Here is a 115,343-nt window from a genome sequence, read left to right as displayed (position 1 = left end):
TATTGCCGAAAGCTTTAAACCAGCCGATATTATAGGCAAACAAGTTACCGTTTTGGTTAATTTAGCGCCCCGTAAACTACGCGGTGTAGAAAGCCAAGGCATGATTTTAATGACCGAAAATTCAAACGGCTCATTAGTGTTTGTAAACCCCGCAGACACAGGCATTTTAAATGGCTCGTCCATCTCGTAAAAACTAAAACAATTGTTTCTCTTATAAGAGCCTAACTATAGTTTTAGTTAAAACTATTTATTTCAAAAACCCATAGAAGAAGCTTGTGTAGCCAAAAGTAAAGCGTGCACAAGCTTTTTTATTTAGAAAAAAAGAATCTGCCGTAAAAACCTGTTCTTGTAGGCCGGCCGTTTCGCAATAACACGCTAATTTTTATGGGTTGCATTAAAAATATGGTTAACTTCATAGTAACTTTGACATGCAAAACTGTAATACCCATGAAACACATTTTATTACTTTTAGTAACCGCTAGTTTTTTTGCTTGTAGTAGTACAAAAGCCATCAAAGACTCTAAAAAAGAGTTAAAAGGCAATTGGACATTAACTGCAATCAATTACAGCCAAACGGGCCAGTTTAATGTTACCCTTTTTAACGATGTTTCGGCCAATTGCTTCCAAGGCAGCACCTGGTCCTTTGTACCTAACAACCATACTGGAACCTATAACATTACCAATTCTAACTGCGCACAAGGCTTGCGCTATTTCAACTTTCAAATTCAAGAAGTTAATTCGGAAAATGGCCTGTATGACTTCCTGATAAAAACTACCAACGCCAAGGGTAAATCGGACAACAACTCGGGCTACCGACTCCAGCTTGCTGGTATTTCAGAAACCACCATGCAATGGCGCCAAACGGTAGACTTAAACGGTAGTCCCTTTACCATATTTATGACTTTTACCAAACAATAATCCTATGAAAACCCTGATACATCAATTTAAAATTTTAACGCTAGTAAGCGTTTTAGCCGTAAGTTTTACCAATTGTAAAGCCATACAAAATGCCAATAACAAGCAAAAAGGTGCCGCTATTGGCGCCACAGGTGGTGCTATTTTAGGCGCCATAATTGGTAATAATGTGGGGCGTGGCAATTCAGAATTAGGTGCCGTAATTGGCGGTGTGGTTGGCGGTGGCGCTGGTGTTATTATTGGTAACCAAATGGACAAACAAGCACAACGTATAGAGCAAGAGGTTCCTGGTGCTACTGTTGAACGCGTAGACCAAGGTATTGTAGTAACTTTTGATGAAAACAGTGGTGTGTATTTTGAAACAGAAAAATATAACATTAATGCGAAATCCAAAGCAAATTTAGATAAATTAGCTGCCATATTTAAGGACTACCCAGATACTAATTTATTAATTGTTGGCCACACAGATAGCAACGGAAATGAAACCTACAACATGACGCTTTCCAAAAACAGAGCTTTTGCGGTTACTAATTATTTTAAAGATGTAAAAGGCATTAGTAGCAGCCGCTTAACAACACATTGGTTTGGCGAGGAACAACCCATAGCCGATAACGCTACTGCAGCCGGCCGGGCCAAAAACAGACGTGTTAATATTGCCATTGTTCCAAACGAACAAATGATTGAAAATGCAAAACAACAAACCAATAACTAAATACCATTACCAATGAAAACGTATCAAGTTCTATTCATACTACTAGGCTTGTTTATAACCCAAGCTTGTAACCATACCAAAGAAGAGCAAACACCTGCCGAAACGGTAAAAACAACAACTCCCGAACCCAAACCAGACCACCATACCAGTCAGATTTCATTAGATTGGAAGGGCACTTACACCGGCACCCTACCCTGTGCCGATTGCGATGGAATAAAAACCACCATTAGACTAAACGACGACATGTCATACGATGCTGTTGCCGAGTATTTAGGTAAAAAAGATGCTGTTTTTGAAACACGCGGCTATTATAAATGGGAAGACGATGGCCAAACTATTTTACTGTCCGACGAAAATGAAACGCGCTACAAAGTTGGCGAAAATAAACTAATTCAACTGGATAAATCCGGCAATGTAGTAACCGGTTCGCTAGCTAACTTTTATATTTTAACCAAGCAAACCACATCCACCAATCAGGTAACAAGCCTAACCAGTACCAGATGGAAATTAGTAAAACTTATGGGCCAAGATATTACAGAGTCCGATGCTTTTATAGCCTTTGAAACCAACACCAACAATGTTTATGGCAGTACAGGATGTAACAGTTTTAACGGAACTTTTAAAATAACCAATGAATTTCAGTTGGAACTGTCGGAATTAGCAACTACCATGAAAGCCTGTCCAGATGAGGACATGGCCATTGAAACAAATTTTTTAGAAGTTTTAAATACCTCCGATAATTTTTCGGTAAATAACAACACCATGACCCTAAATAAAGCTAAAATGATGCCCTTGGCTGTTTTTAAAGCCACGATATAAAGTTTTAAAACCTACAACAAAGCTATTACCTCGGGGTTTATGTACTTCGGGGTTTTTTTTATACTTTTCGGTTTTAATACCAGTACCAAACTTACAAAACAGAAGCTATATGGCAACCCCATTACAAACTCATTGGAACACGGCTTATAACAAAGACGATACAGAATTAGGTTGGTTTGAAGCCAACCCCGAGCAAACCATGAAATTGGTACATGAAACAAATCTTAATAAACAAGCCAGAATATTAAATGTAGGTTCCGGAACCACTACTTTAATCGACACACTTTTAAACGCAGGATACACCAATTTAATAGCAAACGATTTAAGTGCCGTTGCCTTACAAAAACTTCAAAAACGCATTAAAGCCTCGCACAATTACAACTTAAACTGTGTTGAAGACGATTTAACCAATCCGCAAAAATTACAGCATTTAGAAACAGTTGATTTATGGATAGACCGTGCTGTTTTGCACTTTTTTCTTACCGAAAAAGAACAAGAGGCCTATTTTAATTTGGTAAGGCGCATGGTTTCTAAAAATGGTTTTGTTTTAATAGCTGTTTTTGCCACCAATGGTGCTGAAAAATGCTGTGGCTTAAATTTAAAACGCTATGATACGGCAATGTTACAAACTAAATTAGGACCCAATTTCAAACTAATTTCAAGCTTTAATTACACATTTATAAATCCGTTTGGCGGCAAACGCCCCTATATTTACACCTTATTTCAAAAGCACTAATGACTGTTTTATCCTATATTATAGCCCAAACAAATTTACCAGAACAGAGCGTAAAAAACACCGTAAACCTTTTAAATGATGCCTGTACTGTACCTTTTATTGCCAGGTATCGCAAGGAGCAAACTGGTGATTTAACCGATGTTCAAATTGGTGAAATTGTAACCTTCAAAGAGCAGTTTGAAGCTTTAGAAAAACGAAAAAACACCATTTTAAAAGCGCTAGAAGAACAAGGTGCTTTAAGTGCCACCTTGCAACAAGCCATTGCAGCTACTCATGACCTAACAGTTTTGGAGGACTTGTATTTACCCTTCAAAAAAAGTAGAAAAACAAAAGCGGAAACCGCTCGGAAAAACGGGTTAGAGCCTTTGGCAAAAATTATTATGAGCCAAAACACAGCTAATCTGGAGGCTGCCGCCCAACCATATGTAAAAGGCACTATTACCTCAACAGAATTGGCCTTGGAAGGCGCTAGGCATATTATAGCTGAATGGTTAAATGAACGCACAGACCTCCGAAATTACATTAGAAAACAATTAGAGCGCCACGCCATGTTGGTAACAAGCGTTATTAAAACGAAAAAAGATACGCCCGATGCACAAAAATTTCGCGATTATTTTGAATGGGAAGAAGCCTTAAACCGCATACCTTCGCACCGGCTACTTGCCATTTTACGCGCAGAAAAAGAGGGGTTTATAAAGTTCAAAATTAATTTAGATACCAACCGCATTATAAATAGATTAGAGGCAAAAATATTAAAAACGCACAATGCCTGCGCTCAAGCCATTCAGCTAGCTATTCAGGATGCCTATAAACGTTTATTATTTCCATCTTTAGCCAACGAAGCCCTGCAAAAAGCAAAAGAAAAAGCAGACGCTAGTGCCATTCAGGTTTTTGCAAAAAATTTGCAGCAACTATTACTTGGTTCGCCTTTAGGTGAAAAACGGGTATTAGCCATAGATCCTGGATTTCGATCTGGGTGTAAGCTGGTTTGTTTGGATGCTCAAGGCAATTTGTTATACAATGAAACCATCTACCCGCACGCTCCAAAAAATGATGCGTTGGGCGCTATGAAAAAGATTAGCGCCCTTGCAGAAGCATACAAAATAGAAGCCATTGCAATCGGAAACGGCACCGCTTCCCGAGAAACCGAAGCGCTAATTAGAAAAATTCATTTAAAAAACAAGCTTCAGGTGTTTGTTGTTAGCGAAGCTGGAGCCAGTATTTATTCGGCTTCTAAAATTGCACGCGAAGAGTTTCCTAATTACGATATTACTGTTAGGGGTGCGGTATCCATAGGTAGGCGCTTACAAGACCCCCTTGCCGAATTGGTTAAAATAGATGCCAAATCTATTGGGGTTGGCCAATACCAGCACGATGTGGACCAAGTAAAGTTGCAAAAAGAATTAGACAGAGTCGTTGAAAACTGCGTAAATGCAGTAGGTGTTAACATAAATACGGCCAGTAAATCCTTGTTAAGTTATGTGTCTGGTATTGGCCCTAAATTGGCCGAAAACATTGTAAACTACCGAAAAGAAACAGGCGTTTTTAAAACCAGACAGGCTATTAAAAATGTACCCCGTTTAGGCGATAAAGCTTTTGAACAAAGCGCTGCTTTTTTAAGAATTAAGTCGTCTAACAATCCTTTAGACGATTCGGCTGTTCATCCTGAAAGTTACCCAATAGTTGAAAAAATGGCAACAGATTTGGGTATGCCTATATCAGAATTAATTGGCAAGAGCGAGGTTCTTAAAAAAATAAACTTATCCGCCTATTGTTCCAATAGTGTGGGCTTACCAACCCTGCAAGATATTTTAAAAGAGTTAGAAAAGCCGGGGCTAGATATTAGGGAACAAGCCAAAGTATTTAGCTTTAATAAAAATATTACCAGTATAACCGATGTTGCACCGGGACAACTTTTACCGGGTATTGTAAATAATATTACCAATTTTGGTGCCTTTGTAGATATTGGTATTAAAGAAAGTGGTTTAATACACGTATCCAATTTAGCCGATAGTTTTGTAAGCGATGTAAACGCGCACGTTGCTTTACACCAACAAGTATTGGTTAAAGTTTTAGAGGTAGATGTGCCGCGTAAACGTATTCAACTAAAACTAGAACACTAACCGCATTTAACAACAACCGCATGGCGCCCGCGTGCGGGGTTGTTTGTTACCGGAGCTTTTTAGCAACTTTAATAAAACCCGTGTTGTGTAAATAAAGTAGAACCTTAAAAAACTGAAGCTGTGTTTTTAGTGTTTAAATTGCCAATTTGCCCCTAAAATTGCCACTTTATACGCGGAAATATTTAACCATTTTCAATATCTTCACGCCAAATATAAACAACACAACTATGCAAAAATTCTACTATTTATTATTACTTTTTGTAGCTGCTACAGTTACAAATCAGGCGCAAACCATGCCAACCACTTCGTGGGCAGACTACGCAGACACCAGCTGGTACGATGCCAACCAGAATAATTTTACCATTTCTAGTGCAGAAGCTTTAGCAGGTGTTGCCCAATTAGTGGCCGCCGGAAACAACTTTGCCGGAAAAACCATAACGCTAAATAACAACATTAACCTGGAAGCGCATTTATGGGTACCAATAGGCGTTAACATAGATTTTCCTTTCTCGGGCACTTTTAATGGCGGTAGTTTTACCATTAGTAATTTATTTATTAATAGTTCGGGCAGCTTTGTAGGCCTTTTTGGTCAGGCAGAAAACGCCAATATTTCGCAAATAAAAATTAATACGGCTACTATAAATGCTATGGATACTGCAGGTGTTCTAGTGGGTAACTTATCTACTAATAGCAGTTTAGAAGATTGCCACGTTACCAACGGACTTATAACTGGATTGGATTACAATATAGGCGGTTTAGTAGGGGTGTATTAACCAATTCAACCATAACCCGTTGCTCGTTTATTGGTACCGTTGAAGGCTTTAGTCAGGTAGGAGGTGTTACTGGAACAGCTTATAACAATACCACCATTTCCCAATGTTTTAGTGAAGGCAGTGTATCTGGTAGCTTTTTAATTGGTGGCGTAGTTGGTTATTGCACTTTTTCCATTTTTAATGAGTCTGAAAACATACTGGAAAACAGCTATTCCAGAGCTAATATTACAGCTACAGGCGGACGCGCTGGAGGTGTTTATGGCGGTGCTGAAGTTACGTTAACCATGTTTAACACATATGCTACTGGAACAGTAAGTGCTCCAGAATTTCAAGGAGGCGTTATTGGTGCCTTTGGTGCCGGACCTATTAGTATTGAAAACTCCTATTTCGATATTGAAACCAGTAACAATACCGAGGGCGTTGGTGGCTTTTTAGGGGCACCTACCACTTACGACATTGAAGGACGCACCTCTGCCGATATGAAAACCGAAGCGTTTGTAGCACTTTTAAACACAGGCAATACTGAAAGTTTATGGGCCATAGATCCGAATGTAAACGACGGCTATCCTATTTTTGGCTACCTATTATCGGTACCAGAGAATACTTTAAATACGGCAACTGTAAGCGTATATCCTACAGTATTTACCAATAATATAACTATTAAATCGGCTGCTATGCTTAAAAAAGCCACTGTACATAACTTAAATGGTGTGGCGCTTTTTACAGCAAACTTATCTACTAGCAACACCCTAGATGCCAGTAATCTTTCGGCAGGTATGTATCTTTTGGTTATTGAAACAAATGCCGGAACCGTAACCAAAAAAGTTATAAAAAAATAACATCTTTTTTTTATTAAAAAAGCCATCACATGTTGATGGCTTTTTTACATTACACCCAATTCCTCTTTTGTAAACAAGGACTTTCTTTATACTTTCGCTAATTAAAAAGAACCGCAGTTATGTTGCATATTGCCTATCATCCAATATACAAGCACCCCTTACCTGAAGGACACAGGTTTCCCATGTTGAAATACGATTTACTACCGCAACAATTGCGTTATGAAGGTACTTGCACAGCCGCCAATTTTTTTCAACCAGAATTGCTTGACGATGCGCCTATTTTGCGGGTTCATACAGCAGGCTATTTTAACGATTTAAGGCAATTAACTTTAGACCCAAAAGCTGCCCGAAAAATTGGATTTCCTTTAAGTGACGCATTAGTAACTCGCGAAATTATTATTGCCGATGGTACCATAAAAGCCAGTAAATATGCTCTAGAACATGGAATTTCTATGAATATAGCGGGTGGCACACATCATGCTTATAGCAACCGTGGCGAAGCATTTTGTATGCTTAATGATCAAGCTATTGGAGCAAGATACCTACAAGTTCATAACTTGGCGAAAAAAATTCTAATTGTCGATTTGGATGTGCATCAAGGCAATGGAACTGCCGAAATTTTTCAGAATGACAGCTCGGTATTTACCTTCTCTATGCACGGTAAAAGTAATTATCCTTTTAAAAAAGAGACAAGCGATTTGGATATTGCCTTAGAAAACAACACCAACGACACCACATACTTAAACATATTAACAGAAACACTACCCAAACTTATTGCGCAAGAAAAACCCGATTTTATTTATTATTTGTGTGGTGTAGATGTTATGGCCTCCGATAAGTTAGGAAAATTAGCACTCACCCTAGAAGGCTGCAAAGAACGCGACCGCTTTGTGTTACAAACCTGTAAAAGTTTAAATATTCCTGTTATGTGTAGTATGGGTGGTGGGTACTCGCCCGAAATAAAAACCATTGTAGAGGCGCATGCCAATACTTTCAGACTAGCACAAAATATATTCTTTTAAATAAGTGTGTTTTAATATGCGTTTTTAGATGTTACTATACTTTTTTTTCTTCCTTAAAAACTTATACAAAATTGCCTATATTTTTATTACAGGCTAATAACAGGATAATATTTAGGAAGAAATTGCCAATTTTCTACCAATAAGTCCTAACCTTGCAGCGTACATTTGCAGCTTGTAAATTTTAAGTGTTTATAGCTATGAAAAAAGCGCAATTAGCCCTGTTAATAGGCATTCTATGTATTTCTGTTTTTCCTATTTTGGTGAAATTGAATTTAACCCCTGGTGTTATTTCGGCATTTTATAGAATGTTATTTTCATTTATACTTATACTGCCCTTTGTTTTATGGAAAAAAGCCTTTAAGGTTCCCAGTTTAAAAGTGGGGTTATTAGCTGTAGCTTGTGGTATTATTTTTGGTAGCGATGTGGCCGTTTGGAATATTGCCATACAAGAATCCACGGCTACCCAAGCATCTTTACTTACTAATTTATCGCCAGTTTGGGTTGGTGTTTTAGCCCTGTTTTTTTTGAAGGATAAACCACGTGCCAATTTCTGGATAGGAACGCTAGTAGCTGTTTTTGGCATGATTTTGTTGGTTGGTTTTTCGGTATTTCGCAATTTAGATTTCGATTTAGCTTTTAGCTTTGGCATTCTTTCAGGCGTGTTTTATGCCTTTTACATGTTAATTAGCAAGGAAACGCTAAAACACATGAATGTGTTGAGTTTTATGACCATTACACTTGGGGCATCCTCCCTGTATTTGGCTGGTTTAAGTTATGCCCTTAACGAACCCTTTTCAGGCTTTTCCAATATGGGCTGGTTTGTTTTAGTTGTGCAAGCAGTTGTTTGTCAGTTACTGGCTTGGCTACTAATTAGTTTTGCCACTAAAAACATGCGTGCCACACGGGTATCTGTAAGTTTGTTGGCACAAGGAATTTTAGCTTCTATATTGGCCTGGTTGTTATTGGATGAAACCATTACCCTGCAAATGGTATTTGGCGGATTAACATTACTTTTTGGTATTCGAATTACTTTTTTCGAGAAACAACTGCATCGTGTATTAGTTAATAGAAAACCCAAAACTGCCTTTTTAAAATTTCAGAAAAAGTAACTACCTTAAGCCTTCTTAATGCATAATTATGAATTGGATAGCACTGGTAATTGCCGGATTATTTGAAGTAGCTTTTGCGGCCTGTTTGGGGAAATTTAAAACATCCACCGGTGTCACGGCTACCTATTGGTTTATAGGTTTCTTAATATGTTTAACCATAAGCATGGTACTTTTAGTAAAAGCCACCCAGAGCTTGCCTATTGGCACAGCCTACGCCGTATGGACCGGAATTGGCGCCATAGGCACCGTACTAGTGGGTATCTTTATTTTTAAAGAACCTGTTCATTTTTGGCGACTCTTTTTTATTACCACCCTTATTGCCTCCATTATTGGATTAAAATTAGTTTCTCATTAAATAAATAGGTCTACTATTTTTTAAGAATTTTTAAATGGTATAGCCTTCAGAAAATATGTAACTTTACGTAAATATTTAAATTATGGTATCAAAAAGCATTGAAAAAGCACTTAATGCCCAAATTAGGGTAGAAGCCGAGTCGGCTCAAATATATTTAGCAATGGCCTGTTGGGCAGAAGTAAAAGGCCTAGAAGGGGTTGCTAATTTTATGTTTGCACAATCGCAAGAGGAACGCGATCATATGTTGAAGCTTATAAAATTTGTAAATGAACGTGGCGGACACGCGCATATTTCGGATTTAAAAGAGCCTAATGTAACCTTCAATTCGTTTCAGGAAATGTTTGAAAAATTACTGGAGCACGAAATTTTTGTTTCTGAAAGCATTAACGAGCTAGTTCATATAAGTTTACAAGAAAAGGACTACGCTACGCACAACTTTTTACAGTGGTATGTATCTGAACAAATAGAAGAAGAAGCTATGGCACGTATGATTTTAGACAAAATTAATTTAATTGGAAACGACAAAGGTGGCTTGTATTTATTTGATAGAGATATTGAGCAACTAACCGTTAGCACAGCTGCAGCTCCTGGGCCAGTATAATTTTTAACATTTAAATTTATTTAGAATTAATAAAAATAACTATTTTTGCCTGAACAACTAATAGTCAGTTTGGTGTGGGCAAAAAAAAAGACAAGAAGAAACAAAAAAAAGCTTTAAAAGCCTTGTATGAAGCGGGCGTTATTCCGAAACCAAAAAAGGTAAAAAGCAAATGTTGCGAAAAATATAGAAAAAGCGAATCCAAACGCTGTGGCAAATGCCCTTGTTTTGATTTGCTAAAAGAAGTAGCATAAAAAAAGCCGTAGCAAATTACTACGGCTTTTTCCTTCCTAACTAACGCACTACTTACCTAGAAGCAGCAATTCGTTGCACACAATTTCGGTATTATAGCGTTTGTTACCGTCTTTATCGCTCCACGATTTATTTGTTAGTTTGCCCATAATGGCAATTTCTTTTCCTTTGGTTACGTAATTTTCTACCACCTTTACAAGGCCGTTTTTAACAACAACAGAATGCCAATAAGTCCTTTCTATTTTGTTTCCCTGTTTGTCCTTGTAACTATCGTCTGTAGCCAAACTAAATTTAGCTATTTTACCACCGTCTTCAAAAGTGATAATTTCTGGGTCCTGGCCCAATCTTCCAATTAATTGTACTTGATTTCTTAACGTATTCATAAGATAAGGATTTAATTATGTTGAAAATCATTCGGTCAAATCAACAAGGCAAAGATGCAACCCCTTACCAATAGTAGTCGGTAGTTACCTATTTAAATTCGTTTGTAACTGTTTGTAGTCGTTTGTAAATGGATAATTTTATGTAGCGTATTTGGTTGTTAAGCTATGGTAGTCCCCTATTTTATTAGGATTAAAAGGAATTACCTAGGTTAAATAACACAGATCATAAACAATCCATTCCACCAAAAATAATTACACTAATTTCTTGTAGTACCGGTTTTGTATATCTTAAGTTAGTGTCTTGTGCACTAATTTTTCAGTTTAACAGGAACCTTAAATTATTTATTTTCTTTCGATTAAGCGATTAAACCGCTATTTTTTATGCACGTTGTTGTACACTGGCTTTATTCCGTTCTGCCTGGTTTTCAGCGTTGGCAAAGACATACTCTTTTGCAATTTTTGGCTTGAGAGTTGGCTGGTGCGAAACGAAGTTCACGAACTCCAGAGACAAAATTTAAAACTCGTGAGTAATTGGAAATGTGTATGGCTTTAAGCGCTGGCTATTTCGTAAACCTAATTTGCAAATTCAGGTTAAAATATAATTCTCCGTTTTCCTCGTAAATTTTTCCAAATCCGTGGCGGGCGGAACTTGCTGTGTCGAGCTTTGTATTATTTAGCAAGTAATCTTCAAATTCATTTCTGTTGTAAATATGATAACATAAAACGTCTCCATTTTCTTTCACGATTAAATATCCGCCTGTCGCATCATATTTTCCTGTCCATACTTTCGAGGGCATCATTCCAAGTGCAACATCAGTAAGGAAGCGTTTTATTTTGTATTCGTAAAACTTATGTTCGTTTTCAATATCAAAGTGTAATGGATTTTTGTCAGCCGTTTTGTGTACTAAAGCGGTTAAATGTGAAAATTCAGTTGAATAAAAATCAAAAACGATTTGCGATAAAATCTCTGGTAGTAAACTGTCTATTAGAACTAAATTATTTGAAAATATTTGTCGTTCTGTTTTTATAAAATCAAATTGTCCGCCATTCTTTTGAATTTGAACGATTCTATCCATTATTTTACTTCTTGAAGCAATAGAGTTGATTTGCTCAATTTCGTCTTCACTTAAATTTGCACCAACAATTTTATAAATAAAGTTTGTCGTTTTACCTGCATTGAGTAGAGTAGAAGGGCTTCCAAGTTGTGATTTTATACTAAATCCCAATGTAGGTTGTTGATTGGTTCTTTGGTCGTGAACAACAATTGTAATATCAGTTTTTGCAGTAGAACTAGCTTTTAAGGAAACACAACTTATGGATTGCATAAATTCCTCAATTTCTGGAACTGAAAAAGTCCTTTCTTTATTTTGCTTGATTGCATTTAAAAGAAAAAGAGCTTTGTCTTTAAAGTCTGAAATAGGAATTTTTAAAACTTCTTCATCTCCCGAAACTAAAATAATCTCATCTTGGATTGAGTATTCAAAATCACCACTATTTTCGGTGCGAAGTATTTTGATAATTGGGTAAACTAAACCTTCTAATTTTTCAATGTCTTTGTTGCCAAGAAATAATTGTTTGTCGCCTAATAATTTGAAAAGCGCATAAATTTCGCTCCATTCTCCTTTATTTCCGGTAATCATAATTCAATTTCTTTCGCTTTGCTCCAATCCTCATTGTCCCAAACTCTTCCATTATAAGATACTTTTGCAATAAAATTGAACTTTTCATCTATCACTCTTCCTCCAATCCAATTTGAACCACCTAAATTAAATTCAGCTATGAATTTTTTACACAGCTTTTTTGCAGAAGAGATATTTTCTACTTCGAAATATATAAAATCGTTTGGTTTGTGAAGTTCAACTATTTTTGCATTGGTAGATATCTGTGAAAATCTATTAGAATCTATCTCAGAGCCTAAACTAACAAATATCGATTTATTGTCTAATTCTAGTTTCATTGTGCTTGAAGTTTTTCAATAATTTTTTCTGCTGTTGCTTGAATTGCGGGAACTGCAACTGAATTTCCGAATTGTTTGTATGCTTGTGCATCTGAAACTATAATTTTAAAATTATCTGGAAAGCCTTGTAATCTTGCCCATTCTCGTGGCGTCATTTTTCTAATTCCTTCACGATTAACTTCGCCTGAAATATTTGTGACTGGCTTAAAATTTGTCAGTCTATCATCAAAAACTAAATTTCGTTCTCTGCCCATTCCACCACAAACAACTGCATTTGCAGTTCCATCATTTGGAATTATTTCGTAACCAAATCCATTGCCTTTGCTTTCGTGTCTTGCTCTGTGGTTTTTTAAAGTTTGGACGTATGTTGTCGATAAGTAATATTTTACAGAAACTTCTTTTTCTTCCAAAATATCGTCTAAAACTGCGTTTTTATTAGTCGGTTCTGGATACTGAAAATCTGTTATTCCTAAATCCTTGCGGAAACCTACGATAAAAATTCGTTCACGATTTTGAGGAACGCCAAAGTCTTTAGCATTTAATATTTGAGGTTCAGGAACAAAATAGCCCAAATCTTCTCGAAGTACATTTAAAATTGTCGTTAATGTTTTTCCTTTATCGTGGTTCCTTAAACCTTTTACATTTTCGAGAAAAATAGCTTTTGGTTGTTTCTTTTTTATGATTTCTGCCACGTCAAAAAACAATGTTCCTCTTGTGTCTTCAAACCCGCTACGTCTTCCTGCAATTGAAAATGCCTGGCAAGGAAAACCTGCACATAGCACATCAAAATTATCTGGAATATAATTTTTTGTTTCAGGTTTGGTTATGTCTCCAAACGGAATTTCTCCAAAATTAGCTTTATAGGTTTGTTTTGAATACTTATCCCATTCGCTAGTGAAAACACATTTTCCTTCGAGATTTTGAAACGCTAAACGAAATCCGCCAATGCCGGCAAAAAGGTCGATAAACTTAAATTTTGGTTCTTCGGGTGCTGGAAAAGGAACAGATTTATTGAGGTCAAAAATTAAGTATTGTAGAGCTTCTTCAGCAACTTCATTTGTTACTTTTTCGGTTGGATATTTTTTTTCAAGAATTTCTTTTACGTAAGAAAGAGCATCTTTTTTGTAAACTTGAGAAACTCCATTTTTATGATTATGCAAATAATGCGTAAAAGAAGCAGGTTTAGAGTTGTCTGGTTCAACTACTTTTATTTCAAATAGCTGTCTGTCAATGTTTTCTATATCAATTCTTTCTTTAATCATTATCTCTCATTTAACCGTACAAGTTAATAAAGTTTGCTGTTTTGGTCGGTCAGTTTCTATATTTTTATTCACAATCTTTTCAATATTTTCTAAAGCGCAAAGGCTAGAAATAGCTCTTTTGATTTTTTGAGCGTTGGCTTATGTGTTTGCAAAAAAACCAAATGTGGTGATTGTGCGGCCTGCTTTTTTTGTATGAAACACAACTATTTATAAAGAAGCCTTAAGGCTAATTCACGGTGCCAGGTTACCATAATTACTAAAAACCTGATTTAGATTTTCGTTATTGTTATTTTATAACTACCTTTTACTCTATTATAATTTTGGTCGTATTAACAACCCATGCTAAACATAAAACACTTTTTAACAGTACTTTTTATAATGGCCACTTTTGCTGGATTTTCGCAACTACATGTGTCGTATAGCAGCATTCAGCAAACATATGGCCAAGCTAACTTAACACAATTTAATACGAAAAACAGTACGGTAGAGCTAAAAAAGCTAACCTCCACAGAAACCATTCAATTTACTTATAACCAAGCGCATTTAGTTACTGGTATTGAAATTACCAACCAACAAGGAATTTCCAATAAGCGATTTCATACACTTGCCAAGCAGCTGGTACCCAATTTTAAATTAACTGCTTCTGGAACCACTCCTACCAATACCTTTTTATACGATTCTAAAAATAACATATTAACCGTTAAATACTACTCCAGCAATCAGAAAACAGCGCTTTATAAAATAGCTTTTATATCGGATATGCCAGCCATTTTAGCGCTTGTTCCTAACATTAGCAGTTGGCCATAAACGCGGGTTAAAGCCTCTGTAATACTAGTCTTTTTTTGTTTTATTTAGTATCTTTCCAAACAAACTGAATCGTTAGAAAAAAGATATAAAATCATGAAAGAATTTTGGAATAGTCGTTACCAAAACGCCGCTTTTGCCTATGGCACAACGCCCAATACTTTTTTTAAAGACACCTTGGAAACCTTACAATTATCGGGCAGCATTTTATTACCAGCCGAAGGCGAAGGTCGAAACGCTGTTTACGCTGCTAAATTAGGCTTGGATGTTGTTGCCTTCGACATTAGCGACGCCGGCCAGAAAAAGGCTTTAGCCTTGGCTAACACAGAGCGCGTAAAAATAAACTACCAAGTTGGAACCCTGGATGACCTTAATTTAAAACCTGCTAGTTTTGATGCGCTTGCCTTAATATACGCGCATTTTCCAGCAGACATTAAAAACAGCTTACACCGCCAATTGGCCACACTCGTAAAACCAAATGGCTATATTATATTGGAAGGTTTTGCGGTAACTAATTTAGAACTTCGCGAAAAAAATCCAGAAGTTGGTGGCCCAGGCGATAAAAATATGTTGTTTACCACCGAAGAAATGGCACAACTATTTTCAGATTTCGATATTATCCAATTGGAAGAACAAGAAGTTACCTTACAAGAAGGGCTATACCATAACGGCCAAGCGCGTGTTATAAGATTTGTAGGCAAAAAGCGTGCTTAAACCTGTTTTAAAGCAAAGCTGTTTTTAGCAGGTCTAAAACACACCCGTTTAACAGCAAATTAGTCATTAAATTACCTAACTGCTATGATATTTATAGACAACGAAGGGCACACCAATCCCAAATTAAATTTAGCTCTAGAGGAGTATGCGTTGCGCCATTTTGATGCCTCCACCAATTATTTACTGTTTTATATAAACGAGCCGTCGGTTATTATAGGAAGAAACCAAAACACCATTGAAGAAATAAACCCAAACTACATTTCGGCTCAAAACATACATGTCGTACGTCGTATTTCGGGAGGAGGCGCCGTATACCACGATTTAGGAAATTTAAATTTTAGCTTTATTACCGACCATGATGGCCAACAGATAAGCAATTTTGAAAAATTTACAGCTCCTGTAATTTCGGTTTTAAATAACATGGGCGTACCTGCCGCTTTAAAAGGTAGAAATGATATTTTAGTGACTAATCAAAAAATATCGGGTACAGCACAATTTTCTACCGGCAAACGCATGATTAGTCATGGTACGCTTTTATTCAATACAAATATGGACGAGGTTGCTAAAGCCTTGCACGTTAAATTGGATAAAATAGCATCCAAAGGCCACAAATCGGTTAGAAGTCGTGTGGCTAATATAACCGATTTCTTATCTAAACCGTTAAGCATGGCGGCTTTTAAAAACAACCTGCTAGCTGGATTATACCAAGCTAGTGAACCCTTTGAAACCTATAAATTAACCGAAACCGAGTGGCAAGCTGTTCGGGATTTAAAAGCAGAGAAATACGACTTATGGGAATGGAATTATGGCCGTTCGCCTAAATTTAACATACAACGACAAAAGCGTTTTGCCATTGGCGAAATAGATATGCGTGTTTTTGTAGAAAAGGGGCGGATTTCGGATATTAAAATATTTGGCGACTTTTTTGGTAGGCAACCTATTTCCGATTTAGAAGCCCTATTAATTGGGGTACCTTACCAAAAAACAGCCATAGAAAACCAATTAAACAACCTTAATTTAACTGGCTATTTTGGTACGCTTCCTAAAACCGAATTTATTAACCTACTAGCTGGAACGGATTAACCATTTTTAGTTTGCCATAACGCACACCCAAGCCCATGCTCAAATTTTTAAGTTACCTCTACCCTATTACTACTAAAGTCGCATCGGCTGTTAGCGGTAATTTGGAAATTACTTGGTATAACGGTAAAAAATACTTAAACACAAAAAATGCCAATTACTCCTATGGTTCGCTACAAGAAATATTAAAGTTTGGCTTGAAAAACATAAATCTAGCGCCCGTGAACAGCGTGTTGGTTTTAGGTTTAGGCGGTGGCAGCGTTGTGCAAACACTTCGGGAGGATTTTAATTACCAAAAAGCCATCACAGCCGTGGACATTGATGCGACTGTAATAAAAATAGCCAAGGAGGAATTTCAAATAGCTCCTTCAAAAAACTTACATATTGTATGTGAAGATGCTCGTATTTACGTGGCAAATACCTCCAAAAAATTTGATCTTATTATTATCGATATTTTTATTGATACCCAAGTACCCAAGCAATTTTTAAGCCTAACATTTTGGAAGGCTGTTTTAAATATAGCAAGCCCAAACGCTGCCATACTGTTTAATGCTGCTGTTAGCCCGGAGCCAAACTACCAACTGGAAACAATTATAAGCTTCTTAAAAACGCATATGTACCAAGTAGCAGTCCACAAAAAAGTTTTAGGCACCAATACATTGGTAATAGGAAAACCACTTTAATCATTTATAAATTAATTATTTATATCTTTACAAAGATCTCCTAAACTACCTGTACACCAAACAGACCAGTGTGTAACAAGCTAAAAATTAATTGAAGCATGCAAAAACAATGTCCAGAATGTGGTGCAAAAATTGTTGGTAGAATTGATAAAAAATTTTGCAGCGATTCGTGCAGAAACGCCCATAACAACAGCATAAATAAAGATTCTAGAAACCTAATACGGAACACAAACAACCGGTTGCGTAAAAATTACCGAATTTTAGAGGCGCTTAATCCGGAGCAAAAAACCAAAACATCCCGCGCCAGATTAATAGAAAAAGGATTCGATTTTAATTATATTACCAGTATTTATACCACCAAAGCAGGTACTGTATATTATTTTGTGTACGACCAAGGTTATTTGCCCCTAGAAAACGACTATTATGCCTTGGTAAAAAGAGAACTTTAGAGCGTTATTTCCAATTATGCCCTTTTAAGTTTAAGGCTGCTTTTAAAATATCTTTCTGACTAATTTGCCCAATTAATTTGCCATCTTCTACAATAGGAAAGCGTCTTATTTTTGAGTTTAAAAACTGTTTAGCCGCTTCAAAAATATCTAAATTACCATCTATAGTTTCCACGCCTTTTACCATGCGGTTTTCTACAATATCCTGTTCTATAGGCATGTTGTAGTAATGACTCTCGGTTACTTGTTTTAAACAGTCGCCTTCAGAAATAATACCAATTAATTCATTTTTGGCATTTACAACCGGGCCTCCAGATATTTTATTGGTTATTAACACATGTATTACCTCATCTATACGCTGTTCTGGTGTAAACGTTATTAAATTTTGGCTCATATAATCGCGCACACGTAGCATAACTGGTTCGGAGCCTTTATTTTGTTGCTTCCGCGCACCTTGAAAGTTTTTAATTCCCATATTATTAAGTATTTAGATATTTGAATATACACAATTAAGCTGATATTTCCTAAAAGGCTACTTCCTGCTTCACGAGAAAGCGCATAAAGCCAAACCAGCACGGAATAACCAACAGAAATTACCTTACTTACATTGTTGCCACCACACAACCCACCTTGGTTACTAAATAATTAGCAGTATTTTAAGGTATTGGTTCTTAATTTTTTTTAGATTTGACCTTTAAAATGCGTTTTTACATATGAAGAAATTATTAGTAGCAGCACTTTGTACAGTAGCTTTTTTAGGACAAGCACAAACTAACACCCATTTATTAGATCATTATCGTGCCTATTATAAGCAAATGAAAGTACAAGGCGACTCCGATGGTATTATTAACGGGTTAACGCATTTAGTTGTTTTAGCGCCCAAACAAGCACAAGCTTATAAAGACACATTAGCCATGGTATACATGAGTGAAGGCAAACACGTACAAGCTTTAAACACCATTGGTATAGAGCCAAACACTTCGGATTCTGATATTGCCGTAGAGGTAAAAGCCATTTCCTTGAAGGCTATTAATGAAACCAACCGGGCTTTAGTTCATTTTGAAGAATTATTTGCACGCACTCCAGACCCTAGTATTGCTTACGAACTGGCAGAACTTTATTTGCAAACTGGCAATTTAGAAAACGCCAATACCTATATTACCTATGGTTTGGAAAACGTGAAGCCTGCTATGGGAAAAATGTATTACGAAAGTCAGCAGCCTTACCAAGTGGCTTTAAAATCGGGGTTTTTATACTTAAAAGCTTTGGCAACATTTAACGAAAATAAGGCAACTAATATAAATGCCGCGATAGCCATTTTGGAAGACGCCATACAGCAATCTCCTAATTTTAATTTAGCCAAGTTAAGTAAAAACGCGTTATTAAATCAGCAGCAAGAACAAAAAACTCCGAAAGAATAAACACACAAACAACAACAAAAAAAGCAGCCCGTAACAGAGCTGCTTTTTTTGTTTTACTAATTTTATTTACAAAATAGGCTTACCAAATTCTAACGCGGTTTTCTGGAGCAATATACATGCTGTCACCTTCCTTAATATTAAAAGCTTCATAAAAGGCGTCAATATTTAATAGTGGTTGCACAGCACGCGTCATTCCAGGCGCATGCGGATCTGTTTTAATTTTTGTTTTTAGCGCATCGTCACGCATTTTAGTACGCCATACCGTGGCCCAGCTCATAAAAAAGCGCTGTTCTGGGGTAAACCCATCAATAGGCTCTGGCCTACCGTTTGCCTCGTAATTTAGTTGTAATGCATCGTAAGCTGCTAACACACCACCTAAATCGCCAATATTTTCGCCTAGGGTAAATTTCCCGTTAATAAACACGTCTGGCAAGACTTCAATGGCAGCATACTGCTCTGCCAACTGGTTACCTAAAGTTTCAAATTGCTTTAAATCGGCATCTGTCCACCAGTTATTAAGGTTTCCTTCTTTATCGTAACGCGATCCAGAATCGTCGAAACTATGCGAAATTTCATGTCCAATAACAGCACCTATACCACCGTAGTTTACAGCATCGTCTGCTTTGTAATTATAAAAAGGTGGCTGTAAAATAGCGGCTGGAAACACAATTTCGTTATAAGCTGGATTAAAATAAGCGTTTACAATTTGCGGCGCCATAAACCATTCGCTTTTATCTACCGGCTTCGATAAATCTGCTACATCTTTATTAAAATTCCAGGCACGTACATTAAGCGCATTTTGCAAGTATGAACCACCATCGGCTAGGCTTTTAATTTCCAACGAGCTATAATCTTTCCAAGTATCTGGGTAGGCTATTTTAACAGAAGTGGCCTTTAGTTTTTCTATTGCTTTCTCTTTCGTTTCCGGACTCATCCAATCTAAATTAGTAATGCGTTTTTCGAAAGCTAGAATCACATTATCAATCATTTTAGTAGCTTTTTCTTTGGCTTCTGGTGGGAACATTTTTTCAACATATAGTTTCCCTAAAGCTTCTCCTACGGTACCGTTTATAGTAGCTAAAGCACGCTCGTTTCTTGGGCGTTGTTTTTTGGCTCCGTTTAATTCACGACCATAAAACTCCCAGTTGGCTGTTTCTAGTTCGGTGCTTAACCTGCTAGCGGCATCGTTAAACACGTGCCAGCGCAAATAGGCTTTCCAATCGTTTACATTGCCTTCGGCTAAAACAGCTTGTAAACGTGTAAAATAATTTAAATCGCCTATAATAACAGTATCAATTTCTTTTACCCCAATACCAGATAAAAAGTTTCGCCAATTTACGGCTGGCACCATTTCTTGAACCGCATCTATAGACCGCGGATTGTAGCGTTTTCTGGCGTCGCGTCTGTCTACCTTATCCATTTTAGCTTCCGCTAAACGGGTTTCAAAGGCTAAAATTTGTTGTGCTTCAGCCAAGGCATCGGCTTCTGTATAGTCCAGATACTGCAACATTCTGGCTATGTGAGCCACGTATTTTTCGCGCTTTTCCTTGGAGTCGGCGTCATCTTTCACATAATAATCTCTATCTGGTAAACCGGTGCTTCCACCGCCTAAATACCCTACATGTCTGTTACTATCTTTTGGATCGGAACCTACGCCAAAACCGTATAATCCGCCACCACCAATAGGCGTCATTTCTATCATGTAACGCTGCAAGTCTTCTATATTTTTAATAGCGTCTATTTTAGCTAAATGTGGTTTAATTGGCGCCAAACCTTGCTCGTTACGGCCAATAGTGTCCATAATGGTTTGGTACAAAAACACAGCTTTTTCCTGATCGGAACCTGGTAAAACTTCAATTTTATCGGCACCCGTTGCGTTTGGTAGTGCTGCTTCTAAAATACGCAATGCATCGGCATCGGTTTTTTTACGTAGCTCGTTAAAGCTTCCCCAAGTTGTCTGGTCGTCTGGAATTTGCGTTGTTTTTAACCAGGACCCATTTACGTAGGTAAAAAAATTGTCGTTAGGTTTTACAGAGGTATCCATGTATTCCAAATTTATGCCTGGAACAGCGGTATCGGCAACTAAAGCCGTCTCCTCTTTAGCCTCATTTTTACAAGCCATTAAGCCAACAAAGGCGGCCGTGCTTAATAATGAGGCTCTTTTGAAGTTTGCATTCATATGTTTTGTGTTTATTTATGAACACAATTTACTGCTATTTCAATTTTAGAAAATACAAACAAACAGATATTAACAAAATATTAATAAATTAGCTCATTAGCTTGTGGTAAAAAGTGCACTTTTAAGCGGTTTTATTTTTACCGCTTTAACTTAAATGAGGCGTTTTTAGGCCTTTTTTGTTAAAAGCTATCTAGAAAACACAGCAGTTTTAAAACTACAAGCACCAAAAAGCAGTTGGGAAATTTTAAGATGGTTTTTGAATACGCTGCGATTCCTTTTCTATTTGTTTATTCATTTGAAGATTTAAGTTTGAAAACGCTTCTAACAGCTCTTTAACCGATGCTAAAATGCGGGCTTTAGATGGATTGGCTAAATTCATTTCGCTTTCCAATTTAAACATTTTAGTTTCTAGGGCTATAAGGCGCGCCATTACAAACGGCGAATTAATTGTTGCCGGGATGGTGCTTTTTACCTCGGCATTTAAAGTGGCTAGTATTTCTTGGTTAGACTTAAAAAACGATAAATTGCCCATTTTTACGTCGGTAATAATAGACTGTAGTTCTTTGTATTTAGTCCAATTTGCAATGGCTTGTTGCACTTTGTTGTCCGCTGTAAAACCTACGTATTTTAAGGCTGCTATATCTGCTTTGCTAACCAAATCGGGCGTGGCAACTTCTGTTGGTTCCGTGGTTTTTTCGGTCGGCAAATCGGTACAAGAAACCATACATAGTACCAATAAAAAGTAACTAATTTTCATAAATAAAATTTCAGTAAAGGACAAAGATATTGTATTCTTTGGTTTTTAAAACCACTATTGATAGCCGTTTCTTTTCCTGTTATTATTTTCCGTTAAAATTACCATTTCGTCGCTAAATTCTTGTTATTTTTGAACAATTTTTTAAAACGTCCTATATGAAACCTAAAATTTTAATAATTGGTGCCTGTGGTCAAATTGGCTCTGAACTTACCTATAAGTTACGCGACATACATGGCAAAGATGCTGTTATAGCCAGCGATATTAACTATGGAAATTTAGAGCTTGTTAACTCCGGACTTTTTGAAATTTTAGATGCGCAAGATACCACCAGCCTAAAAGTGTGTATAGAAAAATACAGCATAAACACAGTGTACCTTATGGCTGCTATGTTAAGTGCTACCGGCGAAAAATTTCCAATGAAAGCTTGGGACTTAAACATGAGCACCCTTTTTAACGTATTGGATTTGGCAAAAAACGGACAAATTAAAAAAGTTTTCTGGCCATCTAGTATTGCCGTTTTTGGACCTACAACACCTAAAACCAATACGCCTCAATACACCATTATGGAACCAACTACTGTTTACGGTATTACCAAACAAGTGGGCGAGCGTTGGTGCGAATACTACCATAACAAATACGGTGTGGATGTAAGAAGTATAAGATATCCAGGTATTATTAGTTGGAAAACACCTCCTGGCGGCGGCACTACAGATTATGCTGTGGATATATACCACCAAGCTTTAGCCCAAAACGCCTACGAATGTTTTTTATCTGAAAACACCGCATTACCCATGATGTATATGGACGACGCCATAAATGCGACTGTTCAGATTATGGAGGCACCTGCAGAAGCCATTAAAATACGCTCCTCGTATAATTTAGCCGCCATTAGTTTTACCCCTAAAGATATGGTAGCCTCCATTAAAAAAGAGTTGCCCGATTTTAGTATTAGCTACAAACCAGATTTTAGACAGGCCATTGCCGATTCTTGGCCATCGTCTATTAATGATAGCGAAGCACGTAAAGATTGGAACTGGGAGCACCGCTTTTCATTAGATGCTATTACCCAGAGTATGCTTACAAATTTAGCCGAAAAAGCAAACCAGGAATAGCTTATATTACACGCTAAAAAATAAACGCTTTGATGCGCACTACAAACCAAATATATAGGTTTAAAACAAACCGACAGCTACTTAAATTGGTTTTTGGTGCGCTACTATTGGTATTGGTAGGCTATAATGTTTCAGGAGAAACCCGGCCATTTTGGACTCAAATTATATACCTAATTGTTGGTGTGTTTTATTTTGCCGAAGCGCTTTGGAATTTAAACAAACACTACCTTACTGTAACACCACATTACATAATAGAAAATGCCCTTTTTGGCACCAAAATAAACATTCAGAATATCACTGAAATTAAAAAATTTACCGACGAGTATACCATTTACACAAGTCACAAAAAACTTCGGGTTAAAGGACGGTATATGACACCAGAGTCCTTGAACAATTTTAAAGCATTTATAACCACTTTACAGGCACAACTAGCCAACAAAAACACGTTATAACAGGGAAATTTAAAAATGTTTGTACTGGGTTAAGGTAGCCTTACAAAAAATCTCGCTGGGGTTCACGCGGATTTTCTTTTTTTTGCCCCTTAAACTTTCGTGTTTTTAAAACCGTAGTTTGTTTGCCATCTGCATGCTTCAAAAATTGAATATACCCACGTCCTGAAAATTCGTAGTGTGAACCAGTTGCAGGCTGGTACAAGGCAATTTTGGCATCGTTTAACACACGGAGTTCAAAAAACTCATTCGCAACATAATCGTAATTTAAGGTAAGTGTTTTTAAATACCTATTCCCTATCACGTCCTGCACATTGTATAGGCCTGTGTAATCCCAAAAAATAGCATCGGGATTAGCTATTTGGGTATCTTGCGAACTTCTAAATTCCGAGTCATTTCCGCCCGCTAAAAACTGCAAATAATTTTCGGCATCAAAAGGATTTGGAACACCAATTGGGCTCGTGTAGGTTTTTTCCCAAGCTTTGTATTCCTGTAAAAAGTAATGGATATTATCGTAAAAAACATAGTTGTAATCAAAATTACTACGCTGGTAACCTCTTAAAAAGTACGATGTGTCGTTATACGGATTATACAATTCAATGGTGTTATTGTTTATTTGGTAAACATCAAAAGTTTGGTAGCCATCCACAATATGGTAAACATCCAAAATAGAATTATAGGCATTGTAAGTACCTGTTTGAATACCAAAACCATTACCCTGACTACCAAAACCAACCAAATTGTTATTAGCAAACAGGTTTCCGTTTCTAAACGATAAGGTAAAGGCTATTTGCAAAAAAGGCGTTTGCCCATAACCTATAGTCTGATTAATATCTACATACCACAATTCGTAGCGATTTAACAACTGGTTTAGCGTTATGCCTGGTTCAGGACCTGGTGCGTAGGGGTCCACTATAATCTCCTCTGTATAACAGGCTGTAAAAAGCGTGGTTACTACCACAAATGCAAAAAATAGTTTTATAGTTTTCATAAGCCCCAATTTTAAGGTTCTGGTTTTTATGTTTTCAAAACACGTGCCAAAACCAAAAAGCACTTATACAGAATACAGATAAAGCCCAATATTTTATGTACTTTTGGCATATTAAAGTATATTAATATTATGAGTAAACCTTTAAAATATGCTGTATTTGGTTCTGGAAGTTGGGCCACAGCTATTGTAAAAATGCTTTCTGAAAATTTAGATGAAATTGGTTGGTATATGCGCAGTGTTTATACCAAAGAGCATTTGCTTAAAGAACACCATAATCCCAGTTATTTAAGCTCGGTTGAGTTTAGAATAGACCAACTAAAATTAAGCAACGATATTAATGAAATGGCAACCTACGCAGATGTTTTAATATTTGCCATACCCTCTGCCTTTATGTTTGGCGAACTCGAAAAGCTTACAACCAATGTTTCCGAAAAAACCATAGTCTCGGCCGTAAAAGGTATTATTCCTGAATCTGGACTATTGGTAGGCGAACATTTTCACGATATATACCAAGTTCCATTTGAAAACATTGCCGTAATAGCTGGACCTTGCCATGCCGAAGAAGTAGCTCTGGAGCGTTTATCTTACCTCACTATTTCGTGTGCAGATCCAGATAAGGCGCATGACATTGCCAAGAATCTTTCTAGCGATTATATTAAAACCACGATTAGCGATGATATAATAGGTACTGAATACGCCGTAATGCTTAAAAATATTTATGCTATAGCGGCTGGTATTGCTCATGGCTTGGGCTACGGCGACAATTTTCAGAGTGTGTTAATGAGTAACGCGATACGCGAAATGAAGCGTTTTATAAAGAAAATGCATAAAATGAAGCGCAATATTAATAATTCGGCTTATTTAGGCGATTTGTTAGTTACGGGCTATTCCGTGTTTTCTAGAAATAGAATGTTTGGAAACATGATTGGTAAAGGCTACACGGTAAAATCAGCTCAAATGGAAATGAATATGGTAGCCGAAGGCTATTACGCCGCTAAAAGTGCACACGACCTAAACCAAACCAACAAGCGCAAAACAAAAACACCTATAATTGATGCCGTTTATGCCATACTATATCAAGGTAAAGACCCAAAAACGGTGTTTAAAAAACTGACTGAAAAATTAGATTAAAACGTATTAACGCTTGGCGCTATTGGAAAACTTTCTCCGAAAATACACCAACATAAGGCCACTAATTAGTTTAAACAACACTACGTAATATATTGATTTTCAACAATAAAATAAAACCGCCTTATTGATTTGTTAGTTTACTAAATTTTTAAACCCTTAATTTAAACTAGTAAAAACAATATCTTGCGCGTATGCACTGATAAGAAACAAATTACATGCAAGGGTTAGGTTTTTTTAAGGCAGCTTTGTATTTATGGGCATTCCAAAAAATTTTTAGTAGAACACCTTCCTAATACCAATAAAAACAAAAATCATTAGGGTATAAGCTAAAAAGAAAGGCAAAATAAAGGCTTTTAAACCCAATACCAGCATAACCGATATAATGAGCAACTGAAACCCCAAACCAAAAGTAGAAATGCTCGTCATTAAAAATTTGGGCATGGCTTTATGGGAGTTTTGTGCTTGCTTATCTAGTGCGTATATGGTTCTATCGAAAGTGCCATAGAACAGTTTATACAAACGAAATAGAATATCTACATGTTTTTGTTTTTCACCTTTTAAGGCCACAGGGGTTTCGTATTCAAAAACACGACTGGTGGTATCGCCATTAAACTTATTTCGCAAAATAACATAGTAGTAATTGTAAAGCGTACCTTGCAATTGCAAACCCAGAAAAGCCAATACACCCACCCACATATTTGTTCCGCTTACAGACCAAATGGCAACAAAAATTAAGGCGTTTAATATAATATCTGCCACTGAATCCAGATACCTGCCTGTGTAGGAAGGTTTTTGTTTTACACGTGCCAATTCGCCATCGGCGGCATCCAAAATAGATTTAAAAATCAGGAAAAATGCAGCCAACCAGTAGTAACCTTGCAGGATACAATAAATACCAATAAGGCCAGATATTATAAACCAAATAGTTACGTGAACAGGTGTAAAAGAGGTGTTTTGTAGGGCGTTTGCAATAACGCGAGCTACGGGCCTTCCATAATCTGAAAGGTCGATAAATTTATGCGCTTTGGGTAATTTGGACATGTAATCTCATAGAAAAATGTAACATTGGAATATACCAATAAGGGTGCAAAGATACGTTTAAACTCTAAATAATAAATCCGTTTTAAAAAGTTGTTGCACTTTATTACTGTTTTGCACAGGCTTACAAGCTATATAAACGGTAAATGGGCTAACCGCTTATTCCGAAATTAGCCCATTTAATGTTTGTTTTTATTGTTAAATACTCTGAACGTTAGCCTTTAGCTTAACCATAGTAAACATTGCAGGATTTAAACTGTTTTTTACTGAAACAACGCCTTCAATTCCGTAGCATCATTCGGTTTCATTTTTCCAGCTAAAACCAAACTTAATTGCTTACGTCTTAAGGCTGCTGCGTAGCGTTCTTTTTCTAATTTGGTTTCAGGTTCAATTTCTGGCACTTGAATTGGTCGTCCGGTTTCATCAACAGCTACAAAGGTATAAATGGCTTCGTTTGCTTTATCGCGTATACCAGATTCACGGTCTTCAATCCAAACATCCAAGAACACCTCCATGGAGGTTTTAAAGGCGCGAGACACTTTAGCTTCTACAGTTACAACACTTCCTAACGGCACCGAACGGTTAAAAGCCACATGGTTTACAGAAGCGGTAACCACAATCCTCCGACTATGACGTCTTGCAGCAATACTAGCCGCACGATCCATACGTGCTAATAGTTCGCCTCCAAATAAATTATTAAGCGGATTGGTTTCACTTGGCAGTACCAAGTCGGTCATAATAGTTTTAGATTCTTCGGGCGTTTTAGGTGTCATGCGGTCATGTTTTTAATGCGCTGCAAAGATAATATCTATTTAGGTTTATACAGCCGGAATAAATCGTTTCTTTTCCGCTTACTTTTCTTTAAAAACAATTACCATAAATCATGCTATGCTAACTGGTTTTAATTTCTACTAACCAAAAAAATAATTCAATTTATTTGGGCGCCTCTTCATACATAAATAAGTGTAAGTTAAAAAAGTGGCCTTAACCGGTAAGAAAACGTTTATATAAACTTAATGAAAAGGCTGAATCCTATTGAGGGCAAAGCGCACAAATAGGCGATTTAGCACACTTAAGCTTAAAAAATGTAGAAAAACATATTTTAAAGTTAAAAGGAAGCAATCCAACCTTTATACTTCCTTCTGGAAGCCCGCTTAAATTTTCAGTAAAAAGTTATAAAAAGCTATTCTTTAATAGTTTTTACCAATAACCAAGCCTCTTTGTTATGTGTTTTTTTTATGTCCAGAAGTGACCGTGTGGCTTCTTCGCGTGTTTGGTAACTAGCGTAAACCACTTCATGTAAGCCGTATTTATTTGTGCCAATTTTACGCGCTTCAAAGCCTAAATTTTTAAGCTCATTTACTTTTTTGTCGCTATTAGCTTCCAAGCGGAAGGCACCAGCAACAATATGGTAATTTCCATACTGCTTTTTCACGTTAAGCGTAACAGCAGGTAACGGACTATTAATAACAAAGGTTGCCTCCTGTATTTTTGCTTCTAATTGGGCGTTAGCTGTTTCTTGCGCTAACTGGTTATGTGCCTCAATTTGCTTGCTGTAATGGTTGGACGCCACCAACCCGCCAACCGTAATGGCAATTAAACCCACCGCAGCATATTTTAAATAACCACGAGACTGACGTTTTTTTTCGGCAATAGGTACCACTGGCGTTTCTGGCTTTGTAATTGTGGCTGCCGGTTTTGCAACTTCTCGTGCAATTTCTGGTGCCGTAAATTGCCCCAAACCAAAAGCATCGGTTAGGTAGTTAAAACTATAAGATGGTTCAAAAACCATATTACTTTCTTTATTTAATGACAAACTTCCAATGTTTTCAAATACAATGGCATCGCCTGCTACTAAATAAGATTTTAAATAAGCAACCCGCTTCTCAATTACCTGTAACGCATCTTCGTAAGGAATTTTTTCTACATCGGCAATATAGCGCGCCAAAAGGCCGTCGTTTTCCTGTATTTGCTGATTAAAAAATACCACTTTTTTGGGTGGATAAAACGCGTGAGTCGTGTCGTGAATAGTAGCAGATGTTCGGCGTGTTAAAAAGGAGCCAAAACCAGGTACGGTAACACATTCGTAACGGTATAATAAGTCGCTTATGTAAGGTTCTAATTGCATAAAAACAAAGTTAGACATTTTTTCATGTGAATAAAAAATCTTGCTAACAATTTATTAACATCCAGAAATTTCTTTACTTGTAGTACTGAAAACCAATACACTACCATGACAGAAAATAAATTACTACATATTTTAGCGCTGCAACATGCCGCGTTTATAGGCGATATTAAAGCCAAAAAACTAATTCAGCATTGTGGTAGTGTTGAAGCTATTTTTAAAGAAAACAAAAGTCATTTACTTCTTATTGAAGGTATTGGTACAAATACTATAAAAGACTTGCATAACAAAAATCATTTTAAAGCGGCCGAAGCCGAAATGCACTTTATTTTAGAAAACAATATAAGTTGTCTGTATTTTCAGAATCCCGATTATCCAAAACGCCTAACGCAATGTATTGATAGCCCTATACTACTATTTAAAGTAGGCCAAATGGATTTAACTAATCCGCGTGTAATAAGTATTGTTGGCGCCAGAAAAGTTACCTCTGCCGGTATGGCGTTTTGCAATAAATTAGTTGAAGAATTAGCGCCTTTTAACCCTGTTATTGTATCTGGGTTTGCCTTTGGTACCGATATTACCGCGCAAAAGGCAGCCATAAAACACGAACTTCAAACCATTGGTTGTTTGGCACATGGTTTTAATCAAATTTACCCAAAAACGCACAAAAAATATATGGTAGATGTTGAAAAAAACGGTGGTTTTTTTACCGACTTTTGGAGCTCTGCTCCTTTTGAAAGGACTAATTTTTTAAAACGCAATAGAGTAATTGCTGGCTTAAGCCAAGCTACCATTGTTATAGAGTCGGCAGAAAAAGGCGGAAGCTTGGTTACAGCAGACATTGCAAACTCGTATAACCGCGATGTTTTTGCTGTGCCTGGCCGCACTACCGATAGCCAAAGTGTGGGATGTAACAATTTAATTAAATTTCAGAAAGCGCACTTATTATCCAATCCGTTGGACATTCCGTATATGTTGAATTGGGAATTAGAGCCCAAGCAAAAGCCAAGCGTCCAAAAACAACTTTTTGTAACTCTAGAACCCGATGAACAAGTAGTTTTCGATTATTTACAAACTAAAACCCGCGAGGAACTGGACAAAATAGCCATAGACTGCCAGCTGCCAACCTATAAGGTGGCTAGCCTGTTATTAAACATGGAACTAAAAGGCATTATTAGGCCATTGCCGGGGAAATTGTTTGAAATAATTTAATACCACCTGCCAAAGTAGGAAACCCATGTTACAAAAACCCGGCCTGTCTGGATGCCAAATTATTTTTAATACCCAACCTTCTCCCTAACCCGCGCAATAACAGAATTAGCTACTAAACTCGCTTTTTCAGCACCAACTTTTAAAGCATCATCAATTTCATGTGGGTTATTCATATAATGGTTATAACGTTCACGTGGTTTAGCAAATTTTTCTACTATCAGCTCAACTAAGGTCTGCTTTGCATGGTTATAACCAGAATTATTAGTTTCGTTGTTAGCTTTTGTGCTAAAGTTGTAAATTTTAACTCGTGTATTTCATCGAAAAACCAAAAATTACGTAGAACTACGTAGTATAAAAGTAAAATATAAGTTTTAGGTTTGCAGGATAACCTACTTAAATTTTTATCTTGAATTTTACAAAACAGAGCAAAACAGAGCAAAACAGAACAAGGCTAAACCCATATTTTTAAGGTTTACCATTTTACTAGCATGCCTTATTTTTTATAACTGCCAAAAGGATGATGTTATTACCAGTGCACCAGAATTAGCCCAAGTTCATTCGCGATTTAAGATTTCTAAAATTGGAAAATCAGCGCTTGAAGCTAACAGCCAAATAACAAGCAAGCTTTCAAAGCTTTCAAAGTTAAGTACAAAACATGAAGGCAATTCTGGAAACAAAACGGTGGTTTCTAATGAATACGGATTTTCTATAAATACAGACTATGTTAGTTATATGGAAAGCACAGACGGTACTTACCACTCTTACACTTTTCTTATAGAACGCACAATAAAAACAGATTCTATAGAAAATTTAGTGTTGTCTCTACAACCAGACGGAAATTACAAAACGCTTATTGTAACATACCATACCACGGCACAAGAAAAATTAGATATTGAAAATGGATTTCTTGTAAATTTAGAGAATAAAATAAGCAAATATGAAATTACTGATACTGGATTAATATCCAATATTTTTAATAAAACTGTTGTCTGTTTGGAAATTGTTTATGCTTATTGCTATTATGGGAATCACCAAGATGGGTATCTTCCCGATGGAACCGATTGCCCAGGCTATACTGAAGATACTATAGCGACAATAGGTGACTGTGGCAGTTCTGGCGGTTCAGATACTGGCGAACCTGGTAATCCAGGTCCTGAAAATATGCCTCCAAATAATAACAATGGCGGATCATCTAATAATGGAGGTGTTGGTAATGCAACCCCAATAACTGTCAATCGGCCAGAATGGGAGAAAGTGAAAAATGTATTATTAGGGAATCGACCAATTAGTGACTTAGGTTGTGAATAAGTAAAATGAAAAATAACTTAAAATTTATATTGAGAATTATTTTAATAGCATTTGCACTATTTTTTGTTAAACATTTAGCGCAAGCTATAATAGAATGGACAAGTATTATTCCAGTTCAGCCCAAAGCTTACATTTGGGGAGAGATTGAACGCGCACAATATGTTTTCGTATGGCAATTTATCTACACATACTGGATTTACGTTTTAAGTGTTATAGTATTCTACTATTTATTGAAAAGACCAATTTTTAAAAACATTGCAAATTTTAAAATATTAGTTTTTCTATTTTTAGCGATTTTTCTATTTTTATTATATAAACATAATTGGCAATTTCCATATAAGGAGCATTATTTTCCATCTGTAACCCGCTTAAATTTTGAGTTATTAGAAGAATTAATAATTTTTTCTATAGTCGGTTATTTATTAGTATTATTTGTAGATAACTATCTAATAAATAATAACTGTAACTAAATTATGAAAAAATATATAATTTTAATTTTATCTCTAATTTCATTACAAGTTTGTTTTTCACAAGCTGATACGCTTTATATTATGATTGAGAATCCTTTTTTTGTAAAAAACTATAATTCAATTAGTGTTGGATTTGGTATTAATAGTAAAGACAAAAGATTCAACTTAGATTATTATCAATTTAGACTATCTAATTATAAAGGCTGGGATGAAAATGGAAACGATATTTTTTTAGACATAAATCAGTTAAGAAAAGAAATAAATATTGACACTATTAAATACTTTACGAAAAAAAGTTTTTCAGAGAATAAGGAGTGGTGGCAAATTCACAATGAATTAAGTTTAAAGAAAAAGATTTTTTTGATTGAAAAACGAGAAGGGAAGTTTAACTCTTCAACAGGTAAATATGATATAAACTATTACATGTTACCAATAATATATGAAGGCACCAGGAAAAATATAGTTCCCACGGATTTATCAAATTGATGAAATTTCAAACAAAAACAGCCTGAACAAAAATTCAGGCTGTTTTATTATTTAGTAAATATTAAAACAATTCTTACTCAAACAACGCCTTCAATTCCGTAGCTTCATTCGGTTTCATTTTTCCAGCCAAAACCAAAGGCAGTTGTTTGCGTCTTAAAGCGGCATCAAAACGTTCTTTTTCTAATTTGGTTTCAGGTTCAATTTCTGGCACTTGAATTGGTCGTCCGGTTTCATCAACGGCTACAAAGGTGTAGATAGCTTCGTTGGCTCTGTCTCGTAGGCCAACTATTATAATAGTTTATACTAAATTTAATTCCTCGGTATGTTATAATTTTTCTGAAAACGTATATTACCGTTCATCGAAAACCCAAAAATTACGTAGAAATACGTAGTATAAAAGTTAGATATAAGTTTTAGGTTTGCAGGGTAACCTAGTTAAATTTTTATCATGAATTATACAAAACAGAGCAAAACAGAGCAAGGCTAAACCCATATTTTTAAGGTTTACCATTTTATTAGTCTGTTTTATTTTTTATAATTGCCAGAAGGATGATGAAATTTTAAAGCAGGATATAAAAGAATCTAAATTTAAAGTTTTAAAACTTAAAACATCTGATTTACAGGGTAATGAAAAATTAATGAACTCATTACAAAAAATGGGTAAAAAATCATCTTCAATGGGCAGTGGCAATAATGATAGATTAATTACGAGTCCAGATAATGGTTTTATTATAGATATTAATTCTGCCACCTATATTGAAACTAATACAGGTGATTACCATTCTTATACTTTTCCAATTTATAGGGAGAACGCTTCAATGCTTTTGGAAAATTTGCTAATGTCTGGACAACCTGATGGTTCATATAGAGCATTTATTACGAGCTATAATATAACAGTAGAAGAACTGCAAGCCATATCATTAGGTACTTATGTTGATTTAGAAGGTAAGACAAGTTATACAGAAATAAATGCAGAAGGATTAGCAATAGATTTGTTCGGGAAATTAACAACAAATTGCACCTATTATTTTTTCTCATGGTGTGGATGCAGTGTACCTACGCATGGTGGAGGATATGATGTTGATGGTTTACCTTGCAATTGTATGGAAAGTTATACTATATCAGAATGTATAGAAGGTTCAGGTATTAATAATGAAGGAGGAGGGCCAACAGGTTCAACTAATGATCCAGAAAACCCACTAGGAGGTGGCAGTGGCCCAAATATTACCACGCCAACCTACACACCACAGCCATGGGAAAATATTTTAGCGTGTATGCCAGGACTATTGGATATGGAAAGCAATGCGTTATCTTGGTTACAAGCAAATAAAGGACAAGCAAGCCAAATAGAAGCCTATATAGATGCTAACAGACCAAGCCCAAATGCATGTCCAAGTGTTGAGGTTATGACTTTTGTGATTGCGGCTATTTCCGCAACGGATGAAGGTGGTTTAGTAGATTGGGATGATAATGTAATATTAGACTCAACAGTTTTAAACAATCAAAAAGTGAAATGTGTTTATGATAAGTTAAAAGGCTTATCAAATACAGTTTTTAATGATATTATCAATGATCATTTTGAAAGTGCGAAAAATACAAGAATAACTTTTAAGATAGCAAACACTCCAAATGGTGAGGATGCTTTTACTAAAGGTAGAACAAATAATGGTATAACATCATTTGATATTCTTCTTTCTCCAAATGTCGTAAACACCGCGTCAATAATTGAAATTGCACTAATGATAATTCATGAAAGTATTCACGCAGAATTATTAGATAGATGCGTTCAGCTCGGTATAATAAATGCTTTCAATGCAGTAGGCAACCCTAATTTTACTAATACCTCTATAACTTACAATACTTCTGATGCTTTATTCGCTATACTGGTAGAACAATATAGAAATTTTGGTGGTACGAATTCTCAATGGAATCACGATTTGTTTTCTGTTGGAAATTATAGGACAACAATGGCACAAAATTTGGTTGATATCCATCCATGGCTTAATGACGCTTCTAATGATTTTTTAAGTAATGTAAACAACGATAACTTAAACTTATATGGCAATTTCTCATTACAAGAATTAATGGAATATATTAGCTGGATTGGTCTAGAGGGTACTCAAGAATTTATAAATAATATTCAAAACAATTCCTTGGAATTTACCAAGAAAAATTATGTAGAGACCGCAGCTAGAATTGAATATACTAACAATTGTAATTAATTATGGGACGACATTTTATACTGCTTTTAATGGGTTTTATTACTCATATAAACTTTGGGCAAAGCAATACACTATACTTACTAATTGATAAACCTTATTTTGGATATAGCTTTGAAGAGAATATTGGAACTGGATTTGCAATAGTTAGTAATGATAAAGATTTTTCTACGGATTACTATGGTTTCGATATTCAAAATGTAAAAGGATTTAAAAAAACCGGAGAGTTTGATTACTACACATTAAAAGAGTTGCGTAAGGAAATTGATATTGATACAGTAAAACTTGAAACAATAAAAAGTTTTTCAGAGAATAAAGAGTGGTGGCAAATCCACAACGAATTAAGTTTAAAAAGAAAGATTTTTTTAATAGAAAAAAGAGAAGGTGCGTTTAACACTTCAACGGGTAAATATGAAATAACTTATTATATGTTACCCATGATTTATGAAGGTACTAGGAAAAATGTTGTGCCAACGGATTTATCAAATTAATTAAATTATATAAAAAAACAGCCTGAACAAAAATTCAGGCTGTTTTTTTATTTAGTAAATATTAAGGCAATTGTTTACGTCTTAAAGCGGCATCAAAACGTTCTTTTTCTAATTCGGTTTCAGGTGTAATTTCTGGTACTTGAATTGGGTGTCCAGTTTCATCAACGGCTACAAAGGTGTAAATTGCTTAATTGGCTGGATCTTGCTATCTAATTAATATAATAGTTTATACTTAATTAAATGCCTCGGTATGTTATAATTTTTCTGAAAACGTATATTACCGTTCATCGAAAAACCAAAAATTACGTAGAACTACGTAGTATAAAAGTAAAATATAAGTTTTAGGTTTGCAGGATAACCTACTTAAATTTTTATCTTGAATTTTACAAAACAGAGCAAAACAGAGCAAGGCTAAACCCATATTTTTAAGGTTTACCATTTTACTAGCATGCCTTATTTTTTATAACTGCCAAAAGGATGATGTTATTACCAGTGCACCAGAATTAGCCCAAGTTCATTCGCGATTTAAGATTTCTAAAATTGGAAAATCAGCGCTTGAAGCTAACAGCCAAATAACAAGCAAGCTTTCAAAGCTTTCAAAGTTAAGTACAAAACATGAAGGCAATTCTGGAAACAAAACGGTGGTTTCTAATGAATACGGATTTTCTATAAATACAGACTATGTTAGTTATATGGAAAGCACAGACGGTACTTACCACTCTTACACTTTTCTTATAGAACGCACAATAAAAACAGATTCTATAGAAAATTTAGTGTTGTCTCTACAACCAGACGGAAATTACAAAACGCTTATTGTAACATACCATACCACGGCACAAGAAAAATTAGATATTGAAAATGGATTTCTTGTAAATTTAGAGAATAAAATAAGCAAATATGAAATTACTGATACTGGATTAATATCCAATATTTTTAATAAAACTGTTGTCTGTTTGGAAATTGTTTATGCTTATTGCTATTATGGGAATCACCAAGATGGGTATCTTCCCGATGGAACCGATTGCCCAGGCTATACTGAAGATACTATAGCGACAATAGGTGACTGTGGCAGTTCTGGCGGTTCAGATACTGGCGAACCTGGTAATCCAGGTCCTGAAAATATGCCTCCAAATAATAACAATGGCGGATCATCTAATAATGGTGGTGGAGATAATGAGACTGAAAATAATAATGATGCTACAACTCCTTTAGTACTATTACCCTGGCAAAAAGTTGTAAAATGTATAAATGGCGATGGTATTACAAACCCTCTAGACGACACCGTTTTAAATAACCTCCTGATTACTGAAATACAGGACAGTAAACCTTTAGCAACACAAACAAATGAGTATTTGAGCCAAAACGCTTGTAGTGAGGAAGCGCAGGCTTTTGTGATTGCGGCTTTGGAAGCTTTAATGGAAAATTCAGTAATTTCCACTTTCCCATTTGTAAAATACCCCAATGATTTGTCTAGTCAATACAAACAACAATATCCAAAACTTACAGCTTATTTAAGTATGGAATTTCCTAAATTATCTAAAGATAATTTAATTATTAATGCTTTGAATCAATATGGTAGTTTGAATAATGAACAAATTAAAAATGCTCTAAAATGGGGAAACGATTCTTCTGTAACAATTATGATAATCGATATGCCATGTTGTTGGGGTGCCTATGGACCTCAATTTGGCTATGATGAAAACACTATCCTATTGAGTACCGAATTAGCAGCTGAATTGGAGAGTAATTCAACTATAAGTGAAGATGCCTTAAATTTTTTTATCGGGATTGTTATCCTTCATGAAGTAACTCATTTGGGGGATTATTTGTATAATGGAGATATGTATGATGGCGAAGAAGGTAATGATTTTGAATTAGATGTAATAGGAGATTATATGCTCAACCCAAATAATTCAAGTGAATACTTCAAAGGATATAAATTAAAAAAACGTAATTAATGAAATCAAAATTGATCGTATTATTACTTTATTTTTTCACATCTTATGGGTTTTCGCAAACCTTTTGTGAAATACCTAATGATGACTTGAAGCAAATCCTTGAATTGATATTTAAACCAGCACTTGCCGATAGGGATTCCATTGTTTTAAAAAATAATTTTAGAACTAACTGTATTGAAAAAGGATTAAAAAAGGAAACTGTTAAGTTGTGGTCTGAAAATAAAATGTTTGAAGAATTATATGAGGATTATTATACAGTAGAAGATATAAATTATTCATCTGATTTTGTAACTGTAACTTATATACAAAGAAGTTTTAACTTGATTTTCAAAATTTTTGCTTACAAAGAGAATGGTAAATGGCATTTGGTAGATAAGCAATACAAGTGGCAAGGAAAAATTAAAGGCGATGATTTTCTTTTGTATTCCATTAGAAAGAGAAAAACATTAATTAAAAATTAACCTTTAAAGAAGTAAATTTAAGTTTAAAAAAAAACAGCCTGAACTAAAAATTCAGGCTATTTTATTTTATAATATATAAGAGATTAAATCCTACTGAAACAAAGCCCTTAATTCCGTAGCTTCATTCGGTTTCATTTTTCCAGCCAAAACCAAAAGCAGTTGTTTGCGTCTTAAAGCGGCATCAAAACGTTCTTTTTCTAAATCGGTTTCTGGTGTAATTTCAGGAACTTGAATTGGTCGTCCTGTTTCATCAACAGCAACAAAGGTATAAACGGCTTCATGGGTTCTTTCTTGCTATCCAACTCTTAAAATAGTTTATACTAAATTTAATTCCTCGGTATGTTATAATTTTTCTGAAAACGTATATTACAGTTCATCGAAAACCCAAAAATTACGTAGAAATACGTAGTATAAAAGTTAGATATAAGTTTTAGGTTTGCAGGGTAACCTACTTAAATTTTTATCATGAATTATACAAAACAGAGCAAAACAGAGCAAGGCTAAACCCATATTTTTAAGGTTTACCATTTTACCAGCGTGCCTTATTTTTTTATAATTGTCAAACAGATGATGGTTTTAATCCATCCAGTATTGGAACGCCACATTTGCGTTATACCATAAAAAGAGTTGACAAAGACTTTTTTGAAACGAATTCTGATTTAAAGAAAAAACTGAATAAAATTAGTTCTAAATCTACTAATCTAGAACCATCTAACTCTGTACTTAACAGAGAAATTTATAATAATGAGTATGGTTTTACAATTGAAACGGATTATGTTAAATATATTGAAGACAATATAACTGGCTACCATTCATATAGTTTTCCTTTGATAAGAGATTTTCTTGAGGATGATAGATTAGAGAACCTAGTTTTTCAATCCAACGATCAAGGTACTTATAATGCATATATTGTTAAATATGGTTTTTCTAAAGCCGAGTATGAAGTTCTTGAAACAGAACGATTAGATAATCTGTCTACAAAATATATAGCTATTGTATTTGATGAAGTTGCCTTTACACCAAATAACACCCAAAGCCTTACCATTGAATTGGCATGTGTTGAGTTATGGACACATGTACATACATCTAATAATGAGGGTAATAATATGGGAGGAGAACCCTTGTTTGTATGGATTTGGGTCTTAGAGTCTCAAGTCTGCGAATGGGCTAATACAGGTGATGGGCCAAATGGTTCAAGTAGTGGTTATACCTTTCTAGAGGGAAATACAAATGGTACTGGTGCTTACACGCCTGGCGGAAGCTCCACTGGTACAGCCTCACCTCAAACTCCAATATTATCAACCCCAGTAGTACCTTTACCATGGCAACAAGTTGTAGCATGTATAAACGGAGTAGTAATTTCGGAAACATCTGATGACACGTTTTTAAATAACCTCATGATTACTGAATTACAAAACAGTAAATCTTTAGCAACACAAGCAAATGACTATTTGAATCATAATGGTTGTAGTGAGGAAGCGAAGGCTTTTGTGATAGAAGCTATTGAAGCAATAGATGAAGGTGGTTTAGTGGATTTTGAAAATGAAATTATCAAACACCCTTCATTCATAGGCCCCAAAGCTGAATCCGTTTTGGATGAACTTATAAGTGAAGGAAATAATTTATTCAAAACTGTTTCAGAAGCATTTACAAATAATGATAGTGAATTTAGAATTGTTTTTATGGTTGCGGATTCCCCATCAAATAGTCCAGCACATACTCCAATGCCAGAAGATACAGGATTAATTTATATAAAGACAGATCCAGATTATGTAAATGGAAATGCTATTGATTTAGCAAGTATTATCATGCATGAAACGATTCATGCGGAATTGCATAGGATATTTATTGCGGATAATCAAGGCCCTAACCCAATGCCACAGAACTTATTTAATTGGTATTTAAAATTATGGAACTTTTATAATAATGGTAATCAAAATGATACTGCTACTGCTGCTGAACATAATTATATGGCAGCACATTATATAGATAATATAGCGCAAGGTATACGCGAATTTGATCAGAATGCACAATCAATAGAACATTACAAGGGCTTTTCTTGGGAGGGATTAAGTAGTTACGGTGTTGCAGCAGGCTATATTTCAAATCAAGAGTTCGGAGAGTTTTTGGTTTTGAGCAGTATAGTGTATTCAGGTAATCATATAAATAGTTGTGATGAATAATTTTAATCTAAATTAAAATAATAGTATGTTTAAAATCAAAATATATTTTTTGTTTACACTTGCACTTATTACATTATCAAGTTGTAATAAGACAAATAAATCAAATATTGAGCAACAAGTATTTGAGGATATTTTCCCAGAACTGATTGAAAAAACCTTTCAAGACTTTAGGAAAATGATGGCACCTCCGCCTCCGCCACCTAATCCTAATGATACTTTTAATAAGGAATATACTCGAGAATATAAAAACAAAGAAGAGATGGATGAGGTATTTAATCAATACCGTGAAAATCATAGTAAATATTTGGAAACAACAAATTTCGCTCCTTTAATTGTAATAGTTTCTGATTCTGTAAAAGGGTATTCCAAAGAAGATCTAAAACGATATTCTAATTTAAGAAATTCTCAATTTATAGAAACTTTAGAATTTAAGCCGTCTTTTAAATTAGATTTATCTAAAATAGATATGCCCGACAGCTATATATTAAAATATAAATCAGAATACTCTGAATCTTTAGATGAATTAAGATTTAAGGAATGGGAAAAGTACCCGAACAAGGAAGATAGACATTTACATCAATTTTCTGGGATGCTTTATCTTTACCAAGTTTATTTCAATAAAGATAAAACTTATGGATTTATAAATGTAGGTTTTAATTGCGGGAAACTCTGTGGCTGTAGTTACCAAGTTTTTGTGAGAAATGTAAAAGGTAAATGGGTTATTGATGATATTGATAATTTAAGTTGTGCATAATAAAACTAAACCACCCAATCGGGCTGTTTAGTTTATAAAATTAATACCCAACCTTCTCTCTAACTCTTGCAATAACCACATCGGCAACCTTGCTTGCTTTTTCAGCACCAACTTTTAAAGCGTCATCAATTTCGTGGAGGTTATTCATATAATGGTGGTAGCGTTCACGAGGTTCTGCAAATTTTTCTACAATCAGCTCGAACAAAGCTTGCTTGGCATGGCCATAACCATAATTGCCCGCTTCGTAATTGGATTTCATAGCAGTAATCTCATCATCAGAAGCTAATAAATTATATAGTGCAAAACAGTTACAAGTTGCCCAATCTTTAGGGTCCTCGAGAGCGGTACTATCTGTTTGGATGGACATGATTTGCTTACGGAGTTTTTTATCATCTAGAAAAATATTGATAAAATTGCCGCGACTTTTACTCATCTTTTCACCATCTGTTCCAGGAATTAACATGGTGTTGTCTGCAACTTTTCCGGTTGGTAACACAAATGTTTCTCCCATTTGGGCATGAAAACGAGATGCCACATCACGTGTGATTTCTATATGTTGTAGCTGATCTTTTCCTACAGGAATAATTTCAGCATCATAAGCTAAAATATCCGCAGCCATAAGCATAGGGTAGTTAAATAACCCTGCATTTACATCCTCTAGTCTGTCGGCTTTGTCCTTAAAACTATGCGCTAACGTTAAGCGTTGGTAAGGAAAAAAACAACTTAAGTACCAGGTTAATTCGGTCACTTGAGGCACATCACTTTGTCTGTAAAATACCGTTTTTTCTATATCCAACCCAAAAGCTAACCACGTGGCGGCCGTTGAATAGGTATTATGCCTTAATTGTTCTGCGTCTTTAATTTGTGTAAGCGTATGCAAATTAGCAATAAATAAAAACGAATCGTTTTCTGGTTTATTTGCCATGTTTATTGCTGGTAAAATAGCGCCTAAAATATTACCTAAATGCGGTGTTCCTGTGCTTTGTATGCCTGTTAGTATTCTTGCCATGCTCATTTCCCATGGAAATGGGAATCTTGTTTTAAGTTCAAATTTGTTTTAATATGTCAAAGGTAATTTTTTTAGCATAAAAGCTCAATTAATTTAAGTAGTTTTGGTGCTTATGAGCGTTTTTAAATACATATTCTGGCTATTTTATCGCATTTGGTTTTATGTGCTAGTTGCCCTTCCTATTATTGGCTTATTGCCCTTGCTTTTAATTTCTATTTTAAAGGAAGCTTGGTATCCTTTTTTTTATAAGCTAGCGCGTTTTTGGGCACGTTTTATTTTAATTGGCATGGGGTTTAAAACGCACATTTCTTTAGCCGAAAAGCCAAAACGAAAAGCTAGTTATATGTTTATTGCCAATCACACCTCCATGGCTGATATTATGCTCATGCTGGTTGTTTCTAAAAATCCGTTTGTATTTGTTGGTAAGAAAGAATTGGCTAAAATTCCGTTATTCGGTTTCTTTTATAAGCGTACGTGTATTTTGGTAGATAGAAGTTCTGAAAAAAGCAGAAAAGCCGTTTTTTTAAGAGCGCAGCGCCGTTTAAAACAGGGATTGAGTATTTGTATCTTTCCAGAGGGCGGTGTACCCAATGAGCATGTTATTTTAGACGACTTTAAAGATGGTGCTTTTAGGCTAGCTATTAATCATCAAATCCCTATAGTTCCGTTAGTGTTTTTAGACAACAAGAAACGGTTTCCCTTTACTTTTTTTAGCGGAAGTCCGGGTAAAATGCGCGCCATTGGTTTTCCGTTTATTCCTACCAAAGGACTCCAAATTTCGGATACCAAAATGCTTAATAAACAAACACGCTTACTCATTTTAAACGCATTACAAACCAATTAAAAAAAGCCGCTCTTGGCACAGAGCAGCTTTCTTACATATTGTGTTGCTTAAAAATATAACAACACCAATCTAACTAAACATTAAAACTGATAACTAAACCCCGTATAAACACCTATTATATAGGGCCTAAAATTACCAGCAGTATTTTTATAGCCATTTACATGGTATTTAAAAGTGGGTTCAAAATTAAACTGAAAGGTGTTTGTAAATTTATAGTTTAAGCCAAGACCTACATTGGTGCTAAAACTTACACTATTAATATTGTTGGCTTCTCCCATATACGTTTTATACGAATCGAATTCCGAATAAACTTCATTAGTGTTTAAAAAGAAGGTACTTACACCACCAATAAGGTGTACACCAAAACGATTGTTTACAAGTTTGTACGCCATCTCCACAGGAACTTCGTAATAGCTTAATCGCTGACTTATGGCGGCGTTAAACAATTCGTTGTTTATTTGTTGGAATCCTAAATTTTCACCGCTAAAAGCACTTAAGGTAGTACTGCCTGTGACAAGTGTAATATTACGCAACGGATTTTCCAGATTTGGATTTGTGGTACTAGGTGAGTTATATAAAATAACATTATCTGTATCGTAGCTTAGGTTTAATGAATTAAAACCAGAACGCACACTAAACTTTTTAGTTATATTGTAGGCAACACGAACGCCGTAACTGGTATTGGTTTCGCCACTTTTAGAATTAGATACAAACTCCGCATCTATATGCGATCCCTTACCCATTGTATTGTAATAAACCGGCGCCAAGTTAGCTGCTACCTGCCAGCGATTTTTTAATGATTCCTTATTAGTTTTTGTTTGAAGCGCTTCAAGCCGTGCTATAGCATCTTCAATACTTTGTAATGGCAATTGCACAGAATCCGGTGTTGGTATAACAAACGTGTGTTCTTGCTGTAACCTGCTAGGGTAAGGTTCTAAAACGGGCTTTACAGCTGGATTAGCATTTGCCGAAGCAGCAACGGCAGACTGCTTATTAGCTGCCGTATGCTTACTTTGGTTCTCGCTGTTGATAGTAAAAGCTACCGAATTTGTGTTTATTGGTTTTTGGTTACTGGTTTGGGCACGTTTCGCAGTGCTGGTTTTAATAGACTTTGCTTGGCTCGATTTTGTTGGTTTAGAAGCCATACCGGTGCCAATGTATGCCCTTTTTAAAGGTCCAACTATTGGAGTGCTGTCTTTAGTATTTTGCGTTCCCGTTGCGCCATGTAGGGCTTCGTTGTTAACTTGGTTGGTTGCTAAAGGTGTGTTATCTATGGTGTTTTTAGCTGCCATACTACCCAATTCTGTTGGTTTTTTTTCAAGAGGCAACCCCTTGTTATAAGCCTCGTTTTTATTTGAATCCAAAACGGATTTTGTAGAAGCCACCACTTGTTGTTTGTTGCTGTGTAAAACAGCTTTTGGAGGTATAACTAGTTCCTGTTTTTGTATAACTATAGGTTTATTACCACTAGGAGTTTTTGTGTTTTTTTGTGTAGTTACTGCCGCTTTTGAAGCACTATCCATACTGCTTGGTGCGCTTGAAACTTGGTCGGAACCCTTGTTGCTTGCATTGGTGTCTGGAATTGGCTGCAAGATTTTGGTTTTGGTATGTACCGAATTTGTTACAGGCACCTCCTCTACACCGCTGGTAACCATTTTGTAACCAATACTAATAAACAGCACAAGTAAGGCAGCTACACCTAGAACACGTAGCTTATAAAAAAAAGATAATTTGGATGTTTTAGGAGTTTTTGGGGCACTAGGCAGTTCGCTTTTTATATTTTCCCAAAGTTTTGGGTTAGGCGTCACTTCAAAATCTTTAAACGATTCTTGAAAAATTCTGTCTATATGTTTCTTATTGCTCATGATAAGGACTGGGCATTAAAACCGGCTTTGTAGGCCTCTATCTTTTCTTTTAATATTTTTCGGGCACGTGCTAAATTAGATTTCGAGGTCCCTTCGGTAATATGTAACAACTCTGCTATTTCTTTATGCGAAAAGCCATCCAAAACATACATATTAAACACCAGCCTATATCTGTCTGGTAGTGCTTGAATTAGTTTCAAAAGAAAATCCAACGAAATTGCATCGTCATCAAGCTCTACCGTGTCATCCTCTATAAAATCCTCATTTATAATTTCAAAAACACCCTGACCTCTGTAGCGTTGCAAAGCCGTATTTATTACTATGCGTTTTAACCAACCTTCAAAGGACCCTTTATTTTTAAACTGACTTATTTTACTAAAAATAGTCAAAAACGCGTCCTGCAAATTATCCTCTGCTTCCGCGTAATTTCTAGAATACTTCAAGCACACCGAAAACAACTTGCCCGAAAAGAGCTGGTATAATTCACTTTGTGCCTGCGTATCATTATTACTACATTTTTGTATGAGTTGTTTGAAACTCAAATGAAACACTTTTAGTTAAACGTTAATTAATCAACCACAGGAATTTCGAAGGTTAAATAATCCTCCTCGCCTTGTTCATTGGTTCCGTGCCAAAATTTAAACACATACATTGTTTGCTCTCCGGGTTTAAACGTAAAGGATTTTTCTAAAACATCCGTTAATGGTTGGCATGGGTAATTGGCTTCAAAAACCGTGGACATGACGGCAAAAAAATATCCATCTGAATCTTCTTTTACATAAATATCTTTAAAGGCATGACACTCTGAAGGTCTTTCAAAAGTAATGAAAATGTCGTAAATCTGGCCACGCTGAAATTCAGTTGGTACTATGGCGTTTTTTATAGGCAATAATTCAACATAGGTTTTTTCTGTATCGTCTGGTAAGCTACAAGAAAAGCTTATTAACATACATGCAAACGCTATAATTTTTTTCATAATTTGAGACTTTGTTTACCCCGTGTTTCCACTAGTAGATACAATACCCGCTAAAAGGTTGCGTCTTGAAATAAAAAAATCCCAATTTTCATTGGGATTTTTTTATTATGCGGGTTTCATTAGGTCTTTAATTTTAAGCTCCAGCTCTTCCATAAGTTCTGGATTGTCTTTAATTAAGGCTTTCACAGCATCGCGGCCTTGCCCTAATTTGGTGTCGCCATAACTAAACCAAGAACCGGCCTTTTTAATAACATCAAACTCCACAGCAATATCCAGTATTTCTCCAACTTTAGAAATACCTTCGCCGTACATAATATCAAATTCGGCCAATTTAAACGGCGGAGCCACCTTGTTTTTAACTACTTTAATACGTGTTTTATTACCTTGAATATTACCGTCTGTATCTTTAATTTGCGTAGAGCGCCTAATATCCAACCTAACCGATGCGTAAAATTTCAAGGCATTACCACCCGTGGTTGTTTCTGGATTACCAAACATAACCCCAATTTTTTCTCGTAATTGGTTAATAAATATTACGGTGCAATTGGTTTTACTTATTGAGGCCGTTAGTTTTCGTAAGGCTTGCGACATCAATCTGGCGTGTAATCCCATTTTGGAGTCGCCCATTTCGCCTTCTATTTCACTTTTTGGCGTTAGGGCAGCAACAGAATCCACCACCACAATATCGATAGCGCCAGAGCGAATTAAGTTATCGGCAATTTCCAAAGCCTGTTCGCCGTTATCTGGTTGCGATATAATTAAGTTATCTATATCCACGCCTAATTTTTGGGCGTAGGTCCGGTCAAAAGCATGTTCGGCATCTATAAAGGCCGCAATACCACCAGCTTTTTGCGCTTCGGCAATAGCATGTAGCGTTAAGGTGGTTTTACCAGACGATTCTGGTCCATATATTTCAATAACACGGCCACGCGGGTAACCATTTACTCCCAAAGCAATATCCAAACCCAAGGAGCCCGAAGGAATCGCTTCAACATCTACAACCGCTTGGTCGCTCATTTTCATTACCGTTCCCTTGCCGTAAGCTTTATCTAATTTATCTAACGTTAGTTTTAGCGCTTTTAATTTAGCGTCTTTTTCGTTGCTCATTTTTGTATGTTTTATCTTGTAAACTATGGCTAATTTACGACACTTTTTTTACTTTTTAGTTTTAATACGCAACCTTTTTACTGTTTTTGCATCTACTAAACAAAGTGGGAAACTTTTGCTATGAAATTTACACGAAAAATATTATTAGTTAAAGCTTTAGGCGTTGCCGTTACTGTTTTCTTTAACAGCAATTGCAAGGTCGATGGTGGCTAGCTCGGTTTATTATTTTTTTTTGAATTAAAAAACAGTAATAACGAGTTAGTCTACTTAAAGTCCTTTGCACATCCTGCAAAGGACTTTTTGTTTGCTGCAAATTCTCATTACACAAAAAATATTACCTTTGTGGCTCATTTAATCTTTAACCTTAAACATTAGTATAGCATGCAACTGTACAATACCTTAAGCGCTAAAGAAAGAGCTGCACTTATAGAGGAAGCGGGGCAAGACCGCTTAACCATCTCTTTCTACAAATACGCAAAAATTGACGATCCCAAAAAATTTAGAGACCACTTATTTGTTAACTGGAACGCCCAAGACGTTTTAGGCCGAATTTACGTGGCGCAAGAAGGCATTAACGCCCAGTTATCTGTTCCAGCAACCAATTTTGACCGTTTTAAATCATTTCTGGACACCATTTCATTTTTAAAAAATGTCCGTTTAAACATTGCCATTGAACACGATAACTTTGCCTTTTTAAAACTAAAAGTAAAAGTGCGCGATAAAATTGTAGCGGACGGATTAAACGATGACACGTTTGATGTTACCAACAAAGGCATTCATGTAGAAGCCGAACAATTTAACCAACTTATTGATGATCCAGACGTTATTTTGGTAGATATGCGCAATCATTACGAGAGCGAAATTGGCCATTTTATTAATGCCGTAAAACCCGATGTAGATACTTTTAGAGAATCTTTAGACATAATTGAAGCCGACCTGCGCGAACATAAAGAAGATAAAAAACTGGTTATGTATTGCACCGGTGGTATTCGTTGCGAAAAAGCAAGCGCCTACTACAAACACAAAGGCTTTAAAAACGTGTATCAGTTAGAGGGCGGCATTATTAATTATATGCGCCAAGTAGAGGCTAAAGGTTTAGAAAATAAATTTATTGGTAAAAACTTTGTGTTCGATCAGCGCCGATCGGAGCGTATTTCAGAACACGTTATAGCCAATTGTCACCAATGTGGCCAACCTGCAGACATGCACACCAACTGTGCTAACGATGCCTGCCACCTACTCTTTATTCAATGCGATGCTTGCAAAGAAAAAATGGAAAATTGCTGCTCTACTAGTTGTCAAGAAGTCATACAATTACCCTATGAAGAGCAAAAAGCCATGCGCAGAGGACAAGGCAATAGTAACGACATCTTTAAAAAAGGACGCGCCAGCCATTTAACGTATAAAAAAGATTTACGAAACATTTTTGATCATATAAAAGCACCCAAATAGCTCTTAATACAATACATTTTTACCTGATATAAAACACAGGCAACTAATAAAATACACCTGGTTTAACAGGTGTATTTAAACAGAAACTTACGCCTTGTTGCTTTTAAAAAATAGACTTTTCAAGTCAGTAGAATAATAGTATATTTACAGACTATTTCAAATTATTAATCGTCTTCTGAAGCCCTGCGTTTCAGAATCAATATACAGTATTAATTTATGGCTTGTGAAAGTTGTTCAACAGGAAAAGATGGTCAGCCAAAAGGATGCAAAAACAATGGAACTTGCGGCACCGACAGCTGCAATAAACTAACCGTATTCGATTGGCTGGCCAATATGTCGTTACCCAATGGCGCGGCGCCTTTTAATTGGGTTGAAGTCCGTTTTAAAAACGGCCGAAAGCACTACTACAAAAACACAGAAAATTTAACCTTAAGCATTGGCGATATTGTGGCTACACAAGCCGAATATGGCCACGATATAGGAATGGTAACCTTAACGGGCGAATTGGTTAAGGTACAAATGCGTCGAAAAAAGGTTTCAGAGAAAAACCCAGAGTTCCTTAAAATATACCGAAAGGCTTCGCAAAAAGACATCGATATTTGGTCGGATGCTCGCGATTTGGAAGAGCCTATGAAAGTAAAGGCGCGCCAATTTGCAATAGACCTTAACTTGCAAATGAAAATTTCGGATATCGAATACCAAGGAGACGGCAGTAAAGCCACCTTTTACTACACCGCCGAAGAACGCGTGGATTTTAGAGAGCTTATTAAACTTTTTGCACGCGAGTTTAAAACCCGTATAGAAATGAAACAGGTTGGTTTTCGCCAAGAGGCAGCCCGTTTAGGCGGCATTGGTTCTTGCGGCAGAGAGTTGTGTTGCTCCACTTGGCTTACAGATTTCAGATCGGTAAGCACCTCGGCAGCCCGCTACCAGCAACTGTCGTTAAACCCGCTAAAATTAGCCGGCCAGTGCGGCAAACTAAAATGTTGTTTAAATTACGAACTAGACACCTATCTAGATGCCTTAAAGCATTTTCCGAAAACAGATATTAAACTATACACCGAAAAAGGCACAGCTGTTTGCCAAAAAACCGATATTTTTAAGGGTCATATGTGGTATGCCTATGAAGGCGAATGGATGAATTGGCACCTTATAACCACCGAACAGGCCAACCATATTATTGCCTTAAATAAACAGAAGAAAAAGCCTATAAGCTTGGAAGAATTTGCAGTGGAACTGCTTCAAGACACCAAAAGCGATTATGAAAATGTTGTAGGCCAAGACAGTTTAACACGTTTTGATAATCCAAAACGCGCTAAAAAACGTAAAAACAATAACCGTAAGGGTAAAAAACCCAACAACAAGGCCAAAGATAACGCCACTGCAGAAACCAACAAAGCAGCAAACAAACCTAAAGCCAAACACAAACCCAACCCCAGAAAGGAGGCGGTAAAAAAAGAGGCAAACACAAAAACAAGTGCCAATAAACCAAACAGACCTAATAACAGAAAGCGGAAGCCACAAGGAAAAAAGAACAACCCTAATGACACGAAATAAATTTTTAAGTTTTGTAGCCATATGTTTGTTTACCCTTTTGGGTTGCGACTCCAAACAGGTTTTAGATACGTATAAAACCTTACCAAACCAGTGGCATAAAGACTCGGTAGTAAAAATTAACTTTAAAGCTCCAGACTCTGTTAACCCGTATAATTTGTTTGTAAATGTGCGCAACAACCACGAGTATCCATTTAACAACTTATTTTTAATTGTTAAAATGAATTTTCCTAATGGTAAAATTGTAGCAGACACCTTGGAATACAAAATGGCCAAACCTGATGGCACGTTACTAGGAACCGGTTTTTCCGATATAAAAGAGAATAAATTGTGGTATAAAGAAAACGTTATATTTAACGAATCCGGCACCTACCAAGTAAGTATTCAACAAGCCATGCGCCAAAATGGTGAAGAAAACGGACTCGTAAACCTAAAAGGTGTAACCGACGTGGGTTTCCGAATAGAATACCCCGAAATACCACAATAATTACTGTATAAATTAGTTTATTTATAACATGTCCAAAAAAACAAAAACTAAAGAAACCAAATCCCATTCTTATCAAGCGTATATTCGCTGGTTTTGGGTGTTATTTTTAAGTGGTGTTACCGCGGTGGTTATGCTATTTTTATTAGCATCCTGGGGCGTGTTTGGCGAACTACCAGACTATACCATTTTAGAAAACCCAAAAACTAATTTGGCCACCGAAATTATCTCATCGGATGGCAAAACGCTTGGTAAATTTTACTTCAACGACAACCGGACACCCGTAAGTTTTGAAGAGCTTCCAAAACATTTGGTCGATGCGCTTATTGCTACCGAAGACGCTCGTTTTTACGAACATTCTGGAATTGATGCCCGTGGAACCCTACGCGCCCTTGTGTATTTAGGAAATAAGGGTGGCGCCAGTACCATATCGCAACAATTAGCCAGGCAATTGTTTGTAGGTGTGCGCTCCAAAGGCCTCGATAAATATACCCAAAAAGTAAAAGAGTGGATTATTTCAACAAAATTAGAAAGGCAATATACCAAAGAAGAAATTATTGCCATGTATTTTAACATTTACGATTTTGGAAACAATGCCGATGGTATTCGGTCTGCGGCCAGTATTTACTTCAACAAAGAACCAAACGAACTAGACATAAAAGAATCTGCCATGTTGGTAGGTATGTTTAAAAACTCGGCTTTGTACAACCCACGCGATCATAAAAACCCAGTGGGTACCAGAAACCGTCGCAATGTGGTATTGGACCAAATGGAAAAATATGGCTACATTTCTGAAACCCTGCGCGATTCGCTAAAAGCAGAAGATTTAGGTTTACGCTACACCCCGCAATCGCATCGGGATGGAATTGCTACCTATTTCCGCGCCTATTTAGATGGTTTTATGAAAGACTGGATTAGAAACAACCCAAAACCTGACGGCGAAAAATACAACCTGTACGGCGACGGCCTTAAGGTTTACACCACCATCGATTCCAGAATGCAAACCTACGCCGAAGAAGCAGTACAACAGCACATGCCAAGGCTACAAGCCGAATTCGACCACCAAAACACACCAGACCGCAACCCTACCGCACCATTTTTGGAGTTAACCCAAAGCGAGATAGACGATTTAATGAATCGTGGTATGCGCCAATCTGAACGCTGGCGTGTTATGAAAAAGGCTGGTAAAAGCGATAAAGAAATTATAGCGTCTTTTAACGAACCAACAGACATGACTATTTTTTCATGGAAAGGCGAAATCGACACGATTATGAAACCCATGGACTCCATGCGGTATTACAAGAAATTTTTGCATCCTGGTTTAATGTCTATGGACCCACTAACAGGACATGTAAAAGCTTGGGTTGGCGGTATGAATTACCGGCATTTTCAGTACGACCATGTTTACCAAGGCAAACGCCAAGTAGGCTCTACCTTTAAGCCATTTGTTTATGCCACAGCTATAGATCAATTGCATTTATCGCCTTGTTATAAAATGCCGCGTTCGCAAATTACCATAGAAGCCTTAAAATATGGCAATCCCGAACCTTGGACACCTAAAAACTCCGATGGCGAATACGCTGGCGAACTAACGCTTGAAGCGGCTTTAGCCAGTTCTGTAAACACGGTTACCGCCAGACTTATGGATAAAGTAGGCCCACAACCGGTTATAGATTTGGTTAAAAAATTAGGAGTGGAGTCCAATATACCTGCCGTACCGTCTATTGGGTTGGGAACAGCCGATTTAAGCGTTTACGAAATGGTAGCGGCCTATGCTACATTTGCCAATCAGGGTGTTTATACCAAACCGGTAATGGTAACCCATATTGAAGACAAAAATGGCACCATTTTATATCAGTTTACACCAGAATCTCGCGATGTTATTAGCGAAGAAACCGCCTATGTTACTGTTAAACTTATGGAAGGTGTTACGCGAGGTGGATCGGGGACCCGCTTGCGTACAAAAGGAGCCGATGCCTACAGAGCAGACTACCGCGAAATTATAACAGGATACCCCTATCAGTTTACCAACCCCATTGCTGGAAAAACAGGCACCACACAAAACCAAAGCGATGGTTGGTTTATGGGCATGGTTCCTAATTTAGTTACGGGTGTTTGGGTAGGTGCCCAAGACAGAGCTACGCATTTTAAAACCATTACATACGGGCAGGGTGCCGCTATGGCATTACCTATTTGGGCGCTGTACATGCGCAGTTGCATGGAGGACGAGACACTAGATGTTAATACAGGTGAGTTCCCAGTTCCAGAAAACCTAAGTATTCCGGTAGATTGTGAAGCTTACGTTACAGAAAAAGCCGAAAATGCACCCACAGAGGTTATTCCAGATGAGTTAGATTTTTAATCTGTAAGAAAAAATAATTCAAAATTAACACTGCAAGTGCAGTCCCTTACAGCATTAATTGGTTTTACACTGGCAAAGTAAGTTATTTTTTGGCTTAGCGTACTAGCTTTTTTGGTAATTGGCAAATCCATTTGGCTTTATCAGGCAAGTATTTGGGTTTTTACAATAGCGGCAAGTTATTTCTATAATTACACTTTAAATAGGTTTTTAAGTCTTTAAAAGCTTCGTTATCTTTACAAATGTGAAAAAGAACATTATAATTATAGGTTCCGGAATTGGTGGTTTAGGCGCTGCGGCGCTTCTGGCAAAATCTGGTCATAACGTTACCGTTATAGAAAAAAATACCACCTTAGGTGGGCGCGCAAATATTTTTAAAGCAGAAGGCTACACTTTTGATATGGGACCCTCGTGGTACTTAATGCCAGACGTTTTTGAACACTATTTTAAATTACTAAATGAAGACATTACCGAACATCTAGATTTGGTAAAACTTGCCCCGTCATATCGTGTGTTTTTCTCGGGCGACAATGAATTACCCATAGTAGATATTTATTCCAATCTAGAAAAAGACCTTCCTCTTTTTGAGCAGCTAGAACCAGGTATTACACCCAAAATTAAAGAATATCTAAAACGATCTGGAGAGCAGTACGAAATGGCAAAAGAAACATTTATGTACCGTAATTTGGGTTTTTCAACAGATTTTTTAAAATGGCGTATTATAAAAAAAGGGATTGAATTAAATCCGTTTCAAACCATGCAATCCTATTTAAATAAATGGTTTGAAAGCGACAGAATAAAAAAAATATTAGAATACACCTTGGTGTTTTTAGGATCGGATCCAGCCAAAACACCGGCCATGTACAATATTATGAATGCCATCGATTTTAATATGGGCGTATATTACCCTAAAGGTGGTATTTATGAAATTGTAAACGCACTCGTTGCCATAGGCAAAAAACATGGTGTTACATACAAAACCAGCGCACCGGTAACAAAAATTGTAGTAGAAAAAAAACGTGCTACGGGCGTTCAATTTAAGGATGGAAGCACCTTACATGCCGATACCGTAATTTCGAATGCCGATTTGTGGTTTACAGAAACGCAACTGCTAGACACACCTTACCAAACCTACCCTGAACGCTATTGGGAAAAAGCTGTAGTTAGCCCAAGTGCTTTTATCATGTACCTTGGTTTAAACCGCAAGTTAGATGTTTTAAGCCATCATAATTTACGATTTGGAGCCGATTGGAAACAAAATTTTAAAGAACTTTTTGATGCCCCTCAACTTCCTAACGATCCAAGTTATTACATTTGTAAACCAACCGAAACAGATCCAGAATTAGCACCACCTGGCACCGACAATTTATTTGTTTTGGTTCCCATACCTCCGGGTTTAACAATTTCTGAAGGAGCAGCCTCCACCTACCGCCAGAAAATTTTAAATCTTATGAAAACCGATTTAAATCTTCCAAATTTAGAAGACTATATTGTGTACGAACGCTGCTATTGGAGTGACGATTTTAAAAGAGATTATAACGCTTATAAAGGCACTGCTTTAGGATTGGCGCACACACTTAAGCAAACCTTAAAACGACCGCTAAACTACAGCAAAAAGGTTAAAAACCTATATTATGTTGGCGCTGGAACAAGCCCAGGAATAGGAATGCCCATTTGTTTAATTTCGGCAGAGTTAGTTTACAAGCGCGTCATGAATATTAAAGCGTCTAAACCACTTAAACAATTGTAACTAAACTAACCCAGCGATTTAAAAAATAAATAGAAGAACAAACTAGCACCAGATACAACATTTATTAGGGGAAAATAGGTGTAATATTTAAATAATTTAGATGCGTTATACATACTTAATAAAACAATAACCGTATACACCAGGCCAAAAACCAATGCAAGCAACCCAATATAGTAATAGCAAATAAATGCCGAAATTATATAAGCAGCCAAACAAAACCATAAGGCATTTTGTTTACCCAACATGGTAGCCAACGTACGTACTCCTGCCTTGGAGTCGGCTTTAATGTCTGGAACAGCAGAGTAGGTTTGCATACCAAAAGCCCAAACAAGACCGCCCAACACAGCTAACCACTCAATATGCGTGTTACCTGTAATAAAAAACCCTACCAACGCTGGCGACACATAAATAATAGCAGAAAACAACACATCTAAAGGTGGCTTACTTTTAGCTCTAATTGGTGTTGCAGAATAAAACAGTCCCGTAAATAAAAATACCAAAAAGGCATATTTAGTTGCCGTGTTAACAGCAAAAAATAAAGGCAAAAAAGGTATTACTAACAAAATTATAACCAACCACAAACTCCTGTGTTTATTTTTAGGTAAAACGGTTTCATAACTCACTTTTTTGTCGTTTAACACATCGGTTTGATAGTCGTAAATATCATTAACACCGTATATAAAAACATTTGCTGGTAACGAGAAAAACAAGCCGAACGCCACTAAAAGCCACGTTGTGGCCGTATCGTATAAAAATAAATTGCCAGAGGCTATAACCCCAACAAGAAAAGTGCCCAACACATACATCCAAAATCTAGGTCTGGATAAACGAAAAACGTCTTTACAAGTTAGCTTCATCATGATACAAAAGTACTTGGATAGAATGACAAAAACTAAAATTAAAACAATTTTGTTTAATTATTTTTAAAATTAGTTAAACAATTAATAACATACACACCAATAAATACATCACATCTGGTTTTTACACGCTTCTTTATATAGAAAGCGTAGATTTCAAAAAATTAGCTTAAAAAAGTTAACGTATTGAAACATGGACATAACGAATAATTTTTTCTTTTTATATATTTTATGTAATAATGTAACTTGCTTATTAAAATGGAGCGCTAATTCAAATTAACGTTTCAAAACGCCTTTCCAAAGTCTGTTTCCAAAAACCTCAAAAAACCCAAAGTGCTGAAACTGGGTCATTTTACGGGAAAACCGTAATTGAAAATAACGATTTTCAGCACTTTTTGATGAACTGCAAAAAAAACGTTTAAAAATAGGTGTTTTGCTTTTTAAATTGGTAGGTTTAGGTGCTGAAGGTGATTATTTAGGGTTTTGAAGTCCATTAATAGTTGCCAAAAGCACAATCAAGATCACAGACTGGCGTCCCTTTTTTTTATGTTCTGGATACAGAATAGCCAAGTAAAACTTCAAAAAAAAAACTTCAACAAAACTTCTAAAGTTAAAACGTCAAGGCTTTATTATAAGCTAAACACGTTTATTAATCAACCTGTTCTATAAATTGTAAACAGGTTTAATATTTTAGAAATTATGAGAAAATTATTGAGTATTTTTTGTTTGTCTATCTTTATGATGAGTATGACATCAAATAAAAGTATAGCCAAAGAGGTAATTCAGAAAAAAGACTGTATTGATGAGGCAAGAGAAATAGCTTTCTACAATATGGAAAATTACGGTTATTCTGAAGACCAAGGAGCTGAATTAGTTTTATTGCTTATTCAGGGTTGTTAATATTCATTATTTGCATTCACTCCAGTAAGTAAATTATCACATATGAATTATCCTAGTTTTGTTAAGTATTTTCCATCTTTTTTAAGTTTAGTTTTTTGTATCCATATATCAACTGCTCAACAGCATGAGACGATATCTACAATACATTATAAAGTTAAAGTAATAGATGATCTAAAAAATCAAAACTTGGATAATTCTATTAAAAACAGGATAACGGCTATTAACAAGGCCAGTCAATTAATTGAATGTCGTCTTCAGTTTAATTCAAAAGAAAGTGTTTTTTATCAAGTTGAAAAAATGGCTTTAGATACAGATCCATATTATAATATGGCGTCCATATCTATTCGAGGACTTTACTACACAAGCACACAAGACTCGGTGAAAATATTAAACAAGAATTTTTCTGGGATAAATTTTAATATTTTGATGCCTTTTAACAAAGAGTCTTGGAAAATTATGAACGAAACAAAACAAATAGGAGATTTCACATGCTATAAGGCGGAGTCATTAAACTCAAATATTACAGCCTGGTTTACTAATAAAATAGCGGTTTCTTATGGTCCAAACGGATTAACTGGCTTACCAGGATTGATATTAGAAGCAACTATAAATAGAAAGTTAACATTTTACGCGTCACATATAATAATAAAAGACACTAGTGTCAAATTTATAGAAAGACCCAATTCTGATAAAACAATAAAAGAGGCTGAATTTCTAAAAATGGTTGGTGATAAAATGGCAGATTTTTTTGATAAAAACTAAAAGTAGTTAAAAATACACCAATCGAATTTACCAATTTTAGTAGAAGTAAAAAAGTATTACTGCGGACAGGATCCCTTTTTACGGTAAAACCGTAACGGTTTTTTGAGTTTTCGATGAAATACATAACATTCTCTAAAAAAGCTTGTGTACATAATAGTTTTTTTTTTAGGTTTGAAAAGCCCAGAGGAATTGTTTTAGATTTGAAGTTTCTAAAATGGTTGCTCGAAGCATAATCGAGATCTTAAACTGGCGTCAGTTTTTTATTTATATTCTATTATGGATAACGTACACAATACTTCAAAACAATAACTTCAACAAAACTTCTAAAGTTAAAACTTCAAGGCTTTACTATAAGCCAAAAATGTTTATTAATCAACCTGTTCTATAAATTGTAAACAGGTTTAATATTTTAGAAATTATGAAAAAATTATTGAGTATTTTTTGTTTGACTATCTTTATGATGAGTATGACAACGATTGAAGCCACGTCTAAAGAAATCATACAAAAAAAGGATTGTGTTGAGGAAACTTTTGATTTTGTTGAAACTTTGGATAATAGTCCTCTGTCTGATGATATTATAAGCTGTTTAGGCAATGGTTTTTATGCAGTATGTGAAGGATGGGCATGGGATGGTAGTTGTTAGTCTAAATATATAAATTAATTTGACTTTCTAAATTAGTGCAATTTTCATTAGTTTAGAAAGTTTAATATTATCAATTATGAAAACAACGCATATACTGATTAATATTTTCCTGCTTTATTGTTTTTCAAGTTTTGCTCAAAACGGTGGAGGTAAAGTAGAATATAGTCTAGAAATTTTTTTTCAAAACAATCAAAATAATACACCTGATAAAACAAAAGAAATTCTAAATAATATTTCGGAGGCTTCGGAAAGTGTTAATTTAGAGTTGATTTTCAATCATAACAAGTCTGTATTTAGACATCAAAAATCAATCCTTCCAGAAAACATATCGCCTACTTTTTATGCTATGGCAAAAATGATTGGAAGTAAAGGGATTTACTTTACCGATATTGTTAATAATAATCAAGTTCTTGAAATAAATCGAGGAGGAAAAACTTATTTAATAAATTTAGAAAAGAAAGATATTGAGTGGAGTTTAACTAAAGAAACTAAGCAGATAGGTAAATATAAATGCTATTTGGCGTTTACTAACGAAATTATTAGAAATAATAACCATAAGATTATTGCTTGGTATGCTCCCAATATAGCCGCTCCATTTGGTCCTTTAAAATATGGTAAACTTCCTGGTTTGATTTTGGAATTAGAATATGGAAACACTTTAATATTTAAAGCAAAAAAAATTAGTTTTGAGAATATTAATTATTCAATTGAATTTCCAAAAAAAGGTACTGTTATTTCTGAATTAGAATATAGTAAAATTTCCACTCAAAATTTACAATCTTTTAAAGATGATTTAAAAAGATAAATTATAATTCGTTGTTTATTTTGTAATTAAGCAGTATCGGATTCACACAATGAATATATATTGGGTACGCAAGCAATTATAATATTGATAAGTTATTAAATATAAATCATTTGTAATATGGTTTTTTAATTTTCCCCAATATGAAAAAATATTTTTTCGTTACTTTAATTCTCTTAATCCATTTAAATGGTTTTGCACAAGGCAATCAAGTTTCTGGGACGGTCACCTATTCTGTAAGTTTAGAGCCAATTTATAATGCAGTTGCAGAACGTTATAAAAGAGAATCAAATAAATCAGCCCTTCAAATTTTTAGTAGTATGGCTGAAACAGCATCAAATTTTGAATGTAAATTAAGCTTTAATGGATTCAAATCTAAATTTGGATTAGTTAATGCTATGGCATTGGGAGGTTTGGATAGAAATAAAATGTTAGCTGTAAGAGCGGTAGCTCAAGGTGACTATTACACCAATTTATTACTAAAAAAACAAATTTTACAAGATAACTCAAGTACCGATCTTTATATAGAAAGTAACCTTGAACACATTGATTGGAAATTAACAAAAAATATTAAAAAAATTGGTGATTATGTTTGTTACAAAGCCATGGCATACAAGGAATTAATGAATGAAGAAACCGTTGCCATTGAAGTTTGGTACACTCCACAAATACCAATAGCATTTGGGCCAAAAGAATACGTAGGCAATTTACCTGGTCTGGTTTTGGAATATAAAGACCATATTGTGCATTTTGTAGCTAAAAAAGTCGTCTTAAATCCTAAAAAACTCATTGTTATCAATTGGCCTGAAGGTGAAACTATAAGTAAAGAGGACTATCAAAAACAGCAAACTATTTCCTTTTCTACTTTAAAAGAAAATTCTGGAAGGTAATTATTATTTCTAAACTCAAAGTGTCATTGCATGAAATATATACTGACTTCTGCTATCATTTTCTTGGCACATGTAGTTTTACAAGCCCAGAATATTGAGGTAACAGGCGTTATTAAAGATACGCTCCAAAACCCATTAGAATATGCTAATATTCTGGCTGTTCCAGATGCTGAAAATGCCGATATGCGTTTTTCAATTACCGATAAAGCAGGTAACTATCTCTTAAAATTAGAGATGAACCAAACGTATGAAGTTACAGTTAGTTATTTGGGATACGAGCCACAAACGTTTACACTAGTCACAGCCGAAACAGATATTTCTAAAAATTACTCTTTGAAAGAAAGTTTAAATCAACTTACAGAAGTAGAGCTGCACTACACACCACCTGTAACCGTAAAAAAAGACACCATTATATATTTAGCGGATAAATTTGTAACAGGCGAAGAACACAAACTACGCGATGTTTTAAAAAAATTACCTGGTGTTGAGGTGGATAGAGATGGTAACGTAACATCCAACGGGAAGCGTGTAACCAAAGTATTGGTTGAAGATAAAGTCTTTTTTACTGGAAATAGTAAACTAGCCGTAAACAATATTCCTGCCGATGCCATTGATAAGGTAGAAATGCTAGATAATTATAATGAAGTTGCTATGCTGAAAGGCTTAAAAGATAGTGAGACCTTGGCCATGAACATAAAATTGAAAGCAGATAAAAAGAAGTTTGTGTTTGGCGATGTAGAAGCGGGAACTGGAATAAAAAAACGTTATGTGGTGCATCCAAACATATTTTACTATAGTCCAGAAACAACCTTGAATTTTATAGGCGATTTGAATAATACAGGTGTTAAGAGTTTTACTTTTCGAGATTATTTAGAGTTTGAAGGAGGTTTTGGTAAACTCATGGACGATGTTGGGAGTTATTTTAATTTGTTTAATAGCGATTTTTCCAGGTATTTAAACAATAACGATTATAAATCCAATACCAACCAATTTGCTGCTGGAAATATTAGGCAATCCATAAGTAAAAATTCGGATATAAGTGCTTATGTTATTACTAATAATGCCAAAATAGAAACACAAACCGAAACGAATACGGCTTATTTAGATAATGACACACCATTTATAGAAGATAGAACAAGCAATAACACAGTAAATACTTTTTTCACCATCGGAAAACTAACCTATGAATACAAACCAAGTTTTAAAGAAGATTTGAGTTATAATAGTTTTGTAAAGATTTCTAACAATGATAGTCAAGGATTTATTTCAACTATAAATCCTGTGCAAAACAACCAAATAGCAACGCAATCTGATATTAAAAATATCAATCTGAAACAGCAGGTTAGTTACAGTAAAAAACTAACTGACAGTCATACTGGTACTTTAGAAGCGTCGTATACTTTCCAAAATAATAAACCTGTTGTTAATTGGCAAACGAATCAGCAAATCCTACAAGGGTTAATCCCGTTGGAAACCGATGATTTTTATACTATTCGTCAAACAAAAAAAATAAAAACCCATGTGGCCAATGCTATAGTTAAGGATTATTGGGTATTAAATAGTTTTAATCATTTATATACAAGTATTGGTATTAATGCCGCTTTTGATAACCTGTATTCAAATGACGTGCAATTATTGAGTGATGGCAGCATCAACAATTTTTCAAGTGCTGGTTTTGGTAATGATTTTCAATACCAATTTGTTAATCCCTTTATAGGTTTAGAATATAAGTTTCAAATAGGTATAGCCACCTTTAAACCGGCTCTATACTATCATGTTTATTTATGGAACACCAGCCAATTTAATGATAAAGACTCTAAAAGTAAAGCCTTATTATTACCCCAATTTTCAACTAAAATTGAATTTAATAATAGCGAAAAAATTAATTTTAAATACCAGTTACAAGCGCGTTTTCCAAGTGTTGACCAGCTTGCAGACAATTTTGTACTATCTAACTTTAATAGGGTTTATAAAGGGAACACGAGTTTGGAAAATCAATTGTATCATTCAGCTAGTTTAAATTATTCTAAATTTAGTTTTTTTAAAGGTTTTTATTTAAATGTTGGGACGAACTTAACTAAAAAAATTGAGCAAATTAAAACCGTTACGCAGTTAAATGGTATTGAACAATTTAATTCGGAAATTATGTTCAATCAACCAGAGCATACGTGGACGGTAAATGGTGCCATTAATAAGAAAATTAGAAAAATTAGCTATAAATTTAAAAGTCGCTTTACCTATAATGATTTTTATCAGTTGGTTAATAATCAAACAAATTTAAATATTTCTAAAGGCGTTTCTTCCACGATTAGCGCAGAATCATTTTTTAAAAATTGGCCGAATTTCGAAATTGCTTACACCAAGGATTTTAGTAATTATCAAGCCTTTGGAAACAAAACAAAATTTGAAAACAATGAGATTTTCACCGCTTTAGAATATGATTTTCTAAACGATTTTATTTTCAAAGCCGATTACACATTCAACAATTATAAGAATAAAACAGCAGGCATAAACAATCAATTTGACAACGCCAATACATCGCTTTTTTACCAAACAGAAAATAGTCCTTGGGGTTTTGAAATGGGTATTTCAAACATTTTTAACACCGAATTTAAACAGCAAAATTCATTTTCTAGTTTTTATATAAGTGATAGCAAAACCTTTATCATGCCAAGAATATTTATGTTTACCATTTCTTATAAGTTGTAACATGATGTTTCTTAAAATGTATTAATGATTTAAGAATAACGATTGTTTAATAACCCAATAACCCTTACTCAAAAGCTAATTAAAATTTCCGTCAGTTCGAGTGTTCATTTGAGCAACAGCTCAAATGAATGTATCGAGAACCAAAAAACACAAACCCTCAAAAACCCCAAAGTGCTAAAACCAGACCTTTTTACGGGAAAACCGTAACGGGTTTTTGAGTTTTCGATGAAATGCGTAAAATTCTCTAAAAAGGCTTGTGTAAATTGTAATTTTTTTTTTTAGGTTTGAAAAGCCGAGAGGAATTGTTTTAGATTTGAAGTTTCTAAAATGGTTGCTCGAAGCATGATCGAGATCTTAAACTGGCGTCAGTTTTTTATTTATATTCTATTATGGATAACGTACACAATACTTCAAAACAATAACTTCAACAAAACTTCTAAAGTTAAAACTTCAAGGCTTTACAATAAGCCAAAAATGTTTATTAATCAACCTGTCTATAAACTTATACAGGTTTAAAATTTTAGAAATTATGAAAAAAATAATAGGAATTTTAGCACTAACATTCTTTATGTCAGCAAATTTGAATGCTGTTAACAATTATGAATCCTTAGAGAAAGACGATATTGTTTTAGATAAAGATACTTGTTCAATAACTGTAACCATATTTCACAATGGTGAAGAGGTAGGAACTGGAACTTACACCGATGATACGGGTGATTGTGAGGTAGCAGAAGCTTATGCATATTTAATTGCTTGGATGATGATTTAAATTGTATATAAATACATTTATAATGTCACAACTACTAGCTTAAACGTGATGTGGTTGTGACTTTTACACAAAACATAAAATGAAATTCTTTAAAATAATAACTATATTACTCATAACGTTTTCTTTACAATCTCAAAATAGTGGTTATATCGAGTACGGTTATATTAAAAATCTTGGTGTTAATTATGTACATTAATTTTTAATACACAAGCATCTTTGTTTACGGAGTTAAAGACTTCCAATAAAATTACGGATAAGGTTTATAGTGAAGATGATAAAGGGAATACAACTATTGCGGTAATGAAAGAATTAGATGTTAGACCAACAAACTATTTCAGTAAAAAAGAAGACTCCTTATATAGTATTGAAACTTTCTTTAAAAAAGCATATGTAGTTAAAGAAGTAATCCCTGAAATAGCTTGGCAATTAATCACCGAGACCAAAAATATAGGGCAATTTAATTGCCAAAAAGCTACTGGTATTTTTAGAGGTCGAAATTATACAGTTTGGTTTACTAATGAAATTCCATTACCCTTTGGGCCTTGGAAATTAAATGGTTTACCTGGTGTTATATTAGAGGCGAAGGATGATAAAAACCAACTGTATTTTTTCGCTAAAAAAGTTGTGCTAGCAGATCAAGAAGAAATACTAAAGCCCGAAGCTGAACAAACTATAGAACTACGAAAATTTATAAGCCTTAAAGATAAATTGTATCAAGACAAAGAAAAAGTAATTGCGACAAAAGTACCAAGAAATAGTAAATTTAAATTTACACCTCCAGCAAGAAATAGACAAAAAGAAATAATTTACGAATGGGAAACAGAAACAGATTAAATAGAGTTTATACTGTATTTATCTTTGTTTTAATTTGTAATTTTTGTTTTTCTCAAACTACATTATTAACAGGTATTGTTACTGATAGTCTTGGTGCGGTAGCTTCTGCTAGCATCGTATTAAAGGATAGTACATCCAAATCTATTTTAGCTTTTTCGTACACGGATAGAAACGGTATTTATAAAATTCAAACGAATCTTAAAGGGAAATATAATCTAGTATTTACCTCTATGGGTTATCACTCTAAAACCATTCCTATTACTATTATTCCTGGTGAAAAGGTCATTACTAAATCACTAGTTTTAATTGAAAAACCATACTCCTTAAATGAAGTAATTATTAAATCACCGGAAGCCATTATTGTAAAAAAAGATACTATTGTTTTTAATGCTGCTATATTTTCAAATGGGACAGAACAAACAGTTGAACAGCTTTTAAAAAAAATTCCAGGTTTAGAAATTGATAATGAAGGCACTATAAAAGTAGGCAACAAAGAAATTGAAAAACTGATGGTAGATGGCGATGATTTATTTGAGAAGGGCTATAAAGTTTTATCCAAAAATATGCCAGCTTATCCCATTAAAGAAATTGAAGTTTTGGAAAATTATTCTAATAATCGGTTGCTAAAAAATATTGAAGAAAGTGATAAAGTTGCTTTAAATTTAAAGCTAAAAGATGATGCAAAACATATTTGGTTTGGTACCATAGAAGCGAGTTTGGGTAACGATAATTTTTATGAGCTTAAAGGGAATTTAATGAACTTTGGAAAAAAGAATAAATACTACTTTTTTACTAATTTTAATACCGTAGGTTATGATGCCACAGGAGATATAGAAAACTTAATTAGACCCTTTAGAATGAATGAACCTGCAAGTATTGGAGACAATCAGAGCGCAAGGTCCTTGATAAACATATCACCTAACAACTTGAGTTTTAAAGAGAGCAGAACTAATTTTAATAATGCTGAACTGGTATCTTTAAATGCCATTTTTAATCCAACAGAAAAATTGAAAATAAAAACATTGGGATTTTTTAATTGGGATGAAAACGATTTTTTCAGAAATAGCATAGATATTGTAAATACTAACAATGTAAATTTTATAAATACAGAACAGTATAAAATCCAAAATAAAAAAGTAATAGCTTTTGGAAAACTTGATATTATTTATAATTATTCCAAAACCAAAATGCTAGAAGCAACGACTAAATATAATTTTGGTGATTTTAATGATAGTTCTAATTTAGTGTTTAATGGTGTTTCAACCACGGAGAGTTTAAAACATCAAAACACGCTTGTCGATCAAAAAATAAACTATACCAATAAATTTAAAGATAATAATGTGTTTCTATTAACAGGTCGTTTTATTCACGAAAAAACACCACAGCATTATAGTCTTAATCAGTTTTTTTATTCAGGTTTATTTCCAAATACATCCACAGCAAATAACGTAACTCAAAAAGGCGATTTACAAATGGAATTTTTAGGTGTCAATGCGCATCTTTTAAATCGGAAAAAAAGCGGAAGTTTATTAGAATTGCAAATTGGGAATACGTTTAGAAAGGATAAACTTTTAAGTGCTTTTTCAATATTGGAAGATGATTTGGTTTTAGAGCAACCCAATGGTTACCAAAACAACACGACTTATTTGGTTAATGATATATATATAAAAAGTAAATACCGTTTAAAAGTTAATAATTTTGGAATTATAGGTCAATTAGCAGTTCATCAGCTTTTTAACAGTTTAGAAAATAATAATGTTTCTGACAGCCAATCACCATTTTATGTCAACCCAAGTATTGGATTCGATTGGGAAATAAACGATAAAAATAAAATAACGTCTTCATATTCCTATAATACTACCAACGCAAAAGTTATTAATGTTTTTAGTGATTTTGTATTAACAGGTTTTCGTTCATTTGAAAAAGGAACAGGAAGTTTTAATCAACTAGACGCTTCAAGCTTTGTTATTAATTACCAATTAGGGAATTGGAGCGATCGTTTTTTTGCAAATACATTTGTTATTTATAGTAAAAACTATGATTTCTTTTCAACAAACACACAAATTGATAAAAACGTTACCCAAACAGAGAAAATACTAATTAATAATCGGGAGTTTATAAATGTTAATTCAAAATTAGATTACTATTTTAAATTCATCTCCTCAAATTTAAAATTGGTTTTAGCATATACCAAAACCGATTTTAAAAATAGTGTTAATGGCTCTAGTTTAAGGCAGGTTAACTCAAATAATTATCATTTAGGTCTAGAAGTTAGGTCTGGCTTTAAGGGTGTTTTTAATTTCCATTTGGGCACAAAGTGGATGACAACGGAAATAGAAACAACTGTTAAAAATTCATTTACAGATAATATCAGTTTTTTAGATTTGACTTTTCTATTCAGTAAAGCATTTGATGTACAAGTTCAATCAGAGCGTTACTATTTTGGGAATTTACTAAATGATAATACGTATTACTTTTTAGATTTTGATGCACGTTACAAATTGATAGAAAATAAATTAACACTAGGAATAACAGGAAAAAACCTATTTAATACTAAAACTTTTAGAAATTTTAATATTAGTGATATTGGTAGTTCATCAACAGAATTTAGATTATTACCACGTTTTGTATTATTGAAAATGGAATACAGGTTTTAAATATTCAAACAAAAAATTTCAAAAGCCATTCCCTTCCGAATGGCTTTTTTATTTTGTATTTTTCGGAAGTAAAAAAATAGATTATGATTAATAAACAAGTTGCCAATGTTAACGAAGCTTTAAAAGGCGTAACGGATAATATGACCTGTATGTTGGGCGGTTTTGGATTAAGTGGTATTCCAGAAAATTGTATCGCTAAATTGGTAGAATTGGAAGTAAAGGGGTTAACCTGCATTTCTAATAATGCTGGCGTGGACGATTTTGGATTGGGATTACTACTACACAAACGCCAAATTAAAAAAATGATTTCATCTTACGTTGGTGAAAATGATGAGTTTGAACGTCAAATGTTAAGTGGTGAATTAGATGTGGAATTAATTCCGCAAGGTACACTTGCTGAACGTTGTCGTGCAGCACAAGCTGGTTTTCCGGCTATTTACACGCCTGCTGGTTATGGTACGGAAGTTGCCGAAGGAAAAGAAACCCGCGAATTTGATGGTAAAATGTATGTATTAGAACATGCCTTTAAAGCCGATTTTGCCTTTATAAAAGCTTGGAAAGGGGATACAGCTGGTAACCTAATTTTTAAAGGAACCGCCAGAAACTTTAACCCCAATATGTGTGGCGCCGCTAAAATAACGGTTGTTGAAGTGGAAGAATTGGTACCCGTAGGAGAATTGGACCCCAACCAAATTCATATTCCGGGCATTTTTGTGCAGCGTATTTTTGAAGGCAAAAACTACGAAAAACGCATTGAACAACGTACGGTTAGAAAAAGGGATTAAACGATGTGATGATTTGAAAATTTGAAGATGAGCAACGTTAAGAAAAATATTATAGTGACGCTAACTTTCAAATTATCATTGATTTTTCTGAAGAAATTAGAAAGAATCATAAATATGAAATGGCTTCTCAAATATTCAGAAATATAACATCTATTGGTGCTAACGTAGCAGAAGCACAGAATGCAGAGAGCAAAAAAGATTTTGTTCATAAATTTAAAATTGCGGATAAAGAAGCAGATGAATTACAGTATTGGTTAAAGTTATGTGAACAATCACAGCATTATACAACGCCAGACAAACTAATTAATGACGATTTGAAATCTATAATTAAATTATGTCGAAAATAATATCAAGCCGTAAACATGGCTAATTTTCAAATCATCAAATCAACAAATCTTCAAATTATTAAAACATGTTAGATAAAAACGGAATAGCAAAACGCATAGCACAGGAAGTTCAAGACGGTTACTACGTAAATTTAGGAATTGGTATTCCAACTCTGGTTGCTAATTACGTGCGAGACGATATAGAAGTAGAATTTCAAAGTGAAAATGGCGTGCTTGGCATGGGGCCTTTTCCTTTTGAAGGCGAAGAAGATGCCGATGTTATTAACGCCGGAAAACAAACCATTACCACCCTACCCGGTGCCAGCTTTTTTGATTCGGCCATGAGTTTTTCCATGATTCGCGGCCAACATGTGCATTTAACTATTTTAGGTGCCATGGAAGTAGCGGAAAATGGCGATATAGCCAATTGGAAAATTCCCGGTAAAATGGTAAAAGGTATGGGCGGCGCTATGGATTTAGTAGCGAGTGCCGAAAACATTATTGTAGCTATGATGCATACAAACAAAGCAGGCGAATCGAAACTACTAAAACGTTGCTCCTTACCGCTAACCGGTGTGGGTTGCGTTAAAAAAATTGTAACCAATCTGGCCGTAATTGAAGTTACCGATAAGGGTTTTAAACTTTTAGAACGGGCTCCGGGGGTTTCTGTAGAAGCCATTCAAAAAGCAACGGAAGGCACGCTCATTATTGAAGGCACCATCCCTGAAATGACGCTTTAGCAGCATTGAACTTGACCAATATTTAAAAATATAAACGCCCTGTAAAAACCTATAGCAACAACTTTAGGCGCCCTAAACACAGCACAAGCGAATTAGGAACACCCTGTATGGCAAAATATTTAGATTTACCACACACTTTTGAAGTCCTTAATTTGTAAAATGAGGTTTTAGAAAACCTTTATGGATAAAAATTAACACAGAAAAAACGCCACTGGTAAGTGGCGTTTTTTATTTAAAAAGATAGAATTATCCGAATTAAACTAGGAAAACCAAGCTTAAATGTTAAAAAAACATGTTATACAACGAAATATTGTGCTTTTAGACCTATTTTTTCAAAATAATTCCTACATTAGTAATGTATTAAAATAATAAGTATTTAAAATTAGTGCTAACTAATTGTCGTTGTAATAAGCCCCAAATCTATTATAATACCTATTTTAGGCACGCCAAATCTACCATTTACCTAACTTATGAATGCGCAAACAAATTTATCTAAAACACCTATTAGTTATCAGAGTAATTTTATGTTGCGCGTTTACAACACCGGTACATTCATAAAAAATGTTATGTACCTCACTAAAAAATTATTCATGCTATAATCCTTTTGGAATAGCATGAATAAGCTTTTTAGTATATGCTTGCTTCGGATGGGCATATATTGCATCGGCATCTCCTAGCTCCTCTATTTTTCCTTTATTCATTACCATTAAGGTATCAGACATGTATTTAACTACTGCCAAATCGTGGGAAATAAAAATATAAGTAAACCCAAAATTAGCCTTCAAATCATTAAGTAAATTAAGTACTTGCGCCTGAACAGAAATATCCAAGGCTGAAACAGATTCGTCGCAAATAATTAGTTTAGGCTCCAAAGCAATGGTTCGGGCAATGCCTATGCGTTGGCGTTGCCCACCCGAAAACTCATGCGGGTAGCGCGAAAAACAAGACGCATCCAAACCAACCTTCTCCAATAATTCTAAAACACGTGTTTTTCTGTCTGCATTGGAACTTCCAATACCATGAACTTTCATAGGTTCCATTATGGCATTGCCAACAGGAATACGCGGATTTAAAGAGGCATACGGATCTTGAAAAATAATTTGAATATCCTTACGTAAAGCTCTTACAGCACTTTTTGATAAGGTAGTTATGTCTGCACCCCTATACCTTATATTACCTGCCGATGGGTTATCCAATTGCAAAATTACATTGGCCAAAGTAGACTTCCCGCAACCAGACTCGCCCACCAAACCTAAAGTTTCGCCTTCATACAAATTAAAACTTACAGCATTAACAGCTTTAAATGCCTCACCTTTATTAAACCAACCTGCTTTGGAAAAATAAGTTTTATCCAAGTTGCGTACCTGCAACAGCGGTTCCTTGGCATATATTTTTTCGTGCTTTTTAGCACGTTCCAAGGCCGTAATTACCGTTTTATTTATGGTATTTGCCATGTAGTCTTTTATGGTGGCCAAACGTTTATAGCGCACATTTAAAGCCGGTCTGGCGTTAATTAATGCCTTGGTGTAAATATGTTGCGGATTGGTAAAAATTTCTGCTGCAGGTCCCTGCTCTACTACACGACCTTGGTACATAACTAATACCCGATTTGAAATTTCCGAAATAAGAGCCAAATCGTGCGAAATAAACACAATACTCATCCCTTCCGTTTGCTGCAACTCCTTTAAAAGAATAATAATGTCCTTTTGCACCGTAACATCCAAAGCGGTTGTAGGTTCATCTGCAATTAAAATTTTGGGTTTACAAGCAATGGCCATCGCAATCATAACCCGTTGTTTTTGACCACCCGAAATTTCATGCGGATAGGCTTTAAAAACACGCTCTGGATTAGGTAGTTTTACTTTCTCAAAAAGATTGATGGTCTCTATTTTCGTATCTGCTTTCGATAAATTAGTGTGCTGTAATAAAATTTCGCGCACCTGTTCACCACAACGCATAGATGGGTTTAAAGAACTCATGGGCTCTTGAAAAATCATAGCAATATCGTTACCTCGAATTTTCTGAAACTCTTTTGGCCTTACCTGCGTTAAATCCAGATTATTAAACCGTATAGAACCAGCCGTTATTCTCGAAATATTTTTAGGCAGTAAACCCATTATGGCTAACGTAGACACAGACTTACCCGAACCCGATTCGCCTACAATACCCAATATTTCATTGGGAAATAAATTATAAGAGATACCATGAATAATTTCGTTTTCAACTTTATTGTTAAAAAATGAAATTTTCAAATTGGTAACCTCTAAAATTTTAGCTGCTTGCATAGTTGTAAAAGTAAGTGTTTTCTTCAAAGGTGTTGAGGAAAAACCGTAAAGTTGTTAATCATTGATGTTTTTAAGCGAAAAAATCACATTAAAATAATTTTTAAGTTAAAAAAAATGTATTTTTCATAAATTTTAACACTTATTTAATAAAAACCAAAAACCAATTACATGAAACAGTACCTGATTTTAACCATGATGTGTTTTTTAACCATTACCCTAGGTTTCGCACAAGAGCGAAACTGTTCAACCATGGAAAACCTAGCATTTAGAATGCAAAAAGATCCTGGTTTAGCACAACGCATGCAAGATATTGAAGTTTTTACCCAAAACAAGATCCAAAACATGCAAAACAACCGTGTAGACGGGAATATTATAACCATTCCCGTAGTAGTACATGTTATATATAGCAATGCTAACGAAAACATTAGCGATGCTCAAATTCTCTCGCAAATAAAAGTTTTAAATGACGATTTTAGACGCCTAAACACCGATGCCGATAATGTTTGGTCCCAGGCTGCCGATACCGAAATTCAGTTTTGCCTAGCTACCATAGACCCCAATGGAAATGCCACAAACGGAATTACAAGAAAAGCCTCTTCCCGAACCTCTTGGGGTACAAACGATGATATGAAAAAAGCCTCGCAAGGCGGCGTAAATCCTTGGGATACCTCCCAATACCTAAATATGTGGGTTTGCAATATTGGCGGTGGTATTTTAGGTTATGCCCAATTTCCAGGTGGTAGCGCCGCTACAGATGGTGTTGTAATGGGGCCAAACTATTTTGGAAGTAAAAATGAAGGTTCTGGTTTTTACTTATCGGCACCCTTCGATGAAGGCCGAACCACCACACACGAAGTAGGTCACTTTTTAAACTTACGCCATATTTGGGGAGACGCCAATTGTGGCAATGATTTTGTTAGCGATACTCCAACTCACCAAACCTCTAACGCCGGATGTCCGACTGGACGCGTTTCCTGCGGCTCTGCCGACATGGTGCAAAATTACATGGATTATACCAACGATGCTTGTATGAACTTATTTACAACAGGACAAAAAAATAGAATGCGAGCGGTTTTGGAAACTGGAGGGGTAAGACGCTCTTTAGCCTTATCAAATAAGTGCGGTAGCAGCACAACAACGCCAACTTGTAACGACGGTGTTCAAAATGGTGCCGAAACTGGTGTAGACTGTGGTGGCTCGTGCGCACCCTGCGAAACAGCCTGTACAGATAATCAGGTAAACGTTATTATTACTTTTGATAATTACCCAGAAGAAACAGCATGGACCCTTAAAAATGCCAACGGCACAATAGTTGCATCTGGCAGCTACTCATCTGCAAATGCAGACGGATCTACAATTAACGAGATTTATTGCTTACCTAACGGCTGCTACGACTTTGAAATAACCGATGTATATGGCGATGGCATTTGCTGTTCCTATGGCAATGGATCATTTGCTGTAACTAATGGTACCTCTACATTAGCTTCAGGAGGTTCGTTTGGTAGCTCCAGCATTACAAACTTTTGTTTGGGCAGCGTAGCCGACACCACAAAACCTGTAATAACCCTAATAGGCAGCCCAACTATAAACTTAACTGTAGGGGCTACATATACCGAATTAGGTGCTACAGCCACAGATAATATAGACGGGAATATTAGTTCTAACATCGTTATATCTGGAACTGTAAACACCAACATAGCAGGAACCTATACAAGAAATTACAATGTAAGCGATGCTGCAGGAAATACAGCAGACCAAGTATCCAGAAGTATTGTAGTAAGTCCTGCTCCATCTGGATGTTCAGGGGCTATTTCAACCTTTCCATATAACGAAGGATTCGAATCAGGTTTTGGTAATTGGACACAAAGCACGCAAGACGATTTTAACTGGACCAGACGTTCTGGCACAACGCCTTCAAGCAACACAGGACCATCCAGCGCGAGCCAAGGATCGCAGTATGTTTATATGGAATCATCTGCACCAAATTACGCCACAAAGCGCGCCATTTTGCTATCACCTTGCTTCAATTTAACCAATCAAAATGACGCAGCGCTTAATTTTAAATATCACATGTATGGTGCCTCGAGTATGGGCAACTTGCAAGTGGCTATTAGCACAAATAATGGCGCTACCTGGACCACTCTATGGACACAATCTGGAAACCAAGGTAACGCATGGCAAGAAGCTAACATTAATTTATCTGCTTACGCTGGAAGTTCTGTTCAATTGCGGTTTGATGGTACAACAGGAACCACATGGCAAGGCGATATGGCTATAGATGCCATAACAATCACCAATGGAAGTACAGATAAGTGCACTGGAATTTTACCTTACGTAAGTGGCCAAACCTATAGTATTGGACAGCAAGTAACCTACCAAGGTTTCTTGTACGAAAGAGTAGCATCTGGCTGGACTAATTTAGGAGCTTGTGGATCGGCAAGAGAAGAAGCACGAACCTTTGTAGCGCATTTAGGGGTTAACATACATGTATACCCAAACCCAGTAAAAGGCAACATGCTTAACGTAAAATCCACCATTTCCAACTTACCATTTACGATTGTAAATATGCTAGGTCAGCAAGTTGCAAAAGGCACAACAGCCAATGGCGTACAAGTACAACATCTTGAACCGGGTATGTATTTAATTCAGTTTAAAATTAATAATACAACCGAAACTAGGAAGTTTATTAAGCAATAAAACGGAATTACAACAGCCTAAATTCTTTAAAGTCCGGAGTGTATACTCCGGACTTTTTTATTGTAATTTTTAGAAAACTATTATTGTTGGAGTTTGTGCAAATTTTTTTTGAAGCAAAAAAAAACAGGCTCTCGCTACTCAATCTTTTTTTAATGCTAAAAAAAGGATTTCAAACAAGCGCTCCATCCTTTTTGCGGTCCTAAATATGAATAATCTCGTTATCATGAAGAAGCGCGTCTCCTCGTAAACGCAAAAATATTTGAGCTACGGCTATTGTGTCTTTTTCGCAGTAAACTATAATCCGATCTATGTCTTTTTCCTCATAAAAAACACGGTAAACTTCGCTACCGTCTATATCATCTTTAGGCGAAGGAATCCCCAACACGTTAGTCAATAATTTTAAGGACGTGTAGGTTTTATAATCACCAAATTTCCATAATTCTAGCGTATCCAAATGTGGTACTTCCCAAGGTTTTTTACCAAATAAATTAAGTTTATAAGGCAATTCAATATTATGAATTATCATGCGTCGGGCTATGTAAGGAAAATCGAATTCCTTACCATTATGCGCGCAAAGTAAATGTTTATTCTGACTAAAATGGGTTGTTAACAGGTTTTTGAAGTCTTTTAAAATAGTAACCTCATCGCCATAAAAAGACGTCACTCTAAAATTTCTGCCTGTGTCTTCTATTTTAAAATAACCAACTGAAATACAGATTATTTTTCCGAATTCGGCCCAAATTCCCGCACGATCATAAAACGCCTCGGCCGTAAAATCGTCTTTGCGCTGGTACTTAGACTTGGCATCCCAAAGCGCTTGTTTGGTGGCATCTAAATCTGAAAAATACTGGGTTTCTGGAACGGTTTCAATATCCAAGAACAAAATGTTTTCAAGATTTAGTTTCGAAATCATGGTTTAGTTTTTTTCTAGCATCTTATAAGCCTCATCAATATACGAAAAAATATCTGGCGTAAAGGTTGCAATAGCGTCTCCAGGTCCTTTGGAGTGTCCTAGTCTTACAATAATAACGTTGTCGTTAGGCTCAACAATAACATACTGACCCAAGTGACCGCGCATCATAAAAAATGCTTTCTCACCAATATTTTTTAACCACATGCCGTAGCCATACTCTGGACTTTCAGGAAAACGTGGTTTAATAGATTTAGCCACAAAGGCCGAATCTAGCAGTTGTTTGCCTTGCCATTTTCCATAATCTTTATATAATTTTCCTAAACGGGCAAAATCCTTGGCGTTGCTGGCTATACAGCAATAAGCTTTTACCATATCGTGTGCTTCGCTATCTACCTGCCAAAGGGTTTCATTTTCCGACCCTAAAGGTTTCCATAAAGCTTCTGATAGGTAATTGTATAGTTTTTTCCCGGTAGCACGTTCTAAAACCATAGCCAACATTTGTGTATCGCCACTGGAATAGGTGTAAGCTTGGCCCGGCTCTTCAACCACCTTTAAACCGTTTATTACCTTGTCCAAATCGTCATCAAAATAGGCGCGGGTAGTAATGGATAGCGGCGAATAATACGCTTCATCCCAATTGGTTCCAGATGCCATAGATGACAAATCGCCTATTGTTAATTTGGCAGCCAAACCGTCCTTAAATTCTGGAAGGAAATCGCCAACAGGTTGATCTAAACTTTTTATGTGCCCCTCCATGAGTGCTTTTCCTAATAATGCCGATACGTAACTTTTAGCCATAGAAAACGAATTGGTTTTGGAATTGGCATCAAAGCCATCGTAGTAATTTTCAAACCAAATACTGTCATTTTTAATAATTACGTAGGCTATAGTACCATTTTCGGTATTAATTTTTTGTAAGGCTTCGGTTTCTGTTACCGTATTATAATCCTTGTGGTTTGGCCACGGTTGTGCTTCTGCATTCTGAACAACCTGGTTGTCGAATTCTTTATAATCTTCCAAATAGGCTGTGGTGTAACCTTTAAAATAAATGGTTCGCACAGCTTTTAACAAATAATCGGTATCCGTGATGTACAAAACGGCAATTAGGATTGCAAACATAACAACAACCCATTTTAACAAGGACTTTAAAAATTTCATGTAGTATAATTTAGAAAAATAAATATAGAAAAATTTATTGAGGCTTAAACAAGTATTGTTGTTTATAAGCACTTTCGTGGTTTAGCAACCATTTTTTATGAAGCAAACCACCAGCATAACCTGTTAAACTACCATTGGCGCCAATAACGCGGTGGCAGGGCACCACAATTAGTAATGGATTTTTCCCAATAGCATTCGCTACAGCCCGCACGGCCCGGACATTACCAAGTTGCCCGGAAAGGAAACTGTAGGATACTGTTTTTCCAAATGGGATGCTAGCCACTGCCTGCCATACCATTTTTTGAAATGGTGTGCCCAAAGGATTTAGGAGTAAGTTGAATTGTTTTCGGTTGCCTTCAAAATATTCTTGCAGTTGCCACACGCAAGTCTGTAAAGATTCCGGCACTGTTGCTGTAAGTTTTTTTTGATTTGCAAGGCTGGTAGCTTCTGCATGAAGAATAGTAATAGCCGTTAAACCAGCGGCACTACCTTCTATTTTAAGCGGTCCAAGCGGACTGGGTATTATACAGCTATTTACAAGCATTAGTTGCTAGCCGATTCGTCTTCTTCATCTTGAATTAAACCCAAACGTTTAGCGCGCGCTTCCCAACTGCGTCTTGCTAGCAATTGCAAATCTGGTACATCGTCACTTTCGTCCATAATTTCCATACCTAATAAGGTTTCAATTACGTCCTCCATGGTTACTAAACCACTAACAGAACCGTATTCATCTACCACTAAAGCCATGTGATTTTTACTTTCCACTAACTGTTCAAATAAACGTGGAATAGGCATGCTTCGGTTTATAATAATAATATTTCGCTTAATTTCCGATAAGCGCTTATTGCCATTTCCGAAGGCCATTTCTTTAAAAACCTCATCTTTTAGCACCAGCCCTGTAATGTTGTCATTATGTTTAGTGTAAACGGGAATTCGTGAAAATTTGGTGTTTGCATTTTTTCTAAAAAAGGCTTCCACGGTTTGGTCCTCATCTTCAATAGACATGACTGTGCGGGGTGTCATGACATCTTTTGCTAAAACCTCTTTAAAGGTTAGCATATTCCTAATAACCTTACTTTCCGATTCTTGAAACACGCCTTCCTCTTCTGCTAAATCCGTCATAGCATGAAAATCTTCCCGACTTAAAACGCTACCATGTGTACTACCGCCAATTAATTTTGTGGTTAAACGTAATAGCCACAAAACACCTGTATATTTTAATGGAAATATAAGCATATTTAAAGCCGTAGCCGTAAAGGGCGCCAAAGCCTTCCAGTACGATGCGCCAATGGTTTTTGGAATAATCTCGGAAACAATTAAAATTAACAAGGTCATAACGGCCGATACGATACCTACCGTATTGATGCCAAAAACCTCAATTTTAAATGGCAACTTTTCAGCTTCAATCCCCACCATCATGGCACCCAAGGTGTGGGCTATCGTATTTAGCGTTAAAATGGCAATTAAAGGCTGATCTACATCCTTTTTTAGGTCTTCCAGCTGGGTGGCATAAGCTTTACCTTCTTGTTTTTTTATACTTATAAAGGTAGAAGTAACACTCAACAAAACCGCCTCCAAAATGGAGCATAAAAAGGAGAAGAAAATAGAAAGGGTTGCCCAAAGAAGGAGTGTACTCATTAACGTGTTTTTTAGTTAAGGCTAATTTACAAAATCAAAAGGAAATTAGCGCGTTATTACCAAACAGAAAAGCGTTGCTGTTTTCATAATTGCCAATACCCATGAGCGCCATAAAAATGGCTGCTAATTGAAAAAAAACGCCCATTACAAGCGTTTTTTTGTACCTGAAAGACACCTATTATTTTAAAAGTTTAACGGCATCTTTAGCAAAGTAACTAGCTATAACATCTGCTCCAGCTCGTTTTATAGCCATAAGTTGTTCCATCATAACAGCATCGTGATTTAGCCACCCTTTTTCGGCTGCTGCCTTTAGCATGGCATATTCGCCAGAAACCTGGTACACAGCAACAGGCACATCTACGGTGTTTTTAATTTCCCTAACAATATCTAGGTAGCATAAACCTGGTTTAACCATAACAATATCGGCACCTTCATCAATATCCATTTCTGTTTCCCGAATGGCTTCAAAACGGTTAGCAGGATCCATTTGGTAGCTTTGCTTGTCTTTAGGAACATTTACCATATTTACGGGTGCAGAATCCAAAGCATCGCGAAATGGCCCATAAAAAGCAGAAGCATATTTTGCCGAATAACTCATAATACCTGTGTTGTAAAAGCCATTATCTTCAAAGGCTTCACGTATGCTTAATATACGGCCATCCATCATATCGCTAGGTGCTACAAAATTAGCACCAGCTTCGGCATGGGTAAGACTCATTTCGGTTAAAATAGATACCGTTTCGTCGTTTAAAATAACACCATCTTGCACCACCCCATCATGTCCGTAGGACGAATAAGGATCCATAGCCACATCCGTCATAACCAACATATCTGGGCAGGCATTTTTTACTGTTTTAATAGCGCGTTGCATTAGGCCGTTAGGGTTTATGGCTTCGGTTCCTTTATTATCCTTTAAATTGTCGGGTACTTTTACAAATAGTAAAACCGATTGTAAGCCCATTTGCCACAATTCCTTTACCTCGCGCTCTAGCAAGTCTAAACTGTAACGAAAATAGTTAGGCATGGAGGCAATTTCCTCTTTTACGCCTTTACCCTCCACTACAAAAAGTGGTACTAGAAAATCGGTTGGCGTTAATATTGTTTCTCTAACCAAACCACGAATGGCAGTATTAGCACGTAAACGTCTGTTTCTTTTTAATGGATACATAATGTTATTAGTTTTTGGCATACCCCAGGTAATACCAAGTGTTATTTTCTTTTATAAAAGCTGATTTTTCATGAATAACCTCCACGGCGCCTTTTTCATAAAAATAAGCATTAAAAGTTACCGAACCATGGGCATCTGTTTTTAAACCGTCTGTGGTATTTAAAATTTCCAATTTTAGCCACTTCACAGACTTTGCCCAGGCTACAATGGCTTTTTTTTCTGATGTTGGCCGCGTGGACACATGGTGTGTTTGCATTAAATAATTGCCATTGGCTAACACAAAAGCACTGTATCGGGAACGCATAAGCTGTTGGGCTGTTTCCGTTTTTCCGCCATTTAAATGATATACTTGGCAACAAGCTTTATAGCTTTTACTGGAACCGCAATAACACGTCATATTACACCCAGTTTATAGGATTTTGTAATACTTTAATTAGTTTTTCTTCAGCGCTACCAGGTTCCGGATGATGATCATAAACCCACTGTACATGTGGCGGCAAACTCATTAAAATACTCTCTATACGCCCATTTGTTTTTAAACCAAAAAGGGTGCCTTTGTCGTGTACCAAATTAAATTCAACATAACGGCCTCGGCGTATTTCCTGCCAATTACGTTGGGCGTCTGTATAGGGCAAATTTTTACGTTTTTCAACAATTGGCACATACGCTTCTAAAAAACTAGTACCTACTTCAGTTACAAAATTATACCAGTTTTCCATAGTCATAGTATTGGTAGCTTTGCAATAGTCGAAAAACAAGCCGCCTAAACCGCGCGCTTCATTTCGGTGTGTGTTCCAGAAATATTCGTCGCATTTTTGCTTGTAGGTTTTATAAAAATCTGGATGATGCTTATCGCAAACCGCTTTACAAATGCTATGAAAATGCCTACCGTCCTCCTCGAACAAGTAATAAGGTGTTAAATCTTGACCACCGCCAAACCATTGGTCTACAATTTCGCCTTGACTATTATACATTTCAAAATAACGCCAATTAGCGTGCACTGTTGGCACCATAGGGTTTTTTGGATGAATAACAAGACTTAATCCACAAGCGAAAAAATCGGCATCCTTTACTCCAAAATAGGCTTGCATGCTTTCAGGTAGTTTTCCATGAACTCCAGAAATGTTTACACCGCCTTTTTCAAAAACAGCCCCATTTTGAATAACCCGAGTGCGGCCACCACCACCTTCTGGCCGTTTCCAAATATCTTCTTTAAATGTCGCTTTGCCGTCTACAGCCTCTAGTTTAGCCGTAATGGTATCTTGTAAATCGTGTATGTATTGAAAAAATTTATCTTTCATAGTGTAATTGATAAAGTTCCATATCCAAAACGGCCGATTGCGTTTCGTATTCGCTGGTAAGTGTTTGCATCCAAACAAAACCGTTGCTCTTGGCAATATTAATACTAGACCGATTTGATTTGTGTATAGTTAATTGGAGTATTTGCAAACCAAGATTTTGAAAGGCATAATTTTTAATCGCTTTTAAACTCCGTGTCATCCAGCCCTTTCCCGAAAACTTCTGGCCCAAACAATAGGCAATTTCTGCTTGTTTGGTTTGATAATTTATATTTTTTATCAGAATTAGACCTGCTACATGACCGGTATCGATGTCCTTAATAGCAAAGGTAAATTCCAAGCCCAATTTGCGCAAGGTATTTTTTTTTTGAATAAACGTTTTGGAGTGCGCTTCAGAAAGATTTTCCGCAAGGGTATCGGGTAAAATTTCTTGAAATCGCTTTCCATTGGAAATCATTAACCGCGACAAACTTGGGGCATCTTGCGGTTGTAAAACTTCCAATGAAAAGGATTCCGTTTGTAATTTCATAGAGTGGTTTAAGCGCGGTACTCTTTTACAGCATCGATAAACGCTTTGGCATGATCCAAAGGAATGTTTGGTAAAATACCATGACCAAGGTTTACAATATATTTGTCTTTTCCGAAGTCGTTTATCATTTGATGCACCATTTTCTTAATTTCTGCTGGTGGCGAAAACAAGCGGGTTGGATCAAAATTTCCTTGTAGGGTAATATTCCCACCCGTTAAATAACGTGCGTTTTTTGGCGAACAGGTCCAGTCTACACCCAGTGCTGAAGCGCCAGATTTAGCCATCTCGCCTAAGGCAAACCAACATCCTTTTCCGAAAGCAATTACAGGCGTTTCGTTTTTAAGCGCATCTATAATTTGCTGGATGTACTGCCAAGAAAATTCTTGATAATCTACCGGAGATAACATGCCGCCCCACGAATCGAAAACCTGTACAGCATTGACGCCTGCTTTTACTTTTTCTTTTAAGTATGCAATGGTGGTATCGGTAATTTTTTGCAACATTTGGTGAGCTGCCACAGGATTTGTAAAGCAAAATTCTTTGGCTTTATCAAAGTTTTTACTGCCTTGCCCTTGTACGCAATAGCATAAAATGGTCCATGGGGAACCGGCAAAACCAATAAGAGGTACTTCGTTGTTTAACTTTTCCTTGGTTGCTTTTATAGCTTGGTATACATAATCCAATGCCACGGTTACATCTGGAACAATAACATTATCCACATCCTTTTGCGTACGAATAGGGTTTGGCAAATATGGTCCAAAATTAGGTTTCATTTGCACTTCTATATTCATGGCTTGCGGAATAACCAGTATATCGCTAAATAAAATAGCGGCGTCCATACCATAGCGACGAATAGGTTGTACGGTAATTTCGCTAGCTAATTCGGGTGTTTGGCACCGCGTAAAGAAATCGTATTTAGCTTTGATTTCCATAAATTCTGGCAAATACCGTCCTGCCTGACGCATCATCCAAACTGGCGGGCGATCTACGGTTTCGCCCTTTAATGCTCTTAAAAATAAATCGTTTTTAATACTCATATGCTTACTTTTTCCTGTGTGCGAAAGGAAACTATTTTATTAGGTTTATAATTATACATAATATGCGTTTACCAATTCTACCACACTTTCCACTGTTGGTATTTTGGCTGTGCGCACATCTTTAAAGTATTTTTTTGCCTCGTTTGCCGTGGTAGTTCCTATACAGAACGCTACCCCTTTAGGCTTATTTTTTTGAATGTAACTCTCCACAGTTGAAGGACTAAAAAACATAACCCCTTCTACAGAGTCTGCAATAGTTTTACCTGCATATTTAGTTTGGTAAGCCTCCACCTCGTGCACCGTTATGTTATTTTTACCCAAAACGGTTGGTAGTGTATCCAAATGTAGGTTACTACAAAAATAGGTTACCTCTGTTCCTTCCATAAACTCCACCATATGCTTGGCAAGAGTTGCCGCGTTATGAGCGGCAAATTTTACTGGCCCAATACGTCTTTCTATAAGGCGTTTGGTGCGCAAACCAACACAATAAATGTTTTTAAATTGTAAAGCCGCTGGATCGAAGTTAGTTGTTAAAGCCTCCACCCCGTTTTTACTTGTAATGATAACATTTTCAATGGGCTGCTTAAGAATACTTGGGTGAATTCTGTTGGAGCTAATTTTTACAAAATCTGTGCTATCGGCTACAACATCGTTATGAAAAAGTAAACGTTGGTCCTCTGTGAGGCGTTTTGTGGAAAAAATATTAATTTTCTGGTTGGACTTTTTAATGCTGTCCATTAAGCGTTTACCACCACGCTCTATAACATAGTCTGCACAAAATTTGGCTAAATTGTGGTGTTCGCCAAGTTTTTCTTTTCGGGTCACCTCTATTTTTTTCTGGCCATCTGGACTTAATAAAACACCAGTAAAATGTATTTCTTCATCTTTAATAAAAGCTAAAGCCCCAATTGGCGCCGAACAGCCCCCTTCTAATAAATTTAAAAATTTACGTTCAATACGGGTACAAATTTCGGTTTCTTCATGGTTTATTTCGGCACAAATAGCTTGAATATCTTTATCGGATTCCAAAGCGGTAACCATTATTGCACCTTGTGCGGGTGCTGGAATCATCCAATCTAGATTTATGGCGTTTTCAGGTCGTTTATTAATACGCCCCAATCCTGCGGCCGCAAAAATAGCAGCATTCCAGTCGGCATTATCGGCTAATTTTTGAAGTCGTAAATTTACATTACCTCTTATATCTGCTACTTCGTGTGACGGGTAGCGATTTAGCCATTGTGCCCTACGGCGCAAACTTCCGGTGGCTACCACGGCATGTTTTTGCGATAAAAACTCTTCGTTATTTTTAAATACCAAGGTATCTTTTACATTGCCACGTTTTATAACCGCCACTTGTACAATGCCTTTTGGAAGAAGTGTAGGTACATCTTTAAACGAGTGTACAGCTATATCAATTTCTTCGTTTAGCATAGCAATATCCAGTGTTTTTGTAAAAACTCCTGTTATTCCTAATTCGTAAATGGGTTTATTTAAAACTAAATCGCCTGTAGATTTTACAGGCACGATTACAGTGTTATGCCCAAGAGCTTCTAGTTGGCTTTGGACGGTTTTGGCCTGCCATAGTGCTAATTCACTATCGCGTGTGCCAATGCGTATAATTTTAGACATGAGATGGCGTTTCTTCTAGTTGAAAAACCTTTTTTATAAGTTCTAGGCTTTCATTGGTAGTCATGGCATCATCTTTTAAATGATGTGCAAAATGATTGGTAATTTTTTGAATAATATTATTACTAATCAGTTCGGCTTGTGTTTCATTAAAATCGGCAATTTTTTTACGCTGTGTATCTAATTCGGCGTTTTTTAAATCGGTTAATTTTAATTTTAAAGCTTTTATGGTAGGAGCAAACTTTCGGGTTTCTAACCACTCGTTAAACTCGGCTTTTACCTCTTCTATTATGGCTTCTGCAAGCGGAATATCCAAACGTCTGTTTTCAATAGTAACATCGGTTATTTTGGCTAACTGATCCATATGCACCAACGACACGTTTGGTAATTGCGTAACATTTTCATTTACGTTTTTAGGTATGGACAAATCCAGAATCAACAACGGTTTGGTGTTCTGAATAATATCTTTATCAACGGTAGGTAATTGCGCGCCTGTGGCAACAATTAATACATCTGTACGACTAATTTCCTCTTGTAGGTTGGCGTAATCTTTAACAACTAAATTAAACTTACCGGCTATTTTTTCGGCTTTGTCTTTAGTTCTATTTATAAGCGTAATATGGGAGTTCTTGGAATGTTTTACTAAATTCTCGCAGGTATTTCTACCAATTTTTCCAGTACCAAATAATAAAATATTTTTGGAAGCTACATTTGCTACTTCATTTAAAATGTATTGTACCGAAGCAAATGAAACCGAAGTAGCACCCGAAGAAATTTTAGTTTCTGTTTTAATGCGTTTACTTGCTTGAATAACGGAATTTATAAGCCGTTCTAAAAAAGCATTTACTAAACCATAACCTTTAGAAGCGTTGGTAGCGTTTTTTAATTGCCCTATAATTTCAAAATCGCCTAAAATCTGGCTATCTAATCCAGATCCTACACGAAACATGTGCGCAATGGCATCGTGGTTTTTGTATATGTATGCTACGCTTTGAAACTCTTCAATGGTGCCCTTGGTATTTTCGCAAAGCAAGGTAACTAAATCGTCCGGACTAGCTGCAAAACCATATAACTCTGTTCGGTTACATGTAGAGGTAACAATTAAACTTTCTATACCTTCGGCTTTGGCTTGCTCTAAAATTGCTTGCTTACCAGCATCGTCTAAACTATAATGCCCACGGATTTCTGCATCCGCTTTTTTGTAGCTTATTCCAATTGCGTAAAAATGTGTTCCTTTAGAAATGTGATACTGCGTCATAGTCGTTTTCAAAATTCCTAACAAAAATAGATTGGGAATCTCATAAAAAGTAACGCTCAAAGAACTAATAGTATCGTTTAGCGTTTTTTAACGTTTATTTTAAAAATAATATGATAAATGTCATATTTTTGCAGTCATAGCAACGACTTTCAAGGCGTTAGTTTAGAATGATTCTAAATAAAAACAAAAATATAGCCATGACGGACCACTTAAAAAATGTCGCTCAAAGAACTTTTAACGAAACAAAGGTTGCAGACGGTTTTATAATTTTAACGCATCAAAACGATAGTAATGGCATAGACATTGTTCAGCGCGACATTGATAGCAAGTTTATACAGTTTCACTTTTGCTTGAAGGGTTCTAGCATGTTTATGTTTAATAACGGAAGCTATGTTTTGAATATTAAAGAAGAAACTGCCTTACTGCTTTACAATCCGCAGCGCGATTTGCCCATTCATATGAAGGTGCAACCAAAATCGTGGTTGGTATCGTTGGTATTTTCTATTCAAAAATTTCACAGCCTGTTTTCGCAAGAAGCCAATTACATAACTTTTTTAAGCGGTGATAATAAAGACAAAAAATATTATAAAGACAGTGTTATAACGCCATCCATGGCCATTGTGTTAAACCAGCTTATAAATTACAACTTAAACGGCTCTTTAAAAAACCTTTATTTTAAAGCCAAAGCCTACGAACTTTTAAGTTTGTACTTTAACCGTAGTGAAGATGCCAACATAGAGCAGTGCCCCTTTTTGGCAGACGAGACCAACGTTTTAAAAATTAAAAAAGCCAAAGACATTATTATTGCACGCATGGCGGAACCGCCTTCTTTGCAAGAACTGGCAGACGAAATCCAGTTAAGTTTAAAAAAATTAAAAGAAGGCTTTAAAGAAATTTACGGCGATTCGGTATTTAGCTTCTTATTCGATTACAAAATGGAAGTAGCCCGAAAACTTCTAGAGTCGGGCGAAAACAACGTAAATGAAGTTGGCCTAAAGGTCGGTTACAGCACGTCCAGCCACTTTATAGCAGCCTTTAAAAAGAAGTATGGCACAACGCCCAAAAAATACATAATGTCCGTATCTTCGTAAAAGCAAAAAAAAGAAAAAGAAAAATCCTCTTAAAAACTAAAAAATAATGAAAAAAGGTGTTTTACTCGTTAATCTTGGGTCTCCAGATAGCCCAGAACCAAAAGATGTAAAAAAATATTTAGACGAGTTTTTGATGGACGAACGGGTAATAGATGTGCCCTATTGGGCACGCACCTTATTGGTTCGGGGAATTATATTAAACACCCGACCAAAAGCTTCGGCCAAAGCGTACAAAAAAATATGGTGGGAAGAGGGCTCGCCTCTTATAGTACTATCTGAACAGTTGCAACAGAAGGTACAAGAGTCTGTAGATTTTCCGGTAGGACTTGCCATGCGCTACGGCAGTATGTCTATAAAAAAAGGCCTTCAAGAATTGGCAGACAAAGGTGTAGATACGGTATTTTTAATTCCGTTGTACCCACAATTTGCCATGGCTACCACCGAAACTATTTTGGTTTTAGCCGAAGAAATTAGGCAGGAACATTTTCCAAATATGACCATTGAAAATCTACCCGCTTTTTACAACAACCCCGATTATATAGATGTGCTTTCTAATAGTATTTCCAAGCATTTAGAAGGTAAAAAATACGAGCATTTACTTTTCTCATATCACGGTGTACCAGAGCGCCATATTCGAAAAAGCGATATTACTAAATCGCATTGTAAAATTGATGGTAGCTGCTGCGAAACACCATCGCCTGCACACGAATTTTGCTACAGACACCAATGCAAAGAGGTGACGCGTTTGGTAGCCGAAAAATTAAATTTTGCACCAGGCACTTACTCTAGCAGTTTTCAATCGCGTTTAGGTTTCGACCCATGGTTACAACCTTATACAGACAGGACCATAGAGCGTTTAGGAAAAGAAGGCGTTAAAAATATGGCTATAGTTACCCCTGCCTTTGTAAGCGACTGTTTAGAAACTCTGGAAGAAATAGCCATGGAAGGTGAAGAAATTTTTCACGAAATGGGTGGTAAGGATTTTACAACCATTCCTTGTTTAAATACTGAAACGCCCTGGGTTAATTTATTAGTAAAATGGATTAATAACTGGGCTCAAGCTGAAACTGCAACTGTACAACATTAATTTATAAAATCCTTCTGAATCCAGAATGGACTGCTTCACAATATGGCTAAAATATCATCTGAAGAATTAGGAACAAGTCCTATTGGGACGCTACTAATTAAACAGGCTGTACCCGCTTCTATTGGAATTTTAGTCATGTCGCTTAATATACTAGTGGACACCATATTTGTTGGAAACTGGATAGGCTCCACGGCCATTGCCGCCATTAACGTAGTACTACCCGTTTCCTTCTTTATTGCCGCACTAGGTATGAGTATTGGCATTGGTGGCTCTTCCATAATTTCGAGAGCTTTAGGTGCGAATAATAAGCCTAAAGCGCTCAAAACATTCGGAAATCAAATTACATTAACCTTACTCGTAACCATATCCATGGTTGTTTTAGGTTTGGCGTTTGTAAATAGCATTATTCCTTCGTTTGGCGGTAAAGGCGCTATTTTTGAACCAGCTAAAATTTACTACACTATTGTGCTGTATGGCGTTCCCGTTTTAGCCCTAAACATGATGGGAAATACCGTAATTAGGGCTGTTGGCAAACCTAAATTTGCCATGTATGCCATGCTTATCCCTTCAGTGGCTAACTTGGTATTGGACTATGTTTTTATAAATGTTATGGATTTTGGCATGGCTGGTGCCGCATGGGCCACAACAGGTTCTTACGTGTTATGTTTTTGCTTTATACTGTGGTTTTTTCTCTCTAAACACTCCGAGTTAAAACTAAACCTCAACCATTTAGGTTTAAATAAACCTATTGTTTCCGAAATAAGTTCGTTAGGCTTTGTTACACTGGCTAGACAGGCCGTTGTAAGTGTAACCTATCTTTTAATGAATAATATTTTATTCGATTTAGGTGGCGAGAACACGGTAACTGCCTATGCTATAGTAGCCCGTATGCTTATGTTTGCACTGTTCCCGGTTTATGGTATTACCCAAGGGTTTTTACCAATTGCAGGCTATAATTATGGGGCTAAAAACGTGGCGCGTGTTCGTAAAAGTATTTATACAGCTATTACTTACGCGGCCATACTGGCTACATTAGTATTTGTAGTGCTTATGATATTTCCAGAAACCATAACCCGCCTGTTTACCAACAATGCCCAAGTAATTGCAGAAACACCAAGCGCCATGCGTTGGGTATTTGCCGCCACGCCTATTATTGCGCTTCAACTAATTGGGGCGGCCTATTTTCAGGCTGTTGGTAAGGCTATTCCGGCTTTATTGTTAACCCTTACCCGGCAAGGCTTTTTCTTTATACCGCTAATTCTCATATTACCTCTTTATTTTGGCGAAATTGGCGTTTGGGTATCTTTTCCAATTGCCGACGTTCTGGCTACTATTGTAACCGCTTATTTTTTAAAACGCGAAATAAAAACGAGTTTAAACACAGCTACTGTAAAACCATAACTTACTTGTATAACACATGGAATACTACAATTACATAAAAGCGCTTCATTTAATTTTTATAGTTACCTGGTTTGCAGGTTTATTCTACATTCCTAGGTTATTTGTTTATCAAATTGAAGCCTTTCATAAATCGTCACCCGAAAAAGAAATTCTAGGAAAACAATTAAAACTAATGGCCAAACGTCTCTGGAATATTATTACGTGGCCCTCTGCTATTTTGGCCACATTTTTTGCAATTTGGCTCTTGCTTATTAGACCTATTTTACTAGAGCAACCCTGGATGCACGTTAAATTATTTTTTGTTATCCTGCTTATAGCCTACCACTTAAAAACACACCACTACTACAAACAACTGCAGCGCGATGAAGTGCGTAAAACATCCAATTTTATGCGACTTTGGAACGAAGGTGCTACCTTTATACTTTTTGCCGTGGTATTTTTAGTTATTTTAAAAAGTGCCATTAATTGGGTATTTGGCGTAGTAGGTATATTTGTTTTAGGAATTTTATTAATGCTAGGATTTAAACTTTACAAAAATATCCGGCGTAAAAATCCCGATGCCTAACAAATTGGCTTAATTGTTGTTATCTTTAGAACACAATAACACTACATGAAACTAGCCAAATTATCCTTACGCTTACGTATATTTTTTGCCATGATTTTGTTGGTTATCCTGGCATCTATATTAATTGCTGCTGTAAGTATTTACCAATACAACGAGGAGGCTAGAGACTACCATCAAGACCGTTTAGAGCGAAAAGAAGAAAATATTCGAGCCAGTATAGACTATACTATTAAGGAAACCACCTATCCGGTTACACCAGAAAAAGTACCGCTTATTTTTAATAAAGAAATTTATGAAATAGCCACCATTCATAACATGGAAATTAATTTGTACGATTTAGATGGCGGCTTACTAAAATCGTCTAAAGCTAGTTTCGATGCCCACAAGTTAACCCAATGTTTAGACGCTAACATTTTAAACACCATAGCACACTCTGTAGACAGGCGCTACGTAAGGAAAACCATTGAAAACAACCAAAGTTACCTATCGTCTTACTCGGTTATTACCGACCAAAAATTTAAACCATTAGCAATTTTAAATTTACATTATTTAGAAAACGACGATTTTTTAAATAAGGAATTGCGGGAGTTTTTAGAGCGCTTAAGCTACGCGTATTTAGTCATGCTCATCATTGCTATTGGATTGGCTTATTTATTATCTAAATACATCACCAAATCGCTTAAAAAAATAAGCGATAAAATGAATGAAACACGCCTAGAAACACGTAATCAGAAAATTGATGTTAGCGCAACAAGTCAAGAAATTGCCATTTTGGTAACTTCTTATAACAGCATGATAGATCAGTTGGAGGCTAGTGCCGTAAAGCTAGCAACAAGCGAGCGCGAACAGGCTTGGCGCGAAATGGCCAAACAGGTTGCACACGAAATTAAAAACCCTTTAACGCCCATGCGTTTAAGTGTGCAAAGTTTCCAACGAAAATTTAACCCAAACGATCCCGATATGCCGCAAAAAGTTGCGGAATTTAGCAATACCTTAATCCAACAAATTGACACCATGAGTTCCATAGCGTCCGCGTTTTCCAATTTTGCTAAAATGCCAGCGCAACAAAACGAAACCTTAAATGTGGTGCATATTGTAAAATTGGCATTAGATATTTTTAATGAAGACTATATTGTTTTTATTGCCGAAAAAAAGGACATAATTGTTAATTTCGATAGAACGCAACTTATTAGAGTAGTTACTAATTTAGTTAAAAATGGTATTCAAGCCATTCCGGAAAACAGTTTAAAAAAACCGAAAATAATTGTTGAAGTTCGGGAAGAACAAGATCAGGTAAAAATAATTGTAACCGATAACGGTAAAGGTATTTCGGAGGAAAATAAAGAAAAGATTTTTGAACCTAAATTTACTACTAAATCCAGCGGCATGGGTTTAGGACTAGGAATGGTTAAGAATATTGTGGAAACTTACAACGGAAATATTACCTTTACATCCTCTGTAAACCACGGAACCACTTTTACAGTTAGTATTCCAAAAAAGTAATCACTGGAAAGGCTTGAAATTGTCAGCTATTTCCTTTAAAAAACATCATTTATGTCCTACACAAATATTCTTTCAGAAACGCAGAATGGTTTAACCACCATAACCATTAACAGACCCAAAAAATTAAACGCTTTAAACAAAGAAACCATACAGGAATTACACGATGCTTTTAAAGCCGCTAATACCAATCCAGACACCAAAGTTATTGTATTAACCGGTAGTGGCGACAAAGCTTTTGTAGCCGGTGCAGACATAGCCGAGTTTGCCGATTTTGACGAATATCATGGCGAACAACTAGCCGCTAAAGGTCAGGATATACTATTTAATTTTGTTGAAAACTTAAGCACACCTGTTATTGCTGCCATAAATGGCTTTGCCTTAGGTGGCGGTTTGGAATTGGCTATGGCTTGCCACTTCCGAATAGCTAGCGATAATGCTAAAATGGGGCTTCCAGAGGTATCGTTAGGAGTTATTCCTGGTTACGGTGGTACACAACGCTTACCGCAACTTGTAGGAAAAGGCCGTGCCATGGAAATGGTCATGACGGCTGGTATGATTAGTGCGCAGGACGCCTTAACCTACGGCCTGGTTAACCATGTTACCAGCGCCGAAGAACTCATGCCTCTTGCCGAAAAAATTGCTGGAAAAATTATGCGCAACTCCTCCGTTGCCATTAAAGGCGCAATTAGAGCCATAAACGCCAACTTTAAAGATGGTGTTCACGGATACGATGTGGAAATTGAAGAATTTGGAAATTGTTTTGGAACCGAGGATTTTAAAGAAGGTACAAGTGCCTTTTTAGAAAAACGCAAAGCCCAATTTCCAGGCAAATAAACATGCGGTTATTACCAAACTTGTACACCCTAAAAACACCAGTTTTTAGGGTTTTTTTATACCACCAATGTAGGGCAATGCCAAACGTAGTTTTACATACAAATTAGCGTTGGCCATGCCATTCCGCATAAAACTGTTCCAAGTAGGCTTCCATAAACTGGTGGCGCTGGGCAGCCATCTTTTTACCCGTTTCAGTATTCATGCTATTTTTAAGCCTTAATAATTTTTCGTAAAAATGATTTATTGTTGGTGCACTAGATGCTCTGTAAGCTGCTTTATCCATATTCAAATTAGGCTTAATATCTGGATTGTACAGCGGCCTATTTTTAAACCCACCATAATTAAACGCTCTAGCAATACCAATAGCGCCCAAGGCATCCAGTCTGTCTGCATCTTGAACAACCTGTAGCTCTGCCGAGTTAAACGCTTTGTTGCCGTCCAAGCCCGAACTATACGACATGTGTTTTATAATTTGTACTACATGCGCAATAACTGGCAACGGCACTTGTTGCGTTAATAAAAATTGCTTTGCCTTTTCTGGCCCAATATTGTCATTACCATCATGAAATTTACTATCTGCAATATCGTGCAACAAGGCAGCCAACGCTACCACAAAATCGTTTACCAACTCGGTTTTTGCTAGGTGTAACGCATTTTTATAAACCCGTTCTACATGAAACCAATCGTGTCCGCCTTCGGCGTCCCTTAAAGTTTCTTTTACAAAATATTCGGTATTTTTTAGTATGTCTTTTTTTGTCATTATGGTCTAAAATTAAAAAATTCCTTTCAATACTATTTGAAAGGAATTTTTTAATTTTTTAGGCTTTACATTTATTTTAAAGTGGCAGGGGCTACCCATTTAAACTGATACGAATTATCTGGAATTTTTAAGCGTTCAGACAAGCGTGTTAAGCGCCCGGGCAGTTTCATGAGGTAATCTCTTGCTTTTTCTGCTTCATCTGACAAATTGGTAATTTTATCAATTTCCCACCGAACCAATAATTTTTCTAAAATGGCCACATAATCTGCCGATGTGTATACGCCAATACGTTGTGCTGTGTTGGAAAACTCTTCGAATGCTGTGCCTATTTTATGGCCAGATTCTCTTAAAAAATGTGCCGGCATGGTTATTTTTAGCTTCATCATGTGTTGGAAGGCTAGCATCATTTGGTTGGGATCTACAGCAAAAATGCGTTCTACAAAATCGCAGTAAGCATGGTGGTGGCGCATTTCGTCTCCAGAAATAATATTACACATTTTAGCCAGTTGCTTATTTCCTTTGGCTTTGGCTATTTTAGCTACTCGGTTGTGCGAAATATAAGTTGCTAATTCCTGAAAACTAGTATATAGAAAGTTTTTATACGGGTCGCGGTCGGTACCAATATCAAACCCATCGGCTATTAGGTGTTGGGTGGTAATTTCAATTTCTTTCATATTAACGCGTCCAGACAGGTACAAGTATTTGTTAAGCACATCGCCATGTCTGTTTTCCTCGGCGGTCCAGTGGCGCACCCACTTCCCCCAGGCATTTCTGCCTACTTGGTCTATCCCTTCTACATCCATGAGCCAAGACTCGTAGGTGGGTAAGGCTTCTTCGGTAATCATGTCGCCTACTAATACCACCCAAAAATCGTATGGCAATTCTTTTGAAAGTTCACGGATTTCTGTTACCTGTTCCAAAAAATTATCGCTTTCGGAGTTTGGCAAAAAATCGGTTGGTTGCCAAATAGTATCTACAGGAATTAAGTATTTTTTTATTAATTCGTCTACATCTTTTTCCAGATGTTGCATAACTTCTAATCGAACGTTTTTTATAGACATAGTAAGTTTTTTAAAGTTCTACAGCTTGAGAGATGGTTGTTTCTAGCTGTTTAATAAGTACCGCTTTATCCCCTTCAAAGGTAGCCAATTTTATAGGTTCGTGAACGGTTAATTTAATATGATTTCCTATTCCCATTGGAAATTTCCCGTATTTTAACATTTTCCAAGAATTGTTAATTGTTAGGGGCACGATTATGGCCGACGGAATTTTTTTGAATAACACCTCTAATCCTTTTGTTTGAAAAGGTTTAGGCCTTCCGTTTTTACTGCGTGTGCCTTCAGGAAAAATAACGGCTGCCCGGTTGGTAGCTTCAATGTAAGCACCAAAATTCATGATAGCCGGTAAGGATTGCCGCGGATTTTTTCTATCAATTAATACCGATCCACCATGCCGCAAGTTGTAAGATACACTTGGTATGCCTTTACCTAATTCCTGTTTACTAATAAATTTTGTATGGTGTTTTCGCATAAACCACATTATGGGCGAAATATCGTACATACTTTGGTGATTAGCCACTATTATTAACGGCTGGTTGGTTGGTATGTTGTAGTTATTGGTAAAGGTGTACCGGGTGCCTAAAATATTGGTACACCGCATAATAAAAAATTGTAGCCAATCCACACTTTTTTTGTGCGCTTGATAACCAAAAACATTAAAGCAAAGCCACTGGATAGGGTGAAAAATAAGTAGTGTAAGTAAAAAGAATATGGCATAAACGCCGGTTAGAATATAGGCAACAAATTTTTCCATTGTAAAAACATATATTTTAGAAGGCTAAAGTAATTTAAACTGTTTCAAGCACAAAAAAAACCACGATTTAAGCGTGGTTTTTAACGTTTTTTAAAAACTAAAACTTAGCAGTTGGCATTATAGGCATCTTTTAAGTTTTCGGCAATAACCTCTGCTGGACGTCCTTCTATATGATGACGCTCCAACATGTGTACCAATTCACCATCTTTAAACAAGGCTATACAAGGCGAGCTAGGCGGGAAAGGCACCATATGCTGGCGCGCTTGGTTAACTGCTTCTTTATCTACACCGGCAAAAACCGTTACAATATTTGCTGGTTTTTTTTCGTTATCCAAACTCATTCGCGCACCAGGACGCGCATTGGCAGCGGCACAACCGCAAACCGAGTTTACAACCACAAGTGTAGTACCTTCTTTTGCTAAAGCTGCATCTACAGCTTCGGCAGTGTGTAATTCTTCAAAACCAAAATTGGTTAAATCTTCGCGCATGGGCTTTACTAATTCTGCTGGATACATATGTTTTGTATTTAATTTTTATTAATTTAATTACAAAGATACCAATTGTGACACAAATGCCCTACGCCTTATCCTAACAAATAGTATATTTACCAAAATTTTATAATTTGAAACGTGGTTGTACGACACAAAATACAACCTTCAGATTACCAAAAACTTACACGACATTTAAAATACCCTTAAAAGAAAAGAAGAAGACATGAGTTTTTCAAAATGGATAGGAGCCGCTTTAGGCTGGTCCTTTGGTGGTCCAATTGGCGCTATTATTGGTTTGGCTTTAGGTGGGTTGGTTGATAAATTAGCCGATAAAGAGGACCTTGAACCGGTTTTTAGACAAGGCCAAGAAGGCAGAACTTATAGAACTCGCGCAAGTGCGCCACAAACACGGTCTGGCGATTTTGAAGTTAGTTTGCTCATTTTAGCCTCCATAGTTATTAAAGCCGATGGCAAACAGGACCAACGCGAACTGGATTTTGTGCGGCAACAGTTTTTACATATGTACGGAAAAGAGCGCGCCAATCGTGCCTTCCAGTTGTTTAAAAACATTAACAAACAAAATATTCCTGTACGCCAAGTGTGCTTGCAAATTAGACAAATGATGGACCACCCCGCGCGTTTGCAGTTACTACATTTTCTGTTTGGTATTGCCAAAGCCGATGGTTATGTAACAAATGCCGAAGTAACTCAAATTTATACAATTTCTGGTTATTTAGGTATCCGTTTGGCAGATTACGAAAGTATAAAAGCCATGTTTTATAACAGCAGCGATAACGCCTATAAAATTCTTGAAATTGATTCCAGCGCAAGTCCAGCAGACATAAAAGCAGCCTACCGCAAAATGGCTAAAAAATACCATCCGGATCGGGTTATTCATTTAGGTAAAGAACACCAAGCTGGTGCCGAAGAAAAATTTAGACAGGTACAAAAGGCTTACGAGCAACTACAAAAAGAACGTAATTTTTAAATTTAAAGAAAAGGAAAGCAAACCTAAAAACCTTTGTAGGTAAGGAAAATAATGCTGCAGAAAACACTTGTTTTAAAACCAAACTCATTGCCTTAAATTGGCATTTATTAACTTTTTTTTAAGAATTTTGTAAGAAATAACCAATTTCTCCGACTTAAACTATTTTATTAAGTTTTTTGGTAATCAAATTGTTAATCTTGAGAACAATACTGGTTTTTCTGTTTTTACTAATTAGTTTTCAGGCGGTTTCTAACGAGAAACTAGCTTTGGCTTACACGTATTTAGAATATTCAGAACTAAAAAAAGCCATTCCTTTATTTCAAGAACTTGCCAACACCGCTTTTCAGCAAAATAATGCAGAAACTTACGTACAAGCGCAATTAGGATTGGCAGAAGCTTATACAGATTTAGGCACCTATAATATTTCCATTAAAACCTTAAACAGTTTACTCCTGTTTTTGGATGCGCAAAAGCCTCAAGATTATTTATCGTATGCCAAATTGCACCGCCTTTTGGCCGATAACTACGCTTTCTTGTTCCTGCACTCATTAGCCTTACATCACAGCAATAAATTTATACACTACTACAGGCTGCATGCGCCTAATGAGGAAATTTATGAAGCGCTGTACCACACCTATTTAGGACACTATTACAACATAAAATTTGATATCCCTGAAGCCTACAAAAACACATCCAAAGCTCTAGAAATTTACCACCAAAACAAAACTAGTGCCCACCTTATAGACGTGTATAAAATTTACGAAAACCATAGCTTTACGTTACGCAACCACCCCCACTCTCCCAAAAATTACAAACACTTATATACAGATAGTCTTAAAACAATTATTAACAAACGATTTCCCTATGACAACATAAAAAAAGCGCGGGCTATAATTGCAATGACTGCCGTTGAAATGGACGATGTTTACAATACCCTTACCATATTAAACCCAGATAGTTTGAATATAGAAACACGAGATAAAATGGTTGCAAAAGTCAATTCTAGCTTTCAAGAAGGGGTTGCCATATATAATAAATTAATAGGTCCCAAAGCCGATTATTTGCCCCGATACCATACGCTACAAGCCTATTTACACTACGCCAACGAATATTATTACACGGCTTTGGATAACCTGCAAAATGCCAAAGCCAGCTATGCTAACGACCAATTTGTAAACCAAGGGTTTGCAGCCAATAACTTTAGAATATTAAGTATTTTGCGTTCTATACGAGTAACGTTAGACGGGTTACGACAAGATAAAATTAACCCCAAGTTGGAGGCGCATTACCTAGAAAACCTGTTATTATTTGAAAAAAATTGGGATAAATACCTGCTAGATCAAATACAAGATAACTCCAGTTTTACGTTTAATATTTACAACCAAAATCCATATCAGTACTTATTTGAGTATTATGCCAATTTATACTTACGCACCCAAAATAAAGCTCATTTGTTGAAAGCTCATGAGTACGAAGAAAAAACAAAATACAGCTCTTTACTTACAACATTATCCTTAACGAAGTCGCAAAAAGCCCAGCGTCAAGAACTAATTAGAAAAAAGAACGCTATAAGCACCGCTTTAGACACCTATTTTGTGTCCTCTTTTTTAGGTGAAGAAAAAGATGCCATACACCAAGCTGCCATTCAGAAAAAAATTGATGCCTTTTATGCCTTTCAAACCCAAAACAATTTAGATGCTAGCTTACAAATACAACCTATAGATTCCATACAGGCCAACTTACCTCCAAACAAAGCGCAATTAAGTTACACGTACGTTAGCTATGGCAATGAAAAATTATATGCCAAAGTAATAACCAAAGATACCGTAAGCCTGCGTTTAATAAAAACCACAGGACCCTCTGCAACTTTCAAGATGTTTAAACCAACCGATACCCTGTATCAATCCTTGGTAAACCACGATGTAAAAACTTTTAAAAATAACTCGTTTCAGTTATATAAAGAAGTTTTTGCACCCATTGCAGATTTGTTCCCGCCTAACATTACAGAAATTGAAATAGTACCCTTTTCAGACCTAGAAAATCTACCTTTTGACATGCTTATTACAAACCAAAGTAGCTCTGAAGATTTTAGAGAGTTACCCTATTTGGTTCATAAATATGCTTTTAACTATGCCATGTCTGCCACTATAAAACAATTAAGTACGCAGCAAAACCACAACTATGAAACCGATTTTGTAGTTTACAATCCTGCTTTTGAAGGCCAAACACAATCCGAACTAAATTTAGCTAAACAAGTTAGTAAGGACCTTGCCAAACGCTATAAAGGCGAGGTATTTGCGAATACGCAAGCCACATTAGAAAACTTTAAAAAATCGCTTAAAACCTCAAGAATAGTCACCTTATTCTCGCACGGCTTTGCTACAAGTAATTCCAACACCAATAGCAAAGGTGTTTATTTACAGGACGATTTTTTAAACATGGATACCGTTTACACCCTGGAGGCTAAAACCGATTTTTTAATCCTAACAGCCTGCCAAACAGGTAATGGTTTTAGAGACCGTGGCGAAGGCAATGTTAATTTGGTACGGGCTTTTCGTGCTATTGGTGTAAAAAGTATGCTAATAGCTAATTGGGATATTGACGAAAAAATATCGTTGCAAATTGTTAGCCAATTTTTTAAATACATGGAAAGCGGCATGACCAAATCTGAAGCCTTAAATAAGGCCAAAATAGCGCACTTAAACGCAAGTATTCCCAGACACGGCAATCCGTTGTATTGGGCCGGTATTAATGTAGTGGGAGCTAATTCGCCTATTGTTTTAACCACCGCATGGTATAACAACCTAAATAGTTTGCCCAGCTATGCTATAGGTTTTTTGCTTGTGCTAGTTATTATTTTATGGGCTAAAAAACGTTTTTAAGTATGGCCGAAGCTTCCTTGTGGTAAGGGTGATTTTCATCTAGCGCTATTGTATTAAACTGGGATTTAGCTTTTGTTTTTTCACCTAAATTATACAAAGCAAAACCTTTTCTAAATTGTCCATCTGAATAAAAAACACTTTCAGGCTTTTCCAACAAGCGGTCAAAAAAATTAAGCGCTATGGCATAATTTTCAATTTCGTAATGCGTTACCCCCTGAAAATAATAAAGCGTATCGTTTTCTTTTATTCCTGCCATGGCATTAAACTGGGATAATGCCAACGTATATTCGGCATTTTTAAATGCAGACATTGGCTCGCGCCACTTATTTACACCGGAGTTATCCATAAAGTTGGGCAAACCAGGTTCTGCTACATAATACACATTTATGGCGTTGTTTTCGGACACTAAAAAGTAGCTAACCAAAATACCTAAAGGCAAAATAAGCATGGCCGCGTATTTTAAAGCTGGTTGCAGCCATAAACGCTTGCGTCTGTTTTGTACAACCGTGTCCAAACGCTGGGTAGTATCCAATAAGGTGCTTTTTAGTAAGGCAATGTCCCAATTATTATCTTCTAAAAATAATAATGCACCCTCCAAAGCCGGGTCGGTGGTGCGCCAGGATTTTACATGCTGTATAATCGCTAATTTTTCGTCTGGACTTGTTACTTGTTCCAGAGCTAGTAGTAGCGTTTCTAAATTAGTTATTTGTAGTTTCTTGTTTTTCACGTTTAAGTATAACGATTAACTTTTTAAAACTTCCCTGAATGTTTAAAAATCATCTAAAATTTCCTTCAATTTATTTCTAGATAGCGAAAGCGAATTGCTAACCGTTTTAGGCGAAACGTTTAGTGCTTGGCCAATTTCGTTCCTGTCATAACCGTCCATATTCATTTTTAATATATCGCGCTCTCGTTTGGGCAATATATTTAATATGGACTCCAGGAACTCATTAGATAGGTTTAGCCAAACCGTATTTTTGGCGGTAAGCGTTTCTGTATTTTGAATATTTTGCTCTATACGCCTCCGGTTGGTTTGAACTTTAATAACATCTAGCGCTTTGTTTTTTACCGCTACTAACAGCAGTGCTTTAATGCTTATTTTTCCGTCCAGAAATTTTTCTTTTCGTTTTGCTACAGGCATATTTAACAGTTTCTCGAATACATCGGCAACCACATCTTCGGCTTCCTCCTTATTACGAAGATACTTGTAGGCCACAAAGTACAACTCGGTACTCCATGTTTTATAAAGCGGTACAATGGCGGTTGTTTTACCTTTGCAAAACGATACAATACTTTTTTCTAGCTTATTTGAGGGCAAAACTGGCGTATTAAAAGATTAAATTCAAATTTAGTATTTTTTTATGAAACTATTGGGAACTTTTTAAAAGTTACTCGTTTTAAGGATATAGCAAAGAAACGTCTTTGGTATTACCAACGAAACCAATTTGTTGCCTGCTTATAAAGTAACTTTAAGTTTTAATTTAAACAGACAAAAGGAAGCTCTAAAAGGCTGTAAAAGACTTTGGAGATTCTGAAAAAACAACCGCTAAATTCGTTGCGTTACACTGAAGTAGTTTTTATTGATTGAGGGGAAACCTCCGCTGGAAAGCGGAGGTTTTATTAACCAAAAGCGCCATTATTAATATTATTTTAAACAGGTTTTTAAAGCCGGTTTAAAGGTTACTAGAAAATAATTATGAAACAAGTTGGTACAAGCCAATTTGTAAAATCGTGCACTCCGCAAGATTGCTTATTTCGGAGAGGCTATTAATTGAGTGATAAAACGGCTGCAAGTTTGCAGCCGTTTTTGTTTTTATTTTACCCTGCTTAAAAATAACACAGCATGCAAAAAGCCTAGAAGTACCGTGAATTACATTTTATAAATCCATTCCGCAGGATTTACGGTTTTGGTTTCTCTAAATACGCTAAAACTTAATATCGTTTCGCCATTAGCCGGATTGGTAAAAACCTCGCCAACAGGTTGCTTGGTGCTAACTTTGTCGCCTTTCTTTACATAAATTTTTGCCAAATTTGAATAAGCGGTTATATAATTACCATGCTGAATTAACAAGGTTGGATTACCATTTTTTGATGAAATTATACGCAAAACTTCGCCATTAAATATCGCGCGTACTTGCGCGTTTTTTTCCGTAGCAATACGAACACCCGTACTTTGAATCATGATACTTGGTACTAAAGGCGATGGCTGTTTGCCATAACGCACCTTTACCACCCCTTTTTCTACCGGCCATAGCAACTTTCCTTTATTTGATACAAAATCTTTTGCTAAAGCCGCAGCTTCTGGTGTTAAGGCAAAGTTGCTAGAGGCCGTGCTTGTTTTACCAGCTTTTTTATTAGATGCCGCAATGGCCTCGCGAATAATTTTTTCTATTTCCCGATCAATTTTTTCGGCCTCACGCTGCTTTTTCCGAATTTGTGCTGTGTAGCTCTCCAAATTCTTGGTTATGCTAGCCATTAAAGCTCTGTGCTGCACCAACTCCTTTTCCAGTTCCCGCTGGGCTATTCTGTTCTCGTTAATGAGTTTTTGCTTATCCGATTTTTGACGCAAAAGCGCTGTGTTTTTTTCTTGTAACTCGGCCGTTTTAAGTTTAATAGCTTCGCCTTGCTCTTTTTGGTAATTGGCGTACTGTTTTAAATACTGAATACGTTTGTAAGCCTGCTTAAAATTTGAAGACGATAACAAAAACATTACTCTACTTTGTTCACTTTTACTTTTGTAGGAGGTTTCTATCATTTTAGCATAGCTGGCCTTTAAGGTCTCTAGCTCGTTGCGCAAATCGGATATGGTATTTTGGTTTTCGTTAATTTCGCGCGTTAACAAATTGGCTTGCTGATTGGTTACCTGAATTAAATTTTTACGCACACTAACCCGATAATTAACATCTTCTATAAGCGACATTTGGGACTTCTGCTTATTTTTATCTTGAAATAAAAGCTCGTTAATCTGTTTTATTTCTGCGCGCAACGCTTGGCGCCGGGCCTCCAATTCTTTTTGTTTTTTACTTTGTGAAAAACCAGCAGCAGAGATTCCTATAAATAGAAGGAGAAAAAAATATGTTAACCTAGTTTGCTTCATGCTTATTTTAAATCAATTTTTTCAAATCCCGAAGGAATTTTAAACGGAAACCGCACCGGTTCATTTACTTTAACCGATTTTATGCCCAGTTCTATACGCGTTTCATTGTCCGAATCTAAAGCTATAATTTTTAGTTGCTCGGGAATGCTTTGTTTCTCTATTACTTGATAATTTTGGTAATCTACTTGTAAAAACCGAGATTCTTTTGGTTGTTGTAATTGTTGCGAATCTATTTTAAAATGTGTGGGATTAACAATATAAAATAGTTCGAATAGGGCTTGATGCTCTTTTGGCTGAAACAAATACGCTTGGTTGTAAACAGACATATTAAAATGTTGTTTATCCAGGTCGAAAATAGCATTACCTAATAATAAATTTTGAACCTTGGCAAAATCTAATTCCGTTCCTAATAAATCGCTTAAATAGCTAAAATCGCCATCAAAATAGGTGTTATCTAGCTTGTTGTAAAACTGGACTTTTTCTGGCGTTATAAGCACCCTAATTAGGTTTAAGGCGGAGTTTATCCAGATGGCCTTGTCTGTTTCCATGCGCAGCGTTACGGTATGTGTTTGCTCTTTATTATGCGCTGCATATACCACACGTACTTTTGCTTGCATGGTTTTAAATTTGGGTGTGGCTTGGTTATGAACTTTTAAAACTTCTTTTTTGGAGAGGTTTAAATTGGCTTTACCAGCCGTTAAGTTAACCACGGGTTTACAGCTTATTACCACTAGCATAAGGAGTATGGAAAACCAAAGGATACGAAATGTTTTAGTCATTAATTTAAATCGGCTTCTAATTTTTGGGCTTTATCTAAATATATTTGGGCTTTGTTTGTGTTGTTTAATAGCTGGTGCGCAACACTTAACTGCTTATAAAAATCGGCTTGCATTTTAGGATCATCAATTATATAATCCAAACCCATTTCTAGAGCTTCTACCGCCTTATTTGGTTTGTTTAGCGCGTTTAAAGCTACGCCATTTACCAAATAAAAAATTGGCTGCGACGGGTAATTAGCCAAGGCTTCTGTGCTTAAGGTTTCGGCTTCTGTGTAATTTTTTAAATCGATGTGAAGCAGCAAAACATTTTTAATTAGGGCGTAATTATCGGTATTACTTTTTAATGCTTGTAAATAAAATTGTAAAGCCTTTGCTTTGTTACCTTGCTTTAAGTGGTAGGCTGCCACTTGTTGGGCAGATTGCCCTTTTTCGTCGTTAGAAACCAACATAGTAGCTTCCAATAAATCCGATTCGTAGCTAGGATTTTCGGAAACAAAATTCATAAAATCCGATAGAACCATCATTTTAGCTTCTGGTTTTATTTGCGAACTGGATAGCACAATTTTCATAGAAGCCACAGCTTGTTTTACATTATTTTCATCCATATAAAACTTGTACAAAGCCAAATGTGCCAACTGGGAATTGGGTTTCATTTCCAATAGTTTTTTAGCGGTTTCAAAGGCTTTCTCTTTCTCGTTATTTTCGCTGTACCTATAAATTAAGGCTAGATAATTGGCTTCCTTATTGGGATTAACGTCTACTCTGTTTTCAAGATTGTCTATACGCGCTTGTTTTTGACCTGTGAGTTCGTAAATCTGATTTCGAATAAAATCTCTACTGCTCGATATTCCCAGTTCGGCGTCCATTTCGTCAAGCACGGCTATAGCTTTTTCGTAATTTTTAGTTTTAACGTAAAGTGTTGCCAAGTCTTCTTTATAATCTGGGTGGTACTTTGCCAATTGTTTTACCACCGGAATGGCTTTATCCAAATCGTCTTGTTGTACATAAACTTCGTATAGTTCATCTAAATACCATTCGTTATCGGGCACCATTTTTACGGCTGTTTTTAAAGCAGTTTCGGCGGCTTGGTAGTTTTTTAACAGGTTGTAATTTTTACCTAATTCATAATAAAAAACATGATTGGTGGCATCTAATTCAATACACTTTAACAAGGCTGTAACGGCTCTGTCGTAATTTTCAATGGCCTTTTGTTTAAGCGCTTCAAAAAAATAGTCTTGCTGTAAATCTGCAGCATCGCCCAGATCGTCTTTATTAATATTATTATAATCTATTTGGGCATGGTTGGGCTGCGGAACACATAGCATCCCGAAAAACACACACAAAAAATAGATGGTTTGTTTCATAATTTATTTACTCTGGCCAATAAGGTTTTGCATTCCCTAATTTATTTTTTTAACCGCTTAAAGCGCATTTTAAAACACGTTTGATAGCTGCTAGGTGCTGCTTTACATTATTCCAACACGGTATAATCGCCAATACTAATTTTTGTAAATTCTCCGTTATAATTTACGTGATTTCCAATCATGGCTTCGTCTAAATTAGCGTTTTTAATAGACGTATGATTCTGTATTAAGCTATTTTTAACGGTTGATGCTTCAATGTTACAATCATTACCAATAGATACATATGGCCCCACAACGCTGTCCTTAAGCTTCACATTTTTTCCAATAAAACAAGGTTGAATAATTTTGGAATTATTAATAGACACATTGTCTGCTATTAACTGTTCGCCATCCTGTTCCAAAAACCCTAGCATGCGGGCATTTGTTTCTACGGTAACCGCTTTATTACCACAGTCCATCCATTCGTCCACTTGCCCTGTTTTAAATACCTTTCCGTTGGCCATCATGCGTTTTATGCCATCGTTAATTTGATATTCGCCGCCATTAACAATATTATGGTCCAGCACGTATTGTAGGCACTCTTTTAAAACGCCCACTTCTTTAAAGTAGTATATGCCAATAACAGCCAAATTACTAACATAGGTTTGTGGCTTTTCTACCAATTCCACAATTTCTTGGTTACTATTAAGTTTTACCACACCATAGGCTTCTGGTTTTGCTACTTCTTTTACCCAAATAACGGCATCGGCCTGTTGGTTTAACTTAAAATCGGCTCTAATTAAAGTATCTGCGTAGGCTATAACTGCTGGGCCAGACAAAGAGGCTTTAGCACACATTATGGCATGACCGGTACCTAAAGGTTGGTCCTGACGGTAAATAGACGCTTTGGCTCCTAATGATTGTGCTAAGGCTTCTAAACTAGCAACCACATCGTTTCCAAACCAAGCGGCATCGCCTAGTACAAATGCTATTTCCTCGATAGGCTGATTTAACACCTTTACAATATCTTTTACCAACCTATGCACAATAGGCTCTCCAGCAACGGGAATTAATGGTTTTGGTACGGTTAAACTATGTGGGCGTAATCGTGAACCACGACCCGCCATGGGTACAATTATTTTCATTACTAGCCCTGCAACGCAGGTATTTTTTAAGGTTATACTTAATTTTTTATTGCCATTGAAGCTAAAATGGTGCTGGGCGTTTATACCCCACCAATTTAGATTCTGTTACTACATTTCTATTTTTCCTAATACGGTATGCATTATTTAACACCAGTACTTCCAAAACCACCTTCACCTCTATCGGTTTCCGATAAAGCTTCAACCAGTTCCCATACCGCACGTTCGTGTTTGGCTATAACTAATTGCGCAATACGCTCGCCATTTTGGATGGTAAATGGTTCGTTTGAAAGGTTGACTAAAATAACGCCAATTTCGCCTCTGTAGTCCGCATCAATCGTGCCGGGCGCATTAAGTACTGTAATGCCGTGTTTTGCTGCTAAACCACTTCGGGGTCTAACTTGAGCCTCATAGCCTACGGGAAGCTCCATAAACAAGCCTGTTCCTACAATGCTTCGTTCTAAAGGTTTTAATATTCTAGGTTCCGAAATATTAGCCCGTAAATCCATACCAGCAGACGCGTTGGTTTCGTAATGCGGTAAAGGATGATGGGACTTATTAATAATTTTTATTGTCATATTACGATTTTAATATCTGTTTAATATCCTTTCGTTCTAAACTATATACGATACTCAAAAATACAATTAACATTGGAATACCAATGGCAAAGTTACCCCTAAAATAGTAAAACGAAATTACCGAAAAGCCAACCGAAAGCAGTAAATACAAACCAATTTTCTTTAAATTATACGGAATTGGATAATATTTTCGACCAAAATAATAGGACAGCAGCATCATAACCGCGTAGGCAATAAGCGTAGCCATTGCCGAGGCTTTGTATCCGTAGGTTTTTATAAAAACAATATTTACAATAAGTGTTATTAGGGCGCCCGTAATAGAAATATAAGCACCAAATTTGGTCCGATCGGTTATTTTGTACCAAACAGAAAGGTTGTGATAAATACCCAAACAAAAATTAGCAATTAAAATAATGGGAACAATCCACATTGCTTCCCAATAGGCCTCGCTTCTTACTATAAAAGGCTTGAGCACATCGGCAAAAACAACAACCACTAATAATATTACAGAACCAGAGGCTACAAAAAACTCTAATATACGGGCGTAATTTTTCTGCGGATTGGCCGTATTGGCGTGACTAAAAAAGAACGGCTCTATACCCAAGCGGTAAGCGGTTGCAAAGAGCGTCATGAAAAGTGCTATTTTATAACAAGCGGAATACATGCCAATTTGTGTATCGGCAATAGCATCTGGAAGTAATTTATCTAACAAAATTCTATCAAAAGTCTCATTTACCGAAAAGGCAACACCTGCTACTAATACTGGCAGTGCATAGCGCATCATTTTTTTCCACAAATTCCAGTTAAAAGCGTAGGTAATTTTGGTATAAAACGGCATCATTAAGGCAAGTGTCAGGCCACTAGCTACAACATTAGCAATAAGAATGTAATTTATTTCGAAATTAGGTATGTAAATACTTTTAAAAACAGGTATGTTTTCTGCCAAACCCGACAGCGCCAAAAGAAAGAAAATATTTAAGCCTAAATTAACTACAACATTGGCAATTTTAATAATAGCATAGCGTGTGGGCTGACCCGTAGCGCGAAGCCAGGAAAACGGAATGATAACCAAAGCATCTAATAGTAAAATCCAAATAACAAGTTTAATATAGGCCACTTCCATACCCATAAACTGCGCAATTTGATTTTGACATAAAAACGCCAAGCTAAAAAATACAGCAGACGAACCAATTAACGACAAACTTGCAGTGGCTAGCACTTGGTTTTTATTTTCTGTTTTATTAAAAAAACGGAAAAAGGCCGTTTCCATACCGTAGGCCAAAATGACATTAAAAAGCACAAAATAGGAGAATATAACAGATATTTTACCATATTCCGCAACCGATGAGAGCACCCCATCTGTGGTATACAAAGGGACCAAAACAAAGCTTAACATACGCGGTAACACCGTAGCTAAACCGTATATAAACGTTTGTTTAAAAAGTACTTTAAGTCCGCTCAAAATATATTTTATAAAGAACTTTAAAAGTATTGAATTACCCACAGCTATGAAAATGTTTATGGCAGGATTTTTAGCTGGGTAATTTGGCGGTGTTATTAACAAAAAAACCCTTCATTATTTTGTAATGAAAGGTTTTTTTTAACTGAACTTAACTAAAATGTATTTTAGTTATTTAAAGCTTCTGCGCCCCCAACAATTTCTAAAATTTCGTTGGTAATAGCAGCCTGACGTGCTTTATTATATGTTAGTTTTAACTGGTCGCGTAATTCGGTTGCGTTATCTGTAGCCTTGTGCATGGCAGTCATTCGGGCGCCATGTTCGGATGCAAAAGAGTCGCGAATAACCTTATAAAGTTGGGTTTTTAACGATTTTGGTATAAGCTGTTCAACAATTTCCACTTTAGATGGCTCGTACAGGTAGTCTAACGATACTGTTTCGTCTTTTTGAATAGGAACAATTGGCAAAAACTGCTCCACCATAACATCCTGTGTTGCGGCGTTTTTAAATTTGTTGTAAACAATTTCAATTCTATCAAACTGCCCAGAAACAAACGTATCCATAAGCATTTCTGCTATCTCGGCCACGTTATCGAAGGTTAAATCGTCGAAAATTTCACTTTTAGTAGCAATTACTTTTCCGGTTTTCTTAAACGCATCGTTTGCTTTTTTACCAATAGCTACATACGAAACATTCTGATTAGCGTATTTTTCAGAAGTAACTGCGTTTACCGTTTTTATGATGTTTGAGTTGAAGGCACCACACAAGCCTCTGTTTGAAGTAACCGCTACAATTAAAACATTTTCCACTTCGCGCTGCTCGGCATATTTACTTCCTGCTTCCGCACTCATGGTGGCACTTAAATCCTGTAAAAGCTGTGTTAACTTGTCTGCGTAAGGACGCATTGCTGTAATAGCATCTTGGGCTTTTTTCAACTTTGCAGCAGATACCATTTTCATGGCGCTGGTAATCTGCATTGTTGAGGATACCGAGGTTATTCTGTTACGTATTTCTTTTAAATTTGCCATATTCTGCTTATGAGTTAGGAGTGATGCGTACTGCTAATTTATAACTATCAAGACCACGCTTCACACTTGTTCATCATGTTGTTTTGGTTCAGGTATTACGATTGGTTTACGGGTTTTAATACTTTTATCCTTATGTTACTTCCGTTATAATACCAAACTTATATTACCATCTTCATTGTTTACATGCCCCGCTTAACTATTGGTTTTGCGTTTTTTTGTTGGACACTTAAACGCCAAATGTTTATTGTTGTGTAATTTGTAAGCTAAACTCTTATTTGGTGGTATTCTTGTAACTGTAGGAATTAACGCAATTTAGTTACACCAGCATTACGTGTTTATACAAACCTTTAAAGTTATGGGTTGCTTGTGCTAGCAAAACCCATAACTTGTAACCTTCTTAATTTATTTGCGGTATTTAGCCGATAATTCTTTAGCCACGGTTGTTAACGTATCGGTAACCTCGTCCGTTAATTTACCTGCCTTTAAAGTTGCTAATACATCGCTGTGTTTCGCATTTAAGAACTCTAAATAATCGCGTTCAAATTCTTTTACGTTTTCTACAGGAACATCGCGTAACAAGTTTTTAGAACCAGCGTAAATAATAGCTACTTGGTCTTCCACTTTATACGGATCGTTTTGTGCTTGCTTTAAGATTTCAACATTACGCTTACCTTTGTTAATTACATTTAAGGTTACGGCATCCAGATCTGAACCAAATTTAGCAAAGGCCTCTAGCTCACGGAACTGTGCTTGGTCCAGTTTTAAGGTACCTGATACCTTTTTCATGGACTTAATTTGTGCACTACCACCTACACGCGATACGGAAATACCCACATTAATAGCCGGACGTACTCCAGAGTTAAACAAATCGCCATCCAAGAAAATCTGACCATCTGTAATAGAAATTACGTTGGTAGGAATATAAGCCGAAACGTCGCCCGCTTGAGTTTCAATAATAGGCAAGGCTGTTAACGAACCACCACCTTTAACCATAGGCTTTAACACCTCTGGTAAATCGTTCATTTCTTTCGCAATATCGTCGTTGTTAATAACCTTTGCAGAGCGCTCTAATAAACGAGAGTGTAGGTAGAAAACGTCACCTGGATAGGCCTCACGTCCTGGTGGACGACGTAATAATAAGGACACTTCACGATAGGCTACAGCTTGCTTAGACAAGTCGTCGAACACAATTAAAGCAGGACGACCAGTATCTCTAAAATACTCACCAATAGCGGCACCAGCAAACGGCGCATACACTTGCATTGGCGCTGGATCTGACGCATTTGCTGCTACAATTGTTGTATACGCTAACGCACCTTTTTCCTCTAATGTTTTTGCAATTAACGCAACAGTAGAGGCTTTTTGGCCAATAGCCACATAAATACAATACACTGGGTTGCCAGCATCGTAAAATTCTTTTTGATTTAAAATAGCATCAATACAAACCGTTGTTTTTCCAGTTTGACGGTCGCCAATAACAAGCTCACGCTGGCCACGTCCAACAGGAATCATGGCGTCTATGGATTTAATACCAGTCTGTAATGGTTCGGTAACAGGTTCTCTAAACACAACCCCAGGGGCTTTACGCTCTAGTGGCATATCGTAAGTGGTTCCTGTAATAGGTCCTTTACCATCAATTGGTTGCCCCAGTGTATCCACTACACGGCCTACAATGCCCTCGCCTACTTTAATAGATGCAATTCGTTTTGTACGCTTTACAGTGGAGCCTTCGCGAACACCAACAGAAGGTCCTAATAATACGATACCTACGTTATCCTCTTCAAGATTCAGTACAATACCTTCTAGGCCACCATCAAATTCTACTAATTCGCCGTATTCTGCATTTGAAAGACCGTACGCACGTACAATACCATCACCTACCGTTAATACGGTTCCTACTTCGTCTAAAGATGCACCGGCATCAAAATCTGAAAGTTGTTGTTTTAAGATTGCTGAAATTTCAGCTGGTTTTACTTCTGCCATTTTAATAAAGTATTAAGTATTCAGTATTATGAAATAAGCACTGAACTTTTTTATTTAATTTACTGTAAATTCTCTTTTTAATTTGTTTAATTTATTCACAATACTAGCATTGTATTGCATATCGCCAACACGTAGTACAAAACCACCAATTATGGCTGGGTCCACTATGTTGTTTAAGGTAACCTCCTTGTTTGTTAAAGCCTTAACTTTAGCTAAAACTTTGGCTTCCATATCTGTGGTAATAGCCACAGCAGTGGTCACAACAGCTAGTTGTTTGCCGTTTTGAATATCGTAAAGCTCGGTATACTTTTCCGCTATAGCGTGTATTAAGTTTAAGCGCTTGTTGGCATCTAAAACCTTAAAAAGTTCGGCAGTTAAACCGTTTACTTCTGAAAACACTTGATTTAAAATAGCTTTTTTAGCTTCCGATTTAATAATTGCATTTTTAAGCACGTTATCCAATTCCGAACTTGCTTTAAGTGTTTTTGCAATTAATGCCATATCTGCATTAATAGCTTCAGCTACCTGCTTTTCGGTTGCTAAACTTAACACTGCTTTTGCATAACGTATTGCTGCTCTCGATCCTGCCATTTATATGCCTAATTAGGTTCCTTTTTTTGTTTGTATAACGTTACTTCTAATAAAACCAACGCTTATAGAAGGCTGGTTTTAGCTTGTAAAATTAATTTAAAGTAGTTTCAGATAACATGGACTCTACTAACTTCATTTGTTTGTCCTTGTTTGATAACTCCTCGCGTACTACTTTTTCTGCAATATTTATAGATAATGCTGCCATTTGCGCCTTTAGTTCGGCAATAGCTGCTTTCTTTTCTAGCTCAATGGCCTCTTGTGCCTGGCTAATCATAGCGTCTGCTTGTTGCTGGGCTTCGGTTTTAGCCGTGCTAATCATTTCAGCCTTCATGTCGCGCGCTTCTTTAAGCATTGCATCGCGCTCCATACGCGCATCTTGCAATAATTTTTCGTTAGATGCTTTTAAATTCTGCATCTCTAGTTTTGCCTTGTCTGCAGATTCTAACGCTTCTTGAATACCATCTTCACGATCCTGTAAGGCATCTAGAATAGGCTTCCAAGCAAATTTTCTCATTAACAAAATAACAATTAACAAGACAATTGCTTGCATTGCAAACAAGCCTACCGAAAAATCGTTTAATAAAGTTTCCATACTATATAGCTTACTAAATTTCTGTTTTGTTTAATTTAAAACAGGTTCTGTAACCAACCGTTACAGAAACCTGCTTATTTTTCTTGGAAATGTTTTATTTCCCTAAGATTAATGCACCGAACGCTAAACCTTCTAATAAGGCACCGATGATAATCATCGCTGTTTGAATTTTTCCAGCTGCTTCAGGTTGACGCGCAATACTTTCCATTGCTTTTGATCCAATTTGACCTAGACCATAACCTCCACCGATTACGATTAATCCTGCTCCAATTAAATTGTACATACTAATTTGGTTTTATAAATATTAATTAAACAAACTCTTTTTAAAATTAAATTGTGAAAAACCACAATTTATACCTTACACGTGGTTCCACAACCACGGATGTTTTTAATTTAGTGGGCGTCGTGTTCTTCTACCGCCATTCCAATAAATAAGGATGACAGCATGGTAAAAATAAACGCTTGTAAAAAGGCCACTAATATTTCAATAAACATAATAAACAACGATAATGCTAACGAAATACCAGTAGACACAACAGGCCCAAATGATGCTTTAAGCGTAATCATTAATGCCATTAAGCTCATAATTATAAAGTGCCCTGCTGTTATGTTTGCAAACAAACGCACCAACAGTGAAAATGGTTTAATTACAATAAAACCAACTAACTCGATAATCGCTAAAAGTGGACGTAATATATATGGTACACCAGGCATCCAGAGTGTGTGTGCCCAAAAATCTTTGGTACCACTTACCAAATAAATAACCATGGTAAATATGGCCAAACACGCTGTTACAGCAATTTGTCCAGTAACATTAAATCCTAGTGGTGTTAAACCTAAAATATTAAGAATCCAGATAAAGAAAAATACGGTTAACAAAAAGCCCATGAATTTGCGGTACTTTTTCTCGCCAATGTTTGGTCGTGCAATTTCGTCGCGTACATAAATAACCAACGGCTCCAACGCTCGTGCAAATCCTTTTGGAATGGCATTGCCTTTTTTATAATTCCTGGCCAAACCACCAAAAGCTAACAACATAATGATACCGGTAAGAAACATACCAAAAACACTTTTAGTAATAGAAAAATCGATTACTTTCGAGGCATTTGTTGGATGTTTGTCGGCGTCGAAGTTTAGCGCTGTAGCGCCTTCATCAAGCTCGTAAATTTTTGAGTGGTATTTTACTAGTCGTGTATCGCCTTGGTCCACAATAACTTTTCCGTAATCATCGTGATCGAAGGCAGAGGACATAAATGTTTTTAAACCATTACTTGTCCATACAATTACAGGTAGCGGAAAGCCGTAATGTACACCCGTTTTGTTATTAGTAAAAATATGAAAGTCGTGAGCGTCCTTTAGGTGATGCTCAATATAGCCTAATATTTCGTCTGGGGTATCTATTAAATTATTTTCAACTGCTTCATCTTGAGCAACTGCTGCAAAGGATGTTAATGCTAAAACAAATACTACTAATAATTTGATAGATTTTTTTGCTACCGTCATAACTTTTCTAACTAATAAAATTTGTGCTACCCAAAATTTTGTGCAAATGTACGTAATAATTTAAAAAACCAAACCTCTTTTTATTTAAGTTTTTTAGTTTTTGTAAATTACTACCTAGGATAGACAAGGTGAAAAGCTATTTACTATTCAGCAATTTTCCAACGGCAATAGCTTCTGTAAGCAAAAATACAAACAATGGAATAACCAATGCAATCCGTTCTGGCATTGTTAAAGCATCGTTTTCAAAAACAGGCTCTCTAAAAATAAGCAAGAATAAACCCAGTTTAAAACACATGAGTACCAAATAAGCATTACCCGCTTGGGTAGGAAGATTTTCTGCTACCAACTCCACAGATACATATACAATAGTTGCTGCAATGGCGTGGAATAGATACACATAAAACAATGAAAAACTTAATTCTATAGCCGATAAATAACTATGTAAGGTATAACTTACAGCAAATAATGCCGCGAATAGGATAAGCATGTAAACAATGCGTTTAGTCATCAGGATCTGTATTTGTTAGTTTTATAACTTGAATTATTACGGAAAAAATTGCCAAAAATACGGCTATTAAAGACACTATTTTAAAATATAGCTGATTGGGATTATTAAATTTTTCATCTAGCCAGGCGCCCAAAACACTACCCAAATATATGGTTAACCCCATTTGTAAGGCTATGGTAGTAAACCGGATATATTTATTAAGCGGTTTGTTTGTTTTTGGTTTCTTTGGCCTCACCTTTTTTTAGTTCTTTTACAGCACCAGCCATGGTACAATTAACATTAAATGTTGCGCCAGGCTCTACGGCCAATTTACCCAATACCACATCGCCTTCAATATGGGCGGAGCTCTTTAAAGTTAGTGTACCGGATAATGTAAGTGTTCCAGAAAATTTACCTTCAAAAATAGCATCGGTTCCAGAAATGGTTCCTTTTACCACGCCGGTTTTACCAACTACAATTTTACCTGGTGTTTTTACGCTCCCTTCTATAACGCCATCTATTCTAAAATCGCCTTCACTTACAAAATCGCCTACCACTTGCGTTCCTTGCGCTATAAGGTTTTGGCCTGAAAGCCCATCTGTATTCGATTTACTCTTTTTTCCTTCTGAAAACATGACTCTTAATTATTGGGTTAATTTACTGCTAAATATGCGTCTACATTTTTATGAATTTGCACGGTGGCATAGTTTGAAGACGAAATAGCAAAATGCGGTTTAATAATTTTATTTTTTTTCTTTTCCTCTAGAGATGCGGCATAGCCCATGGCGCCTTGTTTACTGCGCAATCCGTGAACCACCACAAAACTGGTGTCTTTGGTGTAAAAATCTACAGACACCGATAAATTGAAGACATTAACTTGTTTGGTTTCTTTTTCTAATTTCGCTACAAATTCGGTAATACCTATGGTATTGGTTGCCTGAAACGGATAGATTATTTTATAACTGCGTTCCTCTGGATTATCCACAAATTCTGTACTACTAATTTTAGGAAATAAATTATCTATAATATCTTGTGCTTGTTGGCCTTCTTGGGTGTTGGCATAATTATAGGCCACAAAATTTAAGGCTTTACTGTATGCCTCAAAACCGTACAAACGGCCCAATGCCTGTGCCTTTAATAACTCCATTTTTGGCACGATAGGTTCGCCTTCAAAAATAGTTAGGTAGCGTTCGGATTCTGTTACAACATCCTGGTAGGCTTCATCTTGAAACGCTTGATACAAGTTAGCGTAAACGCTTTCGGGACTGCTAGCATCTTTTTCCAATGCGGCTTCTGGATTTTTCAAAATAGCGGCATATCTGGATTCTGGATAGTTTGAAATAATATCGTTTTTAGCTATCTCGGCTTCGGCATTTTCAGAGGTTAGTTGGTATAATTTATATAAATTGTATTTGGTTGGCAACACCAATTTTTGGTCGGGATTTAAAGCCAATAAGGCCTGAAATTTGCTTTTTGACAAGGCATATTCCTTAAATTTTTCTTTGTAAATAACGCCTAATTGGTAGTAGGCACGATTACGTTCGGTTACCATACTGTCAATTACCTGTGCACTGGACGGTATTTGCGCCACATAAAACTCTGGATTAAACAGGGCGTTTTCGGGTTCGTCTTCTGTGTTATTTTCAGCAATAGCCGTGGTATTAGCTTTATTTATACTAGCCCAACGCCAATTATCTTTTAACTCTCTGTTGCCCCAATTTTTGCGGAATTCGTTTTTACCGTAGGCCACAGTTGTTTGGTTGTAAAAATAAAAATTAGAATTACTATTTGCTGAAGGGCCACCCGAACTAGCAGTTAGCCCTACCGATTTACCAAACCTATTTGGAGTCTGATTTACTTGCGCTATTCCTTGGTTGCGTTCGCGCTGTGCCTCTTCCTCTTTTAGTGCCGCAGCTTGTGTTTTAAGCGTTTCTGTATAGCTTTCAAAAAAGGCCATTCTTTGGTCTGGTGTCATGGCTACTAAACCTAAAATACTATCGTTGGCCGCAGCAATGTCTTCGTAGTAAATAACATCCGATAAATTATCGCGTTTACGCTTAATTATCCGGTAAGGCTTGCTATTTAACGCCATGTTTACCAACGTACTGTCGTAATAAGCGCCTGCTTTTTTGTATTCTGTAAAATCGAAAGCAATATCGCCTAGATTTTCATAGTCTTTAGCTATTAAAATTTTATCGTTAGAATTGGTTCTAAGCGATTTATTGTAATACGCAACTGCCAAGGAATCGGCAGCTTCTTTTAAATGATATTGTGCAATTTCGTAATAAATAGCGCCTAAATATGGGCGGTTTTCCCGGTTGTCCTTTAATTCATGGAGCAACTCTAGCATGGCCAGCTTATCACCTCCCAAGGCATCGACATTGCGCGCTTTTTCTAAATGGGCTGCAATAAGATACGCACGTGGTGTTTTTCTGTTTAGCGCAATTACTTTGTTAAAGGCCCAATTGGCACTGTCTTTTAAGGCCAATTTATTGTATAACTGCCCTTGTATAAACCGGTAACGGCCACGTTCGTCGTTACTTTTAGTGCTTTGTGCTGCTTTATTTAATTGCCAAACGGCACTGTCCAACACCTTGCTATTTATATAAGCTTGGGCTAGCATGGAGGTGGCATCGGCTAGGTCCTGATCTTTTAAATCTTCTTGCTCCAGCAACCGTTTTAAATTGGAAATAGCCAACTCATTATTATCCAAACGGATGTTGGTTTTTTCGCGCCATATTTTAGCCTGATTAATTTTATCGCTGGTAGGGTATTTATACAGAATGTAGTTAAAAGCCTCTAGGGCAGGAATAAAACGCTGATCAAAATAGCGGGCTTTCCCTAACAGTAAATACGCTTCGTCTATTTGCGGGTTTTTTTCTTTACCGCCAATATTCATCCCGTGTTTTTGAACTGCTTTTATTGCCTTTTCTTCTGCACGCTCGAAATCCTGATTTTTAGACTGACCAGGCATAATTATTTCTTCGGAAATTTGCATGCGCTCTATGGGTAAGATATTCCAGTAGTTGTCTTTGTATGCGTTGTTTACCGCCTGCTTTCCATTTTCTAGCGCCAAATGGCCGTTATAAAGAATGTTGTATTTAGTGGACATGGCGTGCATATTCCTACTAACAAACGAATCTTTTTTACGCGAACAGCTGTTTAGTATTAGTCCAATACTAAAAAGAAATATTATGATTCTAAAAGAGGTCTTCAACGTTTTTAATGTTTAGTATACATAACTAAAAGGTGCCATGTATATTATGTATTGCCGTAAAAATAAGCATCTTTTTGAATTATAGTAAAAAAAGAACAGACTTTTAAATAGTTTCTGTACCAGCAAAATGAGCCTCCAACTCTTTTAAGGTAGCGGCGCTGGTTTTTAAGTCTTTAACTATTTCGCCTTTTTCTAGTACTACTATGCGTTCGCAAACATCGGTTACGTGTAATAAATCGTGACTAGAAATTAAAATAGTTACGCCTTTGGTTTCGGCTAAATCTTTAATAATTCCTTTTAATCTTATTTGCGTGGTTGGGTCTAAATTGGCAAAGGGCTCGTCCAGTATAATAACTTCTGGATGGCCAATTAGTGCGGCAACAATACCTGCTTTTTTCTGATTTCCCTTGCTTAAGTCGCGTAAATACTTTTTCTGATTTAATATTTCGCCGTGAAAAAAATCTTCAAATTCAGCAATAAGCGCATCGACATCTGCTTTGGTTTGTCCGCGTAGTTCGCCAATAAAATAGAAATACTCTTCGGCAGTTAGATAACCAATTAAAAAGCTTTCGTCTATAAACGCAGCTGTAAAGGGTTTCCAATCTTCGCTTTCATGCACCAGAATTTCGTTGTTTTTAATAAATCCGGTGGTTGGTTGAATTAAATCCAGTAATAAACTAAAAAAGGTGGTTTTTCCAGCACCATTATTACCTACCAAACCAAAACTCTGTCCTTTTGGTATGTTTAATGCGTCCATATTCAAGACGGTGGTGCTGTTATATGTTTTTGAAAGATTAGATGTAACAATCATGGTGGTGTAATTTAATTAAAAAGAATTGGTTAATTTTTTTCGGCAAAAGCAGCAATGGTTTTATATTTTCCTTTTTGGTAAATTATTTCAATTTTTCGAAGGAAAAAATTTCTTAAAATTAAACCTAAAATCCCGCTTAAACCTAACACGAGTATGCCTGTTTGGTAATTTACCAATTTGTAAGGCACATAAAATAGCAGCATTGGTAATACCATTTTTGGCAAGGCTATTAACAGTTGCGTCGGGTTAAAACCATTGGTATTGCTAAAGGCTTTGGCTTTGGCATTTAGTTCTACGGGCATTCTGTTTAA

At 36.1% G+C, this 115,343-nt stretch carries 111 protein-coding genes and 4 pseudogenes (2 of these 115 cut by a window edge); 58 read left to right on the top strand and 57 right to left on the bottom strand.

What is annotated here, in order from left to right; genetic code table 11:
• The 12 genes from metG to ACFSQP_RS07480 all read left to right on the top strand — a co-directional run.
• Positions 1–190, top strand: the final stretch of a protein-coding gene (gene metG / locus ACFSQP_RS07535; RefSeq protein ID WP_376892996.1) for a methionine--tRNA ligase. 1,886 nt of this gene lie to the left of the window's left edge; 190 of the gene's 2,076 nt are visible here — the last part of the coding sequence; its start codon lies off the left edge, out of view; the stop codon is at positions 188–190.
• 257 nt (positions 191–447) lie between these two features.
• On the top strand, positions 448–918 hold the full coding sequence (locus tag ACFSQP_RS07530) for a lipocalin (RefSeq protein ID WP_376892994.1): 471 nt from the start codon (positions 448–450) through the stop codon (positions 916–918).
• Positions 919–922: 4 nt separating this feature from the next.
• On the top strand, positions 923–1,627 hold the full coding sequence (locus tag ACFSQP_RS07525; protein ID WP_376892992.1) for an OmpA family protein: 705 nt from the start codon (positions 923–925) through the stop codon (positions 1,625–1,627).
• A 12-nt stretch (positions 1,628–1,639) separates the two neighbouring features.
• Complete coding sequence (locus tag ACFSQP_RS07520) at positions 1,640–2,446, top strand: copper resistance protein NlpE N-terminal domain-containing protein (RefSeq protein WP_376892989.1); 807 nt, start codon at positions 1,640–1,642, stop codon at positions 2,444–2,446.
• A 109-nt stretch (positions 2,447–2,555) separates the two neighbouring features.
• On the top strand, positions 2,556–3,182 hold the full coding sequence (locus tag ACFSQP_RS07515) for a class I SAM-dependent methyltransferase (protein ID WP_376892987.1): 627 nt from the start codon (positions 2,556–2,558) through the stop codon (positions 3,180–3,182).
• The gene (locus ACFSQP_RS07510) at positions 3,182–5,305 is read left to right on the top strand and encodes a Tex family protein (protein ID WP_376892985.1); all 2,124 of its coding nucleotides are present in this window, start codon (positions 3,182–3,184) and stop codon (positions 5,303–5,305) included. The genes ACFSQP_RS07515 and ACFSQP_RS07510 overlap by 1 nt, the downstream gene beginning before the upstream one ends.
• Positions 5,306–5,532: 227 nt before the next feature.
• Positions 5,533–6,078: a hypothetical protein gene (locus ACFSQP_RS07505; RefSeq protein WP_376892983.1), complete on the top strand. Its 546-nt coding sequence runs from the start codon at positions 5,533–5,535 to the stop codon at positions 6,076–6,078.
• On the top strand, positions 6,009–6,917 hold the full coding sequence (locus ACFSQP_RS07500; protein ID WP_376892981.1) for a T9SS type A sorting domain-containing protein: 909 nt from the start codon (positions 6,009–6,011) through the stop codon (positions 6,915–6,917). Before ACFSQP_RS07505 ends, ACFSQP_RS07500 begins: the two co-directional genes overlap by 70 nt.
• Positions 6,918–7,036: 119 nt before the next feature.
• Positions 7,037–7,939, top strand: coding sequence for a histone deacetylase family protein (locus tag ACFSQP_RS07495; protein WP_376892979.1), 903 nt, complete (start codon positions 7,037–7,039; stop codon positions 7,937–7,939).
• Between the two features lie 197 nt (positions 7,940–8,136).
• On the top strand, positions 8,137–9,048 hold the full coding sequence (locus ACFSQP_RS07490; RefSeq protein WP_376892977.1) for a DMT family transporter: 912 nt from the start codon (positions 8,137–8,139) through the stop codon (positions 9,046–9,048).
• Positions 9,049–9,076: 28 nt separating this feature from the next.
• Positions 9,077–9,403 carry a DMT family transporter gene (locus ACFSQP_RS07485; RefSeq protein WP_376892975.1) on the top strand — a complete coding sequence of 109 codons (327 nt, stop codon included), beginning with the start codon at positions 9,077–9,079 and terminating at the stop codon, positions 9,401–9,403.
• 82 nt (positions 9,404–9,485) lie between these two features.
• Positions 9,486–10,004 (top strand): ferritin, encoded by a 519-nt coding sequence (locus tag ACFSQP_RS07480; protein ID WP_376892973.1) that lies wholly within the window; start codon positions 9,486–9,488, stop codon positions 10,002–10,004.
• A gap of 299 nt (positions 10,005–10,303) precedes the next feature.
• Here the strand turns inward: ACFSQP_RS07480 and ACFSQP_RS07475 are convergent, their stop codons facing one another.
• From ACFSQP_RS07475 to ACFSQP_RS07460, 4 genes are all read right to left on the bottom strand, one after another.
• Positions 10,304–10,636 (bottom strand): single-stranded DNA-binding protein, encoded by a 333-nt coding sequence (locus ACFSQP_RS07475; RefSeq protein ID WP_376892971.1) that lies wholly within the window; start codon positions 10,634–10,636, stop codon positions 10,304–10,306.
• 560 nt (positions 10,637–11,196) lie between these two features.
• A complete protein-coding gene (locus ACFSQP_RS07470; protein ID WP_376892969.1) occupies positions 11,197–12,276 on the bottom strand; it encodes an HpaII family restriction endonuclease in 1,080 nt (359 codons plus the stop codon).
• Positions 12,273–12,593: a hypothetical protein gene (locus ACFSQP_RS07465; RefSeq protein ID WP_376892967.1), complete on the bottom strand. Its 321-nt coding sequence runs from the start codon at positions 12,591–12,593 to the stop codon at positions 12,273–12,275. Before ACFSQP_RS07465 ends, ACFSQP_RS07470 begins: the two co-directional genes overlap by 4 nt.
• A complete protein-coding gene (locus ACFSQP_RS07460) occupies positions 12,590–13,855 on the bottom strand; it encodes a DNA cytosine methyltransferase (RefSeq protein WP_376892965.1) in 1,266 nt (421 codons plus the stop codon). The genes ACFSQP_RS07465 and ACFSQP_RS07460 overlap by 4 nt, the downstream gene beginning before the upstream one ends.
• Before the next feature lie 339 nt (positions 13,856–14,194).
• Between ACFSQP_RS07460 and ACFSQP_RS07455 the strand changes: the two genes are divergently transcribed.
• The 5 genes from ACFSQP_RS07455 to ACFSQP_RS07435 all read left to right on the top strand — a co-directional run bounded on the left by ACFSQP_RS07455 (position 14,195) and on the right by ACFSQP_RS07435 (position 17,585).
• Positions 14,195–14,662 (top strand): hypothetical protein, encoded by a 468-nt coding sequence (locus ACFSQP_RS07455; protein ID WP_376892963.1) that lies wholly within the window; start codon positions 14,195–14,197, stop codon positions 14,660–14,662.
• 93 nt (positions 14,663–14,755) lie between these two features.
• Entirely contained in the window at positions 14,756–15,373 is a 618-nt protein-coding gene (locus ACFSQP_RS07450; protein ID WP_376892961.1) for a class I SAM-dependent methyltransferase, read from the top strand.
• Between the two features lie 84 nt (positions 15,374–15,457).
• On the top strand, positions 15,458–16,456 hold the full coding sequence (locus tag ACFSQP_RS07445; RefSeq protein ID WP_376892959.1) for a lipoate--protein ligase: 999 nt from the start codon (positions 15,458–15,460) through the stop codon (positions 16,454–16,456).
• 35 nt (positions 16,457–16,491) lie between these two features.
• Entirely contained in the window at positions 16,492–17,136 is a 645-nt protein-coding gene (locus ACFSQP_RS07440; protein ID WP_376892957.1) for a fused MFS/spermidine synthase, read from the top strand.
• Between the two features lie 98 nt (positions 17,137–17,234).
• Positions 17,235–17,585, top strand: a complete 351-nt coding sequence (locus ACFSQP_RS07435; protein ID WP_376892955.1) for a hypothetical protein — start codon at positions 17,235–17,237, stop codon at positions 17,583–17,585.
• 4 nt (positions 17,586–17,589) lie between these two features.
• Here ACFSQP_RS07435 and ACFSQP_RS07430 read toward each other — a convergent pair whose 3' ends face one another.
• Positions 17,590–18,057, bottom strand: a complete 468-nt coding sequence (locus tag ACFSQP_RS07430) for a CBS domain-containing protein (protein WP_376892953.1) — start codon at positions 18,055–18,057, stop codon at positions 17,590–17,592.
• A 238-nt stretch (positions 18,058–18,295) separates the two neighbouring features.
• Here ACFSQP_RS07430 and ACFSQP_RS07425 point away from each other — a divergent pair, with 238 nt between their 5' ends.
• Positions 18,296–19,003 carry a tetratricopeptide repeat protein gene (locus ACFSQP_RS07425; protein ID WP_376892950.1) on the top strand — a complete coding sequence of 236 codons (708 nt, stop codon included), beginning with the start codon at positions 18,296–18,298 and terminating at the stop codon, positions 19,001–19,003.
• A gap of 79 nt (positions 19,004–19,082) precedes the next feature.
• Here ACFSQP_RS07425 and ACFSQP_RS07420 read toward each other — a convergent pair whose 3' ends face one another.
• Both ACFSQP_RS07420 and ACFSQP_RS07415 read right to left on the bottom strand, forming a co-directional pair.
• On the bottom strand, positions 19,083–21,182 hold the full coding sequence (locus ACFSQP_RS07420) for a M13 family metallopeptidase (RefSeq protein ID WP_376892948.1): 2,100 nt from the start codon (positions 21,180–21,182) through the stop codon (positions 19,083–19,085).
• A gap of 244 nt (positions 21,183–21,426) precedes the next feature.
• The gene (locus tag ACFSQP_RS07415; protein WP_376892946.1) at positions 21,427–21,939 is read right to left on the bottom strand and encodes a hypothetical protein; all 513 of its coding nucleotides are present in this window, start codon (positions 21,937–21,939) and stop codon (positions 21,427–21,429) included.
• 155 nt (positions 21,940–22,094) lie between these two features.
• Between ACFSQP_RS07415 and ACFSQP_RS07410 the strand changes: the two genes are divergently transcribed.
• Together ACFSQP_RS07410 and ACFSQP_RS07405 are read left to right on the top strand one after the other, a co-directional pair.
• Positions 22,095–23,051 carry an NAD-dependent epimerase/dehydratase family protein gene (locus ACFSQP_RS07410; protein WP_376892944.1) on the top strand — a complete coding sequence of 319 codons (957 nt, stop codon included), beginning with the start codon at positions 22,095–22,097 and terminating at the stop codon, positions 23,049–23,051.
• A 29-nt stretch (positions 23,052–23,080) separates the two neighbouring features.
• Complete coding sequence (locus tag ACFSQP_RS07405) at positions 23,081–23,503, top strand: hypothetical protein (protein ID WP_376892941.1); 423 nt, start codon at positions 23,081–23,083, stop codon at positions 23,501–23,503.
• A gap of 40 nt (positions 23,504–23,543) precedes the next feature.
• Here the strand turns inward: ACFSQP_RS07405 and ACFSQP_RS07400 are convergent, their stop codons facing one another.
• Entirely contained in the window at positions 23,544–24,491 is a 948-nt protein-coding gene (locus tag ACFSQP_RS07400) for a nicotinic acid mononucleotide adenyltransferase (RefSeq protein WP_376892939.1), read from the bottom strand.
• A gap of 129 nt (positions 24,492–24,620) precedes the next feature.
• Here ACFSQP_RS07400 and ACFSQP_RS07395 point away from each other — a divergent pair, with 129 nt between their 5' ends.
• Positions 24,621–25,622: an NAD(P)H-dependent glycerol-3-phosphate dehydrogenase gene (locus tag ACFSQP_RS07395; RefSeq protein WP_376892936.1), complete on the top strand. Its 1,002-nt coding sequence runs from the start codon at positions 24,621–24,623 to the stop codon at positions 25,620–25,622.
• 273 nt (positions 25,623–25,895) lie between these two features.
• On the opposite strand, the gene ACFSQP_RS07390 is transcribed toward ACFSQP_RS07395, so the two are convergent.
• The 3 genes from ACFSQP_RS07390 to ACFSQP_RS07380 form a co-directional block, all read right to left on the bottom strand.
• A complete protein-coding gene (locus ACFSQP_RS07390) occupies positions 25,896–26,663 on the bottom strand; it encodes a CDP-alcohol phosphatidyltransferase family protein (RefSeq protein WP_376892933.1) in 768 nt (255 codons plus the stop codon).
• Between the two features lie 260 nt (positions 26,664–26,923).
• Entirely contained in the window at positions 26,924–27,433 is a 510-nt protein-coding gene (locus ACFSQP_RS07385; protein ID WP_376892931.1) for an acyl-CoA thioesterase, read from the bottom strand.
• 410 nt (positions 27,434–27,843) lie between these two features.
• Entirely contained in the window at positions 27,844–28,806 is a 963-nt protein-coding gene (locus ACFSQP_RS07380; protein WP_376892929.1) for an HU domain-containing protein, read from the bottom strand.
• Between the two features lie 87 nt (positions 28,807–28,893).
• Here ACFSQP_RS07380 and dprA point away from each other — a divergent pair, with 87 nt between their 5' ends.
• Positions 28,894–29,997 (top strand): DNA-processing protein DprA, encoded by a 1,104-nt coding sequence (gene dprA, locus ACFSQP_RS07375; RefSeq protein ID WP_376892927.1) that lies wholly within the window; start codon positions 28,894–28,896, stop codon positions 29,995–29,997.
• Between the two features lie 65 nt (positions 29,998–30,062).
• Here dprA and ACFSQP_RS07370 read toward each other — a convergent pair.
• Positions 30,063–30,275: pseudogene (locus ACFSQP_RS07370) on the bottom strand (tryptophan--tRNA ligase); the annotation flags it as partial.
• Between the two features lie 454 nt (positions 30,276–30,729).
• On the opposite strand from ACFSQP_RS07370, the gene ACFSQP_RS07365 reads away from it, so the two are divergent.
• The 3 genes from ACFSQP_RS07365 to ACFSQP_RS07355 are packed head-to-tail and all read left to right on the top strand — an operon-like array spanning position 30,730 to position 32,261.
• Complete coding sequence (locus tag ACFSQP_RS07365; protein WP_376892925.1) at positions 30,730–31,305, top strand: hypothetical protein; 576 nt, start codon at positions 30,730–30,732, stop codon at positions 31,303–31,305.
• A 5-nt stretch (positions 31,306–31,310) separates the two neighbouring features.
• Entirely contained in the window at positions 31,311–31,775 is a 465-nt protein-coding gene (locus ACFSQP_RS07360) for a hypothetical protein (RefSeq protein WP_376892923.1), read from the top strand.
• A gap of 3 nt (positions 31,776–31,778) precedes the next feature.
• A complete protein-coding gene (locus tag ACFSQP_RS07355; protein WP_376892921.1) occupies positions 31,779–32,261 on the top strand; it encodes a hypothetical protein in 483 nt (160 codons plus the stop codon).
• A gap of 73 nt (positions 32,262–32,334) precedes the next feature.
• On the opposite strand, the pseudogene ACFSQP_RS07350 reads toward ACFSQP_RS07355, so the two are convergent.
• Positions 32,335–32,544: pseudogene (locus ACFSQP_RS07350) on the bottom strand (acyl-CoA thioesterase); the annotation flags it as partial.
• Between the two features lie 355 nt (positions 32,545–32,899).
• Between ACFSQP_RS07350 and ACFSQP_RS07345 the strand changes: the two are divergent.
• Both ACFSQP_RS07345 and ACFSQP_RS07340 read left to right on the top strand, forming a co-directional pair.
• Positions 32,900–34,483, top strand: coding sequence for a hypothetical protein (locus ACFSQP_RS07345; RefSeq protein WP_376892919.1), 1,584 nt, complete (start codon positions 32,900–32,902; stop codon positions 34,481–34,483).
• A gap of 2 nt (positions 34,484–34,485) precedes the next feature.
• Positions 34,486–34,971 carry a hypothetical protein gene (locus tag ACFSQP_RS07340; protein ID WP_376892917.1) on the top strand — a complete coding sequence of 162 codons (486 nt, stop codon included), beginning with the start codon at positions 34,486–34,488 and terminating at the stop codon, positions 34,969–34,971.
• A gap of 67 nt (positions 34,972–35,038) precedes the next feature.
• Here ACFSQP_RS07340 and ACFSQP_RS07335 read toward each other — a convergent pair.
• Positions 35,039–35,158, bottom strand: a pseudogene (locus tag ACFSQP_RS07335) (acyl-CoA thioesterase); the annotation flags it as partial.
• A 505-nt stretch (positions 35,159–35,663) separates the two neighbouring features.
• Here ACFSQP_RS07335 and ACFSQP_RS07330 point away from each other — a divergent pair.
• The gene (locus tag ACFSQP_RS07330; RefSeq protein WP_376892915.1) at positions 35,664–36,929 is read left to right on the top strand and encodes a hypothetical protein; all 1,266 of its coding nucleotides are present in this window, start codon (positions 35,664–35,666) and stop codon (positions 36,927–36,929) included.
• A complete protein-coding gene (locus tag ACFSQP_RS07325) occupies positions 36,929–37,390 on the top strand; it encodes a hypothetical protein (protein WP_376892913.1) in 462 nt (153 codons plus the stop codon). The genes ACFSQP_RS07330 and ACFSQP_RS07325 overlap by 1 nt, the downstream gene beginning before the upstream one ends.
• Positions 37,391–37,480: 90 nt before the next feature.
• On the opposite strand, the pseudogene ACFSQP_RS07320 reads toward ACFSQP_RS07325, so the two are convergent.
• Positions 37,481–37,675: pseudogene (locus ACFSQP_RS07320) on the bottom strand (acyl-CoA thioesterase); the annotation flags it as partial.
• 320 nt (positions 37,676–37,995) lie between these two features.
• Between ACFSQP_RS07320 and ACFSQP_RS07315 the strand changes: the two are divergent.
• Positions 37,996–39,573, top strand: coding sequence for a hypothetical protein (locus ACFSQP_RS07315; RefSeq protein WP_376892911.1), 1,578 nt, complete (start codon positions 37,996–37,998; stop codon positions 39,571–39,573).
• Positions 39,574–39,598: 25 nt separating this feature from the next.
• Positions 39,599–40,327 (top strand): hypothetical protein, encoded by a 729-nt coding sequence (locus ACFSQP_RS07310; protein WP_376892909.1) that lies wholly within the window; start codon positions 39,599–39,601, stop codon positions 40,325–40,327.
• Between the two features lie 40 nt (positions 40,328–40,367).
• On the opposite strand, the gene trpS is transcribed toward ACFSQP_RS07310, so the two are convergent.
• The gene (gene trpS / locus ACFSQP_RS07305) at positions 40,368–41,336 is read right to left on the bottom strand and encodes a tryptophan--tRNA ligase (protein WP_376892907.1); all 969 of its coding nucleotides are present in this window, start codon (positions 41,334–41,336) and stop codon (positions 40,368–40,370) included.
• A 112-nt stretch (positions 41,337–41,448) separates the two neighbouring features.
• Between trpS and ACFSQP_RS07300 the strand changes: the two genes are divergently transcribed.
• Positions 41,449–42,180, top strand: a complete 732-nt coding sequence (locus tag ACFSQP_RS07300) for a lysophospholipid acyltransferase family protein (protein ID WP_376892905.1) — start codon at positions 41,449–41,451, stop codon at positions 42,178–42,180.
• Positions 42,181–42,260: 80 nt separating this feature from the next.
• On the opposite strand, the gene ACFSQP_RS07295 is transcribed toward ACFSQP_RS07300, so the two are convergent.
• From ACFSQP_RS07295 to recA, 4 genes are all read right to left on the bottom strand, one after another.
• The gene (locus ACFSQP_RS07295) at positions 42,261–44,045 is read right to left on the bottom strand and encodes a hypothetical protein (protein ID WP_376892903.1); all 1,785 of its coding nucleotides are present in this window, start codon (positions 44,043–44,045) and stop codon (positions 42,261–42,263) included.
• Positions 44,042–44,587, bottom strand: a complete 546-nt coding sequence (locus tag ACFSQP_RS07290) for an RNA polymerase sigma factor (RefSeq protein WP_376892901.1) — start codon at positions 44,585–44,587, stop codon at positions 44,042–44,044. Before ACFSQP_RS07290 ends, ACFSQP_RS07295 begins: the two co-directional genes overlap by 4 nt.
• Positions 44,588–44,613: 26 nt before the next feature.
• Complete coding sequence (locus tag ACFSQP_RS07285; protein ID WP_376892899.1) at positions 44,614–45,021, bottom strand: hypothetical protein; 408 nt, start codon at positions 45,019–45,021, stop codon at positions 44,614–44,616.
• Between the two features lie 105 nt (positions 45,022–45,126).
• Positions 45,127–46,128, bottom strand: a complete 1,002-nt coding sequence (gene recA, locus ACFSQP_RS07280) for a recombinase RecA (RefSeq protein WP_376892897.1) — start codon at positions 46,126–46,128, stop codon at positions 45,127–45,129.
• A gap of 381 nt (positions 46,129–46,509) precedes the next feature.
• Between recA and trhO the strand changes: the two genes are divergently transcribed.
• The 5 genes from trhO to ACFSQP_RS07255 all read left to right on the top strand — a co-directional run bounded on the left by trhO (position 46,510) and on the right by ACFSQP_RS07255 (position 53,727).
• Positions 46,510–47,580 carry an oxygen-dependent tRNA uridine(34) hydroxylase TrhO gene (trhO, locus tag ACFSQP_RS07275; RefSeq protein ID WP_376892895.1) on the top strand — a complete coding sequence of 357 codons (1,071 nt, stop codon included), beginning with the start codon at positions 46,510–46,512 and terminating at the stop codon, positions 47,578–47,580.
• A gap of 216 nt (positions 47,581–47,796) precedes the next feature.
• Positions 47,797–49,137, top strand: coding sequence for a PSP1 domain-containing protein (gene ricT / locus ACFSQP_RS07270; RefSeq protein ID WP_376892893.1), 1,341 nt, complete (start codon positions 47,797–47,799; stop codon positions 49,135–49,137).
• Positions 49,124–49,621, top strand: coding sequence for a gliding motility lipoprotein GldH (locus ACFSQP_RS07265; RefSeq protein ID WP_376892891.1), 498 nt, complete (start codon positions 49,124–49,126; stop codon positions 49,619–49,621). The genes ricT and ACFSQP_RS07265 overlap by 14 nt, the downstream gene beginning before the upstream one ends.
• A gap of 28 nt (positions 49,622–49,649) precedes the next feature.
• Positions 49,650–51,980, top strand: coding sequence for a penicillin-binding protein 1A (locus ACFSQP_RS07260; RefSeq protein ID WP_376892889.1), 2,331 nt, complete (start codon positions 49,650–49,652; stop codon positions 51,978–51,980).
• 241 nt (positions 51,981–52,221) lie between these two features.
• Positions 52,222–53,727, top strand: a complete 1,506-nt coding sequence (locus ACFSQP_RS07255) for a phytoene desaturase family protein (RefSeq protein ID WP_376892887.1) — start codon at positions 52,222–52,224, stop codon at positions 53,725–53,727.
• 5 nt (positions 53,728–53,732) lie between these two features.
• Here the strand turns inward: ACFSQP_RS07255 and ACFSQP_RS07250 are convergent, their stop codons facing one another.
• A complete protein-coding gene (locus ACFSQP_RS07250; protein WP_376892885.1) occupies positions 53,733–54,587 on the bottom strand; it encodes a prenyltransferase in 855 nt (284 codons plus the stop codon).
• 696 nt (positions 54,588–55,283) lie between these two features.
• On the opposite strand from ACFSQP_RS07250, the gene ACFSQP_RS07245 reads away from it, so the two are divergent.
• From ACFSQP_RS07245 to ACFSQP_RS07190, 12 genes are all read left to right on the top strand, one after another.
• On the top strand, positions 55,284–55,484 hold the full coding sequence (locus ACFSQP_RS07245; RefSeq protein WP_376892883.1) for a hypothetical protein: 201 nt from the start codon (positions 55,284–55,286) through the stop codon (positions 55,482–55,484).
• 42 nt (positions 55,485–55,526) lie between these two features.
• A complete protein-coding gene (locus tag ACFSQP_RS07240; protein WP_376892882.1) occupies positions 55,527–56,246 on the top strand; it encodes a GLPGLI family protein in 720 nt (239 codons plus the stop codon).
• Between the two features lie 418 nt (positions 56,247–56,664).
• The gene (locus ACFSQP_RS07235; protein ID WP_376892880.1) at positions 56,665–56,889 is read left to right on the top strand and encodes a hypothetical protein; all 225 of its coding nucleotides are present in this window, start codon (positions 56,665–56,667) and stop codon (positions 56,887–56,889) included.
• Between the two features lie 76 nt (positions 56,890–56,965).
• On the top strand, positions 56,966–57,694 hold the full coding sequence (locus ACFSQP_RS07230) for a GLPGLI family protein (protein ID WP_376892878.1): 729 nt from the start codon (positions 56,966–56,968) through the stop codon (positions 57,692–57,694).
• A 140-nt stretch (positions 57,695–57,834) separates the two neighbouring features.
• On the top strand, positions 57,835–58,581 hold the full coding sequence (locus ACFSQP_RS07225) for a GLPGLI family protein (protein WP_376892876.1): 747 nt from the start codon (positions 57,835–57,837) through the stop codon (positions 58,579–58,581).
• A gap of 30 nt (positions 58,582–58,611) precedes the next feature.
• Positions 58,612–61,290: a carboxypeptidase-like regulatory domain-containing protein gene (locus ACFSQP_RS07220; protein ID WP_376892873.1), complete on the top strand. Its 2,679-nt coding sequence runs from the start codon at positions 58,612–58,614 to the stop codon at positions 61,288–61,290.
• Between the two features lie 568 nt (positions 61,291–61,858).
• Positions 61,859–62,059, top strand: coding sequence for a hypothetical protein (locus ACFSQP_RS07215; RefSeq protein ID WP_376892870.1), 201 nt, complete (start codon positions 61,859–61,861; stop codon positions 62,057–62,059).
• A 216-nt stretch (positions 62,060–62,275) separates the two neighbouring features.
• Positions 62,276–62,893 carry a GLPGLI family protein gene (locus ACFSQP_RS07210; RefSeq protein ID WP_376892868.1) on the top strand — a complete coding sequence of 206 codons (618 nt, stop codon included), beginning with the start codon at positions 62,276–62,278 and terminating at the stop codon, positions 62,891–62,893.
• Positions 62,872–65,550 carry a carboxypeptidase-like regulatory domain-containing protein gene (locus tag ACFSQP_RS07205; protein WP_376892866.1) on the top strand — a complete coding sequence of 893 codons (2,679 nt, stop codon included), beginning with the start codon at positions 62,872–62,874 and terminating at the stop codon, positions 65,548–65,550. The genes ACFSQP_RS07210 and ACFSQP_RS07205 overlap by 22 nt, the downstream gene beginning before the upstream one ends.
• Positions 65,551–65,633: 83 nt before the next feature.
• Complete coding sequence (locus ACFSQP_RS07200; protein ID WP_376892864.1) at positions 65,634–66,335, top strand: CoA transferase subunit A; 702 nt, start codon at positions 65,634–65,636, stop codon at positions 66,333–66,335.
• 119 nt (positions 66,336–66,454) lie between these two features.
• Positions 66,455–66,682 carry a four helix bundle protein gene (locus ACFSQP_RS07195; RefSeq protein WP_376892862.1) on the top strand — a complete coding sequence of 76 codons (228 nt, stop codon included), beginning with the start codon at positions 66,455–66,457 and terminating at the stop codon, positions 66,680–66,682.
• 65 nt (positions 66,683–66,747) lie between these two features.
• Positions 66,748–67,401, top strand: a complete 654-nt coding sequence (locus ACFSQP_RS07190; RefSeq protein WP_376892860.1) for a CoA transferase subunit B — start codon at positions 66,748–66,750, stop codon at positions 67,399–67,401.
• 593 nt (positions 67,402–67,994) lie between these two features.
• Here the strand turns inward: ACFSQP_RS07190 and ACFSQP_RS07185 are convergent.
• The gene (locus ACFSQP_RS07185) at positions 67,995–69,686 is read right to left on the bottom strand and encodes an ABC transporter ATP-binding protein (protein WP_376893203.1); all 1,692 of its coding nucleotides are present in this window, start codon (positions 69,684–69,686) and stop codon (positions 67,995–67,997) included.
• Between the two features lie 168 nt (positions 69,687–69,854).
• Here ACFSQP_RS07185 and ACFSQP_RS07180 point away from each other — a divergent pair, with 168 nt between their 5' ends.
• The gene (locus tag ACFSQP_RS07180) at positions 69,855–72,383 is read left to right on the top strand and encodes an immunoglobulin-like domain-containing protein (protein WP_376892858.1); all 2,529 of its coding nucleotides are present in this window, start codon (positions 69,855–69,857) and stop codon (positions 72,381–72,383) included.
• Positions 72,384–72,582: 199 nt separating this feature from the next.
• Here ACFSQP_RS07180 and ACFSQP_RS07175 read toward each other — a convergent pair whose 3' ends face one another.
• From ACFSQP_RS07175 to hemA, 11 genes are all read right to left on the bottom strand, one after another.
• The gene (locus ACFSQP_RS07175; protein ID WP_376892856.1) at positions 72,583–73,296 is read right to left on the bottom strand and encodes a 3'-5' exonuclease; all 714 of its coding nucleotides are present in this window, start codon (positions 73,294–73,296) and stop codon (positions 72,583–72,585) included.
• Between the two features lie 3 nt (positions 73,297–73,299).
• The gene (locus ACFSQP_RS07170) at positions 73,300–74,454 is read right to left on the bottom strand and encodes a serine hydrolase domain-containing protein (RefSeq protein ID WP_376892854.1); all 1,155 of its coding nucleotides are present in this window, start codon (positions 74,452–74,454) and stop codon (positions 73,300–73,302) included.
• Positions 74,455–74,488: 34 nt separating this feature from the next.
• Positions 74,489–74,998, bottom strand: a complete 510-nt coding sequence (locus ACFSQP_RS07165; protein ID WP_376892851.1) for a methylated-DNA--[protein]-cysteine S-methyltransferase — start codon at positions 74,996–74,998, stop codon at positions 74,489–74,491.
• Positions 74,998–76,092 carry a CNNM domain-containing protein gene (locus tag ACFSQP_RS07160; protein WP_376892849.1) on the bottom strand — a complete coding sequence of 365 codons (1,095 nt, stop codon included), beginning with the start codon at positions 76,090–76,092 and terminating at the stop codon, positions 74,998–75,000. The genes ACFSQP_RS07165 and ACFSQP_RS07160 overlap by 1 nt, the downstream gene beginning before the upstream one ends.
• A gap of 178 nt (positions 76,093–76,270) precedes the next feature.
• Positions 76,271–77,260 (bottom strand): porphobilinogen synthase, encoded by a 990-nt coding sequence (hemB, locus tag ACFSQP_RS07155; protein ID WP_376892847.1) that lies wholly within the window; start codon positions 77,258–77,260, stop codon positions 76,271–76,273.
• A 7-nt stretch (positions 77,261–77,267) separates the two neighbouring features.
• Positions 77,268–77,657 carry a YchJ family protein gene (locus ACFSQP_RS07150; RefSeq protein ID WP_376892845.1) on the bottom strand — a complete coding sequence of 130 codons (390 nt, stop codon included), beginning with the start codon at positions 77,655–77,657 and terminating at the stop codon, positions 77,268–77,270.
• A gap of 1 nt (position 77,658) precedes the next feature.
• The gene (gene hemF, locus ACFSQP_RS07145) at positions 77,659–78,561 is read right to left on the bottom strand and encodes an oxygen-dependent coproporphyrinogen oxidase (RefSeq protein WP_376892843.1); all 903 of its coding nucleotides are present in this window, start codon (positions 78,559–78,561) and stop codon (positions 77,659–77,661) included.
• Positions 78,551–79,087, bottom strand: coding sequence for a GNAT family N-acetyltransferase (locus ACFSQP_RS07140; RefSeq protein ID WP_376892840.1), 537 nt, complete (start codon positions 79,085–79,087; stop codon positions 78,551–78,553). Before ACFSQP_RS07140 ends, hemF begins: the two co-directional genes overlap by 11 nt.
• 8 nt (positions 79,088–79,095) lie before the next feature.
• Positions 79,096–80,124, bottom strand: coding sequence for a uroporphyrinogen decarboxylase (gene hemE, locus ACFSQP_RS07135; protein ID WP_376892837.1), 1,029 nt, complete (start codon positions 80,122–80,124; stop codon positions 79,096–79,098).
• A 51-nt stretch (positions 80,125–80,175) separates the two neighbouring features.
• The gene (gene hemC, locus ACFSQP_RS07130) at positions 80,176–81,753 is read right to left on the bottom strand and encodes a hydroxymethylbilane synthase (protein WP_376892835.1); all 1,578 of its coding nucleotides are present in this window, start codon (positions 81,751–81,753) and stop codon (positions 80,176–80,178) included.
• Positions 81,746–83,008: a glutamyl-tRNA reductase gene (gene hemA / locus ACFSQP_RS07125; RefSeq protein WP_376892832.1), complete on the bottom strand. Its 1,263-nt coding sequence runs from the start codon at positions 83,006–83,008 to the stop codon at positions 81,746–81,748. The genes hemC and hemA overlap by 8 nt, the downstream gene beginning before the upstream one ends.
• A gap of 197 nt (positions 83,009–83,205) precedes the next feature.
• Between hemA and ACFSQP_RS07120 the strand changes: the two genes are divergently transcribed.
• The 6 genes from ACFSQP_RS07120 to ACFSQP_RS07095 are packed head-to-tail and all read left to right on the top strand — an operon-like array spanning position 83,206 to position 89,489.
• A complete protein-coding gene (locus ACFSQP_RS07120; protein WP_376892830.1) occupies positions 83,206–84,099 on the top strand; it encodes a helix-turn-helix transcriptional regulator in 894 nt (297 codons plus the stop codon).
• A 46-nt stretch (positions 84,100–84,145) separates the two neighbouring features.
• Positions 84,146–85,186 carry a ferrochelatase gene (gene hemH, locus ACFSQP_RS07115; protein ID WP_376892828.1) on the top strand — a complete coding sequence of 347 codons (1,041 nt, stop codon included), beginning with the start codon at positions 84,146–84,148 and terminating at the stop codon, positions 85,184–85,186.
• Between the two features lie 42 nt (positions 85,187–85,228).
• On the top strand, positions 85,229–86,587 hold the full coding sequence (locus ACFSQP_RS07110; RefSeq protein WP_376892826.1) for an MATE family efflux transporter: 1,359 nt from the start codon (positions 85,229–85,231) through the stop codon (positions 86,585–86,587).
• A gap of 16 nt (positions 86,588–86,603) precedes the next feature.
• Positions 86,604–87,152 carry a CopD family protein gene (locus tag ACFSQP_RS07105; RefSeq protein WP_376892824.1) on the top strand — a complete coding sequence of 183 codons (549 nt, stop codon included), beginning with the start codon at positions 86,604–86,606 and terminating at the stop codon, positions 87,150–87,152.
• 45 nt (positions 87,153–87,197) lie between these two features.
• Positions 87,198–88,655: a sensor histidine kinase gene (locus ACFSQP_RS07100; protein ID WP_376892821.1), complete on the top strand. Its 1,458-nt coding sequence runs from the start codon at positions 87,198–87,200 to the stop codon at positions 88,653–88,655.
• Positions 88,656–88,706: 51 nt separating this feature from the next.
• Positions 88,707–89,489 carry an enoyl-CoA hydratase/isomerase family protein gene (locus ACFSQP_RS07095; RefSeq protein WP_376892819.1) on the top strand — a complete coding sequence of 261 codons (783 nt, stop codon included), beginning with the start codon at positions 88,707–88,709 and terminating at the stop codon, positions 89,487–89,489.
• Positions 89,490–89,592: 103 nt separating this feature from the next.
• Here ACFSQP_RS07095 and ACFSQP_RS07090 read toward each other — a convergent pair whose 3' ends face one another.
• The 4 genes from ACFSQP_RS07090 to ACFSQP_RS07075 all read right to left on the bottom strand — a co-directional run bounded on the left by ACFSQP_RS07090 (position 89,593) and on the right by ACFSQP_RS07075 (position 92,576).
• Positions 89,593–90,249, bottom strand: coding sequence for an HD domain-containing protein (locus ACFSQP_RS07090; protein WP_376892817.1), 657 nt, complete (start codon positions 90,247–90,249; stop codon positions 89,593–89,595).
• A 71-nt stretch (positions 90,250–90,320) separates the two neighbouring features.
• Positions 90,321–91,310, bottom strand: a complete 990-nt coding sequence (locus ACFSQP_RS07085) for an acyl-ACP desaturase (RefSeq protein WP_376892815.1) — start codon at positions 91,308–91,310, stop codon at positions 90,321–90,323.
• A 10-nt stretch (positions 91,311–91,320) separates the two neighbouring features.
• Positions 91,321–92,061: a lysophospholipid acyltransferase family protein gene (locus tag ACFSQP_RS07080; protein WP_376892813.1), complete on the bottom strand. Its 741-nt coding sequence runs from the start codon at positions 92,059–92,061 to the stop codon at positions 91,321–91,323.
• 104 nt (positions 92,062–92,165) lie between these two features.
• A complete protein-coding gene (locus tag ACFSQP_RS07075; RefSeq protein ID WP_376892810.1) occupies positions 92,166–92,576 on the bottom strand; it encodes a BrxA/BrxB family bacilliredoxin in 411 nt (136 codons plus the stop codon).
• A gap of 199 nt (positions 92,577–92,775) precedes the next feature.
• Here ACFSQP_RS07075 and ACFSQP_RS07070 point away from each other — a divergent pair, with 199 nt between their 5' ends.
• Together ACFSQP_RS07070 and ACFSQP_RS07065 are read left to right on the top strand one after the other, a co-directional pair.
• A complete protein-coding gene (locus ACFSQP_RS07070; protein WP_376892808.1) occupies positions 92,776–93,540 on the top strand; it encodes a TerB family tellurite resistance protein in 765 nt (254 codons plus the stop codon).
• A 197-nt stretch (positions 93,541–93,737) separates the two neighbouring features.
• The gene (locus ACFSQP_RS07065) at positions 93,738–96,422 is read left to right on the top strand and encodes a CHAT domain-containing protein (protein ID WP_376892806.1); all 2,685 of its coding nucleotides are present in this window, start codon (positions 93,738–93,740) and stop codon (positions 96,420–96,422) included.
• Here the strand turns inward: ACFSQP_RS07065 and ACFSQP_RS07060 are convergent.
• From ACFSQP_RS07060 to ACFSQP_RS06965, 20 genes are all read right to left on the bottom strand, one after another.
• Positions 96,406–97,149, bottom strand: a complete 744-nt coding sequence (locus ACFSQP_RS07060; protein WP_376892804.1) for a tetratricopeptide repeat protein — start codon at positions 97,147–97,149, stop codon at positions 96,406–96,408. The genes ACFSQP_RS07065 and ACFSQP_RS07060 overlap by 17 nt on opposite strands.
• 42 nt (positions 97,150–97,191) lie before the next feature.
• On the bottom strand, positions 97,192–97,740 hold the full coding sequence (locus tag ACFSQP_RS07055) for an RNA polymerase sigma factor (protein ID WP_376892802.1): 549 nt from the start codon (positions 97,738–97,740) through the stop codon (positions 97,192–97,194).
• Between the two features lie 552 nt (positions 97,741–98,292).
• Positions 98,293–99,519, bottom strand: a complete 1,227-nt coding sequence (locus ACFSQP_RS07050) for a murein hydrolase activator EnvC family protein (RefSeq protein WP_376892800.1) — start codon at positions 99,517–99,519, stop codon at positions 98,293–98,295.
• Positions 99,520–99,521: 2 nt separating this feature from the next.
• The gene (locus tag ACFSQP_RS07045) at positions 99,522–100,298 is read right to left on the bottom strand and encodes a DUF4292 domain-containing protein (protein WP_376892797.1); all 777 of its coding nucleotides are present in this window, start codon (positions 100,296–100,298) and stop codon (positions 99,522–99,524) included.
• Entirely contained in the window at positions 100,298–101,662 is a 1,365-nt protein-coding gene (locus ACFSQP_RS07040; RefSeq protein ID WP_376892795.1) for a tetratricopeptide repeat protein, read from the bottom strand. The genes ACFSQP_RS07045 and ACFSQP_RS07040 overlap by 1 nt, the downstream gene beginning before the upstream one ends.
• A gap of 107 nt (positions 101,663–101,769) precedes the next feature.
• On the bottom strand, positions 101,770–102,786 hold the full coding sequence (locus ACFSQP_RS07035) for a sugar phosphate nucleotidyltransferase (RefSeq protein ID WP_376892793.1): 1,017 nt from the start codon (positions 102,784–102,786) through the stop codon (positions 101,770–101,772).
• A gap of 140 nt (positions 102,787–102,926) precedes the next feature.
• Positions 102,927–103,361, bottom strand: coding sequence for a dUTP diphosphatase (gene dut, locus ACFSQP_RS07030; protein ID WP_376892791.1), 435 nt, complete (start codon positions 103,359–103,361; stop codon positions 102,927–102,929).
• A gap of 1 nt (position 103,362) precedes the next feature.
• Complete coding sequence (locus tag ACFSQP_RS07025; protein WP_376892789.1) at positions 103,363–104,823, bottom strand: oligosaccharide flippase family protein; 1,461 nt, start codon at positions 104,821–104,823, stop codon at positions 103,363–103,365.
• Between the two features lie 164 nt (positions 104,824–104,987).
• On the bottom strand, positions 104,988–105,848 hold the full coding sequence (gene atpG / locus ACFSQP_RS07020; protein WP_376892787.1) for an ATP synthase F1 subunit gamma: 861 nt from the start codon (positions 105,846–105,848) through the stop codon (positions 104,988–104,990).
• 402 nt (positions 105,849–106,250) lie between these two features.
• The gene (gene atpA, locus ACFSQP_RS07015) at positions 106,251–107,831 is read right to left on the bottom strand and encodes a F0F1 ATP synthase subunit alpha (protein WP_376892785.1); all 1,581 of its coding nucleotides are present in this window, start codon (positions 107,829–107,831) and stop codon (positions 106,251–106,253) included.
• 54 nt (positions 107,832–107,885) lie between these two features.
• Complete coding sequence (gene atpH / locus ACFSQP_RS07010) at positions 107,886–108,422, bottom strand: ATP synthase F1 subunit delta (protein WP_376892782.1); 537 nt, start codon at positions 108,420–108,422, stop codon at positions 107,886–107,888.
• A gap of 91 nt (positions 108,423–108,513) precedes the next feature.
• Entirely contained in the window at positions 108,514–109,014 is a 501-nt protein-coding gene (locus tag ACFSQP_RS07005; RefSeq protein WP_376892780.1) for a F0F1 ATP synthase subunit B, read from the bottom strand.
• A gap of 94 nt (positions 109,015–109,108) precedes the next feature.
• Entirely contained in the window at positions 109,109–109,297 is a 189-nt protein-coding gene (gene atpE / locus ACFSQP_RS07000; RefSeq protein ID WP_376892778.1) for an ATP synthase F0 subunit C, read from the bottom strand.
• A gap of 110 nt (positions 109,298–109,407) precedes the next feature.
• Entirely contained in the window at positions 109,408–110,517 is a 1,110-nt protein-coding gene (gene atpB, locus ACFSQP_RS06995) for a F0F1 ATP synthase subunit A (protein WP_376892776.1), read from the bottom strand.
• A 136-nt stretch (positions 110,518–110,653) separates the two neighbouring features.
• Positions 110,654–111,025 (bottom strand): DUF6168 family protein, encoded by a 372-nt coding sequence (locus tag ACFSQP_RS06990; protein WP_376892774.1) that lies wholly within the window; start codon positions 111,023–111,025, stop codon positions 110,654–110,656.
• Positions 111,018–111,260: an AtpZ/AtpI family protein gene (locus tag ACFSQP_RS06985; RefSeq protein WP_376892772.1), complete on the bottom strand. Its 243-nt coding sequence runs from the start codon at positions 111,258–111,260 to the stop codon at positions 111,018–111,020. The genes ACFSQP_RS06990 and ACFSQP_RS06985 overlap by 8 nt, the downstream gene beginning before the upstream one ends.
• Entirely contained in the window at positions 111,223–111,639 is a 417-nt protein-coding gene (locus tag ACFSQP_RS06980) for a bactofilin family protein (RefSeq protein ID WP_376892770.1), read from the bottom strand. The genes ACFSQP_RS06985 and ACFSQP_RS06980 overlap by 38 nt, the downstream gene beginning before the upstream one ends.
• 17 nt (positions 111,640–111,656) lie before the next feature.
• Entirely contained in the window at positions 111,657–114,221 is a 2,565-nt protein-coding gene (porW, locus tag ACFSQP_RS06975) for a type IX secretion system periplasmic lipoprotein PorW/SprE (protein WP_449252213.1), read from the bottom strand.
• 103 nt (positions 114,222–114,324) lie between these two features.
• A complete protein-coding gene (locus ACFSQP_RS06970) occupies positions 114,325–115,032 on the bottom strand; it encodes an ABC transporter ATP-binding protein (protein WP_376892766.1) in 708 nt (235 codons plus the stop codon).
• 29 nt (positions 115,033–115,061) lie between these two features.
• Positions 115,062–115,343, bottom strand: partial view of a DUF5687 family protein gene (locus ACFSQP_RS06965; protein WP_376892764.1) — the 3' portion only. Its footprint extends 1,191 nt past the window's final position; only the last 282 of its 1,473 coding nucleotides appear in the window; its start codon lies beyond the right edge, outside the window; it ends in the stop codon at positions 115,062–115,064.

Origin of the sequence: Bizionia sediminis (assembly GCF_042684585.1) — a bacterium.
GTDB classification, from domain to species: Bacteria; Bacteroidota; Bacteroidia; order Flavobacteriales; family Flavobacteriaceae; genus Algorimicrobium; species Algorimicrobium sediminis.
The sequence above is the reverse complement of the archived record's forward strand: the minus strand, read 5'-3'. Positions and strand labels throughout refer to the sequence as shown.

Coding starts and splice junctions, on each gene's coding strand:
- ACFSQP_RS07470 (WP_376892969.1), bottom strand. CDS start 12,276: ATGATTACCGGAAATAAAGGAGAATGGAGCGAAATTTATGCGCTTTTC.
- ACFSQP_RS07410 (WP_376892944.1), top strand. CDS start 22,095: ATGAAACCTAAAATTTTAATAATTGGTGCCTGTGGTCAAATTGGCTCT.
- ACFSQP_RS07205 (WP_376892866.1), top strand. CDS start 62,872: ATGGGAAACAGAAACAGATTAAATAGAGTTTATACTGTATTTATCTTT.
- atpH (WP_376892782.1), bottom strand. CDS start 108,422: ATGGCAGGATCGAGAGCAGCAATACGTTATGCAAAAGCAGTGTTAAGT.
- ACFSQP_RS07285 (WP_376892899.1), bottom strand. CDS start 45,021: ATGAAAAAAATTATAGCGTTTGCATGTATGTTAATAAGCTTTTCTTGT.
- ACFSQP_RS07110 (WP_376892826.1), top strand. CDS start 85,229: ATGGCTAAAATATCATCTGAAGAATTAGGAACAAGTCCTATTGGGACG.
- dprA (WP_376892927.1), top strand. CDS start 28,894: ATGACAGAAAATAAATTACTACATATTTTAGCGCTGCAACATGCCGCG.
- ACFSQP_RS07430 (WP_376892953.1), bottom strand. CDS start 18,057: ATGGGAATTAAAAACTTTCAAGGTGCGCGGAAGCAACAAAATAAAGGC.
- ACFSQP_RS07415 (WP_376892946.1), bottom strand. CDS start 21,939: ATGAAAATTAGTTACTTTTTATTGGTACTATGTATGGTTTCTTGTACC.
- ACFSQP_RS07505 (WP_376892983.1), top strand. CDS start 5,533: ATGCAAAAATTCTACTATTTATTATTACTTTTTGTAGCTGCTACAGTT.
- ACFSQP_RS07140 (WP_376892840.1), bottom strand. CDS start 79,087: ATGAAATTACAAACGGAATCCTTTTCATTGGAAGTTTTACAACCGCAA.
- ACFSQP_RS07050 (WP_376892800.1), bottom strand. CDS start 99,519: ATGAAGCAAACTAGGTTAACATATTTTTTTCTCCTTCTATTTATAGGA.
- hemH (WP_376892828.1), top strand. CDS start 84,146: ATGAAAAAAGGTGTTTTACTCGTTAATCTTGGGTCTCCAGATAGCCCA.
- ACFSQP_RS07390 (WP_376892933.1), bottom strand. CDS start 26,663: ATGTCCAAATTACCCAAAGCGCATAAATTTATCGACCTTTCAGATTAT.
- ACFSQP_RS07080 (WP_376892813.1), bottom strand. CDS start 92,061: ATGGAAAAATTTGTTGCCTATATTCTAACCGGCGTTTATGCCATATTC.
- ACFSQP_RS07475 (WP_376892971.1), bottom strand. CDS start 10,636: ATGAATACGTTAAGAAATCAAGTACAATTAATTGGAAGATTGGGCCAG.
- hemA (WP_376892832.1), bottom strand. CDS start 83,008: ATGACGCAGTATCACATTTCTAAAGGAACACATTTTTACGCAATTGGA.
- ACFSQP_RS07365 (WP_376892925.1), top strand. CDS start 30,730: ATGGAAAGCACAGACGGTACTTACCACTCTTACACTTTTCTTATAGAA.
- ACFSQP_RS07300 (WP_376892905.1), top strand. CDS start 41,449: ATGAGCGTTTTTAAATACATATTCTGGCTATTTTATCGCATTTGGTTT.
- ACFSQP_RS07105 (WP_376892824.1), top strand. CDS start 86,604: ATGGAATACTACAATTACATAAAAGCGCTTCATTTAATTTTTATAGTT.
- ACFSQP_RS07190 (WP_376892860.1), top strand. CDS start 66,748: ATGTTAGATAAAAACGGAATAGCAAAACGCATAGCACAGGAAGTTCAA.
- ACFSQP_RS07340 (WP_376892917.1), top strand. CDS start 34,486: ATGGGACGACATTTTATACTGCTTTTAATGGGTTTTATTACTCATATA.
- ACFSQP_RS07265 (WP_376892891.1), top strand. CDS start 49,124: ATGACACGAAATAAATTTTTAAGTTTTGTAGCCATATGTTTGTTTACC.
- ACFSQP_RS06970 (WP_376892766.1), bottom strand. CDS start 115,032: ATGATTGTTACATCTAATCTTTCAAAAACATATAACAGCACCACCGTC.
- ACFSQP_RS07530 (WP_376892994.1), top strand. CDS start 448: ATGAAACACATTTTATTACTTTTAGTAACCGCTAGTTTTTTTGCTTGT.
- ACFSQP_RS07355 (WP_376892921.1), top strand. CDS start 31,779: ATGAAAAAATATATAATTTTAATTTTATCTCTAATTTCATTACAAGTT.
- ACFSQP_RS07215 (WP_376892870.1), top strand. CDS start 61,859: ATGTCAGCAAATTTGAATGCTGTTAACAATTATGAATCCTTAGAGAAA.
- ACFSQP_RS07525 (WP_376892992.1), top strand. CDS start 923: ATGAAAACCCTGATACATCAATTTAAAATTTTAACGCTAGTAAGCGTT.
- ACFSQP_RS07260 (WP_376892889.1), top strand. CDS start 49,650: ATGTCCAAAAAAACAAAAACTAAAGAAACCAAATCCCATTCTTATCAA.
- hemE (WP_376892837.1), bottom strand. CDS start 80,124: ATGAGTATTAAAAACGATTTATTTTTAAGAGCATTAAAGGGCGAAACC.
- ricT (WP_376892893.1), top strand. CDS start 47,797: ATGGCTTGTGAAAGTTGTTCAACAGGAAAAGATGGTCAGCCAAAAGGA.
- ACFSQP_RS07195 (WP_376892862.1), top strand. CDS start 66,455: ATGGCTTCTCAAATATTCAGAAATATAACATCTATTGGTGCTAACGTA.
- ACFSQP_RS07490 (WP_376892977.1), top strand. CDS start 8,137: ATGAAAAAAGCGCAATTAGCCCTGTTAATAGGCATTCTATGTATTTCT.
- ACFSQP_RS07075 (WP_376892810.1), bottom strand. CDS start 92,576: ATGTATCCAGCAGAATTAGTAAAGCCCATGCGCGAAGATTTAACCAAT.
- atpB (WP_376892776.1), bottom strand. CDS start 110,517: ATGACGGTAGCAAAAAAATCTATCAAATTATTAGTAGTATTTGTTTTA.
- ACFSQP_RS07360 (WP_376892923.1), top strand. CDS start 31,311: ATGAAAAATAACTTAAAATTTATATTGAGAATTATTTTAATAGCATTT.
- ACFSQP_RS07150 (WP_376892845.1), bottom strand. CDS start 77,657: ATGACGTGTTATTGCGGTTCCAGTAAAAGCTATAAAGCTTGTTGCCAA.
- ACFSQP_RS07380 (WP_376892929.1), bottom strand. CDS start 28,806: ATGTCTAACTTTGTTTTTATGCAATTAGAACCTTACATAAGCGACTTA.
- ACFSQP_RS07165 (WP_376892851.1), bottom strand. CDS start 74,998: ATGCTTGTAAATAGCTGTATAATACCCAGTCCGCTTGGACCGCTTAAA.
- ACFSQP_RS07460 (WP_376892965.1), bottom strand. CDS start 13,855: ATGATTAAAGAAAGAATTGATATAGAAAACATTGACAGACAGCTATTT.
- ACFSQP_RS07330 (WP_376892915.1), top strand. CDS start 35,664: ATGGAAAGCACAGACGGTACTTACCACTCTTACACTTTTCTTATAGAA.
- ACFSQP_RS07325 (WP_376892913.1), top strand. CDS start 36,929: ATGAAATCAAAATTGATCGTATTATTACTTTATTTTTTCACATCTTAT.
- ACFSQP_RS07035 (WP_376892793.1), bottom strand. CDS start 102,786: ATGAAAATAATTGTACCCATGGCGGGTCGTGGTTCACGATTACGCCCA.
- ACFSQP_RS07090 (WP_376892817.1), bottom strand. CDS start 90,249: ATGACAAAAAAAGACATACTAAAAAATACCGAATATTTTGTAAAAGAA.
- ACFSQP_RS07395 (WP_376892936.1), top strand. CDS start 24,621: ATGAGTAAACCTTTAAAATATGCTGTATTTGGTTCTGGAAGTTGGGCC.
- hemF (WP_376892843.1), bottom strand. CDS start 78,561: ATGAAAGATAAATTTTTTCAATACATACACGATTTACAAGATACCATT.
- ACFSQP_RS07185 (WP_376893203.1), bottom strand. CDS start 69,686: ATGCAAGCAGCTAAAATTTTAGAGGTTACCAATTTGAAAATTTCATTT.
- ACFSQP_RS07440 (WP_376892957.1), top strand. CDS start 16,492: ATGCTCAAATTTTTAAGTTACCTCTACCCTATTACTACTAAAGTCGCA.
- hemC (WP_376892835.1), bottom strand. CDS start 81,753: ATGTCTAAAATTATACGCATTGGCACACGCGATAGTGAATTAGCACTA.
- recA (WP_376892897.1), bottom strand. CDS start 46,128: ATGAGCAACGAAAAAGACGCTAAATTAAAAGCGCTAAAACTAACGTTA.
- atpA (WP_376892785.1), bottom strand. CDS start 107,831: ATGGCAGAAGTAAAACCAGCTGAAATTTCAGCAATCTTAAAACAACAA.
- ACFSQP_RS07235 (WP_376892880.1), top strand. CDS start 56,665: ATGAAAAAATTATTGAGTATTTTTTGTTTGACTATCTTTATGATGAGT.
- ACFSQP_RS07450 (WP_376892961.1), top strand. CDS start 14,756: ATGAAAGAATTTTGGAATAGTCGTTACCAAAACGCCGCTTTTGCCTAT.
- ACFSQP_RS07480 (WP_376892973.1), top strand. CDS start 9,486: ATGGTATCAAAAAGCATTGAAAAAGCACTTAATGCCCAAATTAGGGTA.
- trhO (WP_376892895.1), top strand. CDS start 46,510: ATGCAACTGTACAATACCTTAAGCGCTAAAGAAAGAGCTGCACTTATA.
- ACFSQP_RS07070 (WP_376892808.1), top strand. CDS start 92,776: ATGAGTTTTTCAAAATGGATAGGAGCCGCTTTAGGCTGGTCCTTTGGT.
- ACFSQP_RS07385 (WP_376892931.1), bottom strand. CDS start 27,433: ATGACACCTAAAACGCCCGAAGAATCTAAAACTATTATGACCGACTTG.
- ACFSQP_RS07310 (WP_376892909.1), top strand. CDS start 39,599: ATGTTTAAAATCAAAATATATTTTTTGTTTACACTTGCACTTATTACA.
- dut (WP_376892791.1), bottom strand. CDS start 103,361: ATGACAATAAAAATTATTAATAAGTCCCATCATCCTTTACCGCATTAC.
- ACFSQP_RS07510 (WP_376892985.1), top strand. CDS start 3,182: ATGACTGTTTTATCCTATATTATAGCCCAAACAAATTTACCAGAACAG.
- ACFSQP_RS06980 (WP_376892770.1), bottom strand. CDS start 111,639: ATGTTTTCAGAAGGAAAAAAGAGTAAATCGAATACAGATGGGCTTTCA.
- ACFSQP_RS07420 (WP_376892948.1), bottom strand. CDS start 21,182: ATGAATGCAAACTTCAAAAGAGCCTCATTATTAAGCACGGCCGCCTTT.
- ACFSQP_RS07100 (WP_376892821.1), top strand. CDS start 87,198: ATGAAACTAGCCAAATTATCCTTACGCTTACGTATATTTTTTGCCATG.
- ACFSQP_RS07005 (WP_376892780.1), bottom strand. CDS start 109,014: ATGGAAACTTTATTAAACGATTTTTCGGTAGGCTTGTTTGCAATGCAA.
- ACFSQP_RS07225 (WP_376892876.1), top strand. CDS start 57,835: ATGAAAAAATATTTTTTCGTTACTTTAATTCTCTTAATCCATTTAAAT.
- ACFSQP_RS07170 (WP_376892854.1), bottom strand. CDS start 74,454: ATGAAATTTTTAAAGTCCTTGTTAAAATGGGTTGTTGTTATGTTTGCA.
- ACFSQP_RS07465 (WP_376892967.1), bottom strand. CDS start 12,593: ATGAAACTAGAATTAGACAATAAATCGATATTTGTTAGTTTAGGCTCT.
- ACFSQP_RS07220 (WP_376892873.1), top strand. CDS start 58,612: ATGAAATATATACTGACTTCTGCTATCATTTTCTTGGCACATGTAGTT.
- trpS (WP_376892907.1), bottom strand. CDS start 41,336: ATGGCAAGAATACTAACAGGCATACAAAGCACAGGAACACCGCATTTA.
- ACFSQP_RS07425 (WP_376892950.1), top strand. CDS start 18,296: ATGAAGAAATTATTAGTAGCAGCACTTTGTACAGTAGCTTTTTTAGGA.
- ACFSQP_RS07455 (WP_376892963.1), top strand. CDS start 14,195: ATGCTAAACATAAAACACTTTTTAACAGTACTTTTTATAATGGCCACT.
- ACFSQP_RS07045 (WP_376892797.1), bottom strand. CDS start 100,298: ATGACTAAAACATTTCGTATCCTTTGGTTTTCCATACTCCTTATGCTA.
- ACFSQP_RS07295 (WP_376892903.1), bottom strand. CDS start 44,045: ATGAGCAATAAGAAACATATAGACAGAATTTTTCAAGAATCGTTTAAA.
- ACFSQP_RS07230 (WP_376892878.1), top strand. CDS start 56,966: ATGAAAACAACGCATATACTGATTAATATTTTCCTGCTTTATTGTTTT.
- ACFSQP_RS07445 (WP_376892959.1), top strand. CDS start 15,458: ATGATATTTATAGACAACGAAGGGCACACCAATCCCAAATTAAATTTA.
- ACFSQP_RS07250 (WP_376892885.1), bottom strand. CDS start 54,587: ATGATGAAGCTAACTTGTAAAGACGTTTTTCGTTTATCCAGACCTAGA.
- ACFSQP_RS07240 (WP_376892882.1), top strand. CDS start 55,527: ATGAATTATCCTAGTTTTGTTAAGTATTTTCCATCTTTTTTAAGTTTA.
- ACFSQP_RS07095 (WP_376892819.1), top strand. CDS start 88,707: ATGTCCTACACAAATATTCTTTCAGAAACGCAGAATGGTTTAACCACC.
- ACFSQP_RS07200 (WP_376892864.1), top strand. CDS start 65,634: ATGATTAATAAACAAGTTGCCAATGTTAACGAAGCTTTAAAAGGCGTA.
- ACFSQP_RS07345 (WP_376892919.1), top strand. CDS start 32,900: ATGAACTCATTACAAAAAATGGGTAAAAAATCATCTTCAATGGGCAGT.
- ACFSQP_RS07485 (WP_376892975.1), top strand. CDS start 9,077: ATGAATTGGATAGCACTGGTAATTGCCGGATTATTTGAAGTAGCTTTT.
- ACFSQP_RS07520 (WP_376892989.1), top strand. CDS start 1,640: ATGAAAACGTATCAAGTTCTATTCATACTACTAGGCTTGTTTATAACC.
- ACFSQP_RS07245 (WP_376892883.1), top strand. CDS start 55,284: ATGAGAAAATTATTGAGTATTTTTTGTTTGTCTATCTTTATGATGAGT.
- ACFSQP_RS07495 (WP_376892979.1), top strand. CDS start 7,037: ATGTTGCATATTGCCTATCATCCAATATACAAGCACCCCTTACCTGAA.
- ACFSQP_RS07400 (WP_376892939.1), bottom strand. CDS start 24,491: ATGAAAACTATAAAACTATTTTTTGCATTTGTGGTAGTAACCACGCTT.
- ACFSQP_RS07160 (WP_376892849.1), bottom strand. CDS start 76,092: ATGAGTACACTCCTTCTTTGGGCAACCCTTTCTATTTTCTTCTCCTTT.
- hemB (WP_376892847.1), bottom strand. CDS start 77,260: ATGTATCCATTAAAAAGAAACAGACGTTTACGTGCTAATACTGCCATT.
- ACFSQP_RS07515 (WP_376892987.1), top strand. CDS start 2,556: ATGGCAACCCCATTACAAACTCATTGGAACACGGCTTATAACAAAGAC.
- ACFSQP_RS07040 (WP_376892795.1), bottom strand. CDS start 101,662: ATGAAACAAACCATCTATTTTTTGTGTGTGTTTTTCGGGATGCTATGT.
- atpG (WP_376892787.1), bottom strand. CDS start 105,848: ATGGCAAATTTAAAAGAAATACGTAACAGAATAACCTCGGTATCCTCA.
- atpE (WP_376892778.1), bottom strand. CDS start 109,297: ATGTACAATTTAATTGGAGCAGGATTAATCGTAATCGGTGGAGGTTAT.
- ACFSQP_RS07085 (WP_376892815.1), bottom strand. CDS start 91,310: ATGTCTATAAAAAACGTTCGATTAGAAGTTATGCAACATCTGGAAAAA.
- ACFSQP_RS07120 (WP_376892830.1), top strand. CDS start 83,206: ATGACGGACCACTTAAAAAATGTCGCTCAAAGAACTTTTAACGAAACA.
- ACFSQP_RS07180 (WP_376892858.1), top strand. CDS start 69,855: ATGAAACAGTACCTGATTTTAACCATGATGTGTTTTTTAACCATTACC.
- ACFSQP_RS07435 (WP_376892955.1), top strand. CDS start 17,235: ATGCAAAAACAATGTCCAGAATGTGGTGCAAAAATTGTTGGTAGAATT.
- ACFSQP_RS06990 (WP_376892774.1), bottom strand. CDS start 111,025: ATGACTAAACGCATTGTTTACATGCTTATCCTATTCGCGGCATTATTT.
- ACFSQP_RS07175 (WP_376892856.1), bottom strand. CDS start 73,296: ATGATTTCGAAACTAAATCTTGAAAACATTTTGTTCTTGGATATTGAA.